The 102265-nt window shown below is 40.4% G+C and carries 78 protein-coding genes and 1 pseudogene; 44 read left to right on the top strand and 35 right to left on the bottom strand.

Annotated elements, in window-relative coordinates; genetic code table 11:
• Both CWC02_RS19075 and dgt read right to left on the bottom strand, forming a co-directional pair.
• Window positions 1-1428 (bottom strand): annotated as a pseudogene (locus CWC02_RS19075) (hypothetical protein); the annotation flags it as partial.
• 109 nt (window positions 1429-1537) lie between these two features.
• Window positions 1538-2995 (bottom strand): dGTPase, encoded by a 1458-nt coding sequence (gene dgt, locus CWC02_RS19070; RefSeq protein ID WP_138619800.1) that lies wholly within the window; start codon window positions 2993-2995, stop codon window positions 1538-1540.
• A gap of 219 nt (window positions 2996-3214) precedes the next feature.
• On the opposite strand from dgt, the gene CWC02_RS19065 reads away from it, so the two are divergent.
• The 4 genes from CWC02_RS19065 to CWC02_RS19050 are packed head-to-tail and all read left to right on the top strand — an operon-like array spanning window position 3215 to window position 9932.
• The gene (locus CWC02_RS19065) at window positions 3215-4627 is read left to right on the top strand and encodes a glycerophosphodiester phosphodiesterase (RefSeq protein ID WP_228482473.1); all 1413 of its coding nucleotides are present in this window, start codon (window positions 3215-3217) and stop codon (window positions 4625-4627) included.
• Window positions 4628-4637: 10 nt separating this feature from the next.
• Window positions 4638-6953, top strand: coding sequence for a carboxypeptidase-like regulatory domain-containing protein (locus CWC02_RS19060; protein ID WP_138599373.1), 2316 nt, complete (start codon window positions 4638-4640; stop codon window positions 6951-6953).
• 16 nt (window positions 6954-6969) lie between these two features.
• A complete protein-coding gene (locus CWC02_RS19055) occupies window positions 6970-8727 on the top strand; it encodes a hypothetical protein (RefSeq protein WP_138619799.1) in 1758 nt (585 codons plus the stop codon).
• An 11-nt stretch (window positions 8728-8738) separates the two neighbouring features.
• Entirely contained in the window at window positions 8739-9932 is a 1194-nt protein-coding gene (locus CWC02_RS19050) for an alkaline phosphatase family protein (protein WP_138619798.1), read from the top strand.
• A 177-nt stretch (window positions 9933-10109) separates the two neighbouring features.
• Here the strand turns inward: CWC02_RS19050 and CWC02_RS19045 are convergent, their stop codons facing one another.
• Window positions 10110-10646 (bottom strand): protease inhibitor BamI-like protein, encoded by a 537-nt coding sequence (locus tag CWC02_RS19045; RefSeq protein ID WP_138619797.1) that lies wholly within the window; start codon window positions 10644-10646, stop codon window positions 10110-10112.
• Window positions 10647-10841: 195 nt separating this feature from the next.
• Here CWC02_RS19045 and CWC02_RS19040 point away from each other — a divergent pair, with 195 nt between their 5' ends.
• Entirely contained in the window at window positions 10842-11786 is a 945-nt protein-coding gene (locus CWC02_RS19040) for an ATP-grasp domain-containing protein (protein ID WP_138619796.1), read from the top strand.
• Here CWC02_RS19040 and CWC02_RS19035 read toward each other — a convergent pair.
• The 4 genes from CWC02_RS19035 to CWC02_RS19020 are packed head-to-tail and all read right to left on the bottom strand — an operon-like array spanning window position 11783 to window position 15683.
• On the bottom strand, window positions 11783-13105 hold the full coding sequence (locus CWC02_RS19035) for an ATP-binding protein (protein ID WP_138619795.1): 1323 nt from the start codon (window positions 13103-13105) through the stop codon (window positions 11783-11785). The genes CWC02_RS19040 and CWC02_RS19035 overlap by 4 nt on opposite strands.
• Window positions 13105-13788 carry a response regulator transcription factor gene (locus CWC02_RS19030; protein WP_138599367.1) on the bottom strand — a complete coding sequence of 228 codons (684 nt, stop codon included), beginning with the start codon at window positions 13786-13788 and terminating at the stop codon, window positions 13105-13107. Before CWC02_RS19030 ends, CWC02_RS19035 begins: the two co-directional genes overlap by 1 nt.
• Window positions 13788-14321 carry a hypothetical protein gene (locus CWC02_RS19025; protein ID WP_054553439.1) on the bottom strand — a complete coding sequence of 178 codons (534 nt, stop codon included), beginning with the start codon at window positions 14319-14321 and terminating at the stop codon, window positions 13788-13790. Before CWC02_RS19025 ends, CWC02_RS19030 begins: the two co-directional genes overlap by 1 nt.
• 57 nt (window positions 14322-14378) lie before the next feature.
• Window positions 14379-15683 carry a DUF5666 domain-containing protein gene (locus tag CWC02_RS19020; protein WP_138619794.1) on the bottom strand — a complete coding sequence of 435 codons (1305 nt, stop codon included), beginning with the start codon at window positions 15681-15683 and terminating at the stop codon, window positions 14379-14381.
• A 209-nt stretch (window positions 15684-15892) separates the two neighbouring features.
• Between CWC02_RS19020 and CWC02_RS19015 the strand changes: the two genes are divergently transcribed.
• A complete protein-coding gene (locus CWC02_RS19015; protein WP_138599365.1) occupies window positions 15893-17041 on the top strand; it encodes a benzoate/H(+) symporter BenE family transporter in 1149 nt (382 codons plus the stop codon).
• 59 nt (window positions 17042-17100) lie between these two features.
• Here CWC02_RS19015 and hemH read toward each other — a convergent pair whose 3' ends face one another.
• On the bottom strand, window positions 17101-18123 hold the full coding sequence (gene hemH, locus CWC02_RS19010; protein ID WP_054553442.1) for a ferrochelatase: 1023 nt from the start codon (window positions 18121-18123) through the stop codon (window positions 17101-17103).
• 78 nt (window positions 18124-18201) lie between these two features.
• Window positions 18202-19509, bottom strand: a complete 1308-nt coding sequence (gene nosR, locus CWC02_RS19005; protein ID WP_138599364.1) for a response regulator c-di-GMP phosphodiesterase, NosR family — start codon at window positions 19507-19509, stop codon at window positions 18202-18204.
• 95 nt (window positions 19510-19604) lie between these two features.
• On the opposite strand from nosR, the gene CWC02_RS19000 reads away from it, so the two are divergent.
• The 3 genes from CWC02_RS19000 to CWC02_RS18990 all read left to right on the top strand — a co-directional run bounded on the left by CWC02_RS19000 (window position 19605) and on the right by CWC02_RS18990 (window position 24140).
• Entirely contained in the window at window positions 19605-20552 is a 948-nt protein-coding gene (locus tag CWC02_RS19000) for a sensor histidine kinase (protein WP_054553444.1), read from the top strand.
• Window positions 20553-20632: 80 nt separating this feature from the next.
• Entirely contained in the window at window positions 20633-21283 is a 651-nt protein-coding gene (locus tag CWC02_RS18995) for a UPF0149 family protein (protein ID WP_138599362.1), read from the top strand.
• Window positions 21284-21596: 313 nt separating this feature from the next.
• Window positions 21597-24140 carry a TonB-dependent receptor plug domain-containing protein gene (locus CWC02_RS18990; protein ID WP_138619793.1) on the top strand — a complete coding sequence of 848 codons (2544 nt, stop codon included), beginning with the start codon at window positions 21597-21599 and terminating at the stop codon, window positions 24138-24140.
• Window positions 24141-24330: 190 nt separating this feature from the next.
• Here CWC02_RS18990 and CWC02_RS18985 read toward each other — a convergent pair whose 3' ends face one another.
• Entirely contained in the window at window positions 24331-24651 is a 321-nt protein-coding gene (locus CWC02_RS18985) for a hypothetical protein (RefSeq protein WP_054553447.1), read from the bottom strand.
• Window positions 24652-25095: 444 nt separating this feature from the next.
• The gene (locus tag CWC02_RS18980; protein ID WP_054553448.1) at window positions 25096-26973 is read right to left on the bottom strand and encodes a monovalent cation:proton antiporter-2 (CPA2) family protein; all 1878 of its coding nucleotides are present in this window, start codon (window positions 26971-26973) and stop codon (window positions 25096-25098) included.
• Between the two features lie 234 nt (window positions 26974-27207).
• On the opposite strand from CWC02_RS18980, the gene arfA reads away from it, so the two are divergent.
• The 5 genes from arfA (at window position 27208) to CWC02_RS18955 (ending at window position 36593) form a co-directional block, all read left to right on the top strand.
• Window positions 27208-27399: an alternative ribosome rescue factor ArfA gene (gene arfA / locus CWC02_RS18975; protein ID WP_054553449.1), complete on the top strand. Its 192-nt coding sequence runs from the start codon at window positions 27208-27210 to the stop codon at window positions 27397-27399.
• Window positions 27400-27862: 463 nt separating this feature from the next.
• Window positions 27863-31027 (top strand): glycosyl hydrolase family 18 protein, encoded by a 3165-nt coding sequence (locus CWC02_RS18970; protein WP_138619792.1) that lies wholly within the window; start codon window positions 27863-27865, stop codon window positions 31025-31027.
• Between the two features lie 52 nt (window positions 31028-31079).
• Entirely contained in the window at window positions 31080-32687 is a 1608-nt protein-coding gene (locus tag CWC02_RS18965) for a lytic polysaccharide monooxygenase (protein ID WP_138619791.1), read from the top strand.
• Window positions 32688-32752: 65 nt separating this feature from the next.
• The gene (locus CWC02_RS18960) at window positions 32753-35386 is read left to right on the top strand and encodes a glycosyl hydrolase family 18 protein (protein WP_138619790.1); all 2634 of its coding nucleotides are present in this window, start codon (window positions 32753-32755) and stop codon (window positions 35384-35386) included.
• Window positions 35387-35840: 454 nt separating this feature from the next.
• The gene (locus tag CWC02_RS18955; RefSeq protein ID WP_138599357.1) at window positions 35841-36593 is read left to right on the top strand and encodes a substrate-binding periplasmic protein; all 753 of its coding nucleotides are present in this window, start codon (window positions 35841-35843) and stop codon (window positions 36591-36593) included.
• Window positions 36594-36611: 18 nt separating this feature from the next.
• On the opposite strand, the gene CWC02_RS18950 is transcribed toward CWC02_RS18955, so the two are convergent.
• The 3 genes from CWC02_RS18950 to CWC02_RS18940 all read right to left on the bottom strand — a co-directional run bounded on the left by CWC02_RS18950 (window position 36612) and on the right by CWC02_RS18940 (window position 39644).
• Window positions 36612-38117 (bottom strand): phospholipase effector Tle1 domain-containing protein, encoded by a 1506-nt coding sequence (locus CWC02_RS18950; protein ID WP_138619789.1) that lies wholly within the window; start codon window positions 38115-38117, stop codon window positions 36612-36614.
• Between the two features lie 129 nt (window positions 38118-38246).
• Window positions 38247-38648: an Hpt domain-containing protein gene (locus CWC02_RS18945; RefSeq protein ID WP_054553455.1), complete on the bottom strand. Its 402-nt coding sequence runs from the start codon at window positions 38646-38648 to the stop codon at window positions 38247-38249.
• A 54-nt stretch (window positions 38649-38702) separates the two neighbouring features.
• Window positions 38703-39644, bottom strand: coding sequence for a GGDEF domain-containing response regulator (locus CWC02_RS18940; protein ID WP_138619788.1), 942 nt, complete (start codon window positions 39642-39644; stop codon window positions 38703-38705).
• Between the two features lie 145 nt (window positions 39645-39789).
• Between CWC02_RS18940 and CWC02_RS18935 the strand changes: the two genes are divergently transcribed.
• Window positions 39790-42237: an EAL domain-containing protein gene (locus CWC02_RS18935; RefSeq protein ID WP_249364141.1), complete on the top strand. Its 2448-nt coding sequence runs from the start codon at window positions 39790-39792 to the stop codon at window positions 42235-42237.
• Here CWC02_RS18935 and CWC02_RS18930 read toward each other — a convergent pair.
• The 3 genes from CWC02_RS18930 to CWC02_RS18920 all read right to left on the bottom strand — a co-directional run bounded on the left by CWC02_RS18930 (window position 42234) and on the right by CWC02_RS18920 (window position 46446).
• On the bottom strand, window positions 42234-42806 hold the full coding sequence (locus CWC02_RS18930; RefSeq protein ID WP_138619787.1) for a manganese efflux pump MntP: 573 nt from the start codon (window positions 42804-42806) through the stop codon (window positions 42234-42236). The genes CWC02_RS18935 and CWC02_RS18930 overlap by 4 nt on opposite strands.
• 85 nt (window positions 42807-42891) lie before the next feature.
• A complete protein-coding gene (locus CWC02_RS18925; protein WP_138619786.1) occupies window positions 42892-45021 on the bottom strand; it encodes a hypothetical protein in 2130 nt (709 codons plus the stop codon).
• 120 nt (window positions 45022-45141) lie between these two features.
• Complete coding sequence (locus tag CWC02_RS18920; protein ID WP_138619785.1) at window positions 45142-46446, bottom strand: NAD(P)/FAD-dependent oxidoreductase; 1305 nt, start codon at window positions 46444-46446, stop codon at window positions 45142-45144.
• A 258-nt stretch (window positions 46447-46704) separates the two neighbouring features.
• On the opposite strand from CWC02_RS18920, the gene CWC02_RS18915 reads away from it, so the two are divergent.
• On the top strand, window positions 46705-48639 hold the full coding sequence (locus CWC02_RS18915) for a RecQ family ATP-dependent DNA helicase (protein ID WP_138619784.1): 1935 nt from the start codon (window positions 46705-46707) through the stop codon (window positions 48637-48639).
• Window positions 48640-48646: 7 nt separating this feature from the next.
• Here the strand turns inward: CWC02_RS18915 and CWC02_RS18910 are convergent, their stop codons facing one another.
• From CWC02_RS18910 to CWC02_RS18895, 4 genes are all read right to left on the bottom strand, one after another.
• On the bottom strand, window positions 48647-49567 hold the full coding sequence (locus CWC02_RS18910; RefSeq protein ID WP_138619783.1) for a nucleotidyl transferase AbiEii/AbiGii toxin family protein: 921 nt from the start codon (window positions 49565-49567) through the stop codon (window positions 48647-48649).
• A gap of 1 nt (window position 49568) precedes the next feature.
• A complete protein-coding gene (abiEi, locus tag CWC02_RS18905) occupies window positions 49569-50093 on the bottom strand; it encodes a type IV toxin-antitoxin system AbiEi family antitoxin (RefSeq protein ID WP_054553624.1) in 525 nt (174 codons plus the stop codon).
• 111 nt (window positions 50094-50204) lie between these two features.
• Window positions 50205-51572, bottom strand: coding sequence for a TrkH family potassium uptake protein (locus tag CWC02_RS18900; RefSeq protein ID WP_138619782.1), 1368 nt, complete (start codon window positions 51570-51572; stop codon window positions 50205-50207).
• Window positions 51569-52228, bottom strand: coding sequence for a potassium channel family protein (locus tag CWC02_RS18895; RefSeq protein WP_054553462.1), 660 nt, complete (start codon window positions 52226-52228; stop codon window positions 51569-51571). Before CWC02_RS18895 ends, CWC02_RS18900 begins: the two co-directional genes overlap by 4 nt.
• Window positions 52229-52405: 177 nt before the next feature.
• On the opposite strand from CWC02_RS18895, the gene CWC02_RS18890 reads away from it, so the two are divergent.
• The 3 genes from CWC02_RS18890 (at window position 52406) to CWC02_RS18880 (ending at window position 55367) form a co-directional block, all read left to right on the top strand.
• Window positions 52406-53710, top strand: coding sequence for a DUF4118 domain-containing protein (locus tag CWC02_RS18890; protein WP_249364140.1), 1305 nt, complete (start codon window positions 52406-52408; stop codon window positions 53708-53710).
• Window positions 53703-54371, top strand: coding sequence for a response regulator (locus tag CWC02_RS18885; protein WP_054553464.1), 669 nt, complete (start codon window positions 53703-53705; stop codon window positions 54369-54371). Before CWC02_RS18890 ends, CWC02_RS18885 begins: the two co-directional genes overlap by 8 nt.
• A 93-nt stretch (window positions 54372-54464) precedes the next feature.
• The gene (locus CWC02_RS18880) at window positions 54465-55367 is read left to right on the top strand and encodes a diguanylate cyclase (protein ID WP_138619781.1); all 903 of its coding nucleotides are present in this window, start codon (window positions 54465-54467) and stop codon (window positions 55365-55367) included.
• Window position 55368: 1 nt separating this feature from the next.
• On the opposite strand, the gene CWC02_RS18875 is transcribed toward CWC02_RS18880, so the two are convergent.
• From CWC02_RS18875 to curA, 4 genes are all read right to left on the bottom strand, one after another.
• Window positions 55369-56064 carry a class I SAM-dependent methyltransferase gene (locus CWC02_RS18875; RefSeq protein WP_138619780.1) on the bottom strand — a complete coding sequence of 232 codons (696 nt, stop codon included), beginning with the start codon at window positions 56062-56064 and terminating at the stop codon, window positions 55369-55371.
• 124 nt (window positions 56065-56188) lie between these two features.
• The gene (locus CWC02_RS18870) at window positions 56189-56686 is read right to left on the bottom strand and encodes a GNAT family N-acetyltransferase (RefSeq protein WP_138619779.1); all 498 of its coding nucleotides are present in this window, start codon (window positions 56684-56686) and stop codon (window positions 56189-56191) included.
• Between the two features lie 63 nt (window positions 56687-56749).
• Entirely contained in the window at window positions 56750-57367 is a 618-nt protein-coding gene (locus CWC02_RS18865) for a glutathione S-transferase family protein (protein ID WP_138619778.1), read from the bottom strand.
• A gap of 46 nt (window positions 57368-57413) precedes the next feature.
• Window positions 57414-58445, bottom strand: coding sequence for an NADPH-dependent curcumin/dihydrocurcumin reductase (gene curA, locus CWC02_RS18860; RefSeq protein WP_138619777.1), 1032 nt, complete (start codon window positions 58443-58445; stop codon window positions 57414-57416).
• 166 nt (window positions 58446-58611) lie between these two features.
• Here curA and CWC02_RS18855 point away from each other — a divergent pair, with 166 nt between their 5' ends.
• Both CWC02_RS18855 and CWC02_RS18850 read left to right on the top strand, forming a co-directional pair.
• Complete coding sequence (locus tag CWC02_RS18855; protein ID WP_054553470.1) at window positions 58612-59046, top strand: hypothetical protein; 435 nt, start codon at window positions 58612-58614, stop codon at window positions 59044-59046.
• A gap of 11 nt (window positions 59047-59057) precedes the next feature.
• Window positions 59058-59900 carry an SMP-30/gluconolactonase/LRE family protein gene (locus tag CWC02_RS18850; RefSeq protein WP_138619776.1) on the top strand — a complete coding sequence of 281 codons (843 nt, stop codon included), beginning with the start codon at window positions 59058-59060 and terminating at the stop codon, window positions 59898-59900.
• Here the strand turns inward: CWC02_RS18850 and CWC02_RS18845 are convergent.
• The 3 genes from CWC02_RS18845 to CWC02_RS18835 form a co-directional block, all read right to left on the bottom strand.
• The gene (locus CWC02_RS18845) at window positions 59897-60130 is read right to left on the bottom strand and encodes a helix-hairpin-helix domain-containing protein (RefSeq protein ID WP_054553472.1); all 234 of its coding nucleotides are present in this window, start codon (window positions 60128-60130) and stop codon (window positions 59897-59899) included. The two genes, CWC02_RS18850 and CWC02_RS18845, sit on opposite strands and share 4 nt — an antisense overlap.
• Window positions 60120-61115: a hypothetical protein gene (locus CWC02_RS18840; RefSeq protein WP_054553473.1), complete on the bottom strand. Its 996-nt coding sequence runs from the start codon at window positions 61113-61115 to the stop codon at window positions 60120-60122. The genes CWC02_RS18845 and CWC02_RS18840 overlap by 11 nt, the downstream gene beginning before the upstream one ends.
• Before the next feature lie 159 nt (window positions 61116-61274).
• Entirely contained in the window at window positions 61275-64010 is a 2736-nt protein-coding gene (locus CWC02_RS18835) for a TonB-dependent receptor domain-containing protein (protein ID WP_138619775.1), read from the bottom strand.
• A gap of 259 nt (window positions 64011-64269) precedes the next feature.
• Here CWC02_RS18835 and CWC02_RS18830 point away from each other — a divergent pair, with 259 nt between their 5' ends.
• The gene (locus CWC02_RS18830) at window positions 64270-65475 is read left to right on the top strand and encodes an anhydro-N-acetylmuramic acid kinase (RefSeq protein ID WP_138619774.1); all 1206 of its coding nucleotides are present in this window, start codon (window positions 64270-64272) and stop codon (window positions 65473-65475) included.
• Between the two features lie 72 nt (window positions 65476-65547).
• Here the strand turns inward: CWC02_RS18830 and CWC02_RS18825 are convergent, their stop codons facing one another.
• Window positions 65548-66024: a hypothetical protein gene (locus tag CWC02_RS18825; RefSeq protein ID WP_138619773.1), complete on the bottom strand. Its 477-nt coding sequence runs from the start codon at window positions 66022-66024 to the stop codon at window positions 65548-65550.
• 761 nt (window positions 66025-66785) lie between these two features.
• On the opposite strand from CWC02_RS18825, the gene CWC02_RS18820 reads away from it, so the two are divergent.
• Window positions 66786-67616, top strand: coding sequence for a DUF4365 domain-containing protein (locus CWC02_RS18820; RefSeq protein WP_171043873.1), 831 nt, complete (start codon window positions 66786-66788; stop codon window positions 67614-67616).
• A 786-nt stretch (window positions 67617-68402) separates the two neighbouring features.
• The gene (locus CWC02_RS18815; protein WP_138619771.1) at window positions 68403-68765 is read left to right on the top strand and encodes a hypothetical protein; all 363 of its coding nucleotides are present in this window, start codon (window positions 68403-68405) and stop codon (window positions 68763-68765) included.
• 69 nt (window positions 68766-68834) lie between these two features.
• On the opposite strand, the gene CWC02_RS18810 is transcribed toward CWC02_RS18815, so the two are convergent.
• From CWC02_RS18810 to CWC02_RS18795, 4 genes are read right to left on the bottom strand one after another with little or no spacing between them, the layout of a single operon-like run.
• Window positions 68835-69938 (bottom strand): cell division protein FtsZ, encoded by a 1104-nt coding sequence (locus CWC02_RS18810; protein WP_249364139.1) that lies wholly within the window; start codon window positions 69936-69938, stop codon window positions 68835-68837.
• Between the two features lie 60 nt (window positions 69939-69998).
• A complete protein-coding gene (locus tag CWC02_RS18805; protein ID WP_138619770.1) occupies window positions 69999-70973 on the bottom strand; it encodes a helix-turn-helix transcriptional regulator in 975 nt (324 codons plus the stop codon).
• A gap of 4 nt (window positions 70974-70977) precedes the next feature.
• Window positions 70978-71934, bottom strand: a complete 957-nt coding sequence (locus tag CWC02_RS18800) for an HNH endonuclease (protein WP_138619769.1) — start codon at window positions 71932-71934, stop codon at window positions 70978-70980.
• Window positions 71935-71992: 58 nt separating this feature from the next.
• Window positions 71993-74014, bottom strand: a complete 2022-nt coding sequence (locus tag CWC02_RS18795; RefSeq protein ID WP_138619768.1) for an AAA family ATPase — start codon at window positions 74012-74014, stop codon at window positions 71993-71995.
• 228 nt (window positions 74015-74242) lie between these two features.
• Here CWC02_RS18795 and CWC02_RS18790 point away from each other — a divergent pair, with 228 nt between their 5' ends.
• The 17 genes from CWC02_RS18790 to CWC02_RS18710 all read left to right on the top strand — a co-directional run bounded on the left by CWC02_RS18790 (window position 74243) and on the right by CWC02_RS18710 (window position 97752).
• A complete protein-coding gene (locus tag CWC02_RS18790; protein WP_138619767.1) occupies window positions 74243-74887 on the top strand; it encodes a hypothetical protein in 645 nt (214 codons plus the stop codon).
• A gap of 14 nt (window positions 74888-74901) precedes the next feature.
• On the top strand, window positions 74902-75321 hold the full coding sequence (locus CWC02_RS18785; protein WP_138619766.1) for a hypothetical protein: 420 nt from the start codon (window positions 74902-74904) through the stop codon (window positions 75319-75321).
• A 79-nt stretch (window positions 75322-75400) separates the two neighbouring features.
• Window positions 75401-75640, top strand: coding sequence for an HTH-like domain-containing protein (locus CWC02_RS18780; RefSeq protein ID WP_138619765.1), 240 nt, complete (start codon window positions 75401-75403; stop codon window positions 75638-75640).
• Between the two features lie 32 nt (window positions 75641-75672).
• Entirely contained in the window at window positions 75673-78135 is a 2463-nt protein-coding gene (locus CWC02_RS18775; RefSeq protein ID WP_138619764.1) for a type I restriction-modification system subunit M, read from the top strand.
• A 2-nt stretch (window positions 78136-78137) separates the two neighbouring features.
• A complete protein-coding gene (locus tag CWC02_RS18770; protein ID WP_138619763.1) occupies window positions 78138-79493 on the top strand; it encodes a restriction endonuclease subunit S in 1356 nt (451 codons plus the stop codon).
• A complete protein-coding gene (locus CWC02_RS18765; RefSeq protein WP_138619762.1) occupies window positions 79490-81265 on the top strand; it encodes an ATP-dependent nuclease in 1776 nt (591 codons plus the stop codon). The genes CWC02_RS18770 and CWC02_RS18765 overlap by 4 nt, the downstream gene beginning before the upstream one ends.
• Window positions 81262-83154, top strand: coding sequence for an ATP-dependent helicase (locus CWC02_RS18760; protein ID WP_138619761.1), 1893 nt, complete (start codon window positions 81262-81264; stop codon window positions 83152-83154). Before CWC02_RS18765 ends, CWC02_RS18760 begins: the two co-directional genes overlap by 4 nt.
• Window positions 83155-83197: 43 nt before the next feature.
• Window positions 83198-84634 (top strand): DUF262 domain-containing protein, encoded by a 1437-nt coding sequence (locus CWC02_RS18755; protein ID WP_138619760.1) that lies wholly within the window; start codon window positions 83198-83200, stop codon window positions 84632-84634.
• Window positions 84627-86666, top strand: coding sequence for a DUF262 domain-containing protein (locus CWC02_RS18750; protein ID WP_138619759.1), 2040 nt, complete (start codon window positions 84627-84629; stop codon window positions 86664-86666). Before CWC02_RS18755 ends, CWC02_RS18750 begins: the two co-directional genes overlap by 8 nt.
• The gene (locus CWC02_RS18745; protein ID WP_138619758.1) at window positions 86659-89808 is read left to right on the top strand and encodes a type I restriction endonuclease subunit R; all 3150 of its coding nucleotides are present in this window, start codon (window positions 86659-86661) and stop codon (window positions 89806-89808) included. Before CWC02_RS18750 ends, CWC02_RS18745 begins: the two co-directional genes overlap by 8 nt.
• On the top strand, window positions 89808-90554 hold the full coding sequence (locus CWC02_RS18740; protein WP_138619757.1) for a M48 family metallopeptidase: 747 nt from the start codon (window positions 89808-89810) through the stop codon (window positions 90552-90554). The genes CWC02_RS18745 and CWC02_RS18740 overlap by 1 nt, the downstream gene beginning before the upstream one ends.
• A 31-nt stretch (window positions 90555-90585) precedes the next feature.
• Window positions 90586-91257: a hypothetical protein gene (locus CWC02_RS18735; RefSeq protein WP_138619756.1), complete on the top strand. Its 672-nt coding sequence runs from the start codon at window positions 90586-90588 to the stop codon at window positions 91255-91257.
• Window positions 91258-91694: 437 nt separating this feature from the next.
• Window positions 91695-92024, top strand: coding sequence for an antitoxin Xre/MbcA/ParS toxin-binding domain-containing protein (locus tag CWC02_RS18730; protein ID WP_171043872.1), 330 nt, complete (start codon window positions 91695-91697; stop codon window positions 92022-92024).
• A 500-nt stretch (window positions 92025-92524) separates the two neighbouring features.
• Window positions 92525-93211: a TnsA endonuclease N-terminal domain-containing protein gene (locus CWC02_RS18725; RefSeq protein ID WP_138619754.1), complete on the top strand. Its 687-nt coding sequence runs from the start codon at window positions 92525-92527 to the stop codon at window positions 93209-93211.
• Window positions 93208-95202, top strand: coding sequence for a TnsB C-terminal domain-containing protein (locus CWC02_RS18720; RefSeq protein WP_138619753.1), 1995 nt, complete (start codon window positions 93208-93210; stop codon window positions 95200-95202). The genes CWC02_RS18725 and CWC02_RS18720 overlap by 4 nt, the downstream gene beginning before the upstream one ends.
• On the top strand, window positions 95199-96119 hold the full coding sequence (locus tag CWC02_RS18715) for a TniB family NTP-binding protein (protein WP_138619752.1): 921 nt from the start codon (window positions 95199-95201) through the stop codon (window positions 96117-96119). The genes CWC02_RS18720 and CWC02_RS18715 overlap by 4 nt, the downstream gene beginning before the upstream one ends.
• Window positions 96109-97752: a TniQ family protein gene (locus CWC02_RS18710; protein ID WP_138619751.1), complete on the top strand. Its 1644-nt coding sequence runs from the start codon at window positions 96109-96111 to the stop codon at window positions 97750-97752. Before CWC02_RS18715 ends, CWC02_RS18710 begins: the two co-directional genes overlap by 11 nt.
• Before the next feature lie 379 nt (window positions 97753-98131).
• Here the strand turns inward: CWC02_RS18710 and CWC02_RS18705 are convergent, their stop codons facing one another.
• Window positions 98132-98908: a helix-turn-helix transcriptional regulator gene (locus CWC02_RS18705; RefSeq protein WP_138619750.1), complete on the bottom strand. Its 777-nt coding sequence runs from the start codon at window positions 98906-98908 to the stop codon at window positions 98132-98134.
• Between the two features lie 147 nt (window positions 98909-99055).
• On the opposite strand from CWC02_RS18705, the gene CWC02_RS18700 reads away from it, so the two are divergent.
• Window positions 99056-99955, top strand: coding sequence for a DMT family transporter (locus CWC02_RS18700; RefSeq protein WP_082389271.1), 900 nt, complete (start codon window positions 99056-99058; stop codon window positions 99953-99955).
• An 8-nt stretch (window positions 99956-99963) separates the two neighbouring features.
• Here the strand turns inward: CWC02_RS18700 and CWC02_RS18695 are convergent, their stop codons facing one another.
• Window positions 99964-100848: a LysR family transcriptional regulator gene (locus CWC02_RS18695; protein ID WP_054553478.1), complete on the bottom strand. Its 885-nt coding sequence runs from the start codon at window positions 100846-100848 to the stop codon at window positions 99964-99966.
• Between the two features lie 110 nt (window positions 100849-100958).
• Between CWC02_RS18695 and CWC02_RS18690 the strand changes: the two genes are divergently transcribed.
• Window positions 100959-101864 carry a DMT family transporter gene (locus CWC02_RS18690; RefSeq protein WP_212751483.1) on the top strand — a complete coding sequence of 302 codons (906 nt, stop codon included), beginning with the start codon at window positions 100959-100961 and terminating at the stop codon, window positions 101862-101864.
• A 15-nt stretch (window positions 101865-101879) separates the two neighbouring features.
• Window positions 101880-102245, top strand: coding sequence for a gamma-glutamylcyclotransferase family protein (locus CWC02_RS18685; protein WP_138619749.1), 366 nt, complete (start codon window positions 101880-101882; stop codon window positions 102243-102245).
• Window positions 102246-102265: the final 20 nt, after the last annotated feature.

Genomic DNA, 102265 nt, shown 5'->3' with positions numbered 1-102265 from the left:
AAAACCAAACGATGAAGAACTCGTAAAGCTTGGCTCGTCAATCTCTGGCTTCTCAAGCTCATCGATTTCAGGTTTTTCTAGCGCTTCGATTTCAGCTAAAACTGGCTCGTCGTCGGCAATTGGTTCTTTAGTTGTGTACTCATCAAAGCCGAATGATGACGAAGCGGAATCTCTCGGTTCTTCTAGTTCAGGTTCATCTTGTTTAGGTTCCTCTGCTTTTGGAGCTGTTTCTTCATTGATGCTGTAAGATGAAGCAAGGCTCGCTAATTTTAGCTCTTGCTCTAGGCCTCGTTGCTCATCTAAGAAGTCGTCATCAGAGTCGTTTACGTCTTTATCGTCGTAACCAAGTTCAAGGTCATTAAATTGCTTGGCGTCAGCAAAATCATCAGCTGTTTGTGTAGATGGGGTTTGTGGCTTTTCACTATCATGCTGTGCACTAAAGTGCATTAGTTCAGAGAGAGCGTCGTTATCATTTTTCTCGGTTAATTCGTTTGTGAAGTCAGGAAATGAATCAGTGTCTTGCTGTGACTGCTCTGAGTTTTCATTTAGTACGGCAGCCGTTGCTGCTTGAAGTTCTTCGGCTTCTTTTTCTGCTGAAGCTTGCGCTTGGGCCGCTGCTTTTAGGGCTTTAGCTTGCATTAAGCTTTGTTCAAGCTCTGATTCTGCATCAGTATTTTTATTTTGACGAATACGAACAATCACTAAGCCTGCAACAAGTAGTACTAGCAAGACAATTAAACTTGGCATTAATAATGAGCTTGAAGAACTATTTTCACTTTCATAAGGAGCAGCAGGCTCCGGTGTAAATGCTGGCTCAACAGGTTCTGCCTCGACAGCTTTTCTTACATCTGTAGTTTCACTGTTTTGCGAACTATCAGGCGCTGCGTTATCAAGCTGTTGTTCCATCACAGGAGAGGTTACAGGCTCGGCCACAGTTTCTGTCGGGGTATCAGAGATTATAATGCGATCAACGTCAGCGGGCTCTTCTGTTTGCTGCACTGGTGGTGTTAGCTGTGTATTTTGCGTTTCTAGTGGTTCTGGCTCTATTTGTAATTGTTCTGCAGGCTGTTGCGGCTCAATAATCTCTGATGCTTGCTCAACTGTAGGCTGTGTTGGTTCTTCAGGCGTACCTTGTATTGCTCCTGAATGTCGAGTTGAGCGGGTGCTATTACCCTGAATTACTGGTTCAACGGGTTGTGTTGGCTGTGGCTGAACTTTTAGGTTTGAACCATTATTGAGTGGGGTAGGATTTTGGCAATTTTTTTCGTAATTTCTGGCAGCTGAACGATAATTTTTGTTGCTAGTGTTGTTACGATACTCATGCATTTGTTGCTTTAACAAAATACACATAGCTTCGTTGTACTGTGCTTTTGATGTAAAGCTCAGACTTGCAAGTAATAGTAATAAAGTTGTTTTTATAATTGGCATAGTTTCCTGACCAGTAAGGTTTATCTGGTTACCCAAACAATGAGTTAATTCTAAGCCCAGTAGGGCAATTTATCCACATTCATTAAATAATTTCAGCGAAATAGCAAAGTCAATCGATCACCATGAGCGCTCGGTATTCGTCATAAGCAAATTGGTCGGTCATTCCGCTGATGTAATCTTGAATTAAACGGCAGCGATAATAGAACTCGTAGGCGGTAAAATGATCAGGTTCGGCTTTTAGGGCATCAATGGCTTTTTGATAGCTATTTAAATGTTTATTAGATAGTTTTTTCACCAGACGAGTTTCAATTAAGTAGTGTTGATCGCCTTTTAAAACCCGTTTAAAAGCATCGGCGTCAAGGGCAAGTAAGGGCTTGTAGCAATCAAGTAAACCGCTAATGATTCGATAACCTTGCAGCTCTAAGCGCTCTACTTCTTTGTGGCAAAAAACGTGCTTTAATGCCACTTGTTTTAAGGTGAGCGTGACAGCGTGCAGATGGCTACGATCTTCTAATAACGCTTGATTAAAATCACCATGGTAAATGGCTTCTATGTTGCTGATAAACCGTTCTGCTGCGTAGCTTACTAATGGGTGTAGCAAGGTCACACGCAGGTAAATAAAAAATTCGCTGTTAAAATTGTATGGCTGCTCTTGCGCTTTACTTAACGCATAATCAATGGCTTTTTCGGCAAAGTCGCTGTGTTTGGTATCGTCTATGGTTAGGTTTGTGAGTGTGCGGGTGTATTGCTCTTTTAGCTTTTCACATAGCGACTCAACACTAATAATGCCTTTTTCTACCGCATCTTCTATATCGGCCAAACAATACGAAATATCATCAGCGGCTTCCATTATGTAGCTTGCTGGGTGGCGGCAGTATTGTTCAATTTCGAGTTCAGTTTGCAGTGCTTCTACAAAGGGTTTTTCGCTAAAGTAGTAGCCCACTTTTTTCATTAAGTAGTTTTTATCTTGCGGGCTGTCTTTTTTCGCCATGCTGGCTGGGCGAGTATATTTTAAAATTCCGGCACTTTGGCTGTAGGTTAAGTTTAGTGATAACAATGAATGAATTATGCGAATACCTTGGGCATTACCTTCAAAGCTTTTTATATCTTGGGCTAAGTGTTTAAAAATCACGCTGATGCCAATGCCTTTACAGCGCTCTGGGGTTAGTGAGTCTAAGTGTTTCTCGAACCACTGATTAATGGCTGCTTCGCCAAAGTGACCAAACGGTGGGTTGCCAATATCGTGCATTAGGCAGGCCATTTCAACGAGGCTTTCTAGTGGCCGCTCAAGTCCAGCTAGGCCATATTCTTTTTGCTTTGCATCACTGAGCTTATTAAAAATGGTTTGCACAATAAAGCGGCCTACCTGTTGCACTTCAAGCGAGTGAGTCAGCCGTGAACGCACTGCGGCATTGCGCTCAAGTGGAAATACTTGGGTTTTTTGTTGTAAGCGGCGAATTGCTGCACTGTTAATAATACGACCCCGATCACTTTCAAGCGCAGTGTGTAAATTATTGGTAGAACGCATTTCGCGTGCTGGGGTAATTTTTTTACCAAAATCGATCATTTTTCGTTCCCACAAAGCGGTAAAAATCGGGCTTTTATATGTTGTTAGCAAAACTTTGCTAGTTATTAAATTTAATCTAACAGCTTGTATCTTAAATTAAAATATTCATTTTTATTAAAGTTATTACTTTAAATTAAGTCCTTTATTCATATATTATTCAGTTTCACGCACTTCTTCATTATCTTGAATTAGAAAGGAAAGCCTTTTGGCTGTATAGCAATGATGCAAACTCTGTCTAAAAAAACATGGCTGCTAGCCAGTATTCTTTTGTATTGTATTGGTTTAACTGCTTGTAAAAGTACCCCTGAAACAAGTACTGAAAACACCTTAACAGTAGTCGAAAAAAATGCCATTAAGGCCAAACAGGATGCACTTCGCGCCCGTGGTTTTTACGAAAGTCAGCTAGGTAATATCAATTACGCTACAACGAGGCAATGCAGTAACTTTAATTTACAAAGTCACCGTGGCTCAATTCGCTACGCCGAAAACTCGCTTAACGCAGTAATTGATGCTATCGACAACAACTTTGATGTTGTTGAAATTGACGTGCGTATTACCCGTGACGATGTGTGGGTTGTGCATCATGATGCTCGCACCGGCCGCGAAACAGGCACGGTTGATAATAAGCGTCGTAAAATTGAGTCGATGAACTACAAAAAAGAGTGGGGCTATTTACGTCATCGTAATCAAGATACTGGGCTACTTACCGACAAAATGCCGCCATCATTTAGAGAGCTAGCAGCTACGTTTGCACGCTATCGTAAACCCCATCAAAAACTGAATATCGAAATAAAATCAAAGGCCTCAGTTAACGATTTAAAAATGCTTGATTACTTGGCATATGAGTTTGTTGGCGGCGGAAACTACTTTTTTAGTAGCTTAGAAATGCGCAACCTTACTCGTATGCGCGACATTAACCCAGACATTTATTTGGCATTTATTCAATCACCGGCAAAAGCCTCAATGAATAAGCTAGCAAGTGATCTAAAACGCGGTGCTGGGAGCGATCCTATTTATGAGCGTAACAAAGAAGAACTTGAAAGCTTGCAAGCACTTGGAAATCGTTACCATCGTGAAAAGCGTTACGACAGCCCTGTTAAGCTTGATAAATTGGTAAAGCAACTAAAACGTAACTTTGGCTATGTGCTTGATATTCGTCATTACAAGCAAAGTGCAGCTCGCTTGAAACCAGTTGCTAAAGCGCGCGGCATTATGATTGCTACATATTCAATTAATGGTCACGACTATCATGAGCGCAGCTTATTAGCGCAGTCACGTTCGCTGCGTCCAGACTCGGTGATCATGGACGACACCGTATATGGTTTTTGTTCTGTGTTCGAGTTGCCAAAAATGCAGCCGTTTTTTAGTGATGACCCAGAAGCTAAGTTAATTGCTAGTATGCCTGCAGACCTTGATTTAGAACGCTTAGATGAGCTGTATGCTTATAAAGCTAATCAGCTTTATCCTGCGGTGGGCGGCACGCTTAAATCAACGCAAGCACAAACTTATATTCCCAAAGTAACATCGACTCCTTCAGCGCCTAATTTAGAAATAGGGACTCGCCAAGCCGATGAAGACTTTAGCCTAGAAACAGATCCTGCTGTTGAACTAGAACTACGTAAAAAACAATAAGAACAATACTATGACTGATTTAATAAAGCCGTTTTGGTGGCGCTGCTTGCTACTTGTTTTAGCTACTTTATATTTATTACCCGAAGCAATTTTTAATGCCCAATTAGTGTCATTAGTGGGGTTAGGCACTCCTTCAGCAGAAGATCTTGAACACCTTGAAATTTATGGCCGAGCAGTGTCTGGAGTAGGTGTTGCGCTGCTGTTAGCTGACTTTTTACCTAAAGCCATGGTTGCTAAAGTTGGCCGCGGACTTATCTCGTTTATCGCTTTACTGTGTTTAGTTTGGCCAGTGGTGTTTTTTGGCCAGAAGTATGTAATTGAAAAGACCTTGATTGAGCCCTCTACAGCAGAGCAACGTCAGTTTGCTACGTACAGTGCAGCACTGCGTGATGCTCTAGCAATTAACTCGATTAAAGTGAATGATCTCGATTATAACCCTGAGCAATTACATAGTTCAGAGAACTTAACCTTTTTGGCGCTATTTGGTGGCTTACTGTATAGCGACGCCGCACTTTCAGATAATTTAGAGCAAGATAAACGTAAGATCATCGCTGCTTTTGTGCAGAAGAAAGCGTATCAAGATTTTGATAAACATTATAAAAACTACAGCCAGCTATATGATGAGCTGGTGGTTAAATACAAAGCCTATGCTGATGGCAGTAAAAAGTATAACAACACTTTGGCTGGAATAGGTGAACGTGAACAAGGTTATTGGCAGCAAGTTGAGCAAGAGATCAACAGTGGCTGGAGCAAGTATCAGCAAGCACAAAAAGCCCACATTGCCAAAGCATCGGCACGAGCGCAAAAGTATGGCCCTAAGATTTATGATTACCATCACAGTATAGCTAAATGCCGTGAGCGTTATGATAAGAGCAGCGAAAAAGATCGCCGTAATCGCTGCTATGAGCGCGAAGCAGCAGACTACCGAAGCACTATTTTAAAAGCGGGTATTGGCTATATAGAGCCTGATTACTGGCTTATCGAAGAAGAAATCTCGGCTGCAGAAAATGCCGCAGGCACTATTTTGATGGGAGTGCTCACTGGCGGTGTTTATACAGCTCTGCAAGCGGCAAGTTTAGCAACCGGTGGCGATGGTGGTCTTAAGGATAAACGCTACAAATACACCGATGATCCCGATCATTATCAACTGCGTTTTTTACAGCATCCGAACTTTCATAAGATGTTTGTTAGCGAGACAGGTTACCCGTTTACGGTTGAAAACTTAGTGGCGTTTCGTACTCACGAAACAACGCAAAACAAGCTTAGAGCACACTTTGCTAGTAAAGGTTTACAACTTGAAAGCAATTGGAATGTAAATCAACGCCAAGCGTTTGCTAATGCAGTCGCAACCAAAGTTACCAACGAAGCGAATGCACAATGGCAAAGCGAAATGCGTAAACGTGGCATGAGCTTAGAGCCAAACTTAAGCTGGGTTGCGTTTCAGTTACACCCGCAAATTCAAGCTAAAATTGCCGACAGAATGGGCGATTTATATGTGAAAAACATTCGCGCCGATTGGAATAAAAAGAACTTTAAAGACAAGGTGCTTGATCCAAACATTGCAAAACGCACCGACAAATACCTAGCTATGCTTAATAGTTCAGAAGGTAAATTTGCAGATGGTGGCGAGTATGCTGAGTACGGTAAACAAGCACTCCGTTCGGTGATTATTCCGCCTATTTCGATGTCGTTGTCACTGTTTTTGATTTGCTTAACCTTTAGCAAGCTGCCGTTAAAACTATGGCAATTGATTAAACCTCAGCAAGAAAAGCAACCAACCACTGCTGTATCTGTTTTGCAAAAGCTGATTATGCCAGCGCTGATTTTGATAGTGCCAGTAATGTTTGTGCATAACACCTTTACTGAAGACGACCAAAGCCCTGTTAACTACTTTTTAGACAAGGTCGATGAATCGAGCAATCCGGTGTTTAGTTATGCGATTCGTTGGACTTTGCATGCCCAGCCTTTGCTGCATCCTCTAGGCTTAGAATTTGAAGAAAAACTGCATATTTACGAGAGTTTTAGTCCAGTGAGCCATGCTTTAGCTAAGGTTGATATTTTGCGTCATGGCGATGCCAACTTAAGTGCAGAACAGCAGCAGCGCAGACAATACATGGTTGAGCAAAAAACTAAGTTAACAATCTCCACGAATGCGGCGAATGCCACAATTCGTATCATGAATATCGGCCCGAAGTATCGTCCTGGCATGACGTTAAAAACGGGTGCTTATGATATTCAAGTATCGGCGCCTGGATATAAAACGTATCGACGTTGGCACCAAGTTGATGCTGGTGAACAAACATTAACCATTGATTTAAGCAAGTAATTAGCAAGGAATGAAAATGCAACATTGCCAAAATACGGTGTATGCCACCGACCTCCACTGTTGTGATTGTGGAGAAGCACTTGAGCAAAAAAGACAAATGCACACGGTTGAGGAACTCAACCCTGATTTACTGGTTGATGTAAAAAACTATGCGCCACAAGCGGGTACGATCACAGGTGTTGTGAAGTCAATGTATTACTATAAGCGCCGCTATAAAACCAATAACGACAACATGTTATATGGTTATTGGTGGCTAGAAGTAGAAGACAAAGACGGCATTATTCATGAGTTTAGTGTTGATGCAGAAAAAGATGTAATTGCTAACCTACAAAAGGGTAATGTGATCACTGCTTTTCAGGAAACACCGTTAACGCTTAATTATCGCATTGCTGATGGCAATGCTAGGCGGGTAGTTAAAAATGACCGCTTTATGCCAGTTGTGATTGTGCATTTTGCCGATCAACAATATCGCAGCTGGGACAAAACCATTAGCCGAAACTACACTGGTGGAACGATATTGTGGCTGGTGCTAAGTGTTATTACATTCTTAATCATGTTGTTCGCTGCAAAGCTTGAGTTTTTGCCTGCGCTACTTGCGTCATTGCCTGTGGCAATTGGGGTGTTTATGGCAGAGCAAAACTACCATAAAAAAGCTAAAGCCAAACAAGAAGCAAAGTATGATGCGATTTTAGCGGCAACAGATGTGATGCTATCGACCACCCTAAATCAATTGGGTTATAACATGCTGGCAAGAACGCCGAGTAAGTCAGATGTTATTTGTATCTCGTGTCAGCAGCGTATCAGTCAAGATGCGGCACATTGCTATTGCTGTGGTGCTAAGCAACATGTTGAAGCGATTGCTGCAAACGAACAGTCGCTTGCAAAAGATGATGAGCAAGCTATTAGCATTCAAAAAGCGTTAGAGCCAACTATAACCAAACCAACTAGTATCGCTGAGCTTGAGCATGCCATTATGGATGAATATAGTCTTGCGTATGAAAACGATTACGTGCATAAAAATGTTTGGGCACGCAACGAAAAAGGCACTATTCGTCATCGTGCTGTGCTTGGTAAAGTATTAGAAAAAGAGCAAAGCGCACATGCCAATGAAACACGTGAAACAGTAACCACCACTGAAACAACAACCACCTATCGAGGTGGCATGTATGTGGGTAGCGATGTAAAAGAGCGCGTAGAGGTATATCGCAATCGTAGCACGACTTTAAAAGGCGAAATTATGCTTGAAACGGCCACAGGTGAGCCGTTTGTTTTTAAAGCCGGTGAAGATTTATTGGGCTCAGTTGATATCGGCGATTGGGTGTATTACGCCTACAGCAGTGTAGACACAAAGCGTTATTATAAGTATTACCGAGAGAATGCGGTTAATGTGAGTAAAGACATTGCCTATGGCAACACATCAGTACGTAGCTTTGGTATGGTACATGGTTTTAACCGTATGGTACTGCTTGGCCTTACGTCAATAGGGCTAGCGTGGTACTTTGATGCTCAAGATTTTTACCCGTTGATAAATACACTCGTACCAGAGGCCGGGATTGATTTACTCAATAATTACCCGCAAGTGGTCGAACATTTAGATGGGCTTCCGGTTGCTGTGTTTATTGTATTAAGTGTGGTTACAGGCGTTTGGGGCTTTATTTATAGCCTAATAAACGGCTCACGTTTAAAGCGTAGTGTGAAAAAGCTTGAGAGCATGATCACAAAATTTTCAAAACAGTTTGGTAACGTTTCTGAGCAAATTAACAAATTGAACTAAAAGGGTTTCGCATGCGTATTTGGCAATTAGTTTTAGCGGGTATATTAATGTTTAGCTCGGCTGTAAAAGCGGAGCAAGAGCAATCTGTGGTCCTTATTTCGATAGATGGCTTTCGTTGGGATTATATTGAAAAACACCATGCAAAACACTTAAAAGCAATCAGTGAGCAGGGCGTACGAGCTAGCAAAATGCGTCCTGTTTACCCGACCAAAACTTTCCCGAATCATTTGTCGATTATTACCGGCTTGTTGCCGGTTAATCATGGCATTGTCGAGAACCGCTTTTGTGATACTGAGCGCAACGACTGCTACAAAATGGGGAAAGGGAAAGACGATAGCACTTGGGTGAGTGGTATTCCGCTTTGGAACCTAGCGCAAATGCAGGGCTTAAAAGCCGCAACCTATTTTTGGCCTGAATCAGATGCGCGCTTTAACGGTATGTTGCCTGATTACTTTTATCATTATTCAAAACACAGTGATTACCAAAAGCGTGTTGATCAAATTATTCAGTGGTTGAGCTTACCAAAAGCGCAGCGTCCACGTTTGGTTATAAGCTACTTTTCGCTGGTGGATAGCATGGGGCATGAGTTTGGCCCAGATGCCAAAGAGACTTATGACGCAGTGCAAAAGCTCGATAGTTTAATGGCTGATTTATCGAGCCGTTTAAAAGCGCTTGATGAAAACATTAACTTGGTGATTGTGTCTGATCACGGAATGGCGTCTGTTGATCCAAGCCTTAGCATTAAAATTGATAGCTTGCCGCAAGATGAAAACTTCATAGTGCAAAACACTGGCCCTCGGGTTTTATATTATGCAAAACCAGATAGCAAAGCAGACATCAAGGGATTCAGCAAAAAGCTTGCTAAAGCCGCAGATGGTCGTTACGTCGTGCTAAGCGAGCAGCAAAAGCGTGATTATCACTATAATAAAGGCCCGCGCGTTGGCGATATTATTTTACAAACCGACGCACCTCGTGTGTTTACCGACAGTAAAATGGCTGGTTACCTAGGCACTCATGGTTACGCTTACAGCGAAGATATGGCCGCAACCTTTATCGCCACTGGCCCCGCCTTTAAACAAGGCCTTCGTTTAGACGAAGTAAGTAATTTAGATGTGTACCCGCTGATCGCCAAAATTCTAGGCCTTGAGATTTTAAGCCCAATCGACAGCGACGGCGCAAGTTTGTGGCCGGCTATGAAGCAGTAAGCTTTGAGCTAGTTTGTGCCAGCACATTACTAAGGCTAAATACGATACCGTAGGCGTGAAATTTATTTCGCGCGAAACAAGTTTCACGCCTACGAATTAATACATTAGTCACTGGGCGCTAGGATTTAGGTTCTTGGACGCGATGTAAAATCGCAGCTACAGACTCACACCCGTTACCTACAACTTCGTTACCCACCCGTACTCACCATGGCTTTGAAACTTGTAGCTTTGATTACCGGCATCAAATTGGCCTTGTAGGGTGTTTTCTGTGAGGGTCATCACGGCTTGATGGCCTGCTTTAGCATGATCATTGACTTTGCCAAATACACTTCTATCGCCATTGCTGGCTTCAATAATGTTACTAATTTCGACGGTGTAACTGAGGTATTCGTCGATCACTAAAATAAAGTGATCGCCGGGTTGTAAGGTTTTTAGGGTGTCTAAATCAAATTCGCTGAAAGCGGTGTTTGCTAATTGGTCAGGCAAACGGCCTTGTTTATATAGATAATCGTGCGCATGATTAGATAACTGATTAAGCGGCGCAGTTAAGTTCACAATGGGCTGTGGGGCTATTTGGTCGGCCTGCGCTTTGTAAGAGGCAACAAACTGCTGTGTGCTTGGTTTTGTTTTAAAACCATCACTTTGAATGTGCCATTCATTCAGTGCAAATGCTGTAAGTGGCAGAATGAAGATTAATGCAAGCGTCCTGTTCACATGTTTCTCTTACGGGTTTTTATGTTAACTCATTGTTGGTTTTTACCTTAAGTTAACAACCCGGTCAATGGTTAATCACTAAGTAGTGGTTTTTATTATCGTGTCGATAAAATTAATTTGTTTTACTCGGCTTTGAATGCTCAGCATAATCCGCGTTTTTTTGTCACCGAAACTCAAAGACCAGAGGTACCAAGCATGCGCGGGTGGATCATTTATAAAGATAGCCAAGGCTTGTTAAAACAAGAAACCTATGAGGTAGAACGTTTACTTGCTGCAGCCGAAGAAGAGGGCATAGATTTACAAGTTTATTCGCCTGATCAATTTGACCTGACTATTACCCGTGAAGACGGTAAAAGTATTTTAATTGATGGTAAGTCAGTTGAGCTCCCCGATTTTGTTATCCCTCGCATGGGGGCAAGTACAACTTATTTTGCGCTAGCGATTATTCGCCACCTTGAACGTTTAGGTGTGTACTGTGTTAACAGTTCGCAATCCATCGAAACAGTAAAAGACAAATTATTTGCACAGCAAATTCTTGCAGAGTGTAATTTACCCACGCCAAATACCATGTTGGTTAAATTTCCGGTGAATATTGATTTGGTTGAAAAGCAAATTGGCTTTCCTGTGGTTATTAAAACCTTATCGGGCTCGCAGGGGAGTGGTGTATTTTTATCAAAATCAAAAGAAGAGTTTGATGACTTAATGCAGCTGATTGAGGCTGCAAATCCACAAGCAAACATCATTTTACAGCAGTTTGTTAAGTCCAGTCATGGCCGTGATTTGCGAGTACTTACTATCGGTGGCCGTGCTGTTGCGTGTATGGAACGTAACTCACAGGGTAAAAACTTTAAAGCCAATGTTAGTGCAGGTGGCACTGGTAAGTCATTTCCTATTACGCCAGAAATCGAATGGCTTGCAACCCAAACAGCGAACGTACTTAACCTTGATGTGGCTGGCATTGATTTATTGTTTGATGAGCAGCACTTTAAAATTTGTGAAGCAAACTCAAGCCCTGGCTTTGAAGGCTTAGAAGGTGCGTTGGGTATTGATGTAGCCAAAGAGATTTTGCACTTTATTCGCATTCGTTTAGGTATTTTTGATAAGCCCACAAAACCAGAAGCGCAAGAAAAAGCAGCTTAATCTTCGGTTATTTTTGCACAAAAGCCATTTTCTGAACTTAGAAATAAGTTGAGTGAATGGCGGTTGCAAATTGCTTGTACGGTTGCAAGGCCTAAACCAAACCCTTCTTTTTGACGCGCCGGATCGCTGCGATAAAAGCGTTTTGTGAGCTGTTGTAAATCATGTTCATTGACACCCTTACCATTGTCGACAACTGATATACTTTTTTCAGCAATTATTATTTTAATCGTTGCGCCCTTACCAGCGTACTTTATAGCATTTTCGACTAGGTTAAAAATTGCTTGAAACAACAGGTTTCGATCACCGCTTAATTGCCAAGATGAAGAAATAGCGACATCAATTGATTGACCGTTTTGTTCGGCACTGGGTTGTAGAATTTCACTAATATCATTGGCAAGTTGACTACTATCAATTGTTTCGAGCTGTAGCGGAAACTGTCCATGTTCTAAACGTGTGAGCTTTAGCATGGCGTCAAAGGTGTTAATGATGCTATTGAGCTGTTCAAGCTCGTAGCCCATTTCTGGCAGCTTTTGTAAACGCTGCTCTAAATTAAGTTTTAATCGTGTCAGAGGGGTTTTTAGATCATGAGCGATATTATCGGTAATTCCCTGTACCAAAGCGAAATTTTCCTCTACTGCATCGAGCATCGTATTGATGTGAGCTGCTAAACGATCAAATTCATCACCTTTATCTTTATGGGATAAACGCGCGCTTAAGTTGCCATTTTGAACTTGTTCGGCTGTTGCATTGAAGTAGTTTACACGACGCAAATGTCGACGAGAAAATAGGTAACCAAACAAGCCTGTTAACGCTATTGCTAAGATAAAAGTCCAACTAGCGATTGATTTGAAATCGATGATTAAACGTTGTAAATGCTCTGTGGCAGTGGCGAGCACGATATTGCCATAAACGGTTTTAACTTTGCCTGTTGTGAGTAGGCGTATTTGACCTCGTCCGGTATCAAGAACAGGAAAAACAACTGTTTCAGGGAGTGAGGGGATATTATCGGGTAAAAAGCTTAGCTGCTGGCTTTGTTCATAATCACTCTGCCAAAAAATTAAAATATCACCTTCGCTTCTGAAAACATCAAGCTGTTGAAAAAAGCTTTGCTTGTCAAATTCGGAGGCGAGCGCTTCGATACGTGTTTTTTCGGCATCAAGGCGCCGTTCAACTTGACGGCTTTGCTCGCCAAGTAGCAGTTGGTAGATTAAAGTAATCGCAAGTAATAAAGTAACAGCGGTAATTGCTGCAAAGGCCAATGTTAAACGCCAAACTGAGCTTTTTCTTGGGTCGAACAAACGTAGGTTATTTTCGTACATTAACTCTCACTAGCTTTTAAGCGGTAGCCGACACCGCGAACTGTTTCGATTTCTAATTGCGCGGACGCTTCTGTGAGCTTTTTACGAAGCCTCGCAATATGCACGTCAATAACGTTGGTGCCAGGATCAAAATGATATTCCCATACCGATTCAAACAATAAGGTACGGGTGACTAATTTGTCTTGGTGATCTAATAAATACCTAAGCAATTTAAATTCTTTGGGCTGTAAATTAACAGTTTTAGTGTTTACTTCAACTCGTTGATTACTGTAGTCGAGCGTTAAATTGGCAAGACTAATTTTAGTGCTCAGTGGGGCATGAAAGGTATGCCGTTTTATTAAGTTTTCGACTCGAATAGCTAATTCAGAAAAAGAGAAGGGTTTTGTTAGATAATCATCACCGCCGGCTTTTAAACCTGTCACTCTGTCGTCTACTTTATCTAGCGCAGATAGTATTAATACTGGCGTTGTTTTGCCGGTTGCTCTTAATGCTAACAATACCTGTAAACCATCAAGCTTAGGAAGCATACGATCTAGAATAATCGCGTCGTAATGTTCACACGTCGCTAGCATAAGCCCTTGTTGACCATCTTCTGCGCAATCTAATGTGTAGCCTTGCTCAATAAAAGCCTTGTATAAAAACTCGCGATTTTGCTGATCGTCTTCAACTAATAATAGTTTCATTAATTGCCCCAACGAAGCAAAGGTAAGTTCTTACCCGTCTCAAGATCAATCGCTTTTTTGTGACGCCCTTTGCTGGTTACGAATGTGGCGACCATGTATGTGATACCCATGTCTTGCTCTAATTGGGCTTCAATTAGGTAGTGTGTTGGCTCACTATCTAGTTGTGTTACTAAACCATGTAATGTGTAACCTTTACGGCTCATCAAATTAGCAGCTGCTATTTCTTCTTGTTCATCAAGCTCCGGAGCTTCATACTCAAGCTCTATTACCTTTCCCGCACTGTCTAAAAGTAATTCGATAAATCGTTGTTTTTTAGCTTCATATAAAGTGACTTCGAATACGCTTTGACCATTTTCAATTTCCAGTTCAAACTCAACAATAACGGCATTTTTCGCATAGTGTTGTTCTATGTTATATAAAACTTCAGTCGGGGCAGGGGCTGTGCTTGAATCTAGCATATTAAAAATGGCTGAACTTGCAGCAAAAGCAAGGCCAGAAATTAAGCACAGGCAAGTTAAAACTAGTTTTTTCATAATATTTCGACATTAGTTTGGCAGCACGTTTAGTGCTGCCATTGTTGTATTTTGTTGTTAATCATCAAGCTTACATGCACGTACGATGTTATCTTGTACCCACTGGCATTCTAGATCAACATATTGTTCTGTAAAACTCGCTAAGCTGTTATCTTCACTGATGTAGCCGAATAAACTAGCCTGTTGCGATTCAGTTACTGTTACTATGCCTTTTAATTCAAGAGGTTCATTGCTGTTATCACGTTCGATTTCACTGACAATATAGCTCTGTCCATCAATAAGACCTTCAAGCTCTAACCATTCACCTGAAAGAGTATCTGCTGTTAACCCATCTTCAAAAACGGTTCTATTTGTGATTTTCAAGCTGATGCCATTGATAATAATGTTGCCATTGCTGTAATTGGCAAAGCCAGAAACACTAAAATTACTGCTTAAATTAGGCGAAGTGTGGCTTTTCTCCAGATCTATTTCGTGGGCTAAAAACCAATTGTTAGCTTGCTGCCAGATGGCATCTACTTCTATCGTATCTCCTATGGTTAATGTAGCGCGAGTGGTATCTTCAAATTTAGTTTGATCGGTAATACTCACTTGCCATTGATTGTTCAGGGTAACCAAGGAAGCGTCATTGTTGATGAAGGTAATTGTACCAAAAAGCGCTGTATCTAGATCGTCATCAGCTGTAAAGTTATGTTCAGCGTCAACCTCTTGTGCCATTAATAAGTTACCTTCTAAGCGGCCCTCTACTTCAACGAATTGATTGTTTTCTAATGCGCCGTCGATGTCTGCCTGTTGATATTGAACAGTTAAATCACCTAGTTTAAAAGTATAAGAGGCAGTGTTTAGATCTGTTATGAAACCTTCGAGTTCTAATTCTGCGCTGTTAGATAATGGTTGTTGGTAGGTAACCGTGAATTCACTATGGCTATTGTTATAACCGCTTAATTCAACCAGGCTACCATTTGAAAGGTTTTCAGTATTTAAATTATTTAACTTGAAGCCCGCTATTGTAGCGCCTTGTTCATTGATACTAACAGGCCCTTTAAAACTTGGATCATAATCAATCTGAGTTGCTTCTTTACCATTTGTTTCAACTTCAACCATCATACCCACTTTTAGATCGCTGATTAATGCGTGGTTGTCATCCACCTCAATGTCAGCATTATTTGTGGCTATTTGATGTTGGTTAACTGTAATACTGTTACTTGATATCGCACTTACCTCACCGACTAATAAGCTTGGCAAAGTGAGAGTATTTTGTACCGGTTCCTCACTCTTACTACTACTGCCACAGCCTGAAAGTAGTGCACTGATTGTTGCTAACGAAATAATAGATAGGCGATTTTGATTGATTAGTTTTGTCATGATTGGTCCTTAAATTAGTCAGTGTTTGCAGTTTAACTAAGTAAGGATTGCTTGAAGGTGGAGAGAAAATTAAATTTTGTTAATGTTTGGCATTGCAGTAAATGCCTCTTCTGTATAGTAAATTAATCTTAAAATACTACAAAAGTGTACAGTGCCATCTGGCAAATCATAGGATATGGTAGATTTTTAATTGCAAGGAGTGTGTGTACATGAGTCAGCTCATCAGTCGAGCAACTGCGGGGTTAGTGGCCGTTATTATTGGCTTTACTAGCTCAATTGCGCTTATTTATCAGGTTGTTATGGTGTTAGGTGGCACACCTGATTTGGTTGCTAGCTGGGTATTAATGCTTGGTCTTGCTATGGGCGTCAGCTCAATTGCGTTGTCTTACTACTACAAGGTGCCTATTCTTATCGCGTGGTCAACAACCGGAGCGGCACTCCTTATTTCAAGTGCCCAAGGGTATAGCTTAAATCAAGCTGTTGGCGCGTTTATGTTCTCCGCTGCGCTGGTGTTTTTGTCTGGCATTACTGGCGTGTTCGAAAAAATGATGAATAAGATCCCAAGTCAACTGGCCTGTGCAATGCTTGCAGGCGTGTTGGTGAATTTTGGTATTGATGTGTTCAACTTTATGAACGAGCTGCCTTTAGTGATTGGGTTAATGGTGGCTGTTTATTTATGTGGAAAACGTTACTTTCCACGCTTTGCTATGCTCGCAGTGGTTGTGGCGGGATTTTTAATAGCAGGTGTAACTGGGCAAATTGATACCTCTAGCTGGCAGTGGAAAATGAGCGAGTTTGCTTACATTGCACCTGAGTTTGATTTAAACGCCATGATAAGTGTTGGTTTACCGCTGTTTATTGTGACTATGACGTCGCAAAACTTACCAGGTATTGCTGTATTAAAAGCGCATCACTATAAAGCCCCTGTGTCGGCAGCGTTAAATGTAACCGGGCTATTAAATGTATTTATTGCACCACTTGGTGGTTATGCCATTAATCTAGCGGCTATCACCGCTGCCATTTGTATGAGCCCTGAGGCTGATAAAGATCCAAGAAAACGTTATTGGGCAAGCATTGCTGGTGGGGTGTTTTACATTATTATGGCGCTCCTCGCGGCAACCTTGGTTGGTTTGGTAGCAAGCTTGCCACAGGCATTGATTTTGGCGTTGGCGGGTATCGCACTATTTGCCACTATTGCCAGTAGCTTACAGCAAGCTTTAACTGAGGCGTATTATACCGAAGCCGCTATCGTGACCTTTTTGGTCACAGCGTCTAATCTAACTTTGTTCTCGGTTGGTTCTGCATTTTGGGGAATTGTTGCAGGTACGGTGACTTTGGTTATGACACGCAAAGATTAGTGACACGCTTCAATATTAAAAAAGCCCTAGTTACTGTATATAATAGCTAGGGCCTTTTGTTATTTAAGTAGTGGTTTTATCACTTCAAACATTGCATTGATATGGTCATCGCGGGTATTCAATGCTGGAATGTAGCGGTACTTTTCACCGCCTGCATGCTCAAAGTTTTCGCGGTTTTCGCCTTCGAGTTCTTCTAGTGTCTCTAAACAGTCGGCACTAAACGCAGGGCTTAAAATTGCAACGTCTTTAATGCCTTCAGCAGGGTAGCTTTCAAGGGTTGCGTCTGTGTATGGCTTCAACCATTCAGCTTTACCAAAACGGCTTTGAAAGGTTGTTACAGCAAAGTCTTTTTCAAAGCCAAGTTTCTCAGCCACTAAACGGGTGGTTTGCATACAAAAACAGTAGTAAGGGTCGCCGTTTTCTAAAAACAGTTTAGGTGTACCATGGTACGAAAACACCAACTTTTGTGGCGTGCCATGGGCATTTAGATCTTCGCTAATGCTAGCGGCTAGAGCATCAATGTAAGTCGGGTTGTCGTGATAACCATTAATAAAATGCAGCTCTGGCACCCAGCGCCACTTGCGAAGCACATTTGATACTGCATCAAATGTTGAGCCAATGGTCGTGCTTGAATATTGTGGGTACATAGGCAGCACAATCACGCGAGTGATACCTTTTTCGCGCAGCTCTTCAAGGCCTGCTTCAATTGAAGGGTTACCGTAGCGCATGGCCATAACTACTTCGGTGTCGTGGTGTCCTTTGTCTTTTAAAAGGGCTGCTAACTTTTTGCTTTGCTCTCGGGTAATATGAGTAAGCGGTGAGCCGTTTTCAGTCCAGATACTTTTATAAAGTGCTGCTGAACGTTTTGGGCGTAACGTAAGTACAAAGCAATAAAGGATGATCATCCAAATGAAACGCGGGATCTCGACAATTCGTGGGTCTGATAAAAACTCGCGTAAATATGTTCTAAGTGCCGCGGTAGTAGGGGCGTCTGGGCTCCCTAAGTTGGTCAGTAAAATGCCCGTTTTTTTGTTGAATCGGCCGTCGTGCGGCTTATCGGTAATGGCGGAAAATCGCGACACTGAGTGCTCCTGTATGAAGTAATCGTAATATAAATCACATTGTAACGAAGTAAGCTGACTATGTGATCACTTTATTCGCTAATTTTTGATCATGATCCTGAAAGGGTTCGGTTTTTTCGATTCTAGTTGTTGCAGTTTATTAATCGATTTAGGGCCAAATACATGCCCTTTTGGCAACAGTAAAATACCGTCGTAATTTCTGAGCGCGTGACCAAGCACCATGCCATTTTTAAGGTTTTGTGCTGAAAGAATTTTCATAGTGCCAACATTTTGAACACTCGCACAGTTAATTTCTAAGCTATTAAATATTTCTAAAATTTTTGGGTGGTAGTATGTTCCGCTATAGAGCTGTAATTGATCGCGAGCCCTTTCAAAATTACTACTCTCTGAGCTTGAAAGTTGTGCAACGGCTTGCCAAAAATCACGGGCTACAGCTAATATCATCGCGGCTTTTGGAATCTCATTCCCTTTTAACCCTTTCGGTTTTCCTGTCCCATTATAGTGTTCAAATTGGTAATAAATTGCTTCAGATACATCACTTAAGTGAGGCGCAGGCATGAGCATTAATTGTGCTGTACTTGGGTGCGTATAAAATAGTTTTCGTTGTGTTTCAGTGAGCTCTTTAGTTGGTTTTTTATAAAGCTCTGGCTCCATTGCAAGTAGACCTATTTGTGATAAGTATCCTGCCATTTCTGTCATTTCTATAAGTTGATTGTCTAGACCTAGGCGCGTGGCTAGTTGTTTACAGGTAGCAGCAATGTTTTGAGCTTGTGTTCCATCTAGGTAAGGGTTGGCATTTATAAAGTTATATAAAATTTCAAAAGTAGCGCGATGCTCATGCTTCTCTCGTTCATTTACTGTTTCAAGTTGTTTTAATACTTTACGGATTTGTTGTGTGCGCTTTTCTACCATTTGCTCAAGGTTGTTGTTTAGCTCTTTTAGTTGGCTGTTTTGCGCTTTAATTTTTTGCTCTAACTGCTGATTCTGGCGTTTCAAAGATGTTTTTTCTATCGCATCATTTATATTGCTTAGTAGTAATTCGTTTTGCCATGGTTTTTGTATGTAAGTATGAATTTTACCGATATTGACTGCAGCAATCGTGTTTTCTATATCTGAGTAACCGGTTAGCAAAATGCGCTGTGGTTCAGGAGCAATGGTGAGTGCCTGCGCGAAAAACTCAGCCCCATTCATGCTTGGCATACGCATGTCGCAGATAATTACATCAAAACTATAATTAGCTAGAGTTTTAAGTCCATCTTTGGGATCTGAGCAGGCTTTTACGGTGATATTGTTAGCTGATAATAACCGCAAAAGAGTTCGCAGCACTATTTCATCATCATCAATGCATAAAACCTGAATATGTTGTTTGCTAATTTGCTCTGCCATGCCATTTTACTATGAATCATCGTTAATCAATAACATAGCCTTAAATTAAGCCTTGTGCTAGGTTTTAAAAGAGACAAACACAGTTTGAGATTAAAATGGATGATTTTAAACAAGCTTATTTATTAGAGAAAGCGGCCAGAGAAGAGGCCGAACAATTGCTTGCCGATAAAAGCCGGATTCTGGTAGCTGTTAATAGTGAGCTTGAACAAAAAGTTGCTGATTTAGAGCATCATCAAGCTATGTTTATTCAAGCTGAAAAAATGGCAACTTTAGGCACATTGTGTGCTGGAGTCGCACATGAAATTAATAACCCGCTTGCTTATAGTATGAGTAACCTTGATAGTTTGAAAAGCTACTGTGGTTTCTTCAGCAAGCTACTGAAATTATGTAGCGAGTTTAGTGAAAATCACATAGACAAAGAGGCTTTTCATCAACAGCTGGTGGATCTAAACCAAGTACACTCTTTTGCGTTTGTTGCTGATGATTTACCTGATTTAATTGATGATACAGAACAAGGTTTGCAACGGATTAGTAAAATAGTGTCGAACTTGTTGAATTTTTCTCGCCCTAAAAGTCAGGATATGCAGTTTGCTGATATGACAGATGCAGTGACAAGTGCGGTGAAACTTCTTACTAATCAATTAAGAAATTGTCATTTGCAATCGCAATATAGCCCAATATCTCAAAGCTGGTGTAATCTAGCTGCTATTAGCCAAGTAATTGTTAACCTTTTAATTAATGCTAAACAAGCTTGCGATAATCAAGACTCTCAAACAAAAATTACTATCAATGTTTATGAGCTAGAGCAACACATATATATCGACATTGAAGATAATGGCATTGGTATGTCAGCAGAGACCATCGCTAAAATATATGATCCTTTTTTCACTACTAAACCAGTAGGAGAAGGTACCGGCATGGGTATGACGATGGTGTATGCTATTGTGCATGAACATAAAGGTCGAATTGATATTCAAAGCTCGCAAGGAATTGGCACAAGAATGAGTTGCGTATTTCCTGTTTTGAGTCAGGTAACTAGTTGACAATATTTCAGTTGTTGCAAAAATTTATGGATTCGCTAGTGTAGAGCTAAACCCATTTAAAATTATTGAAAAGGCACGTTATGCTCAATCAACAAAGTTCAGATGTTTTTAACAACTATCTCGCCAGTCAAAGTGCAACAAATCAAGTGAGTTTGGATCAAGTGCTTGGCTATATGTCTGGTTTGTTAGCCTGTTCAGAGTTTTTTGGAGAGTCAGAGCTTGCCAATTACATTGCTGATAATGATGAAGCGGTATTCAACACCTTAATGACGGATTCTGAGCCACGCGATGCAATGATTGAGCTGCTCGATAATGTGACCGAAGCACAAGTTGAACAAAAGAAGATTTTAGCCGAATTATATCCAAATGAAGTAAACAGCAATGAGCCAAGCCAAGCACTGCAAGATTTTTGTAGCGGCTATATTGCAGCTTATATCGTGAATCAAGAAATTTGGCACAGCGATTTACAATTTTTACTGCAAGCGGATGGTCAACAAGAAAATGAAAGCGAAGATGGTCAATTGTTTATTGATAATTTTGAAGCAACTCTCGATTTGCTTACCACCTTTGCAATGTGGGATCAGGCGCTAGCAAACCACCCTGAACCAGATAAACTAGGCGAAGGGTTTGTGACCTTCTTTAACGCACTAGACGAGAGTTTATCTGAAATTGCCACTATGGCGTTAATGCTTGAAGATGAAAAGCTGGCAATGTTGGAACAAGATAAGTAAATACTCCTCACCTCAGTAGAAATAAGCTGATAGTTGCATTATTTTGCTTATTTCTGCTGTAAAGTGAATAATTCCCACCACTGAAACTCTATTAATACTATAAATAGAAATATTTATACCTAAGTCGTACCTCTTTTTTCTTTCATTTTGTGGATTTGTTGATAGGATGTTTTGTAAAGGTTAACTCGCAGGCTTGAGTTAGCTTTCAAACTTGTGATTTTAAAATCAATAATACGTGCTTAGTGCTTTTCTAAATTTCTCCAAAAGGGGCGTCTTTTGTTTTAAGGAAAGCCAGAATATCAACAGGATACACATGACAACACATTCTTTAAGTATGCTGGCCGTTGCGGTCAGTGTGGCTGTTTCTGCGACTTCAGTGCAGGCAGCTGAGCAAGCACCTGCTGCCAAAGCAGATAAAAACATCGAACAAATCTCTGTATTAGGCTCTCGGGTTGCTAATCGTACGGCTACCGAATCAACATCACCCGTTGATTTAATTGATGCAGATGACCTAAACAAAGGTGGTTTTACTGAGCTCGGCCAAAGTCTGCAAGCGACGGCTCCTTCATTTAACTTTTCACGCACGCAAGTGTCAGATGGCTCTGACTTATTTAGACCAGCGACTCTTCGTGGTTTACAGCCTGACCAAACGTTAGTGCTTATCAATGGTAAGCGCCGTCATAACCAATCTATTTTTGGCTTAAATGGTACTGTAGGTGCCGGTGCTGCAGGTACCGATATGAACGCGATTCCGCTTACCGCTTTAAAAGGCGTTGAAGTACTTCGTGATGGTGCTGCGGCGCAATATGGCTCAGATGCGATTGCTGGTGTTATCAACTTATCGTTAAACGATTCAACTGGTGTAACAACGGGCTATGTGCAAGCGGGTAGTACAGGTGAAGGCGATGGTGACACTATTTCAATGGGTTTAAACCGGGGTTTTGATTTAGGTGATGAAGGCGGCTTCATTAACTTTTCTTTAGAATACCGTGATGCTGATGGCACCAACCGCGCAGAGCGTGATACTGGTGGCTCAGTTGATGTACCAGCAGGTACGCTGTCTGACGAAATTCGTTGGGGGCAAGGTAACGCAGATAGTGAGTTTACTTCGGTTTTTTACAACATGGCGTTACCATTTGGTGAGACTGAGCTTTACTCATTTGGTGGATACTCAAACCGTACAGCATTGGGCAATGGTTTTTATCGTAATTTTGACCAAGCGGCGAAGAACGTTGTGCAAGTATACGGCGATGGTTTTTTACCTCGCATCGATAACGAAGCCGAAGATATTTCGTTTTCACTTGGTTTACGCGGTGAGTTAAATCCAGATTGGAGCTATGACGTATCTGCCGTATATGGTGAAAACAGCTATGATTTCACGTCAAAAAACACCCTAAACGCCTCGTATGCTGCTGAATATGTAGCGAATAACCCTGATGCAAGCGATGCTGATATTGTTGCAAATGCAGGCCCTAATGGTGGCTACTCAGGTGGCTTTAGATTTGATCAAACAACCGTTAATGCAGACCTGAATGGTATTGTTGATATTGGCCGCAGTGAGCCTTTATATGTATCAGTGGGTGCTGAATACCGTAAAGAAAATTATGAAATCGTGCCGGGCGAAGAAGCGTCTTATGCGTGTGGTTTAGCTAATTCAGATACTTCATTCCCAGCGGTAAACGACAGCAGCGTATTTGCTGAGTGTGGTTTCCAAGCTTATAACGGTTTACGCCCTGAAGCGTCAAATAAAGAGAGTCGTCACAGCTATGCATTTTATGTGAATGCCGAAACGTTGATCACGGATGCATGGCAAGTAAGTACAGCGCTTCGTTATGAAGACTTCTCTGATGCCGGTGATGACATCATTGGTAAGCTAGCAACGCGCTATGAAATTACCGATGACTTTGCCGTGCGTGGTGCGATTTCGTCTGGCTTTAGAGCGCCATCATTGCAACAAAGTGCGTACACTGCTTACACTACAAACCTAGGTGCTGGTGGTGTGTTATTGCAGTCATTCACAGCAACTGCGGGCTCTGATTTCCCATCAGCACTTGGCGTTGATAGTCTAGGCCTTGAAAGCTCTGAAAACTTAAGTGCGGGTTTTGTTTATAACGTAACCAGCGATTTATCATTAACTGTTGATTTTTATCATGTAGAGATCAAAGACAGAATTACCCTTGGCAGCTTAATGTCGGCGGACGATGTGGCATTTAGTGCCGAGGCCGTGGCTGCGCTTAATGCAACAGGGGCACAGCAAGCCAACTACTTCTCAAACTCAGTTGATTCAACCACTAAAGGGGTTGATATTATTGCTTCGTACCGCACTGATTTGTACGACGGTAATTTCTCAGCAACTTTCGCGGGTAACATTAACGAAACTGAAATTGATGATGTAAATGCACCTGAGGGTATTCCTGAATCAATCGCCCTTGATGATTTGCAACGTAGTTTCTTAACAGACGGTCAACCAGGTGAGCGTGCAACGCTAACGTTTGAATACGATCGTGGCGATTTCAACAGCATGCTACGCTTTAACTACTATGGTGAAACAGACGTTAAATACTTTGGTAATGACCACATTGGTTTGCCTGATGAGTTATCACCTACCGGTGAATTTAAAGACACAAGTACGGTAGAATCGGCGGTATTAGTTGATGTTAACATGGGCTATCAGCTAACTGACGAACTCATGCTATCGGCGGGTATTGATAATATCTTTGATGTAACGCCAGACGAGCTAGGTGAAGATGAAGCGCTTGATTTTATAACGAATAAAGCATTCAAATACCCTGTTCGAGCACTACCTTATGGTTTTGATGGTATGACCTACTACGCAAAATTAAGTTTTAGTTTTTAATTCCTAAGTTGATATGAAACTTATATAGCGCCTTACGGCGCTATTTTTTGCTTAATTGTAGTGTCCGACATTTGTCTTTAATTAGAGAGTTGCAAGGGGAAAGTTTGCGAGTTTCGAGATACTAGATGCGAGTCTGTAGCAGCGATTTCATATCGCGTTTTATTTCGCTTTTTTGAGTTTTCATCTGCATTTAAGCACTCCAGAATCTATTTAGTAGAATGCTTCCAAATAACAAAATCCAACCTGCAACTATAATTGTGTAGTAGACAGTCGAATTAATTATTGGCTCTAAAGTGAAGCGTGGTGAAAATAATTTTTTTACCGGTTTAAAGAATAGCTTTGGGTTTAAGCTACCCGCTAAAATTATAAGTGAAATTGCTAGACAACTAATGAACTCTAACCAGTCTAGGCCTTGTAATATAAGCGAATAAACACCGACAGTTAAATTAATAATTGCTGCCAATCCGAACAAAATTGATAGCAGCTTTTCCTTTTTATTAAGCCTTTCCATGCTGTAATACTCCTTATTACATTATTTAATATCTTCACATTCAGGTAAGTTACGAGAAACGAACTTGTAGCTGCGATTTTAATCTCGCACCTTATAATTCGCATCCATCACCAATGTCGCGGCATAAAGCCGCTGCTACGTAGGCGTTATGCTTGCATGGCGCGCGAAATAAATTTCACGCCTACGTCTAATCGTTTTACATAGGTGTGGTGTTTAAGAGTTCATGGCTGAAGCCATTCCTACGAACGACATCAAATTTGTAGCAGCGATTTCATATCGCGTTTTATCCTATTCAATGCGCAGCCACTTTGAGAGTTTTTGTTTTCTCTGTGTACCGCGAAGCGCCTCTTTGTTGTCTGTGGTTAAAATTATTTTCACAAAGAGAAGTTAATGAGAAGAAAAAGAGGAAGTGAAAACACCTCCTCCATAATTGTAATATTTTTGCTATTTCGAACCATTAACCACTCGGTCGCAAATCTCGCGCATTTGTTGTTTTATTTCGGGTTCTTTTTCATCGAATATCTTGTTGATCCGCTCGATATAGGCATGGTTTTCTTCGAATGGCACGCCGATTTCGTAGACATCGGCGGCTTCGCGTAGCATTTCTTTATCGAACTCACTGAAAATATCGACCATCTCTTGGGCTTTCTCTTGCTCAATACCGAGTGCTTCAAAAGCTGAGCGGCCCATACGCATGGTACTGTCGTATGTTTCGCGAATAATATCTCGACAACCGTAAGCCCATAAATCGTATACATGATGGCGGTCTACAGCGCGGGCAACCACATGTAAATGCGGGTAATTTTGCATCGCATAGCGAACTAATTTAGTGATTTGTTCGGCATCATCAAGCGCAACAACCAGCAGTTTTGCATCTTCAATGCCTGCAGCACTGAGTAAGTCTGGTCGAGTTGCATCACCAAAGAAATTACGAATACCAACACGCTCTAAGGCTTCGAGTTGCTTGTAGTTGTAATCAATCACAGTCGTTTTATAGCCGCCAGCTTGTAAAATACGGTCAACCAGCCCACCCATTCTGCCTGAGCCTGCAATGATCACATGGCTATCATCGGGAAACTCGTCTGTTTCTTTTCCTGGTTGCTCACAAATGAAACGGGGTGCTATCACACGCTGATAAAGGATATATAACCCAGGTGAAAGTAGCATGGATAAAGTAACAACCAGTAAAAGTTGGTCGGCGATGTTGTCTGCCAATACATTATTAGAGACACTGTAAGCAAGTAGTACAAAACCAAACTCACCAGCTTGAGCAAGCCCCAGTGCTAGCAACCAGAGTGCGGCGCCTCTAAGACCAAAAATACGACCTAAAATAAGCAGTACAGCTGTTTTTGTTACAATCAATGCACTGGTTAAGAGCACAATGGTAGCTAGGTTATCTGCGAGTAATTGAAAATTGATACTAGCGCCAACGGTGATAAAGAATAATCCTAGCAACAGCCCTTTAAAGGGATCGATATTACTTTCGAGTTCGTGTTTATAAGGTGAATTTGCAAGCACAACACCCGCTAAAAAAGTACCAAGCGCAGGTGATAAGCCTACTAACGACATCATCAAAGCGATACCAATAACAAAGAATAGGGCTGTTGCAGTAAATAATTCGCGAAGCCGTGCTTGTGCTACAAATCTAAAAATGGGTGCGGTTAAGTAGTTACCACCAAAAACAACGAGCGCTATCATACCTAAAGTAACCAGCGCTGCTTGCCAGCTCTCAAGACCCGCCACCAAGCTTAAACTAGCATGAGTGTCTTCACTTGTATGGGCTGTATCTGCAATGGCTGGCGCTAGTTCAGGTAAAGCAAGCAAGGGAATAAACGCAAGCATAGGAATAACGGCTATGTCTTGAGTAAGTAATACGCTAAATGAGGCTTGACCACCATCTGACTTTAATAGCCCGCGCTCTGAAAGCGTTTGCAGCACAATCGCGGTCGATGAAAGTGATAAAATTAAGCCTATTGTAAGTGCTGTTTGCCAAGCATGACCAAATGCTAAACCAATACCCGTAAAGGCGGCAGCTGATAAAACCACCTGTCCGCCACCAAGGCCAATAAGCTGTTTTCGCATTGACCAAAGCGCTTTGGGTTCAAGCTCTAAGCCAACAATGAACAGCATCATTACCACACCAAATTCAGCAAAATGCTGGATGGCAATCACATCAACATTTAAAAATGTCAGTGTTGGCCCAATAACAATACCAGCGAGTAAGTAGCCAAGTACTGAGCCTAACCCCAGTTTGCTGGCAATAGGCACGGCAATAATGCCTGCAATAAGGAAAATATAGGCGATTAAGAGAAAGTCAGTCATCGTAATCCTGTTTGTTTTTAATTAACTATGGATGGTTTCGCTAGTTTTGCCAGTAGTTAGGTAGTGAATGCAATCAAAAAGCGAATTTAGTCAGTAAAATGACAACAAGGAATGGTGTTTAGTCAAAACGAGTAAGACAAAATAAGGGGTAAAAAATCATCGTTTTTTTATTAAAAATACTTGCGTAGCGCTAGGCTAGGTATATACTCGCAGCACGTTTAATAGGAGTAAAAAATGAGCAAAAAGAAACAACGCGCGCAAGGCCAAGTTGATACTGGTCGTGGTGTAATCAACGACAATGTGTACGCCGCAATGGTGACATCTAAGCTGTTCACAGCAAAAGTAGAGAAACCTAAAAAAGGTAAAGGTGCATATCAACGTAAGGCTAAACATGCAGGACGAGAGTCCTATTTAATCGCTGCTTAATTAAGTTGTGATCAAATAGGATTTTTGTGAAAAGCAAACACTGAGTGTTTGCTTTTTTTATGACTAAAATTCGTGTTAAGAATAAATTTCCCCCAATTTTGATAGAAATTTTTACCTAAAAACTAATTTATTCGTTATATACCCAGAATCGATACGGTAATTATTTTTGTTTTACCTCACATAACCTCTGACTATTTTGTGCGCAAACCAGATAAACCGTACTTTTGCGGTTAAAATATTGTTAATTTTATGTTCATTTTTACACTGTAGAATCATCCTCGTTTTTGCTTTTCAATAAAAATAATTAATTCTTTTTTAGTGTTTATATTTAAATTTTGCATCAAAAAGTGTGTTTATTTTACCCTTTATAGGTAAATGCAAACTTGACGTAATAGCACTTTGTGTTACTTTAAAGTTGGATTTGTAAAATAAATGTTATTAAAACTTTGGGCGGAGGGAGCGAATGAGCTCGCATAAATTAATAAAAAATGCCTTTAAACTGAGTGCGCTGTCACTAGGTTTATACGGCTTTACAGCACAGGCTGCGATTGATTGCAGCAACTTAGAAGTGTGGCAACAAGGGCAAACTCATGTTGGTGGTGATCAGGTTCAAGCACAAGGTAGCGCTTATGAAGCCAAGTGGTGGACGCAAACTAACCCTGTGGAGACTTCTGGTGTCGATCAAGAGTGGCGTTTATTGGGTGTTTGTGACAGCGTTGTCAATGAGGATCAAGCACCTCAAATTAGCAGCTTAACACCCGCAGAGGGTTCTTTATTTACCACAAGTGACAGCGTTGTCATAAGTGCGATTGCCGCTGATCCTGATGGTAGCGTGGCAAGTGTTGAGTTTTTTGTTGATGGAACATCGCTGGGTGTTGTGACAAGCACACCTTACTCTGCGAGCTGGCAAGCAACCCAAGGCAGCCATGTGATCAGTGCGGTCGCAACGGATGATTTAGGGCTAACCTCTACAGCGGTTGCACATTCAGTGAGTGTGTCTGATGACGTTGAGCCGGATAACCAAGCGCCAGTGGCAAGCATTGAATTTAGCTCACTGCCATCACAAGTAACGGTGGGTGACAGTGTGGTGTTTGCGCTTTCTGGCACTGATAGCGATGGCCAAGTGACTGCGTTATCGTTAACTGAAAACAGCACTGAAGTTCATCAAGCAAGTGCTGCTTCTTCAAGTTACACGTGGCAGGCTCCAGCACTTGGGCAATTTTCATTTACCTTAACGGTGACCGATAACGAAGGCGCGACGGATACACAAAGCAAAGTTGTGAATGTTGTTGAAGCAACAGAGCCAGGTACAGATTGTAAACCACAAGGCTTATACCAAACACCGGGTGTCAATACCCCATACTGTAGCGTGTATGATGCAAATGGCCGCGAGAAAATGGGCCCAGATCATCCACGCCGCGTTATTGGTTATTTTACGAGTTGGCGAAATGGTGCCAATGGTCAGCCAAGCTACTTAGTTAACGATATTCCTTGGGACAAGATCACCCATATCAACTATGCCTTCGCGCATGTTGATGGTAATAACAAGGTCTCGATTGGTGATCCAAATGCAGCTGGCAACCCAGCGACAAACATGACTTGGCCGGGCGTTACAGGCGCTGAAATGGATCCAAGCTTTAGTTACACAGGTCACTTTAACTTACTCAATAAATTCAAAAAACAACACCCAGATGTAAAAACCTTAATCTCTGTAGGTGGCTGGGCTGAAACAGGTGGTTATTTTGGTGAAGACGGTACTCGCGTAAACAGCGGTGGTTTCTACACGATGACAACCAATGCCGATGGCTCAGTAAACCAAGCGGGGATTGATGCCTTTGCGAAAAGTGCCGTTGAGTTTATTGAAACCTACGGTTTTGATGGTGTCGATATTGATTACGAATACCCATCGTCAATGAATGACTCAGGCCACCCTGATGATTTTCCTATCTCTAATGCTCGTCGCGCAGGTCTTAACGCCTCGTATCGTGTATTGATGCAAAAACTACGTGAAGAGCTTGATATTGCAGGTGAAAAGGCAGGTAAACATTACTTACTAACGATTGCTTCGCCATCTTCAGGTTACTTATTACGTGGCATGGAAACATTCCAAAGCGTGAAGTATCTCGACTACGTTAACATTATGTCTTATGACTTACATGGTGCATGGAATTCACATGTAGGCCATAACGCAGCCTTGTTTGATACCGGTCTTGATTCTGAATTAGCGCAATGGGGCGTTTATACCACCGCTGAGTTTGAAGGTATTGGCTACTTAAATACGGATTGGGCTGTGCGTTACTTCCGCGGCGCGGTCTCTGCAGGTCGAATTAATATTGGTATTCCATATTATACCCGTGGCTTTAAAGATGTATCCGGTGGTACTAATGGTTTATGGGGCCAAGCAGCGCTGCCAGATCAATCAAAATGTGCGAAAGGGACTGGCGTTGGTGAGAAAAATCAATGCGGTAATGGCGCACTCGGCATTGATAACCTATGGCACGATAAGAACGATGTTGGTGAAGAAATGCCAGCAGGTTCGAACCCACTATGGCATGCGAAAAATCTTGAAAATGGCATTAACCCTTCTTACCTTGAAATCTATGGTCTAACGCCAGAAACCGATGCAGATGATGTACTAACGGGAACTTACACACGTTTTTACGATGATGTAGCGGTTGCTCCATGGCTATGGAATGCAGAGAAAAAGGTTTTCTTATCAATTGAAGATGAGCAATCAATGGCAACCAAAGTTGATTATGTTATCAACAATGGCCTTGGCGGCATCATGTTCTGGGAGCTTGCCGGTGACTATGATTATGACTCAGCGAAAGGTGAGTACTTCATGGGCTCAAGCTTAACCACACTTGCTTACGATAAATTTAACCAAAGTGGTGTGGCTTACAACACTCATCAAGGCAATGTCGATTTCAGCCTGCCAAGCGAAGCGGTTGATGTAAGCTTTACAGTGAAAGACTTCCCAATTGGTGATGATAACTACCCAATCGCACCTACATTTGCATTCACCAATAACTCAGGTATTGACTTAAGCGGCGCAAAAATCAGCTTTGATGTGCCCGTTTCTACCTCGGCAATTTTCAAATCAAATTGGAATGCACAAGAAAAGCTCGGTATGGCTGTTGAAGTAAATGGCTCTAATGCGGCTGGCGATAATATCGGCGGCTTTGAAAATGAGTTTCATCGTTTTTCAATCACCTTAGTGAATGAGTGGGGCGGTATCGAAAAGTCATTTAACACAGGTGAAACCGTTGAGGCGCAAGTTATGTACTACATGCCAATTACGGGGCCAACTAACTTCACCATTGAGAAAAATGGCAAAACCTATGCCTTCAAATACGAATACCCAATGCTACCAGATGGCACAGCTGGCAGTGGTGATACTGGCGGTCACACCGGTGGTGATACGGGTGGCGAGGGAAGCTGTAATGGTGTTGATGTAGCAAGCATCCCTGTGTATCCAAATTGGCCGCAAACTGACTGGGCTGGTAACCCAAGCCATGCTGTTGGCGGCGACCTAATGAATCACAACAACGTGATTTACGAAGCAAAGTGGTGGACGAGCACAGAGCCAGGCACATCTGCTGACTGGACGGTGAGTTGCACGCTTTAACCAACTAAGCGGAGCAAGCACTTTGCTCCGCATTTCTACAGCGAGAACAACAATGAAAGTAATGAAATCAAAGGCATTGTCTTTATCGGCAGTGGCAACCAGCATGCTGCTTGCCTGTGCATCAAGCCATGTGAATGCCCACGGATTTTTAGAAAGCCCGAAGGCTCGTCAAGCGATATGTAATGCTGATGGTGGGTACTGGTGGCCTGCTGATGGCAGTGGTATTCCTAACCTAGCTTGTCGTGCAGCGTTTGTTGAAGCAGGGCATGTACAGTTTGTTCAAGACATTGAATTTTCAGCTAATACCATTGATTACACAAGCCTTGATGCAGTAAAGCAAAGCGTGCCTGATGGCCGATTATGTGCCGCAGGCGACCCTGAAAAACGCGGTATGGATTTACCTTCAGCGCATTGGCAACGCAGTGAGGTTATTCCTAATGCGAATGGCGATATTTTAGTGCGTTTTTTAGCAAGTACGCCGCATAACCCGAGTTTTTGGCAGTTTTATTTAACAAAACCGGGCTTTGATAGTGCGACTCAAGTGCTTACTTGGGATGACCTAGAGCTTGTTGAAGAGTACGGTAATCTTGATTTTAGCATTGATGCTAACAACGGCCGTTACTATGAAATGAGCGTATCTATTCCACAAGGGCGCAGTGGTGATGCCATTTTATACACGCGTTGGCAACGAGATGATGCCGGTGGCGAAGGCTTCTACAACTGTAGCGATATTAATATTGTCAGCGATGCGACCCCGACAGAGCCAACCGATTGGGCAGCAATTAGCTACTTTGTTCGTCAAGGACAAGACGCTGAGGTTGGCGGTAGAGTGTCAGCGAGGTTATTTGATGAAAATGGCCAAGAGTTACTCACTCAACAAATGCAGATCACAGCTGATAACCAAGCTAATTGGCAGGCTGAATTTGCAGCGCTGTTAAACCTTAATTACGCGCACTTAGTTAATATTGGCGTGCAAAATAGCGCTGGAGATATTGCCTTTGATGCGTCTGATTTAATGACTAATCAGGTCTTTACAACGAATGCAAATTACAGCTTTGCACTAAGCGTACAAGCGGCTCCTGACAATACCGCGCCAATTATTCATCAACCAGATGACCTTCAAGTCGAAGAAGAAAGCAGCACCGCGATACACCTACACGCCTTTGATGATCAACAAAGCACATTAACTTATAGCTGGGATGTACCTGCACCACTGAGCTTTACGGGTAGCGATGCCAACATCACGCTAAATGCCCCCTCTGTAGATGCTGATACAAGCTACACCGTAAGAGTATCGGTGTCAGATGGCGAGCTCACAAGCCAAGTAAGTTTTACCATGACTGTGCTCAATAGCACTGTGGTCGACCCTGATCCAGTTGATCCGAGCGTGCCTGCTTGGAATAGCACAAGCCAATACAACACGGGCGATAAAGTGAGTTTTAACGGCGGAGTTTACAGTGCGAAATGGTGGAACCAAGGCGCACAACCAGACAGTAGTGATGCATGGCAGCTTGAATCAGGCAGTGCATCAATCGAGTGGAACAGCGGCAAAGCCTATCAAGGCGGCGACGAAGTAACCTATCAAGGACAGCGCTATCGAGCGCAGTGGTGGACCCAAGGAGATGTACCGGGTGCCAGCCAAGTATGGACAGAAATCTAAAGTTTTGTAGTTCAAACTTTATCAATAACAGCGTAACGCTATATAAAAACAGATAAGAGAGAATCATGAATATAAAACAATTAAGCGCAGCCATTGGTGTTGCACTCTTTGCAAGTGCAGCGAATGCAGCACCTTCAACACCAACCATTATTTGGGAGCCACAAGAGTACTCATTTGTTGAGGTTGATCTTGAAGGTACAGGCTCATACAAGAGCTTGGTGAACCGCGTTGATGAAGTCACTATCAGCATTGAATGGAACGCATGGAGTGGGGATGGCGGCGACAGCTATAAAGTGTACTTCGATGATATGCTAGTAAATGAAGGCTCACTGGCAGCAGGCACTAAAAGTGGTGTTATTAGCTTCCCGTATGATAAAGCAGGTCGTCACACATTATATGTAGAACTATGTGAAGGCGGTACCACCTGTGCTCGCAGTGAAGGTAAGCCAATTGTTATTGCCGATACAGATGGCGGTCACTTAGCGCCATTGCCGATGGATTATGATCCAAACAACCAAGATATTGGTACCAAAGACGGCCTTGTTACCGGTGCCTACTTTGTTGAATGGGGTATTTATGGTCGCGATTTCGACGTAACCAATATACCAGCACAAAACCTCAGTCATATCTTGTATGGGTTTATTCCAATTTGTGGACCTAATGATTCGTTAACAGGTGGGCCTAAAAACGCGCTAAATACTGCCTGTGCGGGTTCGCAAGATTTTGAAGTGGTGATCCACGACCCGTGGGCTGCGATTCAAAAAGCGCTACCAGGTGTTGATAGCAATGACCCAATTCGTGGTACGTATTCGCAGTTAATGGCGTTAAAGCAGCGCTATCCTGATCTTAAAATTTTACCATCAGTGGGTGGTTGGACTTTATCAGACCCATTTGCTTATTTTACCGATAAAGCAAATCGCGACACGTTTGTGGCATCAATGGAAGAGTTTTTAAGAACGTGGAAGTTCTACGACGGTGTTGATATTGACTGGGAATACCCGGGTGGTCAGGGTGCTAATCCAAATTTAGGCGACCCAGTTGCTGACGGCCCTGCATACGTTGCGTTAATGCAAGAGCTGCGCGCAATGCTTGATAAGCTTGAAGCCGAGACAGGTCGTGAGTATGAATTAACATCAGCGATTGGTGCGGGTTACGACAAAATTGAAGATGTCGACTACTCACAAGCTCAACAATATATGGATTACATTTTCTTAATGAGCTATGACTACTATGGTGCATGGAGCAATGTAACGGGCCATCAGGCTGCACTTTATTGTTCATCGCATTTCCGTGTTGGTCAGTGTGATGGCACGGGTGTCGATGAAGAAGGCGTTCCATATAAAGGCCCTGCTTACACAACTGATAACGCAGTGCAAAATCTACTTGCGCAAAACGTACCATCGAAGAAAATCGTGGTAGGTGCCGCTATGTATGGCCGTGGCTGGGAAGGCGTTTATCCAGAAAATGCCACTATCGCTGATAACCCTATGACAGCACCGGGCAACGGCAAACTTAAAGGCACTACAGCGCAAGGCGTATGGGAAGATGGTGTAATTGATTATAAAGGCATCAAAACTTACATGCTGGGCGCTGCAGAAAATGGCATCAATGGGTTTGAAACAGGTTATGACGAACAAGCCGAAGCCGCTTATGTATGGAACCGCAGTAACGGTAAATTAATTACATACGATAACCGTCGTTCTGTTTTGGCAAAAGGTGCTTATGTTAATCAATATAATCTAGGTGGTCTGTTTGCATGGGAAATTGACGCTGATAATGGCGATATTCTTAACGCTATGCACGAAGCGCTTGGTGGCACAGTAACTGAGCCTAGCAATAGAGCGCCGGTTCTATCTGTATTAAGCGCAGTATCTGTTAACTCTGGCGAAAGTGTATCTGTGTCTGCATCAGCAACAGATGCGGATAACGATCCGCTAAGCTTTAGCTGGACAGCTGACAGTGCGTTAACAGTAAGCGGTGAAAATTCAAATACCCTAGTTATCACAGCGCCATCAGTGACTGCTGATACGCAATACACGGTTGCTGTGAGTGTGAGCGATGGCGAGGCAAGTGTAAGCCGTAACGTTACTGTTAATGTTGTAGCACCAACGACAGGCGAGAACCAAGCACCAGTGGTTGCAGCAATTACTGATAAAACAGTGGCAGAAGACGCGAGTGTGGCTGTGGCGGTTTCGGCATCTGATGCTGATGGCGATGCACTTTCATACAGCTGGACAGTACCAGCAGGCTTAACGTTAGTGGGCTCAGGTGCTGATGTGAGCTTACAAGCGGGCAGCGTTGATGCAGATACAAGTTATGTTGTGTCGGTTTCAGTAAGCGATGGTCAAACTGCTACAGCAGTGAGCTTTAATGTTACTGTGACAGATTCTGGTACAACAACTCCGCCAGATGGTGAAACCACATGGGATGCAGCGGCGACTTATGTTGGTGGTGATACGGTGATTTATAACGGCGTAGAGTACACCGCTAAGTGGTGGACACAAGGTGAGCGCCCTGATTTAGGCGGCCCATGGGAGGCAACTTCACAACCAACAGATGGGAACGGTGATGTTGTGTGGCAAGCTGCAGGTATCTACAACGGTGGTGACCAAGTCACTCACCAAGGTAATAAATACGAAGCGAAATGGTGGACTCAAGGAGACGAGCCAGGCGTCGCGGATGTATGGAAAGCACTTTAAGTGTAACAACCACATTTAATGCCCATCATTAAAATGTGATTTCCCTTTAAAGCAGCCGCATGGCTGCTTTTTTGTGGGGGAAGTAGGTTGGGTAGAACGGAGTGAAACCCAACATAATCCATATAAACCTTTTCAAATTTCTTATCTTCAGACGCGCGAAACAAGTTTCACGCCTACGGGGGAAAACATAGGCGCTGGGGCGTGATGTAAAAACTCTGCTACAGACTCGTATCTCGCACCTCGAATCTCTTAACTTTACTCTTTCCCCTTGAAACTCGCTAACTTAAGACATTTCCCGGCTAAAGCCAGTCCTACGGGCTGCCACCTTGCATTTCGGAACTTTCCCCTTAAAACTTACTAACTTTCTGTTTCTCATTTCATACACTGATCTTTCAGGCATTATCAACCATACTTGAATAATATGATCTGTAAGTATTTAAGCTAAGGTGGATAAATGAGGTTAAGCGCGTTGTTTTTACTTACCGTTTTTGTATTTAGTAACTCGGTATTTAGCTGCGATAAAACCTTAAAAGTGGGAATTAGTCAGCAGTGGGCGCCTTATGTCTTTACGCAAAACGGTGAACTCACCGGCATAGATATCGATGTGGTCAACTTAGTACTAAATGAGGCAGGGTTTTGTGCAACATACGTCGTCATGCCTTCATCTAAACGCGGGTTTACAGAGCTTAAACACGGTAAAGTCGATTTACTACCTGCCGCAAGTTATAGCACAGAGCGTGACTCTTTTAGTTTCTTTTCAGAGCCTTACCGTAATGAAGTAATGCGCTTGTTTTGGTATCCTCATGGCCGGTTAGAGTCTTTAGACTTGCAAGGTTTGCTCGAACATCAGCAAGTTATTTTAACTAACAGCGGGAGCTACTTTGGATCTGACTTTACTCATTTAAAAGAAGAACCAAAGTATAAAGAGCTACTCGTTACTGTACCCTCTTTGCGCCAGCGGCTAGCTATGTTGGTTGCTAAGCGGGTCGATTTTTTTGTTGATGATGAATTAGCCGGTTTATATTTAATTCAAAAAAATAACCAGCAGGGGATCGAGTTGCATCCGTATATTGTCAATAATGATAGCGTCCATTTTATGCTGAGTGAAACAACCCTTTTAGCAGAAGACAGAGCAGCTATTAACTCAGCAATTATAAACAACCAGCAAGCGATAACCGAGATTATCGCTCGCTATGTTAAGCACTAAGCTAGCCTAATCACTAAATTATCCTAAACGAGTCACACGCAATTTAATTCGCCCCGCATTCGCCCCATAAAAGCGGTTTAGGTCGTTGGCAAAAGGACAAAACTCACCTGATTTAGCAATACGAATATCAGCACCCTCAGCAATTTCAAATAAATGATCGTCGTTGTTATCGATAGCACCAATTAGCGCAAACCATTGTGCGTGGGGTAAACGTCTAAACGGTTCAAGCACGGCCATTGGGATTTCTTTCACCCCAAGTTGGATATTGTCGCGGTGCCAACCTGCAGGTCCGCAACTAATGCCGTCGTCATACCAAGTTTGCTCTGGGTAAGGCGTAAATCGGTACGTGCCACCTTGCTCTAACATTAAGCCTGTGTGATTGTACTTTTCAGCGCCATACACAAACACATCTTTACTTTCGTCTATGCCCAACACCGTCATATTTTGTTTATCAAGCGCAATATGTGGGCTTAAGCCTTTAAATTTCAAGCGGGTTTCATCGCTATAAAGTACATCGTAATGAAGGCTTTTTAACGACTCCGGACGATAGCTCGTTAGGCGATTAATGCGCTCTGCTACTGTGTAATGAATGGTTGGTGCGAGCTTGCTTTGTTCGTTATCAACCAATACACAGCATTCGCGATCTACCAGTTTGAACAACGGGTTAAACCAAAAATAGTTTTGCTGATGACTAAGAGCCAGCGGATCTGGGGTAACGGTTACATCATCTTGTGCAATGAGGTTACGATGCTCTTCTGGGAGCAGAGAGTTGTAATTGATATCCGCGCTGGTAAGTAAGTTTAATGCAACGGTTTGTTCAATCAGCCACTCAATCGCATAGCGCAGACAAATGTCTGCTAAGCCATCACGATAATAGCCGCCACCCACATCAGAATGGGCGCCTGCAAACCAGATTTCTTGCACATGCGGTGCACTGTTTATAAGTGTGGGTTCAAATGCACGGCGTTTTTCATCAAGTGCCACGCAATGAAGGGCAGCTTTTATATTGCTTGCTAGTGTGTAGTTTTCAAAAATGACATGCTCAGCACCGCGGGTTGCTTTTGTTACTTTCGAAAAGCCTATTGATGCAACGGTATCGAATACACATAAGTACACATCATCACTGATAAGTGGCTCTAAACATTTGGCAAAGCGCCTTGCAAGAGCAGCACCGCGGCTAAAACCAGTTAGAAGTACCTTGTCGCCTACATTGTAATAGCTTTTAAAGTCGCCCATAGCCCGGTTTAAAATGCTGGCAACATCATCACCTCTTGGCGCAAGGGCTTGATTGAATAAACGTCGAAAGCGACTACCTTGGGTGCCTATACCTTGATAATAAAAGCTAAGTTGAGTTGGAAATGGTGTTGCGGGTTCGCTATTGAGGGCGCCGCCAAACAATAAATGAAGTTTAAGAATATTAGAAATACTGGCGTCTTCTTTGAAATGTGCGGCGCTGAATTGTTCAGCATCACGAGGCTCACTGCCTGTGCCATCAAAGTTGAAAATCAGCGTTTTAGCGGTCATAGCGTCATTCCTTTAGTGGTTTGTATAAACATACTCCCACTTTATGAAAATTTGAAGACAAAGATTCACCTAGACGAGCATTTTTGATGCTACGCTAACGTGGTTGCTAAATTAAAACTAAGTGGTTTATCAAGAGGTGTATTTTTGTAAGATTGTCAGTAATACTTGGTAGTCTTTTTTTATTTCAAATAATTTCGATTGTATCTCCTCAAAAGGGTGACGCTCATTGGCGATTAATACAATTAATTCGCTTAGGTGTTGATCTAATCTTGTAGCACCTAAATCGCCGCAGGCTCCTTTAAGTGAATAACTGGCTGATGTAGTTGTTTTAAAGTCTCTGTTCTGTATGGACTGAGATAGTGACGCTAATTTGACATGAGAACTATCTAAAAACATTTTGCTTACTCTAATGAGCAAGACCTCATTGTTCATGAGTCGGTAAAGTGCCGCTTTTTTATTCCAATGGTTCAATTCTAAACTTTCGCTTTTCGAGTTTGTTGTTTGCTGCTTCCCTGACATCTCACTGTTCATTTTTTATTTGCCTTTATAGTTATGTCATTTTGAAAAAATCTACAAAAATTTAAATTATTCACTGGTTGCGATAATACAAACGCAGCGATTTCTTCCTTGTTGTTTAGCCTGATATAGCGCTGTATCTGCACTGTTGATTAAATTTTCTGGAGTAAAATTTTTATCATCTGACAGTGTTGCGCTTCCCACGCTTATCGAGACTATTCCTGACTCTGTAGTTGGGTGTTTAATAGCTAGATTTTTAATGTTGGCCAATAGCTTATGAGCAATAAACTGTGCTCCTTGAATATCGGTATCAGGTAAAATACAGAGGAATTCTTCACCACCGTAGCGAATAGTTGTGTCTGTTGGTCGGTTAATACTATTTTTGATTTCTGTAGCTACTTTTATTAAGCAGTTGTCGCCTTGTTGATGTCCAAGCTGATCGTTGTATTGTTTAAACCAGTCTATATCGATCATCAGCACAGATAGTGCCTGACTATGACGTTTCGCAAGTAATAGATTTTGCGTCAGAGTCGTATTTAAAGAACGGCGGTTTTTTAATCCCGTTAGGCTGTCTTGCTGTGTCTGTTGTTTTAAAAGATCTGCTTGTTTCTTTAATGTCAGGTGTGCAGTCACTCTGTTTAGAAGGGTTACACCATAGACTGGCTTAGTTACAAAATCCACAGCGCCTGCTTGCCAGCATTGGTTTTGATCTTCTTGATCCATAATTGCAGTGATGAATATAACCGGAATATCTTTATAAGAAGGGTGAGCTTTTAGCTCTTTACACACATCAAGACCACTCATAGACCCTAACATGACATCTAACAAAATTAGGTCGGGTTTAATAGAGTCACAAACAGACATCACTTCTTCACCACAATTAATCGTGTGGGTTTTAAAATGTGATGCTAGTAGGCCTTCAATGACAGTCGCATTGATTGGCTCGTCATCGACTATCAAAATGATGGAATCATCAATCAGTTTGTTGTTATTTACTTCATTAGATTGCAAATTATCTTCTCCCTGAGTGTTGATTAAGCATAGACTGAATTTTTAGAATTTCTACAACTAAAGAATGGAAAATTATATTTTTTATTGGCGCTACTGATGAGATAGGACTAGAGTTTTTTTAGTTACATTAATTGAGGTCATAGTCTTGCTTTTTTCTCATCTAAATAATCGGCAGAGTAAAATACTCGTTGTTGATGATGAACCTACAAGTCTATTGGTGATGACTGAGGCTCTTGGTGATTTAGGTGAAGTTATTGGATGTGCGTCAGGAGTTGAAGCCTTAGGCGTAGCATTTTCATTCAGGCCCGATATTATTTTACTTGATATTGAAATGCCAAATATGAATGGCTTCGAAGTATGCAAAGCAATTAAACAAAACCCACTAACAGCCCTATCAATCGTTATTTTTGTTACCTCGCATAATGAACAAATATTTGAGTATCAGAGTTTTGAGAATGGTGGAGTTGATTTAATTCATAAGCCTGTAGACTTAAATCTATGTCGGTTGAGAATAGTAAATCATCTAAAAATGAAGCAACAGGAAGTGCAAATAAGTACTGCAAAAGATGACGTTGCGGCACTAATAGCTCAAGTTCCGGTATTTATTTCTTATTGGTCAGTGCAAGAGCTAAACCTTTTTAATAATGACATGACTTGTCAGTGGTTTGCCGTAAGTGGCAATGAGATGATTGGCCACAGAGCTAAAGATATTCTTCCTGATGATCTATACCTTGCTTTGCATAACTGTTTAGAAGAGCAAAAGCCGCAGGAAGTGTTAAATGTACCGTTTGTCGATCCGAGCGATAATATTGAGCATGTTAGGGCACAAATTAATTTACAATTTCATGAAGGACAAGCGGTAGGCGTTATATTGACGCTTACGGATATTACATCAATTAAGCGCACTAAAAAGTTATTAGCTGCTGAGTCTGAGCGATTGCGAGTAATGCTCAACTCGATTGGTGATGCGGTTATCGCAACAGATAATGAAGCCCATATTACGTTTATGAATCCCATTGCTGAAAAGCTAACGGGTTATTCAGCACAGCAGGCTCAGGCAAAACATATTGATGACGTGATGAAGTTGACTGATGCGTATTCAGGACAAAACCTAGTTAATCCTATCCTACTTGCTTTGCGAGAAAATCGTATTGTTGCTATGTCGTTAAATAGCCAATTAACAGCATTAGATAACCGTGTTTATCGAGTCGAAGATTCTGCTGCGCCAATTCGTGATGATGATGGTCGTGTCAGTGGTGGGATCATCGTTTTTCACGATGTTAGTGAGTCAGTGGCAATGGCAGTTAAAATGAGTCACCTTGCTAATCATGACTTACTAACCGACTTGCCTAATCGAGTCTTGCTTTATGATAGAGTCTCCCATGCTTGCAAAGTAGCCAAGAGCAAGGAGCAACAAGTTGCTTTAATTTTAATTGATATTGATCATTTTAAATACTTGAATGACACACTTGGTCATCAACAAGGTGATTTAATAATTAAACTTGTTGCGAAGCGATTAGAATCTTTAATTGATTTAAACTACACATTAGCGCGGATCGGCGGTGATGAATTTGCGATATTAATCCCTGAAATAAAGCTAACATCAATTATTGATGTGATTGCTACTGACATCATTAATACAATGAGTGAACCATTCAAAATTGATGAACAACCTTATATTTTGTCAGTGAGTGTAGGTATTAGCATTTATCCTAGAGAATCAGTGACAGCAGAAGATATGATGACTCATGCTGATGCCGCTATGTATAAAGCGAAAGAGCAAGGACGTAATCGCTTTTGTTATTACTCAGATGATTTAGAGCATCAGTTTAAACAGCGCCAAAGTGTTGAAAAACTGATTCGTACTTCGATAGAAAACGACAAGATAGAAGTTTATTATCAACCCAAGGTCGCACTGGGTTCACAAAAAATAGTCGGTGTTGAAGCACTTGTTCGGTTACGAGATACTAATAATCAAATTATATTGCCAGTTGAATTTATTCCTTTAGCTGAAGAGACTGGACTTATTAACGCTCTTGGTGAGTCAGTTTTAAAGCAAAGTTGTTACGCAGCAAAGGAGTGGTTAGATAAAGGCTTTCGTATCAAGGTTGCTGTCAATATTTCAGCAAAGCAGTTTACGGATAAAAACTTTTGCAACTTTGTGGCGCAAACTCTCCAAATGTCGGGCTTACCGAGTGAATTGCTCGAATTAGAAGTTACAGAAAGTTCGTTAATGGAAGATTTTGAAGTAACTAAGAGCATGCTGAATGATTTAGCGGTGCTTGGCCTGACTATTGCGATTGATGATTTTGGAACGGGTTATTCCAGTCTTTCATATTTAAAGCTTTTTCCGGTCGATGTTTTAAAAGTAGATCAATCATTTGTTAGAGACATGATGGTTGATTCGCAGAGTATGGATATAGTCAAGACAATAACAAGCTTAGCTCATTCATTAAGTCTATTAATTGTTGCCGAGGGAGTAGAAGAAAAACAGCACCTAAATAAGTTGATCGATTTAGGCTGTGAACTTGGGCAGGGGTACTATTTTTATAAGCCCATGCCCAAAGAAGAGTTTGATAAGCTATTAGTTTAAGTCACGGTATGGCTGTATAGGATGCCACAGCCGATAAAAATAAGTGCAACACCGCCAATTGCTTCGGCTTTTTTGCCTACCCAGCCACTCATTACGTTACCAAGTAGCGCGCCGATGGTAACCATAATTGTGGTTGCTAGGCCTATCATGGCGGCGGCTAAGTAAATATTCACTTTCATGAAAGCAAGGCTGATACCTACTGTCATAGCATCTATACTGGTGCCAACGGCAGTTAGTAGTGTGGCAATGAAAGAGCGCTTGGTATTCGGTGCAAGTTCCTCTTCATCGTCGTCATCTTCTTTACGACTCTCAAGCAACATATGAATACCCAAACCCACTAACAACACAAAGGCAATCCAGTGATCAAAGGCTTCAACGTAATCTGCACCGGCACTGCCAATCAGCCAGCCAACAATCGGTGCGATAGCTTCGATACAGCCAAACAATAAACCAAGCTTGATTGCACTCAGAACACGAGGATTTTTAAGTGTACTGCCTTTGGTGATTGAAGCTGCAAAAGCATCAGTCGACATAGCAAGCGATAAAACGCTTAGTGTAATAATATTCAATTTTTGCGCCCCACAAAAAGTGGGCATTATACGCGGCGAAGCTCAAAACAGATAGGTTAATTTACGGCTCAAATAGGTAAGGAGCTTAATAAGCGCTGTACAGATAGTTATTCATTACAGTGCCATTTTTGGGTGCAAGTTTTGGCGCAAGTTTAATAAGCTCTTCATAAACATCAGGAACAAAAACTTTTAGACGCTCGGCACGACGAAAGTGGTTAGGCTCATATTGATCAACAAGTTTTAATGCGCTTGGCATATAGTCAGCGAGGGTTTGTGTGTTATAGCTTTGCTCCAGTGCTTGGTCAAGAATATCAAGCCCAGGTTTAGAAAAGTCATGCGTAACTGCAAGGCTCATTAAAAACTTAACGGCTTCTTTTGAATGCATGCTTGCATAAAAATACATATCGTTGTTTTGCATGTCTTTTAATGAAAAATCAAAGCCGTTATCAGCTAATGTTTGCCATTGTGCTAATGGTAACTTAGTAAATAGATAAAGATTTTCAGGTGCAGTTGGAGCGACTCTGTTTTGCCAAATAGACGTCAATTGTTGAGCGTTTTCTATTGTTGCTGCAAGCAACATATTTGTCTGGTGGGTACTGAGCTTTGCTGTTTGGGTGATACTGGCAATGGTATTAAAGTCTTTTTCAATAATTGCTTCTTTGTAGGTTTGGTACTGCGTTGAGGTTTGATATTTATACTCATTTGAATGCAAGAATTGCCAATTATGAACTTGTACAGGGTCGATTTCTTGAAGCGTATTGGGAGTTAGTAAGCCTTGTTGCGCTTCGAGCGTTTCTAATTCTTCGAGTGCTTGAGAGCGTGTTTTTATCGCTTCTAGCGAATAAATCCGCTGATCTATCGTTTCACACTCAGGAGATACTTTTTTGGCTTGCTGTTTTTGTAGTTCGTAGGCGCTGAGTGCTTTTGATATTGCAGAGTTATCTTTTTCTTTACGTTTAAATGCTAGGTTATTTGGGATTAGCTTTAAATCTATAAACTGAGAAAAAGCATCATTAGCAATTTGGTCGCCAACAAATAAAAGGCTACTCGGTAAGAATGAAGATTTAAGCATCAGTAGTCTATCGTTCGGTGTGTCGCGTACAAGCTCGCCGTGAGCTCGATAACCCTTATTTTTTAGATAACTTAGTGTTTCTATGTGTTTGCCCTCTAGTGGCTGCACTTCGCTATTTGAGCTGCCCTTTAGATTTACAATGGCAATATCCATCGCTGTAAATACATTTGGCTGATTAGTGGGCTCAATACCTCGTTCACTTAATAACTTTAAAATTGGCACGTTAAATTCACTCACAGCGACATCTGCAAGGTTTAAATACAGTTGTTCATCGATAAAGTCATCACTCATTGCTGTAGGCGAGCCGTTTAGCTGTGCTGTTTGAGAGAACAGTGCTGTTAAATAATCATTAGGTAAGTTGCTTTTTAAAGCCACAGCAATGTCGTTAACAGTAAACTCTTTACTAGATATTGCGTTTTCAAACTCAGTTAAACTAAGCGCATGAGCATTAACAAGAAACAAAATAGATGGTGAAATGAGCCTTGATGGGCCGATTTTAAACGGCGTTTTTAAATAGGTATTAAAATCATCGTTGTTATCCAATAGTTTGTACAATGCTGTTTTGTTTACTTGCTCAGGTAATGGCACATTAAACATCATTGAGCCAGTATTTTGACTAAGGGGTTCATTAATTGCCGTTAGTTGATTGATTGTATCTATATCAAAATAATCAATGACCTCAAGTCCTTGCCAGTTTTTTAATATGCCAACTGATGAGGCATATTGAAATTGCTGCTCTGCATTCTCTTTGATTGCGTTAATAACTAAGGTATTAAATGAACGGTAGGATATTTTCACAAGTTCCGAATAACTTAAAATATCTTCAAGGGAGTCGCCGTCTTTTAGTGCTTGTTTAATCGCTGCTTCTATGTGACTGTGATCAGCTGCAGCTCGAGTGGCTTTTAAACTTTGTTGCTTACACTGGCGTTTGGCTAGCTTGAGCTTAGCCAGCTCTGATGCTTTGCTATTTTGCAGGCTTAATGGTTCAAATAAACTCGTAGCGTTATTTTGTTTAGCTGTAGCAGCAGTAGATGTTGATATTTCACTGCTTATCGCTTCGATGGGAGTGGGTTTATCTAATATCAGGTAGGCCCCACAGGCACAAACCCCTGCAAAAACGGTTAGCGAAATACCTTTTTTCATCTTCAATCCATGGATTTATCTTGCCTGAAGTGTATGGCTTTATAGAGTGATGTCAATTACCTAGGGACGAAGTGCACAAATAGCCGACAAACAACTAATTTGTCGGCTTTATGCCGTAGCTTAATGCAATTTCATTTTTGGCCTAACAACGCGGAGTACTTTTTCGCTGATCCACAGTGCAAAAGTTTTTGCACTGCCATGGATAGCACGTTGATGCATACGATAGAGCGAAATATACATAAATCGCGCTATTTTACCCTCTATAAAAAAGCTATTACTGGTTAGGTTGCCCATTAAACTGCCTACCGTGCTGTAGCGTGACAAGTTAACTAAAGAGCCATGATCACTGTAGGTAAAAGCACTGAGTGGCTGGCCTTTGAGTGTGGCTATTAGATTTTTTTCAACACATTGTGCCATTTGATGAGCCGATTGCGCTCTGGGTGGCACTTGTGTGCCATCTTCTTGAGTAAATGCACAGCAATCACCAATCACAAAGATATTGTCGTTTACGCTACTTTGCAGATATTGGTTCACCTTAATTTGGTTATTGCGGGTAAGCTCAAAGATACCAATATCTTTAATGAAATCAGGGGCTTTTACACCCGCAGCCCAAACCATAATGTCGGCTTTGATATGTTCATCGTTTCTGGTGATAAAGCTGTTTTCTGTGGCCTCTTTTACTTGCGTGCCTTCGCGTACTGTTACTCCTAACTTAACTAGCTCTCGTTTAGCCGAGTTTGCAATGCGCTCGGGTAAAGCGGGTAAAATTCGCGGCCCTGCTTCAATTAAATCAATGTGTAAGCGTTTCGCGGTCATTTTATTAAGGCCATACATTTTTAGCATGTCTGACACATGATAAAGCTCTGCCGACAGCTCAACCCCGGTTGCACCACCTCCCACTATGGCAATGGTTAAAGAATGTTGTGGGTCGTCATCTTGATGTAAACGGGTGAAGTTATCGAGTAGAGCATGCTGAAAGCGTTCAGCTTGCTGGTTTGAATCAAGGTAAAAACAGTGCTTGTTAACGCCAGGGGTATTAAAGTCGTTACTGACACTGCCTATAGCAAGTACAAGGTAGTCATAACTGACTTGGCGCTCGGGTAAAATTCGGTGGCCAAGCTCGTCTTTTAACTCGCTTAAAGTGATGGTTTTGTTGGTTTGATCTAAGTGGCAAAAGCTGCCGAGTTGAAAATTATAATGATGTTTTGCTGCATGAGCTGAGTATACAACGCCGTCTAAATCGGCATCAATCGACCCCGTCGCTACTTCATGAAGTAACGGCTTCCAAATATGGCTGCGGTTTTTATCGATTAAAAGTATCTCTGCTTGACGTTTTTTCCCGAGTTTGTGTCCTAATTGTGTTGCTAGTTCTAAGCCACCAGCGCCACCACCGATTATCACGATTTTAGGAAGTTGGTTAATCATTACGTTGCCCTCAAAAGTATAATACCTAAACACTCTTGCGAAAAAGCGCTTAGGTATTGCAAGTCCATCCATCAATACCCCATGGCAACGCGCCCATTGTGCGCCTTTTTACTGGTTTTGTCAGTACCTGTTAAGAACAATATAGTGCGCTTAGTTATATCAATAGCCTTGGGAGATTGAGTTAAACACGTTAACATGGCTAATTCGCAGTAAGAGACCTATCATTACCTGAAAAGGGAATGAAAGTGAGGGATCAGGATGACTACACCACTACACACTTCGTTGAATCAATACTTTGGCTTTAATGAGTTTCGCCAAGGTCAGCAACAAACCATTGAGCAGTTATTAAACCAGCAATCGTCGTTGGCAATTTTTCCAACTGGCTCAGGTAAATCTTTGTGCTATCAATTAACCTCATTGCACTTACCCAACTTGACCTTAGTGGTATCGCCATTATTGGCACTGATGAAAGATCAAATCAGCTTTTTAAATAGCAAAGGTATTTACGCGGCAAGCCTTGATTCAAGCCAAACCAGTGAGCAAAGCCATACGGTAATGAGTGATGTGCGAGCAGGGAAAGTGAAAATTTTAATGGTCTCAGTTGAGCGTTTTAAGAATGAGCGCTTTCGTGAATTTATTAAACAAGTGCCTATTTCGATGCTGGTGGTTGATGAAGCGCACTGTATATCTGAATGGGGCCACAACTTTAGGCCTGACTACTTAAAACTGCCGCGCTATCGTGAAGAGCTTAATATTCCGTTGGTATTGCTACTTACCGCCACCGCAACTAAAAAAGTAAAGCGCGATATGTGTGAGCGTTTTGCCATTGCCCCAGAGCGTGTAGTGCAAACTGGCTTTTACCGAAGCAACCTAGATTTATCAGTGCTCAGTGTTGCAAGCCAAGAAAAACCTCAGCAATTAGCAAATATCATAGCCAGCCAACAAGGGGCAGGGATTGTCTATGTCACCTTACAGCATACCGCTGAGCAAGTGGCCGAAGGCTTGGCAAGAGCGGGCTTTAATGCAGTGGCCTATCATGCAGGCCTTGAGGATGATAAACGCTGGCAAATTCAAGATGATTTTATGGCGGGTAAAATCAATATCGTCGTGGCAACCATTGCTTTTGGGATGGGGGTTGATAAGTCTGATATTCGTTTTGTGATCCACTATGATTTGCCAAAATCGATTGAAAATTATAGCCAAGAGATTGGCCGTGCAGGGCGAGATGGTGCGCCATCAAACTGTTTTACCCTAGCAAACCTTGATGGCTTAAATACCGTTGAGAACTTTGTTTATGCCGACACGCCCGAGCAAAGTGGGATTGACTATGTCATTAATAACATTCGTAACGAGCAAACGAATAACCAGTGGGAAATGCAAGAGTACAGCTTATCGAGCGAAAGTAATATTCGTGCTTTAGCGTTAAAAACCTTACTAGTGCAGTTAGAAATGCAAGGGGCTATTACGCCTTTATATGCCTATTACGCCGATTTTAAATATAAGTTTTTAACGGATCAAAACGAGCTACTTAGCCAGTTTGATGCTGACCGACAAGCGTTTTTACAACAGGTATTCAAACACACTGAGTTTAAGAAAATTTGGGGCACACTTAATTTTGATGCGTTAACCCGTGCCACTCAAGTTGATAGAAAACGTGTGGTTGCAGCGCTCGATTATTTGGCCGAGAAAGGTCATATAGCCCTTGAAACTAAACGTATTACGCAAGTGTATGAGGTGAATAACTCGGTAATAAACCACGCAGATTTAGCACCGCAACTTCACCAATATTTTATCGAAAAAGAACAGGCCGAAATTAAACGTATCGCCACTTTAGTGCGCTTTTTTGAGCTAGATAGCTGCTTAAGTTATAACTTAGCCCGCTATTTTGATGACCAACATGCACCCCAGCAATGTGGCCATTGTTCAGTGTGTAGAGGACAGCAAGTAAAGCTTAGCTATTCATTAGTGCATCAAATGCCTGAGCAAAATGTGATTGCCAGTAAAGTTGCAGAGCTTAAACAGCACTTAGCCGCTAAAGGAATTAGTGATGTCAGCATCGATACTCAGTGCCGCTTTTTAGCGGGCATGAGCGTGCCTTTATTTACTCGTAATAAAGTCAGACAGCTTTCAGGTTTTGGCCTTTGCGAGCAACAACGATACAGTGACATTAAAGCCCTGCTACAGCAGTTGTAGCAGGGTCTTACATTTTAAAATCAGGCTCTGTAGCTTCGGTAAACATTTTTGACAGAACTGTCTTGAATAACTCTGTCAGGGTGTTTTGTAAGTACAACTGAAACTTTTCTTTACCGAGAGTTCTATCGAATACTTCGGTATCTAAAAAGCGTTTCATTTCACCGATAAACTCAGGGCTCGTGGTAAGTTCGGGTAACCTATCAATTAAATGAGAAAGCATGGACTGATATTGCTCAAGTTGATAGTCAGCAACTTTATTTTTAACTAGTTCAATATCTAATTGAGCCCCTTGCTGTTGCAACCAAGCAAGATCCCAAATGTCTCGATGTCGCACATACTTTGTTGTGGCTGGTAATGAAATTATTTTGTCAGCCATCACCTCATCGAGTGTTTCAGCTAAGATCAGTGTATCGCTGTATCCATCAGGCAGAAAATCATAGTTCACATTAAGTGGTAAAGGCTGCTTTGTGTAGGCCGGAATATTGGCAACTTCTAACTTAATTTTTTGTTTGGGTAAATCCTTTCTTTGTGGTGCAGTTACTACTGCAACTTGCCACTTATCAATTTTTAATTCTGAGTATTTAGGGTCTTTTTTTAACTCTTTCGGTTCTTTAACCGTCACCTCAAGGCCATATCTTTCGCCAATATACTTTTCAATACATGCTTTGATATCTTTTAACATGAGTGAATTGAATTCTTTACCACCAGCAAAATCTAAATCTTCACTAAAGCGATTTCCGCCGTAACATAATCTTAAAGAAGTACCTCCTTGAAATACCAGCTTATCAAGAAATCCACCTCTTTCGAGAGCAAATAGGATGTCGTAATGCAATAACTCTTTTTCTATAACAGCCCGCATATGAGAAACATTTGTGGTTTGCATAGCGAGATTTACCAGTTGCGCAAAGTTCTCTTGTTCAGTTTTCATCTTATGCTTCCTCTGCAATTAAATGAGTATTTCGGCCAACTCTTTTTAAATCCCTTAGAGCAGTATTTTTCGTTGCAAATCTCAAAGAGCGATCTGTTTTCATTGTGTTTTTTAGAATGTCTAAACGGTCTCGCTTAGTGTGAGTAAATTCAATTGTACCAAAAGGCGTTTTATATTCACCCGAGCGTCCTGTTGTCATAATGGTCAATCTGCCAACGGGGATTTGTGAAATAATTCCATACTCTGAAAGTGCAGACTCTAAACTAACGTAATTGTACTCACCACGGCGGATTGTTTTTGCAATTAGCTCCAGCGTATCACTTCCTTTTGACTGAGCAAGAGCGTAAATAAAAATGCCATTTGCAACTCTAATTAAAAAGCCATCATCGATGAGTCGAGAAATCCCCGCTCTCAAGCTCCTATTAGTATCATCAAAAAAAATCTTTGCAAAATCAGACATTGTAAAAATATAACGTCCTTGTTTATCAAATTCTGATAGCTTTTTGATTGCATCTGACTTTTTCAATTTATTTCTCAAGTAATGATTAATGACATATTTATATGTCATTATTGTAGACTTATTTTAGTGCTTTTCAAGTTCACAAATTTAACACTAAAAAGTGTCAAAATTGTACACTTAACCAATTTGAATACTGGTAGTCGGGTAGGTCAAAGGTTGGCTGTGCTGGCGAGCAAAACAATAAGCAAAGGTTAATGGCCCAACCCGACCTATCAGCATCAGCAGTATGATGATGAGCTGACTAGGCGCACTTAAATCTCCAGTTATACCTCGCGAAAGGCCTACGGTACTGAGTGCCGAAATTGCCTCAAAGGTGATATCAAGTAACGACCCTTGTTCAAGCTTGGTGATGATCATAATGCTGGTAAAAGCGATAAATAAGTACAGTATCATGACGCTTAATGCCTTGATCACCAACTTGTCGCTCAGCTGACGGTTAAACACGGTGACCGTGGTTTGCTGTTTTAAATAGCTGCGCATCGCTAAAATTAGGATCACAAAGGTGCCTAGTTTTATGCCGCTCGCCGTACTGACTGAACCACCGCCAATTACCATCAGCAGCATAGTCAAAAGCGTTGAATCTTGACTCAAGCCATCAATCGGTAAGGTATTGAACCCTGCGGTACGAGGTGTCACCGCTTGAAACCAAGTCGTTAATATTTGCTCAGACGTTGATAGCGGCGCTAATGTCGCGGGATTGGCGTGTTCAAAGAAAAAAATCAATATAAATGCGATGCAGTTGAGCACTAAGGTGGCAATTAGCACCAGGCGGGTATTGGTCGATAATAATGACCAGCGCTTTTGTTTGTAGATATCAATCAGTACAGTAAACCCTAAACCGCCGATGATAAACAAAGCGGTGATCACTACGTTTACGGTTATATCGCCCTTGAATGCCGATAAGCTATCGCCATTTAACGCAAAGCCCGCATTATTGAACGCCGAAATCGTATAAAACAGACTGTGATAGGCGCTTTTTAGTGCGCCATAGTCATCGAACCAACTAATAAAGAGTAAGCAAAATGCCACCGACTCAATCACTAATGAATACACTAAAACATACTTAGCAACTTTGATCACTGAGGTTAAATCGTTAGTGTCAAAAGCGCGGCTAGCGAGTAAGCGTTGTTGTAAGCCTAGGGTTTTTCCTAAACTTAGTATTGAAATCACCGCCACGGTCATAAAGCCAATGCCACCTATTTGAATCAGCAGCATGACCACGCTTTGACCAAATACAGTCAGATCAGTACCTGTGTCGATGACCACCAGCCCTGTTACTGTAACCGCAGAGGTTGCCGTAAATAATGCATCGAGCCAGCTGATCGGTTGGGTGCTTGCCATTGGTAGCATAAGCAAGCCCGTGCCGAGCATAATTAACACAATAAAGCCGATAGTAAGCACTAAAGGTGGGTTTACTTTTTGCCGCTTACGGCACTTTACACCGCTAAATTGTTTTGGATAAACGTTGGCTTGCCAGTTGATCATAATGCACGAAACCGTTTTGCTAATTTAGTTAAGTAAGTTTTAGAGCCCAGTAGCACCAGACTATCGCCGTGACGCAGTTCGGTGTCGTTAGTCAGCTCTGTATTGAAGTAATCATCACGTCGTAGTGTGAGTGGTTTAATATCGCTATTACGTTCTTTGAGCAGCCAGCCAATTTTGCGACCAGAAAGCTGCAGATCAATGCCTAGTTCAACAATAAACGTGGATTGGTTAAGCGGGAAATATTGATTAACCATTGGGTAGTTCAGCGCTTGCGCAACCCTCACGCCCATTTCTTCTTCAGGGTGAATTATGCGGTCAACGCCAAGTTTACTTAGTATTTGATGGTGGCTTTTGGTACAGGCTTTTACCCAAATTTGCTTTACGCCTAAGTTTTTTAAGTGCAATACACATAAAATACTGGCTTCAATATTCTCGCCAATGGCCACCAATACGGCTTGGCAACTGGGTAAGTCGAGCCGTGCTAATTGTGTTTCATCACTGGCATCAACCACCACGGTAAAACTGAGTTGGTCGGCATAGTGATTAACGGTACTTTCGCTAATATCGGCGGCACACACTGTATGACCTTGTTTTGAAAGTTCTAAACAGGCGGTTACGCCAAAACGTCCTAATCCGATTACTGCAAACTGAGCCATTGTCTTTCTCGCTATTGTGGGTACGCGCTAAATGCTAATGGCAAAAAAACAGAAGTCTCTAGAGAGCTTGAAAGCTTTATAAAGATTTTATGCCGAGATAAAAAAACTTTATAAAAACTTTATAGTGACAAAATTGAAAACCCTTTAATCTAATAGGGATAAACAATAAGTGAAAAGATGATGCAGTCAGTATTCAAAATACAGTATTTAAAAGCCGCATTTTTAAGTGTGTTGATGCCACTTGTCGTGGTGCTTGCGATATTCCCATTTCGAGAACTGTTTACAACCACCGATATTGTGATGCTACAGCTTTTGTGGGTGACATGGGTTGCGGTGCGTAGTAATCGTCGTGTTGCAGCACTTACCACCTTGGTGAGTGTTGCCTGCACGGACTGGTTTTATGTGGTGCCGTATTTCACTTTTCACATCGAAAATATTGAATATGTGGTCACCTTTTTGGTGATGTTGATTGTGGGTTTAGTGATAAGTCACTTAGCTGGGGAGCTCAATACTAAGGTTCGCGATGTGCAAGCCCATGCAAGTAATAGTCGCTTATTGTATGAGTTAGCAAAAAAGCTTAATGATCTCGATAGCCTTGAGGAGCAAAAGCAGCTGTTTTTAACAACCATGACCGAGCATTTAAAGGTTGCGTGTGATTGGCAGCTAACAGCGTCAAAGCAGTTTATTTATTTAAACGAACAACAAGCGGAATTTGGCGGTATTGCGTTTGCCAAAGCGCTAAATGCAGAACAACAGGCTTTGGCGAATACGGCGTGCTCTTTACTGTATCAGGTTCAAGAAAAAACCTTATTACGCGAGCAATCAGCGGCGATAAAAGTACAGGCGGAGCTAGAGAGGTCAAAAAACACCTTGTTGCGCAGTTTATCCCATGACTTACGTACGCCATTAGCGACCATTATGGGCGCATCAAGCATGTTGGCTGATGATGATATCCAACTAAGCTCTGAGGTTATCAAAGAGCAAGCTGCTAACATTTATGAGCAAAGTAAAATACTTAACCAGCACTTTGATAAAGTCATGGAGCTCAGTAAAGTTAATAAGTTAGCTGAGAATATTAAATGGCAAAAGCTGCCTATTTTGACCTTAATTAGCGAAGCAAAATCTCGTCGTCAGCAGCAACTACAAAACTTTAAATTGAGCATCGAGGCTCAGCAACAAAGCATCTGTTTTGGCGATGAAACCCTACTAGAAATTGCCTTTGCCAATATGCTCGAGAACGCAGCTCGTTACGGAGATGGTTCGGCGAATATGCAATTTATTGAAACACAGAATGAATATCAAATTGTGCTAACCAATCCTTTTGCGAATAAGCATGAGACGAGTCAAGATGAAGGTGTTGGACTAGGGAGTGTGATTTGCGATGTGGTTGCTAAATGTCATCAAGGGCGCTTTGAATTAACCCTCAATGAGCAAACAAAGCAAGCAACAGCTATATTAATTTGGAGTAACAGTCGTGGCTAATATTTTGGTTTTAGAGGATTCACCACCTCTGCAAAGTTTTTTAAAAACACTATTAAAAGCCAGTGATCATGAAGTTAGTGTGTGCGCCAAAGGGCTTGATGCGTTTGCACTATTAAGCCAGCAGCAGTTTGATTTAGTGCTGCTTGATTTAGGCTTGCTCGATATGGATGGGCAAGATTGGCTGGTGGAGTTTAGGCAGTGGAGCCTGCTCCCTGTATTAGTACTTTCTGCACGCGACGGCGAAACAGAAAAAGTCACCGCCCTTGATAACGGCGCCAACGATTATCTAACCAAACCATTTAGTGCAAACGAATTACTAGCGCGCATTCGGGTGCTACTTCGCACACAAACAACACCCAGCCTAACTTTGCAATGTGGCGATATTCACATCGACCCACATAAGCACGTGGTCCGTAAAGGCGCGGAAGAAGTCAAACTAACTAAAAAAGAGTACGCTATTTTATTGTTGTTGTTTCAGCAAAAAGATAAGGTGTTAACGCATAACGCTATTTTATCTGAAGTGTGGGGAGAGCAGTATATTAATCGCCCCGAATATGTTCGTGTACATATTGGTCAGTTAAGACAAAAACTTGAACAAAATGCGGCGAGCCCTAAACATATCTTAACCGAGCCCGCCGTAGGTTACCGCTTAGTTGAATAAACTATCTCTTTACCTCGCTTTGGGTTGAGTTTGTAACATTCCTTAGGTACTGTTTTAGATAATAATAATAAAGCGGAAGTCCCTTCATTGGCCATGCATCAAATTAACAGACAAGGTATTAGTTCATTGTCGAATACACAGCTCGAAGATGTGATTGCAGAAATTGAGCAAGCTATGGAGTGGCACCAGTCATGGTATAAAAACTTATTAAGGTGTCTAATTGCAGATACTCCCGCAAATGAACAAGATTTAGCAGATAATGCTCATAACTTTTGTCGCTTTGGGCAGTGGTTTAATAAGCTACCTGATCAGACCATAAAGCTTCACCCTCACTTTTCTGAAATCGCTTCTGCACATAAAAAAATGCATCAAGGAGCGAAAGTCTTGTTGTCGTTAAAAGAGTCTAAGACTGTTATTCCAGTAAACTTATTAGACCAATTTCATGCGGATTTAGATAGATTACGCGAGTTATTTGACTGCCTTATCGATGAGTTTACTGAAGTGCTTCACACACGCGACCCTTTAACGGGTGCATCAAATCGTACGAACTTATTAGAAAACCTGCAAAAAGAACACGAGCTGTGTAAGCGCAAATCACTAAGCTGCGCACTGATAATGATCGACCTTGATCACTTTAAGCAAGTAAACGATGAATTTGGTCATGCTGCGGGCGATAAGGTGTTAATAGCCCTCGTGAAATGCATTAAATCTCAGCTAAGAAAATACGATCAATTATATCGCTATGGTGGCGAAGAGTTTTTAGTCTGCTTACCACAAACAGAGCTTGATGATGCTAAGTCATTTTCTGAACGGCTAAGAGCTGGCGTTGAGGCTTTAAAAATCGACATTAGCAACGATAATCACATTAATGTTACAGGCTCATTTGGCGTAACGCTGATAAGCCCCGATGATAATATTGAAACAGCAATCGAGAGGGCCGATGAAGCTATGTATCAGGCTAAAAAGTCAGGCCGCAATCGAGTGTCTGTGGCTTAAATTACGCTTTAACACCAGTGAATGCTTTTATTAGCCCTGCTTGATAAAACGGGTAAACGCCCGTAAAGCCTGACTCGGCAATGATGCTTTCGATGACTTGAGATTCTTTTAAAGCAACGTCATTTCCATAAGCTAGTTTTACTCTTTCAATTTGTTCAGGGCTGACTGCAGCTGATGACATAACACTTAACCAGTGGCTAAGCTGCTCTGGGTAAGTTTCGCCACTTTGATTGGCACTTAAGTCTGCGCTGACAAGTACTCCACCAGCTTTTAAACGTTTGTGAATATCTGCAAAAAATGCCACTCGTTTAGGTTCTTCAATTATGAACTGCGACACTAACACGGCTGTTGCCGCATCAAAGGGCATCAAGTTTTTGAGTGAATCTACATAGCCATTATGAAACTGGCAGCGATGTGCAAACCCTGCTTGCGTTAGATTGTGTTTGCATACTTTGATCATTTCAGTCGAGGGTTCGACAGCGGTGAAGCGGAATGCGGGAAATGCCTGTGCTAAATGCAAAATTTCATTCCCGGTACCCGCTCCAACGCAAAGAATATGCGCATTGCTTGGTAGTTTGCTGAATAAAGGTGTCATCATAAAATACAAGGCCTGGCTAATGGGGGCCATGTTTTGCCATTGTGAATCATAATTAGCTGCTTGTTGATCAAATAAGGCGGTGACTTCGTGTTGTTGCATAGTAAAAACCTAGTAGGTAACTTTAAATGTTACAGAAGTGGTTAGCTTACTTTATTTTAGGAAACTTTAAAAGTTACTTAATAGGGCATTCAAATGATATGGTGATGTATGCATACTCATTTGCTTAATTTTTAGGTTTTAACAATGAAAAAAGGTGCGCATTAAATAAGTGTCCTTTCTTGAACATCGCGTTTTTTAAAACTGCATCTTGTTCGAAGCCTAATCTTTGCAGAACCTTCATTGAGGCAGGATTATCTTCGCACACGTAAGCAAACACTCTGGCGATTTTCGTTTTAGAGAATACTGTTTCGAGTAGCATAGATGCAGCTTTTACAGTGATACCTTGCCGCCAGTACTCTTTTGCCAGCCAGTAACCTAACTCACCTGAGCGATCAAATTCAAACTCGCCTGGGTGCACACTCACGCATCCAATAAGTTTATCGTTAAATATAACGGCTTTAATGAGCTGACTTTGACTACCTTCATTAATCCACCACTGAGCATCCTCGTAACTATAAGGAGAGGGGATTTTAGTTGATAGGTATTGTGTAACATCCATGTCGTTAAGAATTGCAACAAGTTGTTTTGCATCTGACTCTACGAAGTCTCGAAGTGTAATCACGCTTATCCTTTGGAGTTTTGTAAGTGTGTGTGCGAAGGCATTGGAGTATTCCTTTGCTTGTCTTTATCCGTATTTGGCTTCTAACTCATTTGCTGTGCGATAGCTCTCATAAGTGTTTAATCGCTCGAAATACCGCTCTATTTCTGCAAAATGAGACAGTATGCCAGACTCAGCGACTTTCTCTATGACGAATGACATCATAAAATCAGCGCCAGTAAGGTTGTCATCAACAAAGTACTTTCTACCTTTCAGATGTTGATTAACATAGCTGAGTATTTTACCAATTTCATGGTCGGCATAATCAGCAATGAAGTTAGTTTTACAGCCATCTTTTGTAATAAATAGTTTTAATAAAAAAGGCACCATTGCTGAGCTTTCAGCAAAATGGAGCCATTGTTGATAATCAATGTAACTCTCACTTTGCTGGTTTGGCATAAACTTACCTTTGCCATACTGAGTTATTAGGTAGTCAGTTATCGCACCCGATTCAGTAATTACTTTACCGTTATCTTCAATCACAGGAGCTTTACCGAGAGGATGAATTTGTTTTAACTCATCAGGTGCTAAAAATGTCTCTTTATTACGTTGGTAGGCAATAATGTCGTAATCAACGCCAAGCTCTTCGAGCAGCCAAATAATCCGCTTAGAGCGTGATTTGTTTAAATGGTGTAATTTAATCATTTGTTATCCTTAATAGTGGCGCAACATTATTTGTTGCGCCTAATTTTTAAATTGGCTGCTGAACTTGCACCACGGTTTTACCAAAGTTTTCACCATTTAACATGGCGTTAAAAGCGTTTAGAGTATTTTCGAAATCAGTTTCAAGGTGCTCTTTGTATTTTATCTTGCCGTCGTTCAGCCATTGTTGCATATCTTGTGCAAACTCACCGTAACGATCGCTGTAATCATCAAAGATAATAAAGCCTTGTACTTTAATACGTTTTCTAAGAATTAAGCCCATCAACATAGATAGGCGATCAGGCCCTGGCGGTAACTCAGTTGCATTATATTGTGATACTAATCCACATAGTGGGACTCGTGCTTTTGTGTTAAGTAAAGGCAGTACCGCATCTAAAACATGACCACCGACGTTCTCGTAGTAAACATCAATACCTTGATTACAGGCGTCCTTAAGCTGTTCTTCAAAGTTATCGGCTTTATGATCTATGCATGCATCAAACCCTAAGTTCTCAATCGCATGCTTACATTTTTGTGAGCCTCCAGCGATACCAACGACTTTACAACCTTTTAATTTGGCTATCTGACCGACGGTTGCTCCAACCGGCCCTGTTGCTGCAGCTACAACCACTGTTTCGCCTGCTTTTGGTTCACCAATATCTAGTAGTCCCATATAAGCAGTAAACCCTGGCATACCTAAAATACCGAGTGCATAGGAAGGAGTATCTGGACTTTCTCCTAACTTCATCAGTCCTTCTGTATTACTTATCGCATACTCCTGCCAACCAGTATAGGCAAGTACCCATTCACCTACTTTATAATCAGGGTGCTCTGATTGCTCCACCTGACACACTGTCGCACCAACCATCACATCGCCAACTTCAACAGGGTCAGCATATGATTCTGCATCGCTCATACGGCCTCGCATATAAGGGTCAAGAGATAAATAAATTGTTCTTAGTAAAACTTCACCTTGTTTAGGTGAGGCAAGAGTAGATGTTTTTAAAACGAGGTTATTCTCTGTTGCAGGGCCTGTTGGACGTGATTCAAGAATATACTGACGGTTTTTAATTTCAGTCATACTTATCTCCTATGAATTGTTTTAAATCCTGTTTAATAAATAGGTGCGGGCATGTAATTAGAAATCAATGGCGAAATTGTTACCGAGTAGAAAATGATAATTTCATTCAAACGACAATCCATTTTGCACGGTATAGTGTAAAGGTGTATGCTGGAAAAATAATCAAATGGCGAAACAAATTGATATGAAAGGTATTTCTCTTATAGCTTTTACGCTTGTTGCGGGTTTTATGGCAAGGAGTGCGCATGCTAATACAAGTGTTTTATCGGTTGATCCTATCACTCCAGGAAACGTATTTGCGTTTGAAAACGACGCAAGACGTTATCCAAAGCAAAGTGAGTTTAGTATTGTTCACAGTGTTTCGATGAGCAGTGAAAGCGGCCGACGATTAGCTGTGGTAACTGTTGAAAACAAAGCATCAGGATCGCGTATCTTACAAGCAGACCATATTATGGCTTTATTTGCCGATGGGCGTCGCTTACACCCGTTAGCTTTTGATGAAGGTATCAAGTTAGATGATGGTGAAAAGCGCTCACTGACTTTATCTTTTGGTGAAAATGAATACCCCATTTTAGCGGTATACACGAGTTTAGATGAGTAAAAGGCAGGCCCATGAAATTACCTAAGCCACTGGCAATAACACTACTTTTAAGCTCACCGTTAGGTTTTGCTGTTGATAGCCAAGACTTTGTTAAAGATAACGTGTTCACGCAAGGCATTGAAGGGCCAACCATGTATAACGGTGCCCTATACGCGGTGAACTATGCCCAGCAAGGAACGATTGGCCGCGTAGATAACATGGGCAAAACATCGTTGTTTGTGCGGTTACCGAATGACAGCGTTGGTAATGGCTTACAGTTTGACTCACTAGGTAATTTATTTATTGCCGATTACGTTAACCACAATATTTTAAAAGTACCTGCTGGCAGCAATAAAGCAGAAGTGTTCGCCCATAATAGCAAGATGAATCAACCCAATGACATTGCTATCACCAAAAGTGGGGCGCTGTTTGCAAGTGACCCTAACTGGGCGAACGAAACGGGTCAGCTATGGCGTATTAATGCGGATGGCAGCACCCATTTACTCGAAAAAAAAATGGGGACTACCAATGGAGTAGCGGTTAATAACGACAATACCAAGCTATATGTGAACGAAAGTGTGCAACGAATCGTTTGGCAATATGACTTAGATGACAACTTAAACATTAGTAATAAAAAAGTTTTGATTAAATTTGCTGATCATGGCCTAGACGGCATGCGCGTTAATAATCAAGGGCATGTGTTTATTACTCGTTATGGCGCAGGGAAGGTACTTGAAGTCTCGCCTACCGGCAAGCTTTTAAATAGCTATCAATTAAAAGGCCAGCATCCAACGAATTTGGCTTTCAACGAGACGCAAAACAAAGTGTATGTCACCATGCAAAAGCGCGGGGCAATCGAAGTGATTGAGCTTTAGCCTTGCTTTGCTCGCGTAATAGCAGCGGTGATTGCCGCTTTTGCTTGCGGACTATTCTTCCAGCAATTTGAATGCAGCATCGACGCTACTCGCTCAGCAATAGTGTTGGCATCAAACCCAGCTAAGTCTTCAAACGATTCAATCCCAACTTCTTCGAACCGTTTTATAACCGTTGGTCCGACACCTTTGAGTGCTAAAAGCGCGCTGCGTTCTTGTTCGTTAAATGGCATGTTTTTGTTCCTTGTTCATTGCGTTTATAAACTGATGAGGGTCATCTAGCCCCAGGAAAACAGTGTTAATATCACCCATAGGTTCATTGAGCTTAATTTTAATATTCGGGTAGCCAGAGTAGTTGTAACGTTTGATTGAACGAGCGCGTGCAATAAAGTCGGTATTTAAATCAATGGATTTGATATTTTTTAAAGCAATATTGTAAGCAGGATAGAGCCCATAGCGAATAATGAGTTGCGATTTACTAATAGAAACAGGGCGCTTTGCAACTGCTCGGTATTCTGCAATGAAGAATAAAAGGCTAAATATAGTTAAACCAGTGATTATGTTTGCTGCTGTTGATGACCACACAAAGTGTATGAAGAAGTGCATCATGGGCAGTTCTAATAAGATAATAAAAATAAAGCCAAGTAAGTTAGCTTGTGCACCGTCTTTATTATGATAACTAAAATGCTGTTCACCAGTGAAATAACTAGGTTTAATGTGTTTAGCGTAAAAAAAGAAAGCCCACATCCGTGTTTCGAAACATAAAAAGTTTGCAATAGCACTTTGTTTGAAAAGCTTGTTAATTGGCCGTTCGATAGCTATATCAGGATCTGTCTGCTGGCTTAAAGCGGATTTTATTGCCAGGTACACAGTAATGAGAGCACTTAGCTCTAAAATTACAATCAAAGCTAAAAGCCCGTAACGACCTTGCTCTAAGTAATTCATTAAAAATTTGTTTTGTTCGGGAATAATGTAACTCCCCACTAAAATAGCGAGTGAGCACATCATCAATGCTTTAAAAGCCGCTTCTTTCTTATTTTTAATTAATATTAAGCAAAGTACAGGTAATACTATCAGTGCATCAAGCAGGTATAACCATTCAAAATTTGCTTTGCCAAAGTCATTTAGTGGATGCTTTCCCTGATAATAAATGCCCCAAAAAAGACTAATACTGATTAGGAAAATAAATGGAATTTTTGACTTTATTGATTTGAGCATAACACCTTCCTTGCAGTTTTACTGCTTATATCTTAAACAACAATCTATGCGCTGTCCCTTTTTATTCTGGATATATTCGTACTTTCTAAAATAAAAAAGCGCACCGGGCAGGGTGCGCTTGAGGGGATCAATCCTGTGTAGCTAAAACAGTAGGATTAATTAGAAGCTTGGGGCATATCTCAGTGAAACACCGACTGAACGGCCAATCACACTGTAATCACTCACGGTGTTAAAGTGGTTTGCGCCTACCTCAGGTGTTGGTGGTTCACGATCTAATAAGTTATCGACACCAAAGTTAACAGCAAGTTCCTCGTTAACTTGCCATGCAGCAGCAAAATCTAAGTAATTTTGTGCTGAGATTGTTTCTGAACGGTCGACAGCATACTCTACTTCACCTATTCTGCGCCAGCCAAGTTGGAAGTTCATGTTATCTAACTGCCAATCAATGCTTGCGCGATGTTTGTAGTCAGCTTGTAAAATGCTCGCAAAGTCACCCGAACAGGCGCTGCCGTAAGTTCCCTTACAGTCAACTTCAGGCACTGTGCTGTTGTTTTGACGGGTTTGTTTAGTAACAAAGTTACCTTGGTACGAGAATCTAAAACGACCACCCATTTGCTCAGGTGCATCAATCACATAATTTGCTGCAACGTCGATACCTTCTTGCTCAATGGCGGCTAAGTTAAAGTCATTAACGATGGCTGTGCTAATAAACCCCGTGTTTGGATCGCGAAGTACCGCACCACACAATGGGTTGTTCGGATTCGGGTCATCAACATAACAGCTTTGTAGTGCCGCACCTGGCTGAATTTGGCTCACCGCATCTGTTACACGAATACTGTAGTAATCGAGTGATAAATCAAAGCCTTCTAAGTAGCTAGGTGTGTAAACAATGCCTAAGGTGTCTGATTCGGCTTGTTCAGGTTTAATATTCGGGTTACCACCATAGGTGTACTCTGCGGTACTTGAATCAAACTCGGTGCCAACAGGCGGCGCACCAAACGCAGCACATTGAGCCGCATCACCGGTGCCCAGTAAACATGGATCGCCGTTATAACGCCCTGCTAGTCGTGGCACAAACTGGTCGCTATTTTGGTCAAATAACGATAACGAGAGCGCTGTGATTGGGCTGGCAAATTCACCTAAGTTAGGTGCTCTAAATGCGGTTAAGCGGTTGGCGCGAATACGAATGTCGCTGTTTATTGCCCAGTTGATACCTAGTTTGTAAGTGTCTTCTGCTTCGGTATTTGAGTAATCAGAAATACGGTAGGCACCTTCAAAGCTAAGCTCTTCAGCAAACGGTTTATCAACTAAGATAGGCACTAAAATTTCAGCATAAAACTCTTCAGAGCTAAAGCTTGCATCCATATCAAATGCGCTAATGGATGCAAAGCTGGTGCCGTTTCTAAATGCATCGCCCGGTGTTTGTTTACCGGTTTCTTTACGGTATTCGTAACCGATTGCAAAATCGATAGCACCGGCTGGTAATTCAAATAAGAACCCAGAATCACCCGATAGTGTTGCTGAGATCACACTTTGAGTACGGTCGCGAGTGGTATAAAGCAGCGGATCGCTAAAGTCGCTGAAATCAAGGTTTGGATCAAAAATATCCACTGAATTTGCAAGGGCAGCAAAACGACTATTACCGCTGTTATCATTACGGTATGCGTTGTTGTATATGGTGGCTACTTCGTCCGTTTTGCCATACTGGCCATATACGTCATAACGTAAGTAGTCAGTTAAATCACCTTTTAGACCCAACTGAAATTGCATTGAATCACGTACCGCTTCGGTGTGTTGCACACCCAGACCTAGGTTTCGCTCAACATTTACGAGGGCATTGCCTTCGCTATCAAACGTAAGTTGGTCACGTAGTTCATCTGGAGTATACGCGTTGTCTTGCGTTAGGGTTACTTGCTCGTTAACAAAAATCGGTGTTTGGCCACTGGCACCTGCACCATTTACGGTCACTTTAGAATACATTGCGCGACCATAGGCAATGGCACTGTCGCTTACATCAACATCAAATAATAAGCCCGCAGAAAAACGGTCCATCGGTTGAGTTAAATAACGATCAGCGGTGAAATCAGTTGTTTGACGCTCACTTGTTACAGCTCCCGAATCAGCAATACCTATGCTGTTGCCAGATGCAATGTCTGTATAATAGCCACCGCTGTTGATCATTGCCGTTGAGTTTTCAAGTGCATAGTTACGCTCGCCGGCTAATAGCTCTTTTCGCTCGGTATAACCAATATAGCCTGTTACATGGCCGCGACCATCTGCGATATCACCGCCAAAAATAGCCTCAAAATTAAGCTTTTCGTTACCGCCATCGGCACTTTCGTAACTGGTTGAGAACTCAGCGCCAGTAAAATCATCGTCTAAAACAAAGTTAACAACACCGGCTACCGCATCAGCACCGTAAACTGCTGCTGCACCACCTGTTAATACATCTACGCGCTTAATTAATCCGGCTGGAATGGTGTTCACGTCAACCGAGTTACGAAAACTAAATGGTACCGCACGAGTACCGTCAATAAGTACCAATGTGCGGTTTTGACCAAGGCCGCGTAGGTCGATGGTTGATGAACCAAATGAGTCGCCGACTGTAGCACCTGTGCTGTTGGCACCCGCCGCAGCTTGTGGCAGTTTTGCGGTAATATCTTCAACGTTCACTGCACGGTCTAGGTGAATTTGCGCTTCATCAACGCTAACTACTGGGCTGCTTGAGACCAACTCAGTACGTTGAATACGTGAACCTGTTACGGTAATCACTTCAGGTTTTTTTGCTTCAGTACTTTGCTCTGCATGGGCATAACTAATTACTGAACTTACAGCGAGAGCTAAAGGTGAGAGTAGCAAAAGTGAGCGATGCCCCGTTGATGTATTTGCTTTCATGATGATTCCCTTGCGTTTTATCATTTAAATCAATGCAGGTTGGTGTCTGACCTAGACCATTTAGTTAATTTAATGAGTCATACTTTTTGTTATGATGCTTGTGTGTTCTCTTTTTGGGGAGTCCACCGGTACAGTTTTAAAGCAATTTAAAAGTCTTTGCAATAATTATTCTTTAAATCTATTATTTTAAAATATAAACTATTCCAAGCCATCAACCCGCTTATTTACATTTAATAAGCTGATTTTAAGTGATTTATTTATGCATCAACATATTGAAAAACTGTATTTAAGCGCAAAAAAAGAGAAAAAATTAATAATTGGTCTGATGAGTGGTACTTCATTAGATGGTCTTGATATCGCGCTATGCGAAGTATCAGGGCAGGGCATGGATACTCATGTCGAAGTAGTAAAGTTCACTACGGTCGATTACGACGATGATTATAAAGCCCGTATAAAGCGAGTATTCGCCAAGCGCGAATGTGACCTCGAAGAAGTCACTTTACTTAATCCTTGGATTGGTCAATTACATGGCAACATGGTCGTAAAAACGTTAACTAGCTGGGGCGTGGCAAAAGAGCGTGTAGATGTGATTGCCAGCCACGGACAAACTATTTATCACTGCCCTAAAAACCAACATAAACGTCCTGAATATGGTAATGCAACACTGCAAATTGGTGATAGCGATCACTTAGCTGTGACTGCTGGCATTACTACTATAGGTGATTTTAGACAAAAGCACATAGCAGCGGGTGGCGAAGGCGCACCGCTTGCGGTATATGGTGACTACTTGTATTTCACAAGTACCAGCGAAAACCGCATTTTGCTTAATATGGGTGGCATTGCAAACTTAACCTACTTACCTAAATCTGCAGATGCACGTGCGGTTTTTAGCTCTGATATTGGCCCAGGTAATACGATGATGGATGCTTACGTGCAGCGTTATTTTACACCACTTCATTATGATAAAGATGCCGCTATTGCTGCAAAAGGCACGGTCAATGAGGCTTTACTCGCAGCGCTATGTAATGATGCATTTTTTGCTTTAGGGTTTCCTAAAACCACGGGGCCAGAAGTGTTTAATCTAGCCTATTTAGCTGCGGCACAAGCACGCTCAAATACGCAGAACTTATCGCACTTTGATGTGATGGCAACCTTAGTGCAGTTTTCAGGGTTAATGATTGCTAAAGCAATTAACCAATGCAGCGAAGGCTTAACCGATGTGGCTGTTTACGCCAGTGGTGGTGGGGTTCATAACCCATTATTAATGAACATTATTTTAGCTAATTGCCCAGCGCTTTCTGTGATTAATAACACAGATTCGTTGGGTATAAACCCAGATGCAAAAGAGGCCGTGTTATTTGCTATTTTAGCAAACGAATGTTTGTCGGGTGGGCTACAACGCTTTGGTAATACCGAGCAAGGGATCCCCGATATTACCATGGGTAAAATTAGCTTTGCAGACTAGGTTACAAATCTCGCGCCGCGATTAAATCGCCCCTAGAGTGAACAAATTTCAATTTACAAAGGTCAAAATGCTCTAAAAAAAAGCCAATAAGCTTGCGCCCATATTACTAATGTAATGGCGTAAGCCTTGGTTTTTAGCATGTTCATTAGTCAATAACTCGGGTGATTTTTGTGCTGCAATACTGACATCAAACTGAGCGCTGTCTTTAAGCGTGGCATGCATGCCGTGCAGCATTAATTGCAATACAAATTCACCACTGTGAGTAACGTTCTCTAATGTAAGCGTAATAACGTGCTGATCTAAATTTTGTTGTGTTAGCGTGTGCGCTACAAAATATGCAGATTCTCGTGCATTTGGACGTGTTGCACTGATAGAGATCACATCACCTACATGGGCATCAGCAGGAAGTACGCAACGAAAAGTAACATATTCGTCGTCATCAGCAGCAAAGTGAAGGTGTTCGTATTCTATTGTATGTGCAAGTGCTGCACACAAAGGATCTTCACTAGAGGGGAGTGCAAACGAAAGTTGCACCAAGGCAGTGTCCATTACTTCTTCATTACGTTAGGTGATTAAATTAGCGTCAATTATTGATCAGTTAAATGACAGAATTATGACTATTGTCATATTGCGGATTATATATTTTAGAAACAGAGAAAAGTTGTTCTTTCTGTTCCAAAACTAGAATGGTTTCTGACAAGATTGGAATAGAAAGTCTTGTATGTAAAGGGTTTTAGGGCCGAGGGAAATGTCGATATTTGGGGTTTTCTGATAAGGCATGACAGCTGTATATTTGCCCCAAAGCTATAGAAAAACCATAATGAAAATATAAAGTCTTAGAGTTATACAAAGCTCAGTTTGGATTAATCTGAAACCAGCCATTTTTGTGCCGTTTCGTAACTCGAAAATGCCCCAAAAGGAGCTAACACAAATGCTCTAGGGGTGACTTTGAACTAAGTGCGGGGAGTTACCATCTAGGTGGCTGCTTAAAATCAATTAGTTAATCAGCTTAATTACTCGGGCTAGCGGCCTATGTGTGCGTAAAAATTTAATTGCTTATTAAGGCAAATTTAGGTGTAATGAATACATACTAAGCGCTGAGAAATGCAGGGAAAGCTTACATAGCACTAGCAAGGAAAATGATAGCTTCTAAAAAGCAAACTCCCATAGTATTAACAACACCAACTCTAACACAGCGAGTAGGTAGCGGCTCAGTCCAACTAGCGATCATTCAACACAAACTGCGAGTTGCATAAATACTATAATGTTATATGCAATAGTCGATTACCACATTAATTAGGGATAATAACTTGATTTACGCTTTAAAGAATAAAAATGGAGATATTGGCGAGTATTATTTTGCTTACTGGGTAACTAAATATTTTGGCTGGCCTTGTCGGTTGTTAGATATTGATCTTGGACTAGATGCTCAAGTTGAGATATGTAATCCAAAACATAACGCAATAGGGAAGTTCATAGCTGTACAGATAAAATCTACTCAAAGTAATAAAAAATCAGTCAGCCTTCATTTAGATAACCTGAAGTATTGGAAGGCGATGGAAGAACCCGTCATAGTCGCAAGAATTATCAACGTTACTAAAGTTCCAGAGATATATTGGAAAATAGTTAATACAAAATCCATTGATAAGTTGATAAAAAAAGCTGAGAAAAGTAAAGAAAAAAAAACTACACTCAATTTTTCAGATAATGATTGTTTAACTAAGGAACATAAAGAAGAGTTTAGGCTACTTCCTGCGCTGAAAAATATTGAAAAACTGGAGGCTCAAAGTAAAAAGGTTAACGAGAAGTTCGAAGAAGGGGTATTGCCTTTTTATGATGTTCAAGAAAAAGAATACAATATGAATACAATTGGTTGTGATGATGATTTTATTGAAAATTTCGATAGCCTTTGCTTTGAGATGGATACTGTCAAAAATTGCGAATTTTTTGATGAAATTATAGATAACTTTTATGATCGCTTGATCGAATACCCCAAGTTAGTTGAAGTATTTGAAGTATATAAAAATCTAGCGATTACTTATATTCGATCTCTAAAACATAATTCTAAACTCGATGTATTGCAACGATGGAAAGAGCATCCATATCATAGTGATTTAGCTTATATAGTCAATAATAACTAAAGCATATAGAAAGGGCTTAAACTTGACTAAAACAGTGAGTTATATTTCGCTTCGTTTCACATTTTAACCCACTACTTTAGTTTGCTCAGTGCGGCATTATGTTTTAAAGAGGTACGGGTGGATTTTATCGGCAATATAAAAACTTGGACAACAAGATTTCTAGGGTGCTTTTTATTCTACTTCTCTTTCACAACCGATTTTCACTTATTTTATACTCCGATAGTTTTTATCGGGGCAATGGTTTGTGTTTTTTATAAACACTCAAAAGATAAACGAAATAGCATTGTTGAAGGTATTTGGATCTTAGTTACGGTTTTTGGTGTTCTACTATCAGGTCTAGCTCTATTCGGGTAATAAGGAGTTGCCTGCACTAGCTATATTTGTTCCTTTGGCAATATTTTATTTTTGTACTTTTATTCCTCTTAATTATTTTCCTAAATTTATTAGGGTGTGGTTTAAGTAAAACATAACAAACGCATTAAGCATGGGGCTGCTAAAGTTTGGCTCCGCTATGTTTCACTATTTTAGCTAAACATTATCAGCCCCTTATGCGGGCGTTCTGAATAAATACTCTAACTCATTTTTGTCGATCGATGAGTTATCAATATAACTCGTCTTTACCCTAAACGCGCTGCCTTACTTCAGCCCCTCTAATTTATGAAAGCCACTTGACTTAATTTATAGTTTCATCCGTTTTTTTGTGGTTGAGTAAAAAATAATTTATTAGAGGATTCTAAATTGGACTTAACCGAGTAATGTCGGGAAAAATAAATTTAGGAGCCCTTCATGAATAGCAAAGTTGGCATCTTTTGGTTTGCTGAAAACACATTAGTCTTTAAAGCTCAAAGTGCTATCGACTTAAAGCCAGATCAACTTGGATTTATTGATAGTACACTGCAACACCAAGTTGAGTGGGAAGATAATAATATTTATCAATTGTTTGGTCTAATGCTAGATAACACTGACTACTACAACTTTCCCAGAGGTCGAGTTGTTTTTAATACTGAGCAAAATACCTCATACGTATATTTAGACAAAAGCTTGTTTAAAAAGCATATAGTTAAAAAGATAAAAGCTAATTTTTCTTTTCTAGATACAAATGTTAGGTTCTTTACTGATCCTCATTACAATTGCTTTGGTAGTATTTAGAACAAATAAAATACTACCAAATAACTGAGTACAGATACGCAGAGCTAAATTGGTGGCAACCCTGTAAAACTACTTACCAAGGGGGGCTGGTGATTGACTGCGTATAAAAGCCGGAATATCAAAAATATCACTTTGACTAGATACAACAGCTTTAGCTTTTGTTGTTTGCTCTACTTTAGGTATTGTTTCATCTATGTTTTTGGCATGAATTAACTGACTTTTTGCACCTGTGGCTATGATGAGTATTTCAAAGTTATTCGCCAAACTCGTAATTTTAGAAGCACCACAAATAACCACTGCGTTAGGGCTAACTTGATGACGTACTGTATCCATTATGGTGTTGTAACTACCTAATGAAATCTCATCGACACAATTAATTTGTACAATAACACCTGTACTTGTGCTCATATCAACACTGCTAACCAGAGGGTTGCTCAGGGCTTGCGTAAGAGCCATTTGTAAATCGCTTTCATCTGCACACTTTCCAACCCCCAATACAGCATCGCCTTGGGCGTCCATTACTCTTTGAAAGTCACGCAGATCTACGTTAATTAATCCCTGATAACACAGCATATCGATGAGTGAGGTAATTAAAGAATGTAAAATTTGATTACTGTGCTTAAAGGCATCAAATAAGCCAATGTCATTACCAAGCACCTCAATAAGTTGATCATTTGGTAAAGTGACGACAGCATTAGCGAACTGTTTTAATTCATCAAGCCCTTGCTCAGCTACTTTTCGCCTAAAATCCCCCTCACTGGTAAAGGGTAATGTTGCAATACAGATTACGGGCTTATTAAGATCTTTGGCTAACTTAGCTATGTATGGGCTAGCTCCTGTGCCAGTGCCACCTCCTAAGCCAGTTGCGCATAAGAGAATATCGCAGCTTTCGATAAGCGTTAATAATTGTTCTTCACTTTCTTGTGCGGCGAGTAACCCTATTGCTGGGTCTGCGCCAGCGCCATAGCCGTTTGTAAGCTCAGCACCTATCAACACAAAGTCATCACTTTGAGAGTGCTCTAATACAACCTTATCAGTATTAACGCAGTAAAACTTAGTTTGCGGGTTTTGAACCTCATTAAAAATAGTATTGACGGTATTACAACCGCAGCCACCAATACCAAATACGCCAATAGACAAGCCATCTAAATTTTCAACTAACTCAAACATCATTGCTCCTCATTTTTTAAAGAGCATAACAACAAGGTGCGTCAATTTTTGACGCACCTTAAATCACAAGTTATAAGTGTTTGAAGCCTCATTTAGTTTTTTAATGATTCTGCTGCGTACAGCTTGAGGCTCTATTACCTCAAGCCAATGTGATGCTCTAAACAGTTCATCTGTTAATTGCTCTGTGTCCTGCACATTGAATGTAAGCAGTGATGTTTGATCATCTAACTTTTTCTGCTCTATTAACTCACCAAATTGCACAAACCCTTGATTCAATGAAGATTGAGACGGCACTTTGATAATCAAGTTAATACTGTCCTGACGCTTTCCTTTATTAATTGCAGATCTTAATGAGCTTAACTGCTCTAAATTTGGTACACGCCGTGTCTTTTGTAGTACCTTCACATTACGAATACGATAAACCGGCATCTGATAGCACTTGTCATGTAGCGTCCCTACCATAAACTGCGCCATGAGAATGCCATTGTCTTCTTCAAGACCATAGAAGCTAAGTTCAGGAAAAGCTAACCAGTGTGCCTGATCATATAAAACGCGATAAATCTCAGCACTAACTGAACGATTATGTGTTATTGCATGCTCGATTTGTTCAACAACCCTGCTATCAACATTCACCTTAATCGATCTATTACTTTTCAGGTTTAACCACTCAGGTTTGTTGCCATTTAGTCGCTGTAATGCAATATCAGCTTTAGCATGAATTGCTTGTTTAATATCCACAGGAATATTCTGTGGCAAAAGCTGCTCAAGCAATAAGTAATGGTGAGCAAGCTCAGTACTGAGTAACTGTGAGCTTCCCCGCCAGCCCTTACTAATAGACCATGCATAAGGTTTTGTTCTCGTATCTTTTTCAAGGCCAAAACAGCCTTGCTCGTATAAAGACTGAAGATCACGTTGGAGCATACGAGTGGAGAGGTTCAAGCCACTATTAAAAAGTTTTTGTTTCAGTTGGGTTACAGAGATGGAGCTTGGCTTTGAAGGCACAAGCTCTAGAATTGCTAAATGGCGCTGGGAGATCATTATATTAGTACTTATATTTTTTCCTATGATGTTTCATATATGATTTAGTTTCCTTACACATAGAAATTTTCATGTTTTTGCTAAGTGATAACTTCTCAAGATCTTTTGAGCTTAATTCATCACTTATCAAGATTAAGCCATTTGGGTCAAAGCTTATCAAGCCCTTATCAAATAACGCATCTAAATGTGCCGCAAGCAATAAACCATTGTATGGGTCTATTCTTTCATGGGCCTCGGCATCGCGCCAAGCTTTGATATGTGAAGCTCGGAGTAAATCTCTACACTCTAAACCGGTTAAAGCACAGGATTCTCCCCATAAGTTATCTAAAGCTTTTCGAAACTTCCCTTGCCCTATTCTTGTCTTAACAAGCGCATCTCGTTCCGTCTCAGTAAGTCCATTTAATTTGTCGAAATCATTAATAAATTCATTAATATATTTTTCTGGTTCATCTTCGTAACTAGTGTCAATTTTAGCAAGTGGCGTAATGACATTTGTTTCTACTATTTTTAATAATTCATTGTAATTAGCTTTATGATTCTGACCTACTTCAAAAAATGCTTTATACTTCAGTTCATTGTCATCTAACTTGAACAGATGTTGGATATTCTTAGGTAACGTCACCAACTTTGGAAGAGTGACAGTTAGAGTGCAGCCTTTTTTCTTACATCTAATTCCCAACCTAGCTCCAACAGAATCATTTCCATATTTAAAAACATGACTAGAAGATCGATTAAACCAACCGTACTCAATATTTGGAACTCTAAACTGATCACAAAATTTTATTATTTCTAATGCTATTTTACGGACTTGAGGGTTAGCATTAAGCCATTTATTAGCCGCAGGCCTTTTAGATAAATCAGGCGTTCTTCTTGATTTTTTTCCTTTTGTTAGTTTTGCCTCCTTTTTTAATTTCTTAACTTTTATTGACTCTGGTGAATCTGATATTTTTTTATCACTCATAATTCTGTTTCCTAATAATATTAAAATCAATACTTCTATTTAAGTCATTGTTGTAAATTCAAATAACAAATCCAATCTTGCGTTCTGAACCACCTTTGAGAGCATTTTGTTCTTTCAAAATTGACAGCATACTCTCTTGAGTCATACGACGTTTCGAAAACTTCATTTGCCTCTTTACAATGGCAAAATCACCCGGTGTGAGCTTTGATAACCCAAACAATTCATTTATAACGGTCTTTTTTAAAACACCTCTGCCCAGTGTCTGCCTAAACATACCTTTGCACTGTATGGGTGTTAGATAAGCTAGGTTTAACTTGAAATCAAATCGCCTAATTACTGCTTTATCTAAGTTTTTAGCGAAGTTAGTAGCTGCAAAAAGTGGGAGTTGAAATTGCTCCATCTGACATAATAATTCATTAACTAGTTGCACTTCCCAATTTGCCGTCGCTTGTTCACGGCTACATAGCAAACTATCTGCTTCATCAATAAATATTGCACTCATCTCCTGTGTAGCTTGTTTAAATAGTTGAGCGATATTTTGCTCACTTTCGCCAACCCACTTGCTTAATAAGTCAGATGCTTTGACCGAGATGAGTTTAAAATCAGCTTTTTCACATAAATAATTTACAAAGGCTGTTTTACCGGTACCCGGCGGACCAGTTAGTAAAGTTCGTGAACTCGAAAACTCTATTACAGCCTCTTCTACCTGTTCGAGAGATGCATATTCAGACTCTATATTTACCATTTTAGGATTAAACTTTTGCTCTGCTTGATAAGTCAGCTCATGAGTTGAAAAGCCGCATGCTGTTAAGGTATTTTGAATGTTCTCTTCAATACATTCACGCGCAGTGTGTGCTTTAAATCCACATAACCTAGCTACATGTACTGCTTTTGCAATATGGGCTGGCAGCAAATTTCGTTGAGCTGCTAACTTATTTATGAAGTTGTTACCCACGTTCAAGCCTTTAACATATTTGCCAATCATTTTTTCTTTGGTTGTTTTACTTAGCTCAGGTATTTCATAAACGATATTGAACCGTCTAATAACGCTTTGAGGTAAGTCTTCTAGATGATTAGTTATCCAAATACTCACCACAGGTTGATTTTCAATGTAGCTATGAAGCAACTCTTTTGAGAAACTTTTTGAAAATAAATCACGCTCAAAAATGTTTTCACACTCATCTAGTAACAGCATTGTTTTTTTACGCTTTGCTACTAGCTTACTTACTATATTAAAGTGCTCTAAGCGTAGCTCAGAGCTTGCGCTTCTACTATCAAGTTCGTTTGTTGGGTTTATTAAGTCACTACCTTTAGCTTGCACCATAAGCAACTGCGAACTACATGCTTTTGCTAAATATTGCGCCAATGAAGTTTTACCGGAACCGGGAATACCATAAAGTAAAATACTCAGTGGTTGCCCAGCGGTATTAGTTGCATTCTGAGTAGCTTTAAGTAACGTTTTTAAATCTAAGTGAGATAAATCAGTAGCGCTAAGCTCAGAAGCCTCACAGGGGGTTACTAAACTAGATAAAATATCACTTTCACTTTTTAACTTACCTTCAATCAGGCTTTTAGCAATTACGTTTGGTAATATTAAAAACTCATCTTCCCCTGCAAATATCTCCATATCCATTGAAAACATACCAGATTCAATAATTAACCCAATTTGCTTATTGAGTAGTGCATCATCAATATCAAGAACGTGAGCTATTTTTTCTGCAATAACGTTCGCGTAATCATCACGTAAATAATCAACAAGTTCGCGTAATGGCTTACTAAGCGTCATACAGCACGAGAAAATAACTAGAGGAGTAGCCGCTTTTGGAAGTCCAAACGCTTTACAAAATACATGTACATTTTTTTGTAACGTTTTAGGCATTGTGTTTATTGCTAAATGATCTATTCGTGTTATCAAATCGACAACATCTAAACCTTGTGAGTTAGCATAATTAAAGCCAGAAATGCTACATAGAGCTTTTTTAAATAGTTTATCGTGCGAAAGCTCTTCTATGTCGAATTCTTTTAATAATGCAGTAGTAAAGTGTGTCACAATACGTTTTAATAGAGGTGCTGAGTTCATACTATATACCTACCTTCTTTTAAATTAGTAAGTGTATTGTCGCTCGCTATGCTCAAAAGTTTTAACGTAAAATACCAATTGGTAACTAATTGATAATAAACAGTTATATTTAATGTAACTTCACTTTTTTATTTTTTACAATCATGTTTTAATCAAGTTTTTGTTTTTGATAGGAAAAAGTGGGCTCACATTTTTTGAAACGTTTAAACAAACTTTAAAGTGAAAGAAATGGAAATAGAAAACACAAATATAGGCTCCTTGGATAACCCTGTTTATCTGAAAAATAAGCATAAAAACTCCAAGCTTTCAAAAGAGTATATGAGCCGAGGTGAGGTATATGTTCATCGTCCCCTGTTGCAAAGATGTACAAAACATAATAACGGCGATGAATTTGCATTTGATAAAGCACCTGAGGGATACGAACATTACACATCAAATGTAATTTCTAACCCTAATTTGCAACCCCTAGATATCAAGATTGCTTTAGCTTTATTTGAAATGCTTGATTGGCGAAATAGCGACGAAGGTAAAGTTTACATATGCACAACAAAAGAACTAGACCTAGAAAGTTATGGTGATTATGGACAAGAAATTAACTTTAGTGATGGGTATGAAAGAGAAATAGTCGAAATGCCACTTACTAAGCAATTAGCAAAGCTATTTAACATTTCAATTTCTACTGATGTGTTAAATAAAGTGCTTTCCCGCTTAGATAGTTTTCACTATATCAATTGTACCCCTGTTTCAATGGCCAACTCAAAGCTTGGTAAATCGACTTCAGAATCAAAAAAAATTAAAGCCTATCTCAAGTTAATCGAAATCAACGATATGATGGATACAAAAAACTTAACAAATATATGGGTAAAAAATTAAAAAAGGACGCATTAATGGAATCAAGAAAAAGTAGTAAACATGGAGCCAAGTACAATAAAATAGGCCAAAATTTCGTAATAAAAAAGCTAAGGGAGGAAGGCATTCTAGACTCAGAATGTAAAGGTGTAGATAATGCCATTGAAGAGTTAAAGAAGAAATTAGGTTTATTATCTCAGGTATCACCTGATGAGGCATCAACAGAGATAGATAACCTTATACTAGAAGCATTTAACCTAGGTGTTCAATCTGGGTTTTCCAAAGCCCTAGATAAGTTCCAAGATGGTTCAGTTAAAACTCAGAAAGTTGCTAATGAAGATTCGTGGTACTTAAATAGTGATTCGAAGTTCTTCAAAGTCAAAGAGAGGCTTCCAAGTATTAACGATGAGTTTGATGCGACTGTTACGATTACACTATCTACACATGGCTTTGAATAACGACCTAGAAATAAAAAATTGTGCTTTAGCTAATTTATATAAATTAGCTAAATTACCATCACAAAGAAGAATAGCCTCAATGAACGAGCAAGCGATCTTCGACCATATCAAACATGCATTAGATGATGCGCCTCGCAATCAGTACACCACTGAGTTGCATCTGCAAATGATCAAATACGCAGATAGCTTAAAAGGCATGACTGCTAAAGAGTTTTGCGAAGGCGTTGGCCTTAAACCCAGCTTTGGTACTGAATTTTCTAAAATGCGTAATCTCACTCACCGTTTAAAAGCCGCAGGCTTAAACACCGACTTGCTCTAACCGCTCAGGCACAAGGATTTAAAGGAACACACATGGCAATTAAAAAGACAGAACTTTATTCATCATTATGGGCAAGCTGTGACGAACTGCGTGGCGGTATGGATGCCAGCCAGTATAAAGACTACGTGCTAACCATGCTTTTCATGAAGTACGTTAGCGATAAATACAAAGGCGACCCATACGGCATGATTGTCGTGCCAGAAGGCGCAAGCTATGACGATATGATAGCCGCCAAAAACGACAAAGAAATTGGCGATAAAATTAATAAGATCATTGCCGCCCTTGCCGAAGAAAATGACCTCAAAGGCGTAATAGACGTTGCCGACTTCAACGATGAAGACAAGCTCGGTAAAGGCAAAGAAATGGTAGATCGCCTAACCAAACTGGTTGGTATTTTCCAAGGCTTAGATTTATCTTCTAACCGTGCTGGCGGTGATGACCTATTAGGTGACGCTTACGAATATCTAATGCGTCATTTCGCGACAGAATCAGGTAAATCTAAAGGCCAATTTTATACGCCTTCGGAAGTGTCGCAAATTCTGGCGAAAGTGGTAGGCATTAAAGAAGACACACCTCAAGATGCCACCGCCTACGACCCTACTTGCGGCTCAGGTTCATTGTTATTAAAAGCCAGCGACCAAGCTGAACGTGGTTTAACCCTATACGGACAAGAAATGGATAACGCGACTAGCGCACTTGCCCGTATGAACATGATCTTACATAACAACACCACCGCTAAGATCTGGAAAGGTAATACACTTTCTGACCCACAATGGAAAGATGCCCCTAACCAATTAAAAACATTTGATTTTGCGGTTGCCAATCCTCCATTTTCAAATAAAAACTGGACCAGTGGCTTAACCCCAGAAAACGATTTATATAACCGTTTTACTTGGGGCATTCCGCCAGAGAAAAACGGTGACTACACCTTCTTGCTGCACATTATTAAAAGCCTAAAAAGCACAGGTAAAGGCGCGGTGATCTTACCGCATGGTGTATTGTTCCGTGGTAATGCTGAAGCTACTATTCGTGAAAACCTCATCAAACAAGGTTACATCAAAGGCATTATTGGTTTACCTGCCAACTTGTTCTACGGCACGGGTATTCCTGCCTGTATTATCGTGATTGATAAAGAACACGCGCAAAAAGCAGTGACGAGCTTTAACGAAGGTAATGAAACACTACCAACCGTATCAGGTCGCCCAATCTTTATGATTGATGCCAGCAAAGGCTTCATTAAAGATGGCAACAAAAACCGACTGCGTAGCCAAGACATTCATAAAATTGTTGATGTATTTAACAAAGGCTTAGAGCTTGAGCGTTACAGCCGCTTAGTGGAAATTGATGAAATTGCCGCTAACGATTACAACCTTAACATCCCGCGTTATATCGACTCATCTGAGCCAGAAGATTTACACGACTTAAGCGCTCACCTGCAAGGCGGTATTCCAAACTGTGATATTGATGCACTTGAGCATTACTGGCAGGTATTCCCTAGCATCCGTGAAAAATTATTCGAGCCAAAACGTGAAGGCTATAGCCATGCACTGGTTGAAGCTAACCAAGTTAAAAGTACCATTTTGGCTCACCAAGAATTTAAAGACTTTGCCGCCCGTAGCTTATTGCCATTTAAACAGTGGATACCTGAGGCGAAACTTAAAGAAATCAAAGTTGGAGATAATCCGAAAAACTTTATCTTTAACATTTCCGAGAATTTGCTAGATAGCTATGCCAATAGCGACCTATTGAGCAAATACGATATTTACCAAATTCTGATGGATTACTGGGCCGATACCATGCAGGACGATGTGTATGTATTGGTGCAGGACGATTGGCAAGCAGGTAACACCCATCGTGAGTTAGTTGCTGCCAAGGGCGAAAAGCTCAAAGAAACGCCAGACTTAATTATCAACAAGAAAAAGTACAAAGCCGAGATTATCCCACCTAGCTTAATCGTTGCCCGTTACTTTGCCGACCAGCAAGCGCAAGTTGATTCCCTGCAAGCCAAACAAGATGAAGCCACTCAAGCACTGGAAAGTTACCTTGAGGAACATGGCAGTGAAGATGGTTTATTAGTTGAGGCCCTCAACGATAAAGACAAAATCACCAAAGCCAGCGTTGCCGCCAGAGCAAAGCTCGCAACCGATGCTGATGAAGTTAAAGCACTGAAACAAGCAATCAAGCTGTTTAACGGTGAAGCGGCTGCGAAAAAAGCAGTGAAAGAAGCACAAGAAGCGCTCGATTTAAGCGTATTTAACCAATATCCAAAACTCACTATTGATGAAATCAAAACCCTTATTGTCGATGACAAATGGCTAGCAACACTGCAAGCCAATATAGTTGGTGAGATTGAACGTGTTACCCAACAAATGGCAAATCGGGTTAAACAACTGGAGGAACGCTACAGCACGCCACTACCAACCCTAGCGCAATCTGTTGATGACCTTAGCGATAAAGTCGCAGGCCACTTAAAAGCAATGGGCTTGGAGTTGTAAGTATGAGTGCATTAGAGCAGCATGTTCCTGATGGTTTTAGGCAATCTGAAATTGGTATTTTTCCAACTGATTGGAAAATCAACTCATTAGCTGAGGTTTCAACCAAAATTACAGATGGTACACATGACACCCCTAAGCCTATTAAGGAAGGTATCCCTTTTTTAACAGCTATTCATGTCAAAGAAAATCACATTGCTTTTGAGTCATGTTATTTTCTGCCAAAGTCTGTTCATGACGAGATTTACAAGCGTTGTAATCCAGAATATGAAGATATATTAATGGTTAATATTGGCGCAGGCACAGGCACTACAGCTCTTGTGAATGTGAAATACCCATTTAGCTTGAAAAATGTAGCTTTAATTAAACCAGACAAAAAAGTGTCGGATGGTAGATTTCTAAATCAAGTTCTGTCATTTCTTAAAGATGAAATACTTGAAAGTTTATCCGCAGGTGGAGCGCAGCCTTTTTTGTCTCTTTCTCAAATTGGTCAAATTAATGTTCCAACTCCTAGTAAAGAAGAACAAACCGCCATTGCCAATGCCTTGTCCGATGTTGATGCACTATTAACGGAATTGGAAAAGCTGATCGCGAAAAAACAAGCGATTAATACAGCCACCAAGCAGCAACTGCTGACAGGAAAAACCCGTTTACCGCAATTCGCCACTTACACCGAAGGCGAAAAGCAAGGCCAGCCAAAAGGCACAAAACCCAGCGAACTAGGCGAAATCCCTGAGGATTGGGATATCTCAACAATAGAAGGCGTTTCTATTGTCCCTATGCAAAACGGATTGTTTTATGAGCCAGCTAGGAAAGGTAAAGGTGCTCCTTTAATTAACGTGTCGGATATGTACACGAGTGCTCCAATTGATGTGGCCTCATTAGAGTTATTCAATGCATCAAAGGTCGAGTTAAAGGCTTTTAAAGTTAAAGAAGGTGATTTATTTTTTACGCGTTCATCAATTGTGCCCAGTGGCATAGCTTTTTGTAACATATTCCCAAAATCTGATGAAAACGTTGTATTTGATAGCCATTTAATAAGAGTAAGAGCTAACCCTGAAGTTGTTAACTACCAGTACTTGTATTTAAATTGTTTAGCAAAGCACTCTAGGCAGCATTTAATTGCTAATTCTAAAACAGCTACAATGACAACTATTGATCAAAAGGCGATTAACTCTTGCCCAGTACTTTTGCCAACTAAAGAAGAACAAACCGCTATCGCCACCATCCTCTCGGATATGGATAGCGAAATCCAAACCCTTGAACAGCGCTTGGCGAAGACTCGCCAAATCAAACAAGGCATGATGCAAGAGCTACTCACAGGCCGCACAAGGTTGCCAATAAGCAAGGAGGCTGTATGAACATATTAGTTGACCAAGTTCGAATTGCTGGGTTTAGAGGGATCGCTAATTTAGAAATTTCTTTACCCAGAGTGGCAGTGCTTATTGGTACTAATAACGCTGGTAAAACCTCGATCATAAAGGCTTTACAACTCGCCTTGGGCGATTATTCGCGCTCTTTAACTGAGGAAGACTTTCATATTGATGGGGAGGATCATGGCAGTGAATGTATCATTGTCGATGTCAGAATTGTCGCGACAGACGAACACGGTAATAGAGTTCAAGCATTTGAAAATGAGTGGATACTTGAATTTGAAGACATTATTCAATCTGAAGCTGACGGTCATCAATTTGTTGTTATTAGAACAAAATGTGAAAGAGACAAAATAAAAGGTGGATTTTTAACCTCTCGATTCTGGATGGAAACATGGCCCGATTTTGAAGGGTGGGCAGACGTAAAAGTGATATCTAAACGAAAAATTAGTAAGCGTTACGATGCACTGCCTTTTATTTCCATTGATGCCCAGCGCGATATCCATCAAGAATTAAGAGAGAAAACATCTTACATAGGCAAAGTACTTTCAAGTATTGAGTATGATGAGAAAGATGTTGAAGAGCTTGAAAAGATGGTTGCTGACATTAATGAAAAGGCGGTTGCTAAAAGTGAACCTTTATCTGAACTTAAAACTCACCTCGACTCATTGAGTCAGTCATTTGAAGGTAATGGGCAAACAGAAATTACGCCTTTCCCTAAAAAAATTAGAGACTTGTCTAAACGTTTTACAGTTCACTTTGGAGAACATGCTAGTAACTCTTTTTCAATGGAATACCACGGCATGGGCACACGAAGCTGGGCATCAATGCTAACGGTTAAAGCATTTACCGAGCTTTCGGCTAAAAAGCATGAGGAAGAAGTTGAACCGTTTTTTCCAATCATTGCAGCGGAAGAACCTGAAGCTCACTTGCACCCGAATGCTCAAAGAACTCTTTATCAGCAGTTAGCAGATTCTAGGGGGCAGGTCCTCGTTAGCACTCATTCGCCATTTCTTGCAGCAATGGTGAACCTTCCAGACCTTCGTTCTATGGTGAAAGTTGATGGAAAAAATTGCGTTAAGCAGCTTTCCAACGCCTTTGACCCTGAGGATCTACTGATACTTCAACGCGAAGTTATGAGATTTCGGGGGGAAGTATTATTTGCAAGAGCAATTGTACTATTTGAAGGTGTCACAGAAGAACAAATTGTTCCTGCTATGTTTGAGCACTATTTTGGCTTTTCATCCTTTGTTGCTGGCGTCACATGTATCAGTGTTGCAGGTAAAAACTATGCTCCGTTCATTAAGTTGGGGTGTAGTTTAGGGATACCTGTTTGTGTTGTTAGTGACAATGACGGCAATACCAAATCTTCTGTTGAATCGCAAATTGCTAATATTAAGAAAGATACAGGGTTAGAACTAAACGCCCAAGAATTCCAAATTTACTTCTTATCCGATGGTAATGATATTGAGGCTGAGTTGGTTAATATTCTAAAAATCAACCCAGAGTTGATTGAAGCTTTAGTTCTTTCCGAAACAAAAGGTTCAAATAACCCCAAATATGTAGAGGCGAAGCAGAAGGAGCTTTCTACACTTGATAGTGAAGCCTTGTTGGAAAAACTTAGGGGTGCTAAAGCATCTTATGCAGGTTTTCTTGCTGATGTTATTTTTAGGAATCCACAGAAAAGAGAAAAAGGAACTCTCGTACCAGATGCTTTTAAAGCGGCATTTGAGCAAGTTAAAGGTTGGATATCAGTATGATAAGTCTTTCACCAGCACAAGCGAATATTGTCAAATCTCCGATAGGTACTCCTATACAAATACTAGCGTCTGCTGGTTCAGGTAAAACAAGAGTATTGACTGAGCGAATTCGATTTATTCTGGAAAATACCAAAAAAGATAGGGTTATTGCCCTTACTTTTACTAATAAAGCTGCTGAAGAAATGCAGGAGCGTTTAGTGGAAGTGGATGACATTGAAGATCGAACTTGGATTGCTACCGTTCATTCCGTTGCACAGAGAATATTGGAGCAATATGGGCATACCATCGGCTTACCTTCTGAGTTACACATTTACGACAGAGATAAAGACCGCATGGAAGTGTTTCTGCAATCACTAAGAGATGAAGGTGTCGATATTGACACGTATCTCAACATTGAAGATTCGAGAGAGAAGAAGAACCGCCAACAAGTCATGCAAAATTATATGGATACTTTTTCCATAATAAAAAGGGAACTGTTAAGCCAAGGCGAAGCAGATGAACGCTTTGGTGTAGAAAGTGGCGTTTGGAAAATTTATCAGGATTACCAAAATGCATTGTTAGCAAGTGGTGGTATTGATTACGATGATATCCTCATCTACGCCCATAAATTACTACTAACCCAAGAGTGGATTGCTGACTTATACCGCACAAAGTACAAACATATTTGTGTGGATGAAGCGCAAGATCTTAACAAAGCTCAATACGAATTTATAAACGCGTTTTGCGGTGAAAAAATCAGAAGCATCTTAATGGTGGGTGATCCTAATCAAATGATTTATGGGTTTAATGGTTCATCTGAAAAGTATCTCTTAACGCAATTTGTTGACGATTATCAGCCCACTCAATACCAACTTACAGAAAATTATCGAAGCACCAAAGCGGTAATTAATGTTGCTAATAAAATCAAACCGCTTTCACAAACAGAACATGAAATGGCTTTAAATGGCGTGTTTCATAAGCAATCGTGTGACGACGAATATGTTGAAGCACTATGGGTCGTTAATCAAATTAATGAGTTGTTAAAGCTGGGCATACACCCAGAGATTGAAGGAAAAATATCTCTTAAGAATATGGTTGTAATAGCAAGAAACCGATTCGTATTTAAAGCTATTACTGAGAATCTTGAGCAAAAGAATATTCCTTACCACTTCAAAAAAGGTGAACGCCAAACAGAACCAACGTCGCTATTTGGCAAAGTGCTCGATTTTGCACTTCGCCTAAAACTAAACCCTAAAGACTGGGTTGATGGTAAAAAGCTATGTGTCATTCTCAAAGTAACCCCACCTAATGATTGGGGGAATGAAGACTATTTGAGTGTATGGGCAAACGATGTACTAAATTCAGAAATACTGTTTTCTAATCTTCAATCAAAGCTATTGACTCAAATACAGAATCTAGATACTGATGAGCCAAACATTCCAAAGTTTCACAAAGAATTAATGGCTGAGCTTAATATATTAGCCAACGATGAATCCTTAGAAGATAAAAAACCAGAAATTGAACGTAGCTTAGCTGAGCTTGAAGAATTTAGAAATTCTTGGACTCGCTTCAAGTCTAAGGGGCTTGGTAATTCTCTTCAAGCATTTAGAAATGCGCTTGCTTTAGGGCAATTGGCAGAAACAGCTCAGGGCGAAGGAATAACGCTTAGCACAGTTCATACGATGAAAGGGCTAGAAAAGGACATTGTATTCCTAATTGGTATGGTTGAGGGCGTTTTCCCTGACTATAGAGCCAAGACTGCACAAGAAATAGAAGAAGAGAAAAACAGCGCTTTTGTAGCAGTAACAAGAGCTAAAAGGTGGCTTTATATCACTTATCCGCAAAAAAGGACGATGCCTTGGGGTGATATTAAATTTCAGTCGCCATCTCGATTTATAAGGGATTTATAAAAATGAATATTCTAAGCAAAGCAATTTTTGAGACAAGAGCCTGATGAGCAAACAGATCGATAAGGAAATCATAACGGTAAAAGCACTATTGTCTTTGCCAAACTTGAGCATTCCGGCATATCAACGCCCTTATAAATGGTCTCAAACAAATTTGGCTGATTTGCTAAGTGATTTAAAGGTATATCGAGAGAAATCGGCATACCGATTGGGGTCAGTGGTATTTCATAAGCACATAGATAGCGACAAAGAAGCACTTGATATCGTTGATGGACAACAGCGGACATTAACCTTGTTACTTTTAGTAAAAGCCTTGTTTGAAGAGCGTCTCAATAGTTTAAAGCGGCAAGATGTTAAAGAAACTCTGATCACACTGACTGAGCCTATTAATAGTTTTTTAGCGCGACAAACCTTTAATAGTGATATTTCGCATCGAAATTTGCATCAAAACTTTATGGCGGCAAAACGTGCTGTTGCTCGCAGTGACTTTACCGAAGCTGACATCGATTTTTTATTAAACCGCTGTGAAGTTGTGACCTTTGTGCTAGATGATGTATCAGAGGCATTTCAGTTTTTTGATTCACAAAATGCCAGAGGCCGAGATTTAGACCCTCATGATTTGTTAAAAGCGTTTCACTTGCGTGAGTTTTCACAAAACGAAAGTCAACTTAAAGCTGACTCGGTACGACATTGGGAAAGCTTGGAAAGTGAGCAGTTGGCGCGACTATTTGCCAACTACTTGTTCCGTATTCGCAACTGGGCACAAGGTAAATCGGCGCAGTATTTTAATAAATCAAAAGTAGGTTTATTTAAGGGCGTAAATCTCGATCAAGTTGGACTTTACCCCTATGTAGAACCGCTTCGCATAGCTCACCACTTTGTTGATAACTATAACGGGCAGTATCAGCGCCATATTGATCACCAAAATATGCGTTTTCCTTTCCATTTAGATCAGATGATCATAAATGGTAGACGCTTTTTTGAAATGACCAGCCATTATCAACATAAGATTAATGAGATAGTCAGCGATGAGCGAAGTGGCAAATCAAAGGCTAAGAATAGTGAAGATAAAAGCCAAACTATTCGCATATTGGATCACGAATTAGAACCATTAGCCAGTAATATTCTACATACTCTAAATACTTATCGTTCTCGAACCCGCACCGGAGATGGTTATATACGTACTCTCTTTGATTGTGCGGTGATTTTTTATCTAGATAAGTTTGGCGCACATCAGCTTTCGCAAGCGATAGAGAAGCTGTTTATTTGGGCATATAGCTGCCGATTACAAATGCAAGTCGTGGGTGTAGAGCGCATGGATAAACACGCTCTTACACAAAATGTATTTGAACGTATAAAACAAGCGGTGCAGCCAAGTGATGTTTTAAATTGGCCGTTAGGCACATTGAAAGCATCTGATTGTAAGGGAACCAAGCTGAGTGAGATCACAAAGCTGTTTAAGGACATGAAGTACTATGAGTAATACGCAAGCACCATACCTGCAATACAATGATGGAACTGCAAGTAAAGCAATCACCAGCTTTAGCGTTAAAGCATTACTTTGTGATACAAGCCGCTATTTAGTCCCAATGTACCAACGTAACTATGCGTGGGGTGAAGGTGAAATCAACCAGTTAATCCAAGATGTATTGGACTATCAGAAAAGCAAGCCTGAGCAAACCTACTACATTGGCACGTTAGTCGTGTTTGCACGTAAAGATGGCAGCTTTGAAGTGATTGATGGGCAGCAACGTTTTACCACGCTCACTTTATTAGCTTTTGCTCTTAAACGCTTATCTTCTACAAACAAATCGACGGTTGATATGGGCTGGTACAATGCACCCAACCTCAATTTTGAAAGCAGACAAAAATCATCAATAACCTTTGAGAGATTGTTTCATCGTGATGCTATAAAGCATTTAATAACGGATGAATATAATCAAGATCTCATAAATGGCTATACATTGCTTGAAAAAGGTTTATTGGCTCTAGGTGACAAGCTTGAAGGTTTCTGCGAATACCTGTTTAAAAAAGTAGAAATAGCGCGTGTATCAGTACCTAAGGATACTGACTTAAATCATTATTTTGAGGTAATGAATAATCGTGGTGAGCAGCTAGAGAAGCACGAAGTAGTCAAAGCAAGATTAATGTCGGTACTAAATGAAATTACTGACACCGATGAGCGCGAACAGAGCATACAGCTACTCAGTAAAGTATGGGACGCAACAGCGAATATGGAGCGTTACGTTCAATATGGCTTTAGTCCAGAAGAAAGACACCTTATTTTTGGTAAAGACGATTGGGGGCAATATACACCAAGGTGCTACGCTGATTTAGCTGCAAGTATTGGCGAGGCAATCACTCAAAAGAACGAATGCACTCAAACTATATCGCTGACGCTCAATGAGATCTTAGCAAAGCCACCTCAGTCCTCTTCTAGCGCAGATATCACGCTAACACCAGAGCGCTTTAATAGCGTGATTAATTTTTCTAACTTCTTACTACATGTATTGAGAGTGTTAACAAAGCAGGATATCGCATTAGACGATAAGCGTTTGCTAGAACAATTTGATGCCTATGTAAAAGACAATAGCAATGACAAAGTTAATGCTGTTAAAGAATTTGTATTTGCATTACTTAAGTGCAAATACCTTTTCGACCAGTACATCATTAAACGTGAATTCAGTGATGGCAAAGATAAGTGGAGCTTGAAGAAGCTGCATTTTTACAATAAAGAAAGCCAAAGTTATATCAATACATTTAATGATAATGATGACTTAGAAAGCGAAGATGGGTTTGAAGGTAATAATCGTCAGATCTTAATGTTGTTAAGTGCAATGCATGTTTCCACTCCGACACTGGTTTATAAACACTGGTTAAATGGTGCGTTGTTCCATTTATTCAATATGGATGGAATTACGCCTCGCCTGTATTTACAAAAACTCGAAAACTTAGCTCGCCAATTTGTATATGGACGCTTTTTAAGTGAATCGCCTTCTGATTACTATCAAATGATTTATCAAAACGAGAGATATTTAGCATTTGATTTAAGTAACCAGAGCGCTATGGCGAGGCTGCATTATGGCGTGATTGAAAACAACCTAGTGTTTAACTATCTCGATTATTTGTTGTGGTGTGATAGCGTTCAAAACAAAAAAGATGATGTAATTACTCAGTTTGAATTTACTTTCCGAAGCTCTGTTGAACACTTTTATCCTCAACATCCCCTTGATGGGCACCGTGTATTAGCCGATGCTGACTTACATCGATTTGGTAATTTGTGTCTGATAAGTCACAGTAAAAATTCAAAATTAAGTAACTTACAACCAACGGCTAAGCGCGATCATTTTAAAGCCGCCATTGCCGATAAAAGCATCGATACCCTAAAACTGTATGAAATGATTAAGCTGATGAATGCTGCTAACGAGTGGACTGAAACTCAAATAGTCGAGCATGAACAAAGCATGTTAACGGTATTCGTTAACGACTCGAAAAAGGAATTAGACAATGAGTAATGTCGGTCAATTAGAACGAAAAACCCAAAACCGAGTGGTTAAGTTTTTTAAAGAACAGCTTAATTATAACTACTTAGGTAATTGGGAATGCCGTGAAGCTAACAGTAATATTGAAAAAGACCTACTCACTAAATGGCTAAAAGGTCGTGGAACTTCAGATGCTCTGATTACACGTACATTACGCCAACTTGATACTGCCGCAGCTCTCGGTGAAGGTAAAAAGCTCTTTGATGCTAACAAAGATGTTTATCGCCTTTTACGTTATGGTGTAAAAGAAAAAGAAGGGGCTGGTGAACAAAACCAAACAGTTTGGCTAATTGATTGGAAAAATCCAGAAGCTAACGATTTTGCCATTGCTGAAGAAGTTACCGTAAAAGGTGAGCTGAAAAAGCGCCCTGATATCGTGATTTATGTGAATGGCATCGCGCTTGGTGTAATTGAATTAAAACGCTCTTCAGTATCTGTCAGCGAAGGTATTCGCCAAAACTTAGACAATCAAAAGAAAGCGTTTATTCGTAATTTCTTCACCACCATGCAGCTTGTTATGGCTGGTAACGATACCCAAGGCATTCGCTACGGCACCATTGAAACGTCTGAAAAATATTACCTTGAATGGAAAGAATGTAGCGGTAAGGAAAACCCCAAGCCACTTCCAACAGAAGACATTACAACAGAGAACTTACTCGACACTCATATCGCGCAATTGTGCGATAAAAAGCGGTTCCTGCAACTCATTCATGACTTTATTGTGTTTGACGCTGGAGTAAAGAAAACATGCCGACACAACCAATACTTCGGCATCCAAGCGGCACAGAAACACGTTAAAACGCACGATGATGGCATTATCTGGCACACGCAGGGTTCTGGTAAAAGCTTAACTATGGTTTGGCTTGCCAAGTGGATACGTGAAAATGTGACAGATTCACGGGTGCTAATTGTTACTGACCGAACCGAATTAGACGAGCAAATAGAAAAAGTATTCTCTGGTGTTGATGAAGAGATCTATCGCACCAAAAGCGGACGGGATTTGGTTGCCACACTCAATCAACCCAACCCGTGGTTATTCTGCTCACTGGTACATAAGTTTGGTCGAAATGGCGAAACAGTTACCGAAGAAGACGATGATGAAGCAACAAAAGACTACCTTGAAGCATTGACCAAAAACCTACCAAGTGATTTTGCCGCAAAAGGCAACTTGTTTGTGTTTGTTGATGAATGTCATCGAACTCAATCGGGCAAGCTACATGAAGCAATGAAGGCTATCTTACCCGAAGCCATGTTCATCGGTTTTACGGGTACACCATTGATGAAAAAGGACAAGAAGAAGTCCTTAGAAGTCTTCGGTCCATACATTCACACGTACAAATTTGATGAAGCCGTAAGTGACGGTGTGGTACTCGATCTGCGTTATGAAGCAAGAGATATTGATCAACACTTAACTTCAGAGAAAAAAGTAGATCAATGGTTTGAAGCTAAAACCAAAGGCTTATCTAACCTTGCTAAGATTCAGCTCAAACAAAAATGGGGCACGATGCAAAAAGTGCTCTCCAGCAAATCTCGATTAGAAAAAATCGTTAGCGATATTTTGATGGATATGGAAATCAAACCTGCGCTGATGTCTGGTAGAGGTAACGCTATGCTTGTGTGCGCTAGCGTCCATCAAGCCTGTGTTGTTTATGATTTATTTAGTAAGACCGACCTTGCAGGAAAGTGTGCAGTAGTAACCAGTTATCAGCCAGTTGCAGGCGCTATAAAAGGCGAAGAATCTGGTGAGGGTTTAACTGAAAAGCTGTTTAAGTATGACATCTATCGCAAGATGTTAGCTGAGTACTTTGAGCAAAGCGAAGAAGAAGCCGCTAAGCGTGTTGAAGAGTTCGAAAAAGCCGTTAAGAAACGTTTTATTGAAGAACCGGGTCAAATGCGCCTGCTGATAGTTGTAGATAAGCTGCTCACTGGCTTCGATGCGCCTTCTGCCACTTACCTTTATATCGACAAGAAGATGGCTGACCACAACCTTTTTCAAGCAATCTGCCGTGTAAACCGTCTAGACGGTGAAGATAAAGACTACGGTTACATCATTGACTATAAAGACTTGTTCCGTTCACTTGATAAAGCCATTAAAGATTACACAGCCGAGGCATTTGATGGTTACGATGCTGACGATGTTAAAGGGCTTTTAAAAGATCGCTTACAAGAATCTCGTGCTGATATAGATAATGCGCTGGAAGCGGTACGAGCGTTATGTGAGCCAGTGAAAGCACCTAGAGATACTAAAGATTTTATTCATTATTTTTGTGGTGAATCAGGTGTTGAGCCTAAAGATGAAGGTGAGCGCACTGAAAAAGAAGCTCTGCGTTTAGCTTTATATCAATCGGTCGCCAAGCTAATCCGAGCTTACACCAACCTTGCAAATGAAATGGAGCAAGCTGGTTACACCTTTGAAGAAGGTGAAAATATAAAGAAAGAAGTCGCATACTTTGAAAAGGTTCGTGATGAGGTAAAGCTTTCCAGTGGCGATCTACTCGAAATGAAACGTTTTGAGCCTGCGATGCGTCATCTATTGGATATGTATATTCGAGCTGATGACAGCGAATTATTGATGGACTTTGAAGAGTTAGGCTTGATTGCTCTCGTGGTAAACAACAACGGTAAAGGTTTAGAAGATTTACCTGAAGGCTTGCGTGACAATGAAGACGCAATGGCAGAAGCCATTGAAAATAACGTCAGAAAAACCATCGTTGATGAAAATCCAGTAAACCCTAAATACTTTGACAGCATGGCAACGTTGCTCGATGAAATCATTAAGCAGCGAAGAGAGCAAGCTATCAGCTATCAAGAATATTTAGAGCAGATTAAAGCTCTTGCTAAGAAAGTGGTTAATCCGACTGAAAATAGCAATCAAAGCTACCCCACTTCTGTTGATACGCCAGCCAAACAAGCAATTTATGATAACTTCGGTAATGATGAAGTACTTACAACTAAAATTGATACCGCTGTTCGCTACACTAAAAAAGCCGATTGGCTTGGTGATCGATTTAAAGAACGTGAGATAGCCAACGCAGTGCGACAAGAAGCGGCTGGTTATAACATCAATATTGTTGATGTCATGGAGCTAATTAAAGCTCAGAAGGAATATCATTAGTGCGCCATACTAAAAGCAATGCTCAGAGCGTTGAAGTAGTTCGCATTGGTGACATTGATGTAGAGCTAAATCGCAGAGCCATTAAAAACATTCACTTAAGCGTGCTACCGCCAAACGGCAAAGTACGATTGTCTATCCCCAAAGATACAAGTGAACAAAAGATTCGGCTGGCAATCGTAAACAAACTTGCGTGGATTAAGAAACAGCAAGCTGACTTTGCAGGCCAAGAACGCCAATCAATTCGTGAAATGGTTAATGGAGAGTGCCACTATTTATGGGGTAAAAAATACCGCTTAAAGCTTGTTGAAGCGCAAGGGAAATATGCGGTTACTGCAAAAGGCAACGGTAATTTAGTTTTATCTGTTGCAGAAAATACGTCAACCGACAATAAACTCAAACTACTTAACCGTTTCTATCGTGATGAAATGCAGCGCTCACTTGAGAAATTATTACCTCAATGGGAAAACAAACTAAGTGTAAACGCTGGTTCTATCAACATCAAAAAGATGAAAACCAAATGGGGAAGCTGCAATATTCAAGCTAAGCGTATATGGTTAAACCTAGAACTAGCTAAGAAACCTCCAGAGTGCATGGAGTTCATACTTGCCCACGAATTAGTTCATTTACTAGAGCGCCACCACAATGACAGATTCCGCTCTATCATGGACAAACATATGCCTAACTGGCGTGAGCGCAGAAACCTACTTAATAGCTTGCCTCTGGCTTATGAAGACTGGAGTTATTAATTTAAACTATAGTTTTTAAAGGAATTAAGAAATGGATACAAAGTTAATCATTGAAGATCATGTTGTTCCCCAGCTATTTACGACAGCAATAGAGGCTTATGAGTTTGAACACAAAACACATAAAAAAGGTAAGTCAAATTCTAAGCTGGAAACATTTGGATTGTTATGGGGTTACTCAATACCACAAAAGGGTGATTTACCTTCGCGAATCGTTTCTACATTGGCGACGGTTGAAACCTCAGCTCTAAGGCATCAAGAATGGGTTGAGCCAAATTTAGAGTCATTATTGACTAAAAAAATCTTTTTCGAAAAGTATTATCCAAATGTCGAGCTTATAGGGACTTTTCATTCGCATCCATATGCTAATTTAGACGAAGTCCAAGAGCTCAAGGGTTGGAGAGCATCTGATGGTGATGAAGAGTTTTGGCCATGGTTACATGAGTTTCTTTGTCCAGAACAAGATCAGATGGCTCACTTAGTTGTGACTGTTTCTAGTCTCAATAGTAAGGGCTGGGCATACCCCTCTCGTTTAAAAGGCTCAGAGAATAAACGAGGTTATGTATTAAGTGCTGAGTACCGAAAATTATGGTTAAATTCATACCTAACGACTTCGAATGAAAACAAAGATGATGGACAGAAATTTAAATTTTCCAAAAATTTAACAATGGATATTCCTTCATTGGAAAATAGATTTTGGGATTAGTTTTAAACTAATTGGATTATTCATAGCTTGCGTAATTGTGGCGTTTAGGTATTTTATGGCGGCGTATGCGAATTATTTAATACATATGTAGACTAAGTGGTGGTGATACTTTATTTTGCGAAGCTGTAGAAGGTAAATCAGCCCTTACATTAAGTAAGTATCATAAGCAATTTCTCAGTTACTCTGAAATCGATATAGCACTTAACCTAATATATGTTTTTATGTGACTCGATACATTTCATTTCGTTAATGGTAATTCTAATTCAAAAAAATTCTCTGCTAAACTTAAATCAAAGCGTGAATTTTTAAGCGGGTGTCAAATGAGAGGAAGTCAGTTAAAGTTATCAAGTAATCCAGACCTTATTGACCTAATTTCATGTGGAGAACTTACATCTCATTCCGACCCGTTGTCAGAAATAAGGCTTGTAAAAAATGGAATGAAAGCATCCGGGGTGTATGCGTTTGCTAATGCAATGGGTTGGAATATGACAACAATAGCACAAGCAATAGGTACAACATCAATGATGTTATCTCGAAGTAAAGCTAAATTATTAAGCTCACATACTAGCGAAAATGCGCTTGAAGTTGCAAGACTAAGTATGATCGGGATTGATTACTTCGGAAGCATAGATATCTGGAATGCGTGGCTAAACAATGCTCACATTAAACTTGATGGTCGAGAACCTCGAACCATGTTGAACTCAATTCGTGGGCGTGAGCTAATAAAAAGTGTTATTAAGCAGCTCCAGTTTGGGTTCACGGCATGATGACTGTTTAGCTTAGCTTTATCAAATATTTTCACTTCATTTTGAGTTTAGTCATAGTTGATGGCGGGAACATCTAACCTTCGGTTGAATAGGGTGTAAAGTACGTCCTATCGCGACACTATCTTTCATTTTCTTTTCTGATTATTTAATGCAATCGCGCTTTATTCGATGTATTGAGTTTCTGCTCACATCTTTACTCATCATATTGAGCACTAACTTTCACAGCTTAACTTGCCATCTTCTACTTAGATTTTCATTTCATAAAAATAACACCGCTTATAGCGATGAGCTATTTGAAATTTCGGGTGTGGGGTTTTTATATTTATAACATAAAAAGATAGTTTATTTTACAGTGGGTTATGTTTTAAATTTATCTTTTTATGGTGTTAATTGTTTTTTTCTCTTAAAGGTTGTGAAAATAAATGTTTATTTGCTTGATTTTGTGATTTTAGCCGCTACTTTAAAAAAAGAGATTGAATTTTAGAGTGAGAGTTAGCGTTATGAATGAACATTCAAATCACAGCAATATTGATAGTGTATATAACAAAGAAAGTATGCGACGTCGTCTTGAACGTTTTAGTCGTTTCAACATAAGTGGCTTGTGTCCTACGCTAAAAGATACACAGCCACACTTTTTCGAATCGTTCAACGAGTCACATTTTGCATTGATGTTTGAGTTTGATCAAACGATAAAATCTGTTCGAACCCAGCCATTTTCAATCAGTTATACAGATGAAAAAAAGAAGCGGTTGTATACACCTGATTTTTCTTTAAGTTATTATAATAAAAGAATTTGTGTGGTCGAAGTGAAGCACTCAAAAGCGATTGATGAAAAGACAAAACGCATTCATGTTTTGATTGAGAAGGCGTTCGAAAAGTTGGGCTTTGAGTTTGCTGTGATGACGGAAAAAGACCTACCATCTAGACGCGCGCTCTCAAACATGAAGATGATATTTCGCAATGCTCTTTCAATGAAAGTTGTGAATGATGAGCATGTAAACACACTGCTTGATGTCTTGCCTCCTGAACTGACTCTACAGAAAGCAAACGCGATTTGTGATGCTCTGAACTTAAATAGAAATCTGATTTGTCATTTTATTTTGAAAGATTATTTGAAAATGGATGTTTCATGCGATATCTGTGATGAAACTGCTTTAATTAACAATCTTCATGGGTTAGTGCAATGAGTGGTGTAGTTAAAATAGGCATGAAGTTTCAAATGGATAGCAGCTCTTATATGGTACGTTCGATAGTGCGGGAGCACTTCGATAATACGATTTTTTACTCATTGTTTGATGAGGATAGTCAGAAAATGAATAATGCAAGAGTTGAGTGTATGACACAATCTGAGTTTCATAAAAAACTCATAGATAGCCAAGCGCTTCTGTATGAGCGCGCTTCTGACATACCGATGCAACAATTGCTGACAGAAAATCAATTAAATCAGATGGAACTGTGGCAAGCGTTTTTTGATTTGCATTTCGAGAAACACAGTAAAAATTTTACAGCAAAGCATAATGTTGATGAAACCATCGCAGCTTTCGACTGGCAAAGTTACAACTCAAGAAAATACTCGCGTAGCACGTGTCAAGCGAAGATAAAAGCGTATCGCGATTCCGGAAATGATATACGTTCAGTAATCGGTTATGGCTATCATGAAAAGAAAAACTCAAAGCGACTGACGGCTGCGACAGAAGATTTAATTTACGAGTATTTTTGTGATTATTATCTTGTTAGAAGCGATGCAACTTCAAAATCTGTACATGCAATAGCAGATATGTTGAGAGCCAAGATACGCGAGCTTAGTAAATCAAAGCCAGCGTGTTATCCAGTCATACCGTGTGTCGACACTATATATCGTCGTTTTCGCGAAACGCTTGCATTATTGACGACACAAAAGACATTAAGCAAAGCTGAAGCGAGAAAACTGCGTTATAAACTAGGTCGTGAGTTTGTGCCAGAAGACCCCTTGGAACGGGTGGAGATGGATGCGGTTTATATTAACCTTGGTTTAAACAACGAGGCGAATAAGTTTTTGGGTACAATCGTAATGATGATTGCGATTGATACTTGCACACGTTGCCCACTTGGCTATTCAATTTGTGTCGGTAAAAACGCATCTGAGTCTGCTGATTTAGCTATCGAATGTTTAAAAAGTGTTGTGACCCCCAAAGATAACCCGCTCTGGCCGTGTTTTGGTGTACCAGTGAGGCTTGTGACTGATGCGACGACCGCAACAAAAGGCAATATGTACAAGTCGCTTGCTTTGCAACTCGGTGCGAACCCAGTCGTCACACGCACGGGCGAAGGCTGGAGTAAGCCATTTATTGAAAGCTTCTTTCGCACATTACGACGTGAGTTTTTAAGTAAACTGCCGGGCTATTTAGGCTCAAAAACGCGTATAAATAATCGTCATTTAGAAGCGACAGAAGATGCTGAACTTCATGCATCAATGACGCTTGAAGAGTTCGTCGCAGCGTTTGAAGATTACATCACAAATGTCTACATGCAATCAGCTCACAGTGGACTTAAAAATCGTGCGCCGCTTGATGTGTGGACGAATGCAATCAGTAAAAATCCACTGCTGCAAACAGTGCCTGCGGCAGTCACTGAGTTATCTGAATTTCGCGGCTGCTATCGTGCGAAGTGTACATTATATGGAAATGGCTCAATTAAGCTTAAAAATGAGCAATATGTAAGTGATGAGCTGAAAGCCTTGAGTTTGGCTGGTGTTAAAAGTGTTGAATGTTTTTACAGTGATATTGATACAAGCAGTGTTGTTGTGAAGCATAAAAACGACACATTTATCGTGCCACTGCGCGAGATGAATCATCATACTGAGGTTGGTGTTCAACAAGTTGAGCTTGATGCTGCTCGTAACGCGCAATTCAGTGAATGTGATGTTGTTGAGCGTAAGCATTATGAGTATAAGTATGGCAGCAAGCTGGGTTTGCCTAATTTCAAAAAAGCCAAGCAAAAGCAAGCTGAAAAGCGTGAGATTGAAACAGGTCGCAAACAGCCAGCTCGGACAAAATACAATAACGATAAATCAATTGATGTTGATTCTATTGATGCGCGCGAGCAAATTTTAAACTCGCTAAATGCGCAAGTTGCTGCCGAAGAAGATATCGACACTGGTGCAACTTTTGATGATTTTGAGCCGGGCGGTGAGCTATGAGTTGTTTAAAAAGCAAAGCTGAATTGTTATACAGTAAAACATTTGATTGCGTGAATAATCGTCAAGAGCTTGCTGATTTGCTTGAAGAATCACAGCAGACTTTAAGTCTAGGGGTCGGTAGTTGTTGCGTGATTGTTGGTGACTCAGGAAGTGGCAAAACAACGTTACTCAAAACTTTTATAAAGCGATTCAATGAAAAGCACAGCACAGACGTCAATGAAAGCAAGTCAATAAAAGCATGTTATATTCGCTCGCCATCAAATATGAGCCCGTTAGATTTGTATCGCGCCATATTGAAAGGTATGAACGAACCCGGTGCCGCACAAGGCTCTGAAGTTGAGCTTCGTCGACGTATCGCGCAGCAAGTTAAGAACAAGCGTTATCGTGTTCTTGTGTTTGATGAGTTTCAGCAAGTCGTTGAAAAAGTGGGTGTGAAATCGGCGCGTCAAATTGCTGATTACCTTAAAGAATTAGTTGATGAATTAGGGTTGTTTCTTGTGTTTGCAGGCACTTCAAAAGTCATGAATATACTTGAAATTAATGAACAATTCGCATCACGATGTTCACTCATAATTGAGAAGAAACTGCTTTCAGTCTCGACAAGAAAAAATTATGTTCACTTTGTGAAATATCTAATAACGCTGAATGAACATTTGAAGTTTTCTCAAATTGACTTCACAAATCCCGAAATCAGCTTACCAATTTTTACTATGACAAAAGGTGATTTGCGTCAACTGAGTATGCTCATACGAAAAGCAATTTTTCATGCATGTGACAAAAATAGAGATGAAGTTCTCGTGAAAGATTTTGCTGCTGTGTTTAGTTCAATTAGTGCGTCAAAGAAGAATCAAGCAAACCCCTTTTCTAAAAAGTTCTCTTTGCTAAAAGCAGAACTTGGAGTTAATTATGAGCTCTAATAATTTTATATCGCCATTCTCGGCATGCGCTGTCATTGCTCGCTTTTATGGATTTGCAACAGTTAAAAAGTTGATGCTATCTAATGCTATTCAGACACCAACGCGATTTGAACTTTATGTGCACTCTCACTTTGAAAAGTTACTTGAAAATGAGCAGATTAAACATGATATTGAGCAATATAAATTATTAGACTGTACTCAAGTACTCGAAAAAGGGGGCACAATAAATGACTCTGATCATATTAAGATTTGTCCTCACTGCTATCAAGAAACTGGGGTTCAACTTTATCAATGGCAGCATATTGAAGTGACAAGTTGTCGGGTACATGAATGTGCGCTAGTAAATGTTAAAAACCTGCCTCTTTATGACTTACAAGAGTCATGTAATTTATTGAGCTTTGAGCGATACATGCTGTCTTTGAGTGAGACTGAAAGCTCAGAGTTTGCTGAAAAGTTGCTAGATTTCTCAAGCCTTTTATTTAGACCCTTTGACTTCATTCAAGCAAAAATTAAATTTCAAAAATTTAGCGTTCAGCAAATCAGGTTTTTATTTGATGACGCGTTTAAGGTTTTATCTTGCGCATCTGTTTCAGACATCTGGAAGCATTTATTATTAATGCACAGAGCGCAGTTTGAGAAATGTGGTGAGTTAGTCATGCATCATCGATTTGATGAGATTGCTAACTCAATCTACTCAATTCAACATGAGTATAACTATTTAAAATCGACTGAAGAGTTTGAAGCAAAGACACTTTTATTAAAATATCATGGTGCTCAGATAGACAAGTCTTTATATGTTTCTACTCATCGCTTTGATAGTACATTCGATTCACAAAGTTTTTCTTTCCAGATAGACGGGGCAGCCCTTTCAGAATTTTTAGGTATCAATATGAAGTCACTTTCTCATGTTGCTAAGCAAAACATGTTTGATGCAATCTATCTTTGTAAGCAACAAGATAAGTCATTTTATGACATGAGAAAAGTTGCAGAAGCTTTATCGAAATCATTTGAGCTAGTTTCTGAATGTGATGATAAATTCTTGAAAGTAAGTGATGTGCCGAAGGGCATCTATGATTTGTTTGATTTATCGAGAGATGAGCTTGTTAGTTGTGTATTAAATAGTCATGTTGATGGTCTATATAAAATCAATACAAGCATTGAGCGTGTTAATCATTTATATGTAAGTGAAAAAGGGTTAAAGCAATTATTGAAAGAAAAGTGGAAAGCAATAGATGATGTGAATAAGTATGACGCTATTCGTATGTTGAAAATAAATGCTGATGTTTTAGATACACTGATTGAAAATGAGTATCTAAAACTAACAACGAAAAACAGTGTACAAATAGATGCAGATAGCATACGTGAATTTGTTTCTAACTACCTAATATTAAATAGAAAAGCTAATTTTGAAAAAGCGAGAACGTGCGAGAAACGCATTACTGGGTGCTGTAACGTGCAGCCAATTTTTCAAATTTATATGGATCCAAACAGAACAGATTTTGTTTTGTACGACAAAGCACATCTTAATGATTGTTGTATGCAAAAATTACAATCACGATTTACGCACTTCAGTAAATCAAACATAGATTTATCAAAAGACGTCATCATTTTTAGAAACAAACGACGTCATTAGCTAGAGTTTTTAGTCGACTTGTTTAGTTTCGCTTAGCTGTCTTGATTTGACAAAAAGTTGAAATCACACTAATAATAGGCCGAGAGCATTTAATGCCCTCGGCCTTTTTTTCGTTTGGATTTTGCTCAAAATATTAATGGCAAATTTATTCCAGCGATTAATCGTGAAAAATAACAAATTCTAGCGTTTAATCAGAAACTTGAAGCTATACAAATCAGAAAGTACTCTTAAATTTTCCCGCCATTTCTGTAGCTTAATTCCAGCCTTGGATCAGAAAGAACAAAGTTGTACTTTCTAGAACGAGTAGCAAGACTAATTTCAATTTGCTCAATTATTTGTAGTATTAATAGTCATATTGATTAAGCTACGGGTTTGATAATTATTCTTTACTTTCAATAGAGTAAATAACAAAGGTATTAGAATAATGTTCGGGTTTTAATGATACATATTTATAGTGCCTAAGTGTTCCTTTGTCATCTAGCACAGACTTTTCTCCTTCCCGAATTCTCTTTACTTCATAGTCTTGCCACATTTGGCAAAACAACTCACTACGAGATTTAAGATCGTCTAAGACGGCTTTAAAGGCTGATTTGTCTGTAGCTAAAGCAAAGTAAGAGCGGAATGAGGCAATGGTGTTTTTTGCTGCCTGCTCCCATTGAGGAATACGTCGCTTATACTCATCATTTAAGAACATAAGCTTTAATGAGTTTCTATCAGCTTTAGGAAGGGTAGACCAATCGAATATCTTTTTGGAAGCCGCCTCATTCCAGTACTCTATATCCATATTTTCTCTGCGAATAAATGCAGGATTCGGTTCAAGTGCACGAATTAGCGCTTTTAATTCTTCCGACACTTCCTCTTGCTCTTCTAGAGCAGGTTTATTCCCGAAAACAATCGCGTTTAAATACTCTTGTTCATCGTTAGTTAGTTTTAATACTGTGCCAATGCGATTAATAGCTGCACGCGATATACTGATTTCTCGTCCTTGCTCTAACCAAGTGTACCAACTGACACTTATAGCAGCCAATTGCGCGACTTCCTCTCGACGAAGCCCTTTTACACGCCTTCTTCCACTGGTAAAACCATAATCTTCAGGGTTTATTTTTGCACGGTGTTTGGTAAGGAAGGTTTTTAAGTTTTCGTGTTTAGTCGTCATAAAATGTTTAGCCTATGACTATTTATCACAGTATAAATGCCCATATTTTACGCTTATCTTGACTGCTATATAGTGCCACCATCTTACACCTTCCACTGCTTTTGAGCTAGTTAGGTCCTTACAATTCAATGAGTCAGAGGTGGATCAATGTCTCAAGAAAATGTTTATTCGGCATCTCCAAATTACTGGAAACCTATCTTATTTGTTGCAGCACCATGGGTATTTGTTTTTTTATGGAGTACAGGGTTTGTTGGCGCAAAATTTTCGCTTCAATATAGTGGTCCATTTCACTTACTGTTTTTTAGAGGGCTATTTTCATGTGTTATTTTTTTATTTTTATCGGTTGTGCTAAAGGTTAAGTTTCCTTCATTGAAGAGCGTTAAACAGCAATTAATAGTAGGGCTTTTTCTGCAAACCTTTTTTCTAGGTGGCTGTTTTTTCGCAATTAACAAAGGGCTTCCTGCATCAGTTGTGGCATTAATTACGGGTTTACAACCAGTGTTAACGGCGGTGCTGGCATCAATAATACAAAGCAAGCAGTTAAAGAAGTTGCAATGGCTAGGGATTGTAGTCGGGTTTTTAGGTGTTTTTCTTGTGCTTTCGCCAACTAAATTAGGAGGTGAATTAAGTTTAATTGGTCTACTTGCAGCATTTTTTGGTTTAACAGGTGTGACGGTTGGTGCAATGTATCAAAAGAAAGCGGTAAGTGATGGGCATATTTTTGCATCTACTTTCTTTCAATATATTCCCCTTGCTGTCGTGATGGGAGTGGTGTCATTTTTATACGAGCCAAACACACCGACTTGGAACGCACCTTTTATTATTAGTATATTGTGGCTTGTGGTTGGTGTGTCTGTAACGGCCATATTGTTGCTTATGTTTATGATAAAAAATGGAGAATCGACAAAGGTAGCATCCTATTTTTATTTAGTACCAGTACTCACAGCTGTCGAAGCATGGATTTTATTTGATGAAAAAATCAGTTTTGCAATGTTGTTAGGTATGGGCTTATCAATAATAGGGTTACTGCTTGTACACAGAAAGTAGCGACCAAGCTATGGCTCTCCTCTTAAATGGTCAAATAAAACTTTAGATAGCGCACCAATTTGTGCACCTTTTTTAATACAAAGAGTTAAGTTTCTTTTTGACCATTTTTCATCCACTTCTATGATTTTTATATCTAAAGAGCGCCAGCAGCCTATTGAATCATATGGCAATAAAGCAATGCCCACACCAGAACCAACCATTCTACATACAGCATCAAAACTTTTAACTTGCGCTCGAATATTTAGATGGCAATTTAGGCCTGCGGCTTTATTCATCATAAAAGTATGGATTGCAGAACCTTCGTTCAAGATAACAAATGGAAAACTGACAGCTTGAGAAAACTGTATTTTGCTAAATTTAGCAAGAGAATGCTCGCTTGGAACAATGATGACCAATCGATCTTTCTTATAAGGATAAAACTCCACATTATCATAAAGGCCATTTTCAGCGACGATCCCTAACTCAACTTCTCCTTGTGCTACGGCTGTAATTATTTCTTCGCTTGTGTGTTCTTCTAAAGCAACTCTAACACCCTGATTATTTTCTAAAAAGGTCCCAAGATCTTCTGGCAAGTATGTATGAATAGCATTGGTGTTTGCCCATAATTTTACTTGCGATAATGCACCTTTAGTAAAAGGAGCAATATCAGATTGCATTTGCTCTAACGTAGCTAATGTTCTTTTGGCATATCGAAGAACGATTTCACCTGCTTTTGTAGCAGACACACCTCTTGGTTGACGCTCCAATAATTGAGTACCTAAATTATCTTCGAGTAGTTTAATTCGATGGCTCGCTGATGATGGTGCCAAGAATACTTGCTTAGCTCCTTGAGTTAAGTTCTTTTGTTCTACCACAGCGATAAATAGTTTTAAGTCAGTAAGATCAAATTTCATTCTAAGTTACCATTCGTTATTAACGAACTTTTATTGGTTAATTAGCAATTCTAATGTTGAGCAGTTATGTGGCATTGTAGCGTCACTTTTTACAATGAAAAAGAAGCTCTGTGGGTTTTAATCGTTTAACAATCAATGAAATCGGTATTATCTTAGCGGTTCTTTCTGCTGCAGGTTTTTCTCTAAAGGCAATATTTGTAAAACAAGCTTACTTAATTGCTAATGTTGAACCTATTACTCTTCTTAGTTTACGAATGCTTTTTTCATTCCCTTTATTTATTCTTATTGGCTATTCAAGCTTAAAAACAGGCTTTTCATTGACCAATAAAGAAGTTCTTTTACTTATTTTGCTCGGTGTTGCCGGCTATTACGGCGCATCAATTTTGGATTTTATGGGCCTAGAGTATATTTCAGCAGGATTAGAGCGCATTATTTTATTCTCATATCCCATCCTCACGATTTTTATGGGGGTTTTATTTCTGGGTAAACAATTTGAAAAGCGGTTGGTTGTACCTACAGTGCTATGCACATTAGGGGTTGTTTGCGCATGCTTGAGTGATTTCAAATTTGCTGGAGGTAGTCACAGCATTTGGCTTGGCGCTGCTTTAGTCTTTGGCTCTGCGCTATGCTACGCATTTTACCAAGCTTTTTCAGAGCCAATGATTGAGAAACTAGGCGCAATGCGGTTTTCTTTATTGGCTATGTTTGTATCTATTTTTGCCGTTCAGCTACATTTTTTTATTCAATTACCAATAGAGAGCCTAATCCAACCTACTAAAATTTATACAATTTGCTTTATGATGGCTTTATTCTCAACTGTTCTCCCTGTCTTTTTGCAATCAAGCGCTATTAAATATATAGGAGCGGCAAGGTCTGTACTTGTAAGTACTTTAGGGCCTATTTTGACTTTAATTCTAGGGTGGATATTACTTGATGAAAAAATCACTTTGTTGCAAGTGTTGGGTATGTGTTTAGTTTTAATTGGTGTTTTGGCTATAAAACGTAAGAGAGTTTAATTTAAGAGGAAACAGATGGAATCATTATTTATATACGGCACCCTTCGTAAAGGTTATCCAAATGAACACATACTAACTAACATTGGCGGTAAGTTCACAGATGCTTCTGTATTTGGTCGTTACATAAATGTTGGGTGGGGAGTCGAAATGGGCTGCCCTGCACTGAGTCTAGATCCTCAGGGCGAGGAAATTAGAGGGCAAATATTTAGTTCATCACATTTAACTAAACATTGGGAGTTTTTGGATGAATTTGAAGGCAGTGATTATCATCGTGTTGAAACAAGTGTAAAGCTTGAAAATGGCCAAATGTGCACTGCGTTTGTTTATGTTGCTAAATGTGCACTGCGTTTGTTTATGTTGCTAAAGAATAAGACTAATTAACAGAATACTGAGGAACTAAT

The organism is Pseudoalteromonas sp. S2721 (assembly GCF_005887425.1).
In the GTDB taxonomy this organism is placed as follows: Bacteria; Pseudomonadota; Gammaproteobacteria; order Enterobacterales; family Alteromonadaceae; genus Pseudoalteromonas; species Pseudoalteromonas simplex.
The sequence above is the reverse complement of the archived record's forward strand: the minus strand, read 5'-3'. Positions and strand labels throughout refer to the sequence as shown.

Bases quoted from the DNA above. Each gene is read 5' to 3' on its own strand.
- nosR (WP_138599364.1), bottom strand. From the start codon at position 19,509: ATGGCAGAGCAAATTAGCAAACAACATATTCAGGTTTTATGCATTGAT.
- CWC02_RS18900 (WP_138619782.1), bottom strand. From the start codon at position 51,572: ATGATCAACTGGCAAGCCAACGTTTATCCAAAACAATTTAGCGGTGTA.
- CWC02_RS18685 (WP_138619749.1), top strand. From the start codon at position 101,880: ATGGAATCATTATTTATATACGGCACCCTTCGTAAAGGTTATCCAAAT.
- CWC02_RS18695 (WP_054553478.1), bottom strand. From the start codon at position 100,848: ATGAAATTTGATCTTACTGACTTAAAACTATTTATCGCTGTGGTAGAA.
- CWC02_RS18990 (WP_138619793.1), top strand. From the start codon at position 21,597: ATGACAACACATTCTTTAAGTATGCTGGCCGTTGCGGTCAGTGTGGCT.
- CWC02_RS18980 (WP_054553448.1), bottom strand. From the start codon at position 26,973: ATGACTGACTTTCTCTTAATCGCCTATATTTTCCTTATTGCAGGCATT.
- CWC02_RS19055 (WP_138619799.1), top strand. From the start codon at position 6,970: ATGCAACATTGCCAAAATACGGTGTATGCCACCGACCTCCACTGTTGT.
- CWC02_RS18760 (WP_138619761.1), top strand. From the start codon at position 81,262: ATGATAAGTCTTTCACCAGCACAAGCGAATATTGTCAAATCTCCGATA.
- CWC02_RS18750 (WP_138619759.1), top strand. From the start codon at position 84,627: ATGAGTAATACGCAAGCACCATACCTGCAATACAATGATGGAACTGCA.
- CWC02_RS18895 (WP_054553462.1), bottom strand. From the start codon at position 52,228: ATGGCTCAGTTTGCAGTAATCGGATTAGGACGTTTTGGCGTAACCGCC.
- CWC02_RS18715 (WP_138619752.1), top strand. From the start codon at position 95,199: ATGAGTTGTTTAAAAAGCAAAGCTGAATTGTTATACAGTAAAACATTT.
- dgt (WP_138619800.1), bottom strand. From the start codon at position 2,995: ATGATCGATTTTGGTAAAAAAATTACCCCAGCACGCGAAATGCGTTCT.
- CWC02_RS18785 (WP_138619766.1), top strand. From the start codon at position 74,902: ATGGAATCAAGAAAAAGTAGTAAACATGGAGCCAAGTACAATAAAATA.
- CWC02_RS18985 (WP_054553447.1), bottom strand. From the start codon at position 24,651: ATGGAAAGGCTTAATAAAAAGGAAAAGCTGCTATCAATTTTGTTCGGA.
- CWC02_RS18825 (WP_138619773.1), bottom strand. From the start codon at position 66,024: ATGGACACTGCCTTGGTGCAACTTTCGTTTGCACTCCCCTCTAGTGAA.
- CWC02_RS18780 (WP_138619765.1), top strand. From the start codon at position 75,401: ATGAACGAGCAAGCGATCTTCGACCATATCAAACATGCATTAGATGAT.
- CWC02_RS19015 (WP_138599365.1), top strand. From the start codon at position 15,893: ATGAGTCAGCTCATCAGTCGAGCAACTGCGGGGTTAGTGGCCGTTATT.
- CWC02_RS18910 (WP_138619783.1), bottom strand. From the start codon at position 49,567: ATGAAAACTGAACAAGAGAACTTTGCGCAACTGGTAAATCTCGCTATG.
- CWC02_RS18800 (WP_138619769.1), bottom strand. From the start codon at position 71,934: ATGAGTGATAAAAAAATATCAGATTCACCAGAGTCAATAAAAGTTAAG.
- CWC02_RS18710 (WP_138619751.1), top strand. From the start codon at position 96,109: ATGAGCTCTAATAATTTTATATCGCCATTCTCGGCATGCGCTGTCATT.
- CWC02_RS18965 (WP_138619791.1), top strand. From the start codon at position 31,080: ATGAAAGTAATGAAATCAAAGGCATTGTCTTTATCGGCAGTGGCAACC.
- CWC02_RS18725 (WP_138619754.1), top strand. From the start codon at position 92,525: ATGAATGAACATTCAAATCACAGCAATATTGATAGTGTATATAACAAA.
- CWC02_RS18850 (WP_138619776.1), top strand. From the start codon at position 59,058: ATGAAATTACCTAAGCCACTGGCAATAACACTACTTTTAAGCTCACCG.
- CWC02_RS18915 (WP_138619784.1), top strand. From the start codon at position 46,705: ATGACTACACCACTACACACTTCGTTGAATCAATACTTTGGCTTTAAT.
- arfA (WP_054553449.1), top strand. From the start codon at position 27,208: ATGAGCAAAAAGAAACAACGCGCGCAAGGCCAAGTTGATACTGGTCGT.
- CWC02_RS18950 (WP_138619789.1), bottom strand. From the start codon at position 38,117: ATGACCGCTAAAACGCTGATTTTCAACTTTGATGGCACAGGCAGTGAG.
- CWC02_RS18845 (WP_054553472.1), bottom strand. From the start codon at position 60,130: ATGCCATTTAACGAACAAGAACGCAGCGCGCTTTTAGCACTCAAAGGT.
- CWC02_RS18770 (WP_138619763.1), top strand. From the start codon at position 78,138: ATGAGTGCATTAGAGCAGCATGTTCCTGATGGTTTTAGGCAATCTGAA.
- curA (WP_138619777.1), bottom strand. From the start codon at position 58,445: ATGACTGAAATTAAAAACCGTCAGTATATTCTTGAATCACGTCCAACA.
- CWC02_RS18805 (WP_138619770.1), bottom strand. From the start codon at position 70,973: ATGATCTCCCAGCGCCATTTAGCAATTCTAGAGCTTGTGCCTTCAAAG.
- CWC02_RS19020 (WP_138619794.1), bottom strand. From the start codon at position 15,683: ATGACAAAACTAATCAATCAAAATCGCCTATCTATTATTTCGTTAGCA.
- CWC02_RS18955 (WP_138599357.1), top strand. From the start codon at position 35,841: ATGAGGTTAAGCGCGTTGTTTTTACTTACCGTTTTTGTATTTAGTAAC.
- CWC02_RS19065 (WP_228482473.1), top strand. From the start codon at position 3,215: ATGATGCAAACTCTGTCTAAAAAAACATGGCTGCTAGCCAGTATTCTT.
- CWC02_RS18855 (WP_054553470.1), top strand. From the start codon at position 58,612: ATGGCGAAACAAATTGATATGAAAGGTATTTCTCTTATAGCTTTTACG.
- CWC02_RS18925 (WP_138619786.1), bottom strand. From the start codon at position 45,021: ATGAAAAAAGGTATTTCGCTAACCGTTTTTGCAGGGGTTTGTGCCTGT.
- CWC02_RS19000 (WP_054553444.1), top strand. From the start codon at position 19,605: ATGGATGATTTTAAACAAGCTTATTTATTAGAGAAAGCGGCCAGAGAA.
- CWC02_RS18830 (WP_138619774.1), top strand. From the start codon at position 64,270: ATGCATCAACATATTGAAAAACTGTATTTAAGCGCAAAAAAAGAGAAA.
- CWC02_RS18795 (WP_138619768.1), bottom strand. From the start codon at position 74,014: ATGAACTCAGCACCTCTATTAAAACGTATTGTGACACACTTTACTACT.
- CWC02_RS18875 (WP_138619780.1), bottom strand. From the start codon at position 56,064: ATGCAACAACACGAAGTCACCGCCTTATTTGATCAACAAGCAGCTAAT.
- CWC02_RS19025 (WP_054553439.1), bottom strand. From the start codon at position 14,321: ATGAAAAAACTAGTTTTAACTTGCCTGTGCTTAATTTCTGGCCTTGCT.
- CWC02_RS18995 (WP_138599362.1), top strand. From the start codon at position 20,633: ATGCTCAATCAACAAAGTTCAGATGTTTTTAACAACTATCTCGCCAGT.
- CWC02_RS18920 (WP_138619785.1), bottom strand. From the start codon at position 46,446: ATGATTAACCAACTTCCTAAAATCGTGATAATCGGTGGTGGCGCTGGT.
- CWC02_RS18840 (WP_054553473.1), bottom strand. From the start codon at position 61,115: ATGCTCAAATCAATAAAGTCAAAAATTCCATTTATTTTCCTAATCAGT.
- CWC02_RS18880 (WP_138619781.1), top strand. From the start codon at position 54,465: ATGCATCAAATTAACAGACAAGGTATTAGTTCATTGTCGAATACACAG.
- CWC02_RS19040 (WP_138619796.1), top strand. From the start codon at position 10,842: ATGCGCGGGTGGATCATTTATAAAGATAGCCAAGGCTTGTTAAAACAA.
- CWC02_RS18735 (WP_138619756.1), top strand. From the start codon at position 90,586: ATGGATACAAAGTTAATCATTGAAGATCATGTTGTTCCCCAGCTATTT.
- CWC02_RS19035 (WP_138619795.1), bottom strand. From the start codon at position 13,105: ATGTACGAAAATAACCTACGTTTGTTCGACCCAAGAAAAAGCTCAGTT.
- CWC02_RS18700 (WP_082389271.1), top strand. From the start codon at position 99,056: ATGTCTCAAGAAAATGTTTATTCGGCATCTCCAAATTACTGGAAACCT.
- CWC02_RS19030 (WP_138599367.1), bottom strand. From the start codon at position 13,788: ATGAAACTATTATTAGTTGAAGACGATCAGCAAAATCGCGAGTTTTTA.
- CWC02_RS18705 (WP_138619750.1), bottom strand. From the start codon at position 98,908: ATGACGACTAAACACGAAAACTTAAAAACCTTCCTTACCAAACACCGT.
- CWC02_RS19060 (WP_138599373.1), top strand. From the start codon at position 4,638: ATGACTGATTTAATAAAGCCGTTTTGGTGGCGCTGCTTGCTACTTGTT.
- CWC02_RS18865 (WP_138619778.1), bottom strand. From the start codon at position 57,367: ATGATTAAATTACACCATTTAAACAAATCACGCTCTAAGCGGATTATT.
- CWC02_RS18755 (WP_138619760.1), top strand. From the start codon at position 83,198: ATGAGCAAACAGATCGATAAGGAAATCATAACGGTAAAAGCACTATTG.
- CWC02_RS18775 (WP_138619764.1), top strand. From the start codon at position 75,673: ATGGCAATTAAAAAGACAGAACTTTATTCATCATTATGGGCAAGCTGT.
- CWC02_RS18720 (WP_138619753.1), top strand. From the start codon at position 93,208: ATGAGTGGTGTAGTTAAAATAGGCATGAAGTTTCAAATGGATAGCAGC.
- CWC02_RS18835 (WP_138619775.1), bottom strand. From the start codon at position 64,010: ATGAAAGCAAATACATCAACGGGGCATCGCTCACTTTTGCTACTCTCA.
- CWC02_RS18970 (WP_138619792.1), top strand. From the start codon at position 27,863: ATGAGCTCGCATAAATTAATAAAAAATGCCTTTAAACTGAGTGCGCTG.
- CWC02_RS18765 (WP_138619762.1), top strand. From the start codon at position 79,490: ATGAACATATTAGTTGACCAAGTTCGAATTGCTGGGTTTAGAGGGATC.
- CWC02_RS18730 (WP_171043872.1), top strand. From the start codon at position 91,695: ATGAAAGCATCCGGGGTGTATGCGTTTGCTAATGCAATGGGTTGGAAT.
- CWC02_RS18745 (WP_138619758.1), top strand. From the start codon at position 86,659: ATGAGTAATGTCGGTCAATTAGAACGAAAAACCCAAAACCGAGTGGTT.
- CWC02_RS18790 (WP_138619767.1), top strand. From the start codon at position 74,243: ATGGAAATAGAAAACACAAATATAGGCTCCTTGGATAACCCTGTTTAT.
- CWC02_RS18960 (WP_138619790.1), top strand. From the start codon at position 32,753: ATGAATATAAAACAATTAAGCGCAGCCATTGGTGTTGCACTCTTTGCA.
- CWC02_RS18815 (WP_138619771.1), top strand. From the start codon at position 68,403: ATGAATAGCAAAGTTGGCATCTTTTGGTTTGCTGAAAACACATTAGTC.
- CWC02_RS19050 (WP_138619798.1), top strand. From the start codon at position 8,739: ATGCGTATTTGGCAATTAGTTTTAGCGGGTATATTAATGTTTAGCTCG.
- CWC02_RS18810 (WP_249364139.1), bottom strand. From the start codon at position 69,938: ATGATGTTTGAGTTAGTTGAAAATTTAGATGGCTTGTCTATTGGCGTA.
- CWC02_RS18945 (WP_054553455.1), bottom strand. From the start codon at position 38,648: ATGAACAGTGAGATGTCAGGGAAGCAGCAAACAACAAACTCGAAAAGC.
- CWC02_RS18890 (WP_249364140.1), top strand. From the start codon at position 52,406: ATGATGCAGTCAGTATTCAAAATACAGTATTTAAAAGCCGCATTTTTA.